Here is a 92,218-nt window from a genome sequence, read left to right on the forward strand (position 1 = left end):
CGAGCCCATAGGCAATGTGCCGCCCGCAGAAGCCGAAGCCGCATTCCACGCTGCGCTGGAAACGCGCGATGTGGCCGCGTAGCTAACGAACATCGGCCTCCGGCAGACCCGGAGCGGTTCAGTCCACGATGCGGCGACCCGAGTTGGTCGGAACCAGGACCACTTCATCGGGCGACTTCTGCTCGCGCTCGAAGAGTTCCATCTGACTGCCCCGCAGCGACGCCGCAGGAACGCCAATCGCTTCCGCGATGAAAGCCGCGGTTTCAACGGCGACGGACTCGCCGCGCTCCGCCCGCTGAATGGTGCGCTTGTTTACGCTTGCCATCAGAGCGAGCTTTTCCTGCGAAATACCTTTTGACTGCCGAATACGGCGGAGTTTCTCACCATCAAGTGCCATCGTAGGCCTCCGTGTTGCTGGTGATCTACTCATCGCATTCGTTCCGAAGTGCGCCGACGAATTGGAGGCGGCTTGGACTGGACAGTATGGCGACAGGAGCCCGCCATGAGGCGACAGTCAAGCGACGGCCCGGCGACAGAAGGTGGACAGCGGGTGCAGGCGCGACGCGACGGGCTAGCCGCCGAGCGCCGCGCGCCCCTCCTTCACCAGCGCCTCGATGTGATCGGCCACCTTCTGCGCGTCCCCGCGAACCGCCTCGGCCCTGACGCTCAGGTAGCGGTCGGTCGCGTTCGATGACCTGGAGTGCCCCCCGCGAAGTGGTCCACCTGCCGGGATAGGATGATCCCGATTTGAGGAGGACCCGAGGATGGCTGGGAAGCGAGACAAGCCTGAAGAGATCGTATCGAAGCTGCGCCAGGTGGAGGTGCTGCAGGGCCAGGGAATGTCGGTCGCGGAAGCGGTGCGCCAGATCGGCGTGACGCAGCAGACCGACTACCGCTGGCGGCGTCTCTACGGCGGCATGGGGCGTGAACAGCTCAAGCGGCTCCAGGAGCTGGAGAAAGAGAACCAGCGGCTTCGACGCGCGGTGTCGGACCTGACGCTGGACAAGCTGATCCTGACCGAGGCGACGCGGGGAAACGACTGAGCCCTTCGCGCCGCCGTCGATGCATCGACCACGTGCGGCAGGCCACCGGCGTTTCGGAACGCCGCGCCTGCCGCACGCTGGGGCAGCATCGCTCCACCCAGCGCCGGGTTCCGCGCAGCCGGCCGGACGAGGATCTCCTCACCGAGGACATCATCGCGCTGGCGAAGGAGCACGGCCGCTACGGATATCGCATGATCACCGGCCTGCTGAACAACGCCGGCTGGCATGTGAACCCCAAGCGGGTGGAGCGCATCTGGCGGCGCGAAGGGCTCAAGGTTCCCGCCAAGCAACCGAAGAAGGGCCGCCTCCGGCTCAACGACGGCTCCTGCGTCCGGCTGCGCCCGGAGCGGCCCAATCATGTGTGGTCCTACGACTTCGTCCAGGACCGCACCCATGACGGGCGCGTCTTCCGGACGCTCAACATCATCGACGAGTTCACCAAGGAGGCGCTGATGATCCGCGTCGACCGCAAGCTCAAATCCGTCGACGTGGTCGACGCCCTCACGGATCTCTTCATCCTCAGAGGTCCCCCGGCCTACGTCCGCTCCGACAACGGCCCCGAATTCATCGCCCAGAAGGTCAGGAGCTGGATCTCAGCCGTCGGCGCGAAGACGGCCTTCATCGAGCCAGGCTCGCCCTGGGAGAACGGCTACGTCGAGAGCTTCAACGCCCGCTTCCGCGACGAGCTGCTCGATCGCGAGATCTTCTTCTCGCTCCGCGAGGCGCAGATCCTCATCGAGCGATGGCGCGTCCACTACAACACCGTCCGGCCGCACAGCGCCCTTGGCTACCGGCCGCCCGCCCCGGAGGTCATCGTTCCCGTCGACCAAAGACCCGTCATGCACTAACAATTCGTTCGGACCACTCGGTGGGGGCAGTCCAGACCGTCGCTCGCTTCCGCCACTTCGACACCGTCTTGGGGTTGATGCCGTAGGTGCGGCTCAGCTCCGCGGCCGAAGCCTGCGATCGCTGTATCGCAGCTCGGATGGCGTGCGTGGTCGTGGCGCTTCCGTGGCGAACCTGGCCCATAGTGCCTCCTTCCATTCGCTGGACAGGATCACACCATCAAAACCCGGGACCAAACACGACATAGGACCCGTCCTTAGGCGGCGACGATCTCGCGCCAGGTCGCGAAGGCGTCTGCCCGGACGCTGTTCATGGTTCAGCGGGAGAGGAAGTGACGCTGGATGTTGAAATGGTTGTAGGCGGCGGCGTGGGGCGAGAGGAAACGCTGGGCCGAGCCGGGAGAGCGATGAAGAAGCTCCGAGCAGATGCCTTCGCAGCCCGGCGCGAGGTCGCCGCAGCTTGAGCCGCCGCGGCGTAGCCGTATCAATTCGTCGCTCGACAAGGTGAGAGCGCCCTCGAGGCGCCCTAGGGCCCGGCCCCATAAACGGGATCCCCATGTTGGCGCGGATTTGCTTCAACCTCCGGACGGAGGAGGTTTGATGCGCCGTCACGAACTGAGCGACCGGGAGTGGTCGATTATCCAGCCGCTGCTGCCGCAGAAGTCGCGGGGCGTGCCGCGGGTCGACGATCGTCGGGTGATCAACGGCATCCTGTGGCGCTTCCGCGCCGGAACGCCGTGGCGGGACGTGCCCGAGCGCTATGGCCCGCGGACCACGCTCTACAATCGTTTCACGCGGTGGCGGGCGGCCGGGGTCTGGGATCGCATTCTGGCAGCGATCTCAGCGGCCTATGACGGGGACATCGTGATGATCGACAGCTCCTGCGTCCGCGTCCACCAGCACGGGGCCGCGGGAAAAAGGGGGCTGAGGACCATGGCTGCATGGGACATTCCCGCGGCGGCCTGACCACGAAGATCCATGCGCTGGTCGACGCTGCAGGCCGTCCCATCCGCCTGAAGCTGACGCCCGGCCAGGCGGGCGATGCGCCGGTGGGGACCGAGTTCGTCGCCGATCTGGATCCCGGCGCGACCCTGATCGCGGACCGCGCCTACGACACCAACTCGATCCGCGAGGGCGCGGCGCCCCGCCGCGTCTGGGCCAACATCCCGCCCCGTGTGATCCGCAAGCACGCTTTCAGCTTCAGCCCGTGGGTCTATCGCCAGCGCAATCTCGTCGAGCGCTTCTTCAACCGCATCAAGCAGTTCCGCGGCCTCGCCACGCGCTATGACCGCAGGCCCGACAACTACCTGGCCGCCTTCAAGCTCGCAGCCATCCGCTTCTGGATCGCGAGCTTATGAGTCCGCTCTCTAGGTCAACACGATGCGGCCGGTGACCTGGCCACCCTCGAGCCTCCGCATCGCCTCGTTGGCCTCGTCCTTGGCCATCCGCTCGACCGGCACCGGGGCCAGCTTTCCCTCGTTGGCGAGCTTGATCACAGCTTCGAGGTCCTTCATGCCGCCCGTCATCGAGCCGACGATGGTCCGCGCGCGGAAGATCATCATCGCGGTCGAGAGCATGAAGTCCCCCCCGCCGACGCCCACCAGGATCAGTTTTCCGCCGCGGCCCAGCATCTCGAGCCCGGCCTCGGCCGTCCTGCCGGTGTTCACGAAGTCGATCACCACGCGGGGCGCGCCGCCGGCGGCCTCGTGCACCTCGGCGAGCTGGTCGGGGCCCGCGGCGATGAAGGCCGTCGCGCCGGCGTCGAGCGCAGCCTGGCGCTTGGACTCGTTCACGTCGGTCATCAGCACGTTGGTCCAGCCCAGCGCGTGCAGCATCGACAGCGCTGCGAAGCCCAAGCCGCCTGCGCCGATCAGCAGGATCGGCGCATCCTTCTCGACCTCCGCCATCTTCGAGATCGCGCTGTAGACCGTGATCGCCGAGCAGGGGAAGGTCGCGGCCACCGCCGGGTCGACGTTCCCGTAGTCGAAGAGATAGCGCGGATGCGGCAGCAGCACGTGGCTGCCGAAGCCGCCGTGGTGGATCACGCCCACCGCGTGGGGCTTGTCGCAGACGTTCTCGTCGCCGGCGAGGCAGGTCGGGCACTCGCCGCAGCCCATCCAGGGATAGATCACCCGGCTGTCGCCGACCTCGACCCCCTGCGCGTCGGGCCCGACGGCGACGACCTCGCCCAGCACCTCGTGGCCCGGCGCGCGCGGCAGGGTCACGCCGCGGTCCAGGATGTTCAGCCGCCGGCCCCCGCCCAGGTCGTAGCCGCCGTGCCAGAGATGCAGGTCCGAATGGCACACGCCCGCATGGGTGACCTTGACCAAAACCTCGCTCCCCCTCGGCGCGGGGTCGGGCTCCTCGATCTTCTGCAAGGGCTTGCCGGGTTCTACGATGGCCCACAGTTGCATGACTTTCCTCCGGTTTCTTTCGGCCCGCGCCGCGGTCACTTCGACAGCGAGGGCAGGAACAAGACGATGGCCGGGAAGACCATCAGCAGGATCACCACCGCGAAATCGGCGATCAGGAACCGCGAGACGCCCTGGAAGATGCGCCCCAGCCCGATGCGGTCGCCCACCACGTTCTTGATGACGAAGACGTTCAGCCCGATGGGCGGCGTGATCATCCCGATCTCGAGCAGCTTGGCGAGGATCACCCCGAACCACAGCAGGTCGATCCCGGTCGCCCGCGCCACCGGCAGCAGGATCGGCAGGGTCAGCAGCATCGCCCCCAGCGGGTCGAGGAACATGCCCAGCACCAGGTACAGAAGCACGATCCCGGTCAGCAGCAGCGCCCGGTCGGCGGCCAGCCGCTGGATGCCGTCCGCGATGTAGTCGTCCGCCCCGCTCAGCGTCACGAAGCGTCCCAGCAGGTTGGCGCCGATGGCGATGACGAAGATCGCGGCCGAGGTCGTGAAGCTCTCGACCAGCGAGCGTCGGAACCGCCGCCAGGTCAGCTGCCGCGAGCCCGCCGCGATCAGCGTGCACAGCACCGCGCCGACCGCCCCGGCCTCGGTCGGGGTGAAGATGCCGGCGAAGAGCCCGCCGAAGACCAGGATCGCCAGCAGCAGCGTGGGCGCGACCTGCGCGAGGACGCGCAGCCGCTCGCCCAGCGAGTGGCGCTCGGCGACGGCCGGGGCGACCTCCGGGCGCAGGCTAGCCCAGACCACCACGACCGCGCAGTAGCCGACCGCGGTCAGCACCCCGGCCCCGACGCCGCCCAGGAACAGCTGGCTGATCGGCACCTGGGCGATGATCCCGTAGAGGATCAGCAGGATCGAGGGCGGGATCAGCGCGCCGATGGTGCCGGCCGCGGCCACCGCGCCCGTCGCGAGCCGGTCGTCGTAGCCCGCCCGCATCATCTCGGGCACCGCGATCCGCCCCATCGCCGCGGCGCAGGCGACCGACGAGCCGGTGACCGAGGCGAAGCCCGCCGCGCCGAAGATGCTCGCCACCGCCAGACCTCCGGGCAGGCGCGCGAGCCAGACCCGCGCCGCCTGGAAGAGGCCGCGGGTGATGCCGGTGTGATAGGCGAGGAAGCCCATCATCAGGAACATCGGCACCGAGCTGAGCTGCCAGTTGGCCGCGAAGCTGAAGGGGATGGCCTTCAGCGCGCCCACGGCGGGCCGCCAGCCGAACAGCCACCAGATGCCGATGAAGGGCACGGCGACCAGCGCCGCCCCGATCGGCAGGCGCAGCGCGATCAGGACCAGCAGGACGCCGATCAGCAGGACGCCGACCTGGGGATCAGTCATGGATCGCCCCCCCCGTCGTCCCGTCGGGCCAGTCGTCCTCGGCGTCGACGGCGAGCGGAGGCAGCGGCTCGCCCGCCACATAGGCCGCGAACTTCAGCAGCAGCATCGCCGACAGCAGCCCGTAGCCGATCGGCAGGGCGAAATAGCCGAACCAGATGGGGATGGTCAGCCCGTCCTCGATGATGAAGGTGCCGAGCCGCCACTTCGAGACGGCCTCCAGCCAGGTCGCGTAGGCGGTCACCGCGAAGATCACGGCCGTCGCCGGGTAGGTGCAGCCGTAGAGATGCCGGCGCAGGCCCGGGGGGAAGGTCTCGGTCAGGACCTCGACCGCGATGTGCCCGTCCAGCCGCTCGACGAAGGCCAGCGGCAGGCAGACCAGGAACACCATGTACCAGTTGGCCACGAAGATGATCGTGCCGCTGAGCGGCATGTCGAGGAAGGCGCGGCACACGACTTCGAGCGCCACGTGGATCATCATCGCCACGATGCAGAGCGAGGCGACGACGGCGGTCAGCCTTGCGGCGCCGTCGAGGAGCATGCGGAGAAGGGTCATGTCGGTGCTGCGAAGCGGGGCCGGCCGGCGCCCGCCGTCCCTGGCGGAACGGACGGGCGCCGGCCGCGCGCCTCAGTCCATCGCGTAGGTCTTGGGATCGACCTTGGAGAGGACCTCGGTCCAGTAGAGGTCGGCGAGCGCGTCGGCGTCGCCCTCCCCGAGCCCCGCGGTCAGGCCCTTCCACTTCTCCATCAGGCCGGTGAAGGTCTCGATCTTGGCGTCCACGTCCGCGACCTTGAACTTGTCGCGGAACTGCTCGGCGATGGTGGCGAGGTCGCCGCTGACGAAGGCGGCGGTGGCCTCCTTCAGGCTGTCGTCGCCGTCGATGATCTCGACCCCCTTCTCCTTCGCCGCCGCCAGCCCTTCGGCGTCGTCCGCGACATAGGCGTAGACCGCCGAGGCCGCGAGACGGGCGCCGGCCTTGAGCACCGCGGCGCGCTGCTCTTCGTTCAGGTCCATCCAGACGTCGCGGTTGAAGTTCGCCGCCCCCAGGCCCGGGAAGGTGCCGCCCGGCGCGTTCAGCGTGACATGGGTGGTGACGTCGACGAAGCGGCCGCCGATCAGGTCGCCGAGCGGGGTCATGGTGCAGTCCACGACGCCCTGGCTCAGCGCGTCGTAGATCTCGTTGCCCGGCACCGAGACCGACGAGCCGCCCAGCGCCTCGGCCCAGCGCGCGAAGTTGGCGGCGCCGGCGCGGAACTTGCCGCCCTTCACGTCCTCGGCCGAGGTGATCGGCTTGGTGCACAGCAGCCGGTAGGGCGGGGTCGAGGCGCCGGCGATGTAGACTTGGTTGTTGGCCTTCATCTGCTCCAGGCAGTCCGGGCAGTTCAGCAGCGTGTATTCCATCGAGGCGCCGGCCGCGGCCGCGCCGGGCATCGGAACCTGCGTGCCGGTGGTGGCGAGCATCGAGAGGTTCGCCGCGAGGTTCACCTCCGAGAACTCGACCGGGTGGTAGGGGAAGACCACGAAGCCCACGTCCGCCAGCCCGTCGCGCACGCCGCCCGCCGTCTCGGCCAGCGTCAGCAGCGACATGGGGTAGACCTTGCTCTCGAGGCCCGCGGTCGTTTCGAGCGCCTCGGCGAATTCGACCAGCGGCTCGTAGGCGGCGTAGATATCCGGCAGGCCCAGCGCGATGCGCAGGTCCGACGCCTGGGCCGGGCCGCCGCCCAGCGCGGCGACGGCGAGGGCCGCGCCGGCGGCCGAGGTCCGGGCGACGCGCCCGATGAACGTGTGGGTCATCTCATCCTCCCTGTCTGCGACGGGTCCCCGGACATGTCCTCGTCCGGTTCGACCCGAGTCGCTGCGCCGGACCTGCGAAGGCGGTCCAGCGCGGAGCCATACTGCCGTCTTTTTAATTGTCAGTCCATTGGATATTTGCATCGGCCGGGCCAGAGGCCCGTCACGCGCCCTCGGCCCCGCACAGCGTGGGGTCGACGACCAGCACGCTCTTGCCGATGTGGCGGCGGGCGAGGATGTCGGCGTAGCCCTGCAGGGCCGCCTCGAACGGGTAGACGCGCCCGACATGGGGCCTCAGGCGCCCCTCGGCGAAGGCGTCCAGCATCCGCTGGAAGGAGGCGAGGCCCTGGCCCCCGGTGGTCTCGATCGCCAGCCGCGCCTCGACCCCGATGACCGAGATCATCTTGACCAGCAGCACGTTGGTCCGCGCCACGGCCCATTCGCCCGAGGTGAAGCCGACCGTCAGGACCCGGCCCCCCGGAGCGATGCAGCGCAGCGACTGCTCGAAGACCGCGCCGCCCACCGGGTCGACGAAGACGTCGGCGCCGCGCCCGTCGGTCAGCGCCTTGACCGCCTCGCGCAGGTCTTGGTCGCGCAGGTTGATCGCGTGGTCGGCGCCCAGCGCCTGCACCTGCGCCAGGCGCGCGTCGTCGCTTCCCGTGGCGATCACCCGCGCGCCCAGCGCCTTGCCGACCGAAACGGCGGCGACGCCGACCCCGCCGGTGGCGCCATGCACCACGAGCGTCTCGTCCCGGCGCAGCGCGCCGCGGTCGACCAGCGCGTTCCACGCCGTCCAGAAGTTCATCGGATAGGCGGCGGCCTCGACCAGGCCCATGCCGGCGGGGACGGGGAAGACATAGGTCTCGGGCAGCGTCGCCACCTCGCCCAGCCCCCCGCCGGCGAGCTCGAAGGAGAAGGCCGAGACCCGGTCGCCGACGCGGACGCGGCTCACGCCCTCGCCGACGGCCGCCACCAGGCCCGACATCTCGCTGACCGGGATGTAGGGCAGCGGCGGGGTCTTCTGGTAGGCGCCCTTCAGCACCAGCGTCTCGCCGAAGGCGAGGCCGGCGGCGGCGACCCGGAGCTGGACCTCGCCCGGCCCCGGCGAGGGCTCGGGCATCTCCTCGATCGCCATGTCGTAGGGATCGCGGTATTCCCGGCAGACCCAGGCCTTCATGCGCCCGCTCCCGTTCCGGACGCGCCGGCGCCCTGGTCGATCTCCGAGAGCACCTCGTCGGTATGCTCGCCCAGCGCCGGCGCATGACGCCGATGGCCTGCAGGGCTGGCCGAGAAGACGACGGGGTGGCGCGGCGCCCGGTAGGCGCCGCACAGCGGGTGATCGTGATCGACCAGCGCGCCGGTCGCGCGGATCACGGGATCCTCCGCGATGGTTTCGGCGGTGTTGATCGGGGCGAAGACGGCGTCCTCCGCCTCCAGCCGGGCGAGCCATTCGGCGGTCGGGCGGGCGGCCAGCGCCTCGGCGAAGATGGCGTTCAGCTCGGCCGCGTTGCGGAACCGTCCGCCGATCTGGGCGAAGCGCGGATCCTCGAGGCACCACTCGATCTCGAGCGCCCGGCAGCAGCCGGCGAATTCCTCGTTCGAGACGTGGCCCACCAGGATGTGCCCGTCGAGCGTGGCGTAGACGTACTGCACCCCCGCCAGCGTACCGCCCGCGGTCACGCCCGGGCCGCGCAGGGTGGCGGCGGGCATCGACTCCGGCCACAGGAACGACAGGGCCGAGGACAGCATGTCCACCTTCAGGTGCTGCCCCTCGCCCCCGCGGCGCAGCCGGTGCAGAAGCGCCGCCGTCACCCCCTGCCAGACGACCATCGAGGCGATCTTGTCGGTGACGGCGTTCTGCACCGTGCGCGGCTCTCCGCTCACCCGGTCGGCCTGGATCGCGCAGAACCCGGCGAGCCCCTGGCTGACGATGTCGTAGACCCGCCGGCCGCGGACCGACGGATCCTCGCCCAGGCCGCTGATCGAGACGTAGACCAGCCCCGGGTTGGCCTCGCGCAGCGCCTCGTAGCCCAGGCCCAGCCGGTCCATCACCCCGGGGCGGTAGTTCTGCACCACCACGTCCGCGCGTTCCGCCAGCGCCCGGGCGCGGGCCTGCCCCTCGGAGCTGCGCAGGTCCAGCACGACCGAGCGCTTGTTGCGGTTGATGTTGAGGAACATCGTCGCCATGCCGGCGACCCCGTCGCGGTTGGCGCCGATCTGGCGCGACTGGTCGCCGCCCGGCGCCTCGATCTTCACCACGTCCGCGCCCTGGTCGGCAAGCAGCATGGTCGCGAAGGGACCCGAGAGGGTCGAGCAGAATTCCAGCACCCGAAAGCCCGTCAGCGGACCGTCCTGCGCAGAGTCCATGGTTTCCTCCCCTCGAAAGGACGCGCCGCGGGTCTTTTCGCGCCCGCGATGCGCGTCGGGCCTGGATTGCGGCCTCAGGCTAAGCGAGTCGCGAACGTCGGGTCAATTAAAAGGTCAAACCATAACGTCTTTTAATGCCGCCCTGCCCCGGCCTCGGCATTGGCATGGACGCGCGGCCGGAGTATCGACGGGGCCGCCGGATCCGCGGCCCCGGCGCGACGCCGGCCGCCTGTCCAAGGAGGGCGACTTGGTCAAACTGAACCCGATCGCCCTGTCCCGACCGGCGGAGCAGCTGGCGAACGCGCTCAAGGAGCGGATCGTCGGGGGGGCGATTCCGCAGGGCCACAGCTTCACGGAACAGGAGCTGGTGGACCTGTCGGGCCTCAGCCGCAGCTCGGTGCGCGAGGCGATGCGGCTGCTGGAGAGCTGGGGGCTGGTGGAGAGCCGGCGGGGCCGCAACGGCGGCTACGTCGCCACCCGCGGCGGGATCGAACCGCTGGCCGCCTCGCTCGACATCTACATGCGCAGCGGCGAGGCGGAGGTCGCCGAGCTGATGGAGATCCTGGAGATCATCGAGCCGGGCCTCGCGGCGCTGGCCGCGCGGCGGCGCACGGAAGCGGATCTCGCGGCGATGCGCGAGGCGCTGGCGGAGCTGGCGACGGAGACCGACTCCGAGCGGTTCGTGCGCAAGAACCACGCCTGGCACATGGCCCTGGCGCGCGCCAGCCGCAACGCCGTGCTGGGCGCGGTCCACGAGGCGCTCGGCCCCGCCCTGATCGACCCCCGGCTGGAGGGCTTTGCGGACGCCGGCATCCGCAGCCAGGTGCTGCACATCGCCCGACGGATCATCGAGGCGATCGAGGCCGGAGACGAGGAGGCGGCCCGCCGCCGCATGGCCCGCCACGTGACCGCCTATCGCGAGACGGTCGAGGCGCGGCTGCTCAGCTGAGCGACTCAGGCCTCGCCCGCGACCACGCCGTCGCGGATGAACGCCGCGCGCTCGGCCGCGTCGAAGCCCAGCGCCTCGAGGACCTCGGCCCCATCGCGGCCGAGCGCAGGCGCGCTCTGCGCGGGCGCGGCTCCGGCCGGCAGGCGAAGCAGCGGGCCGGGGACCCGGACGCGGCCCAGGTCGGGCGTCTCGACCTCCCGCAGCCAGCCGCCCCGCGCCAGGTCGGGATCGGCGGCGACCTCGTCCAGCGGGCGGATCGCGGCGGCGGGGATGCCGGTCTCGCGGCCGATGCGGATCCAGGTCTCGGTGTCCCGGGTCAGGAGGATCCCGGCCAGCGCGGCGTAGAGCTCGGCGACCTCGGCGTTGCGGCGAACGGGGTCGACGACCCGGGGATGCTCGGCCAGCTCCGGCGCCCCCGCCGCGCGCAGGAAGGCCTGCCAGTCGCGTTTCGTGTAGGGGGTCAGCGCGACGTATCCGTCCCGGGTGCGGAACGGCCGGCGGTGCGGAGTCAGCAGGCGGCCGTAGCCGGCGGGTCCGTCCGGGGCGCGGTCGGGGAAGGCGGCGGCGCCCATGTGCTCGAGCAGGACGAAGGCCGACATCGTCTCGGCCATCGGGATCTCGACGGCCATGCCCTGCCCGGTCGTCTCGCGCTGGAACAGGCCGGCGAGGATCGCCTGGCCCATCAGCAGCCCGCAGACCTTGTCGGCGATCACGCTGGGCACGTAGCGGGGCGCGTCTCCCGCCCGTCCGAACAGGTCGGCGAGGCCCGAGGCGGCCTGGATCACGTCGTCCACCGCCGGGTCGTCCGCCCGCGGCCCGTCCTGGGCGAAACCGGAGGCGGAGCAGTGGATCAGCCGCGGGTTCGCGGTCGTCATCGTCGCCGCGTCCAGCCCCAGCGCCCGCGCCGAGGCGGGGCGCATGTTGTGCACGGCGACGTCCGCCCACGCCGTCAGGCGACGCAGGATCTCTTGCGCGCCGGGGGCCTTCAGGTCGAGCGCGATCGACTTCTTGCCGCTGTTCAGCGCCATGTAGATCGAGCCCATGCCCGGCGCGGGCACGGCGGCGGAATGGCGGATGCCGTCGCCGGCCGGCCCCTCGACCTTCACCACCTCGGCCCCGAGGTCGGCCAGGCATCGGGTGGCGAGGGGACCGAGGACGATGGCGGTGAAATCCAGCACCCGCACCCCGGCCAGCGGACGCGCCGGCGAGGGGCGGGGCCGCGCCTCCGCGCCACCGGCGCCCGCGGCCGCCCCGCTCATGCCGGCACGAAGCCGTCGGGGCCGAGCGGGGGCGAGTAGATCACCAGCACCTTCGCCGGCACGTCGCCGGTGACGTCGAACAGGTGCGGGGTGCCCGGGGGGATGCGCACCATGTCGCCGGCCGCGAGCGGACGGCGCGGCTCGCCCCCGATCTCCAGCTCGGCGGTTCCCTCGAGCATGTAGATCACCTGCCACTCGCTCCGGTGCAGGTGGCGCGAGGCCGATCCGCCCGGCGCCAGCGTGCCGTGCGCCATCTCGAAGCCCGCGCCGAGGTCGGCGGGCAGCAGGCGTCGGTTCACCGTCCCCTCGTGCAGAGGCGGGGAGTAGGGCTCGAGCTCGTCGAGGGAGACGACGTACGGCATGTCGGTCATCGGGTCAGTTTCCAGCTTGCGACAGGCTCGGCAGCCAGGTCGCGATCGCGGGGAAGGCGACGAGCAGGCCCAGCAGGACCAGCTCCGCCGCGACGAAGGGGACCACGCCGCGCGCCACGGTGGCGACCGGCACGCGCGAGGAGCCGCTGACGATGAACAGGTTAAGCCCGACCGGCGGGGTCAGGAGCCCGATCTCGGCGGTCTTGACCACCAGCACGCCCAGCCAGATCTCGTCGTAGCCGAGCCCCGTCAGCAGCGGATGCACCAGCGGCAGGGTGATGATCAGGATCGCGATCTGGTCGAGGAAGATCCCCAGCACCAGCAGCAGCGCGATCACCAGCAGCAGCACCGGCAGCGGGCCGAGGCCCGACTCCTGCACCGCCTGCAGCAGCGCCTGCGGCGTGCCCGACAGCGACAGGAACACCGCGAAGACCGAGCTGAAGGCGATGATCGCGAGGATCATGGCCGAGCTGCGCGTCGCCCGCCCCAGCGCGCCCGCGATCGCCGCGCGGTCCATGCGCATCATCGCGAAGCCGATGGCGAAGGCGAAGAGCGCGCCCAGCGCCCCGACCTCGGTCGGGGTGGCGATGCCCGAGTAGATCATCACCAGCATCGCCGCGAGCAGCACGATCATCGGCAGCGCCGGCAGGCTGGCGCGCACCCGCCGGCCCATCGGCTGGCGCGGCTGCACGCCCACGTCCGAGCGGCGCAGCACCCGCCAGATCACCAGCCCGTAGGTCAGCGCCGTCATCAGCCCCGGCACGACGCCCGCGATCAGCAGCTTGCCGACCGAGACCTCGGTCAGGATGCCGTAGAAGATCAGCGCGATGGAGGGCGGGATCATGATCGAGAGCGTGCCCACCGCCGCCAGCGCCCCGGTCGAGAACGCCTCGCCGTAGCCGTACTTGCGCAGCTCGGGATAGATCGCCGAGCTGAGCGTCGCCGCCGCCGCCGAGGACGATCCGCAGGCCGCCGCCAGCAGGGTGCCGCCGAAGACCGCCGCGTAGGCGAGCCCGCCGCGCAGGTGGCCCACCCAGCCGTTCGCGGCGCGGAACAGGTCGCCGGTGATGCGGGTCGCCCCCATCACCTCGGCCATCAGCACGAACATCGGGAAGGTGGTCAGGGTGTAGCTGGCCGCCGCCTGGTAGGGCGCGGTCTTCAGCACCCCCAGCGCGACATGCCAGCCGCCTTCCCACCACAGCCCCACGATGCCCGCCACGAACATCGCGAAGCTGACCGGCATGGCCAGGAAGATCAGCCCGAACAGCAGGGCGATGACGAGGGCGGCGGTCATATCGCCTCCGTCCCCTGCGCATCCGCGCCCGGCGGCGTCTCGGCCGGCGACGGGCGGACCACCTCGTAGGCGAGCCGCACGCAGAGCAGCGCGACGCCGACCGGCGCCCAGACGTAGCTGAGGTAGAGCGGCCACTGCACCAGCCCGAAGCTGGTCTCGCGGTCCGCGAACTTCTGCGCCGCCTCGGGCACGCAGACCCACAGCAGCATCCCGAAGGCCCCCAGCGCCAGCGCCATGGTCAGGCGATGCACCGCCCGGCCCGGGATCCGTTCCAGCACCGGGGCGAACAGCTCCATGCGCACCTGCCCGCCGGTGGCGAGACTGCGCGCCAGCGGCAGGAAGGCGATCAGCACCATCAGGTAGAGCTCGGAGAACTCATAGGCGCCCTGCAGCGGGGCGCCCAGGAAGCGGCCGATCGCGTCGACCGAGATCGTGAACATCATCACGATCAGGCACAGGGCCGCCACGCCGTCGCCGGCGCGCTCGACCCTGGCCAGGATGCGGCCGAAGCTCATCAGGCGCCGCACTCTTTCGCGGCGGCCTCGATGGAGCCGTCCGCACGCATCTTCTCCTGCGTGGCCTTGAACACGTCGAGCATCTGCGAACCGGCGATGCCGCGCTCGTCCATGGTCTTGCGCCAGTCGGCCGACACGCTCTCGAGCGCCGAGACGAACTGAGCCTGGGTGGCCTCGTCCAGCTCGTAGACGGTCTTGCCCATGCCCTCGAGCTCGTCGATCGTGGCCTGCTCGTTCCTGGCCAGCGCGCAGGCGGTGGCGAAGCCTGCGGCGTCCCCGGCGTCCTCGAGCAGGGCCTGCTGCTCGGGCGTCAGGCTCTGCCAGACGTCCTCGTTGATGAAGCCCATGAAGGCGACGCCGCCCAGCGCGGCGTTGGAGGTGTAGGAGTTCGTCACCTCCTCCAGCTTGTAGGACTTGAGCACCGACAGCGAGTAGATCGCCGCGTCCAGCGTCCCGCGCTCGAGCGCCACGTAGAGGTCGGGGGCGGGCATGCGCACCGGCGTCATGCCCAGCGCCGAGGCGACCAGCTCGGCCGTCGCGCCGGCGACGCGGGCCTTGACGCCAGAGAGATCCTCGATCCCCGAGATCGGCTCGTCGCGGGTCAGCAGCAGCTGATACTGCGGGGTGACGATGACCCACAGCGGCCGGATGCCGGCCTTCTTGAACTCCGCCTCGTTCAGCTCGTTCTTCATCAGGTGCTGGATCGGCACGTAGCCGTCGAAGCTGTCGCCGTAGAGCTGCGGCAGCTCCATCATCGTGGACAGTGGCAGACGTTCGGGCACGTAGGAGATGCCCACCACCGCGATCTCGGCGATCCGGTCCTTCACCACGTCGAGCTGGGCTGTCGGCTTGCCGAGCTGGCCGGCGGGAAAGTGCTTGATGGTCAGATCCGCGTCCGGGTTCGCGGCGATCGTGTCGAAGAAGGCCTTGGTGCCCTGCGTCGTGATCGTGTGCTGCACCGGGAACTGGTCCGAGAGCTTCAGCTCGGTGGCCTGCGCGGCGCCGGCCCCGGCGATCAGGACCGCGGCGGCCGCGATGGTCTTGGTGGTGGTCATGGTGTCTCCTCCCTTTCTCGCCCGCCTTGCGCGGGCCGCTTCAGCCGTTCTCCGACGGCAGCCACATTCCCAGTCCGTCCAGGATCTCGTCGATCGGCTGGTCGATGACCTGCCGGAACACCCCGCCCGGGTAACGATGGCGCCCGCCCCCCAGGACCCGCCCTTCGGCGTCGGTGAACAGCCGCGCCACCGACACGATCGGCGAGGCCGGCGGGGTTTCGAGCAGGGCCGCGTCCTCGTGCGAGGCGGCGCCCACGGTGACGATCTGGCGGCCGCGCGCGCAGCGCGGCTCGGCCTTGGTCATCAGCAGCAGGCCGACCTTGAACTGCCCGTCGATCCCCGGGGGCAGCGACCGGTAGGCCTCGGTCGCGATGTAGAAGTCGACCAGGCAGACCGGCTTGCCGCCGCTCAGGTGCAGGCGGCGCAGGAACACGTAGTCCGGCAGGCAGGGCCGCCCCTCGGCGATGTCGGGGGGGAAGGCCGCGCCCTCGGTCTTCTCCAGGACCTGGACCTCCTGCGAGGGGCCCACGATCCAGGCGTCGAAATAACCCTGGTCGAGCGTGCGCGAGGCGTCCTGCGCCGCGGCGTCGCCCGCCTCGGCCGCGACGAAGGTGCCCCGGCCCTGGCGCGCGTGGATCAGCCCCTGCTTCGAGAGCACCCCCAGCGCCGAGCGCACGGTGGCGGGCGAGACGTCGAAGCTCTCGGCCATCTGCACGACGGTCGGCAGCCGCTGGCCCGGCCGCCACTCGCCGCTGGCGATCCGCCGCCAGAGCTCGTTCGCAAGCCGCCCGTAGGCCGTCAGCCCGTCCTGCCCCACGCCGTCGCTCCATCGACTCGATTGATACGTAAAACTGTATCATTAGCTCAATCGGGTCAAGCGGCGTTGCGTCAGCTCGACGAGCCCTGCGGCGCGCGACCTCAGAACCCGACGTGCTTCGGCCCCTTGGTCTGGAGCATCGCGCGCGCCTCGTCCGGCGTCGCGATCGGCAGGCTGAGCTCGTCGAGGATGCGGCGGATCTTGGCGACCTGCTGGGCGTTGCTCTCGGCCATCTTGCCCTTGCCGATGAACAGGCTGTCCTCGAGCCCCACCCGGCAGTTGCCGCCCAGGATCGCGCCCATCGTGACGAACGGCATCTGGTGGCGGCCGGCGGCGAGGATCGAGAGGTAGTAGTCCTCGCCAAACAGGCGGTCGGCGGTCGCCTTCATGTGCATCAGGTTCTCGGGCTCCGGACCGATGCCGCCCAGGATGCCGAAGATCGCCTGCACGAAGAACGGCGGCTCGACCAGGCCGCGGTCGGCGAAATGGGCGAGGTTGTAGAGGTGCCCGACATCGTAGCACTCGTATTCGAAGCGGGTCCCGAATTCGGTCAGCCGGCGCATCGCCGCCTCGATCTGGGCGAAGGTGTTCGAGAGGATGAAGTCCTTCGTCATCGCCAGGTATTCCGGCTCCCAGGCATGCTTGAACTCGGGCACCCGGCCGGCGGCGCCGGAGATGTTGAAGTTGAAGCTGCCCATGTTCATCGAGGCGATCTCGGGCTGCGCCCAGGTCGCGGCGGCCAGCCGCTGGTCCATGGTCATGCCCAGGCCGCCGCCGGTCGTGATGTTGATGATGGCGTCGGTGCGGTCGCGGATCTCGGGCAGGAAGGCCTTGAACAGCTCGGGGTCCTGGCTGGGGCGGCCGGTCTCGGGCTCACGGGCGTGAAGGTGCAGGATCGCGGCCCCGGCCTCGGCGGCGGCCACCGCCTGGTCGGCGATCTGGCGCGCGGTGACCGGCAGCGCCTCGGACATCGAGGGCGTGTGGATCGAGCCGGTTATGGCGCAGCTGACGATGACCTTTTCGGCGCGTCTCATGGGTCAGGCTCCTGAGGCGTGGGGGGACCTGGCCGCGGCGCGCGCGGCGAGGGCGTCGTGCAGGCCCAGCACGTGGCGGGCCTGGCGCAGGTGGGGGATGTCGATCATCTTGCCGTCGAGCCCCACCGTCCCGGCGCCGGGATTGGCCGCGAAGGCCTCCACAACCCGGCGGGCATGGGCGAGCGCGGCCTCCGACGGCGCGAAGGCGTCGTTGATGCCGGCGACCTGGGCGGGGTGGATGGCGATGCGCCCCTCGAACCCCTCGTCCGCCGCGGCGGAGGAGCTGGCGCGCAGGCCCGCGTCGTCGCGGAAGTCGACGTAGAGCGTGTCGATCGCCGCCACCCCCGCCGCCTTCGCCGCCAGCAGGCAGTTCGAGCGCGCGATGCGGTAGGTCAGCGCCCATCCGCCGTCGGGCCCGAGGTTGGTCGAGGCGCCGAGCGCGGCCGACAGGTCCTCCGCCCCCCAGGTCAGGCCGATCAGCCGCGGCAGCGGCGTGTCGGCGAAGGTCGCCAGCCGCAGCGCGCCCTTCGCGGTTTCGGTCGCCACCGGCAGGATCTTCGTGCGTCCGGCCTCGATCCCGTGGGCCGCCTCGAAGGCGTCGAGCCAGTTCGACAGCCTCGCCACGTCCTCGGCCCCGTCGGTCTTGGGGATCATGATCCCGTCCGGCGCGCCCGGCATCACCGCGGCGAGATCCTCGAGCGCCGAGACGTCGAGCGGGTTGACCCGCACGTAGAGCAGCGGATCGCGGGCGCCCGTCCTGGCGGCGAGATGCGCGCGCACCAGGCGCCGCGCCTCCGCCTTGCGCTCGGGCGCCACCGAATCCTCGAGGTCGAGGATCAGCGCGTCGGCGCCCGAGGCGTCGGCCTTGCCCAGCTTCTTCTCGCTGTCGCCGGGGATGAACAGCCAGCTTCGGGGCGTGAGCTTCGGGGTCATGCCGCCGCCCCCCGCGGGCGCTTCAGCTGCAGGCCGGAGCGCTTGCAGATCGCGACCAGCTCGCCCTTCTGGTTGAAGGCGCGGTGCTCGAAGGTGACGATGCCCTGGGTGGGGCGGGACTTGCTCTCGCGCAGCTCCAGCACCTCGGTCTCCACCCGGATCGTGTCGCCGTGGAACAGGGGCTTGGGAAAGCGGACCTCGTCCCAGCCGAGATTGGCGACCGCGGTGCCCAGCGTGGTGTCGTTGACCGAGATCCCCACCATCAGCGCCAGCGTGAAGCAGGAGTTCACCAGCCGCTGGCCGAACTCGGTCTGGGTCCGGCAGTATTCCTCGTCCAGGTGCAGCAGCGCCGGGTTGTGGGTCATGGTGGTGAACAGGACGTTGTCCGTCTCGGTCACCGTGCGCCGGATGGGGTGGTCGAAGACCTGGCCCACCGTCAGTTCGTCGAAGTAAACGCCGGGCATACGCCCTCCCTCGCGCGGATCGGCCGCTCGCCGCCGCGTCGTTCTGGCTTGCGGAAATCGGGGGCGCGGGGCCCCCGGGGGATCAGGCCTGCGCCGCCTCGGACGCCGGCGCCGAGGCCGGCGCGGGGGGCGCGAAGCGGAAGCCGCGCCAGCCGTCGGCGACGGCCGCCTCGCAGGCTTCGCGGTAGGTGGAGACGCCGAGATAGGGCATGAACACCCGCGGCTTGCCGGGGATGTTGGCGCCCATGTACCAGCTCGCGGCCCTGGGCAGCAGCGTGGCGGCGGCGACCTCGTTGACATGGGCGACCCAGGCGTCCTCGGCCGCGCGGTCCGCCTCGACCGTCGCCGCGCCGCGGGCGCGCGCCTCCTCGAGGATGCGCGAGATCAGGTCCACGTGCTGCTCGATCGAGACCACCATGTTCGACAGGACCGAGGGGCTGCCGGGCCCGGTGACGGCGAAGAGGTTCGGGAACCCCTCCAGCATCAGGCCCAGGTAGGCCCGCGGACCCTCCTTCCACTTCTCGGGGATGGTCCGGCCGTCCCTGCCGCGGATGTCGATGGCGGTGATCGCGCCGGTGATCGCGTCGAAGCCGGTGGCGTAGACGATCGCGTCGACCTCGTGCAGCCCGGCCGAGGTACGCACGCCGGTCGGCTCGATCCCCTCCAGCGGCGTTTCCCTGAGGTTGACCAGCGTGACGTTGGGGCGGTTGTAGGTGGCGAAGTAGTTGTCGTCGACGCAGATGCGCTTGGTGAAGATCGGGTAGGACGTCGGGCACAGCGCCTCGGCCGTCTGGGGATCCTTCACGATCTCCCGGATGCGGTCGCGCACGAAGTCGGCGGCGGTGGCGTTCGCCTCCTCGGAGATCACCAGGTCGTTGAAGGCGTGCATGAAGTTCGCGCCGCCCTTCTCCCAGCGCCAGCGATACTCGCGCTCGCGCTCCTCGGGGGTCGCCTCCAGCGCGCCGCGCTCGGGGAAGTCGTAGATCGTGCCCGAGCGGGTCTCCTCCCGCGCCCGGCGGCGCAGTTCGGGGTAGCGCGATTTCCAGCCGTGGACGTAGTTGTCGTCCAGCGGCTGGTTGCGCGCGGGCACCGAGAAGTTGGGCGTGCGCTGGAACACGGTCAGGTGGGCGGCCTGCTTGGCGATCTCGGGGATCGCCTGGATGCCGGAGGAGCCGGTGCCGATCACCGCGACCCGCTTGCCGGTGAAGTCCACGCCCTCATGCGGCCAGTCGCCGGTGTGGTAGGCCGCGCCCTCGAAGGAGTCGCGCCCGGGCAGGTCGGGCGCCCGCGCCGCCGACAGGCAGCCGGTGGCGAGCACCAGGTTGCGCGCCCCGACCCGCTCGCCGGTCGAGAGCGTCACGCGCCAGCGCGCCGCGTCCGCGTCCCACTCGGCCGCGTCGACGCGCGTCTCGAAGGTGATGTCGCGCTTGAGGTCGTGGCGCTCGGCGACGTGGCGGATGTAGCTCAGGATCTCGGGCTGGGTGGCGAACCGCTCGCTCCAGGTCCACTCCTGCTGCAGGTCCTCGTCCCAGGAATAGGAGTACTGCATGCTCTCGACGTCGCAGCGCGCGCCGGGGTAGCGGTTCCACCACCAGGTGCCGCCGACGTCCGAAGCGACCTCGATCACCCGCGCGCTCAGGCCCATGCCGCGGGCGCGGTGAAGCATGTAGAGGCCGGCGAACCCCGCCCCGACGATCAGCAGGTCAAGGTCGGACGCACCGGGCGCACGTCTTCCGTGCGCCGCCGAAGCGGTCGCTGTCATGGGTCTTTCCTCCTGTGGGCGCCGGCCTTGGCGCGCCATGCGCGGGGCCGGTTCCGGCGTCGATCGTCGGGCGTCGATCGCCTGGGTTCAGTCGTGTGAAGTCACTCGTCCGGCTCGCCGATCTCCAGCTCCGAGTCCTCGAGATCGGTGGTATGGGCGCGGGTGGCGCGCACGTGGCGCTCCATCCGCCGGCGGGCGGCGTCGCCGTCGCGGGCGGCGATCGCCTCGATCACCCGCGCGTGGGCGGCGTGGACCGCTGCGCGGATCTCGGCGCTGTCGTAGACCTCCTCGGAGGTGGCGGCCACGACGCCGTGGTTCATGGCGTAGAGCAGCGCGGTCAGCAGGTCGTTGCGGCTCGCCTCGGCCACCGCGTTGTGCCAGCGGATGTTCATCTCGGCGAAGGCCCGGCGGTCGAGCGCGGGGTCGGCCAGCGCCTCGTTCAGCTCGATGATGGCGGCGAGCTCCTCGTCGGTGCGGTGCATCGCGGCGTAGCGGGCCAGCGCCGGCTCGATCGTCTCGCGCGCCTCCTGGATCACGCGCAGCGGCATCCGGCGGGAGCGGACGAACTGCCCCACCATCCGCGCCATCGAGCTGTTGTCGGGCTGGGTGACGGTGATCCCGCCGTAGCGGCCGGGGCGGGAGCGGATCAGCCCCTCGACCTCGAGGATCCTGAGCGCCTCGCGCACCGAGCCCCGCGACAGGCCGGTCTGCTCGACCAGCTCGCGCTCCGAAGGCAGGCGGTCGCCGACGTCGATGTCGCCGGCGAGGATCGTGTCCCGCAGCTGGTCCGCCAGCAGGTCGTAGGACTTCTGGACCGAGATACGTTCGATCAACGGCGGGGACTTCTGGGTTTCCTGCACAGGCGACGACCTCCATTCACCACGGTCAGACTGCCGCTCCGAGAGGGGCCTGTCAATGGTATAACATTTAAAATGACACGCCGCGGCGCCTCACAGGCGCACCAGCTGCTTGCCCATGTTCCGCCCGGCCATCATGCGCACGTAGGCCTCGGGCACGCGCTCGAACCCCTCCAGCACGTCTTCGCGGAACCGCAGCCGGCCGTCGCGGTGCAGGGCGGCGAGCCGGGCCATCGCCTCTTCGCGCCGGTGCCACCAGTCGAAGACCACCAGGCCGTGGATGCTGGCGCGGGTGACGATCAGGCGGGCGGAGGCGCGCAGGCCGACGTCCTCCTCCGGCGCCTTGTCGACCACGGCGATGCGCCCGCAGATCACCACCCGGGCGTGGGTCGCGAGGTTGGCCATGGCCGCGTCGTGGATCGGGCCGCCGGTGTTGTCGAAGAACACGTCGACGCCGTTCGGGCAGGCCTCGGCGATGGCGGCCTTCATGTCGCTCGTGGCGCGGTGGTCGATGCCGGCCGCGCAGCCGAGATCGCGGCAATGCTCGAGCTTCTCGGGCGAGCCGGCGATCGCCACCACGCGCGCGCCCATCGCGACCGCGATCTGGCACACCAGCTGCCCCACCGCGCCCGAGGCGGCCGAGACCAGCACCGTGTCGCCGGGCCGCGGGCGGCCCATCTCGGTCAGCCCGATCCAGGCGGTCAGGCCGGGCATGCCCAGCCACGACAGCATCGCCTGGGGCGGCGCGAGCTCGGGGTCGACCCGGTTCGCGCGCGCCGCGCCCGGCAGGTCGGGGGTCAGCACGGCATGTTCGCGCCAGCCCACCGTCATCGCCTCGATCAGGTCGCCGGGCTTCCAGTCGGGGTGCCGGCTCTCGATCACCTCGCCGACGCCGCCGCCGTGCATCGCCTCGCCGGGCTTCACGCCGGCGGTGTAGTTGGCGGCCGGGCTGATCCTCCCGCGCATGTAGGGATCGAGCGACAGCCACTGGGTGCGCACCAGCACCTGGCGGGGCCCGGGTTCGGGCATCGGCGCCTCCTCCAGGCGCCAGGTCGCCTCGGTGGCGGGGCCGTCGGGATAGGCGTCGAGCACCCATTGGCGGTTGGTCATGCGTCGTCTCCGGTGAGGCGGGCGGGCGCGGCGGCCGCGCCGACGGCGTCGTCCGCGACCTCCTCGCGCCGCAGGGCGATGTCGCGGTAGGCGCCGACATGGCGCTCCATCCGCTTGAAGGCGGCCTCGCCGTCGCCGGCGGCGATGGCCTCGAGGATCACGGAATGGGCGCGCACGGCGCCGCGGCGAAGCTCGGGCGTGGTGACGTGCCGGTATTCCTGCGCGTCGCGGATCGGGGCGGCCACCGCCTCCATCAGGGCCATCAGCGGCTCGTTGCCGCTCGCCCGCGCCACCGCGAGGTGCCAGTCGAGGTTGATGCGCTTGTAGGCGGGGACCTTGTCGACCGAGGCCTCGAAGCGCGCATGGATCTCGGCGATCTCGGCGAGCTGCGCCTCGGTCCGGTTGCAGGCGGCCAGCCGCGCCAGCATCGGCTCGACCGCCAGCCGGCAGTCGAGCAACGCCCCCAGCCGCATACCGTGCGCGCGCACGAAGAGCTCGACCGAGCGGGCGATCGAGTCGCGCCCCGGCCGGGTCACGACCGAGCCGCCGGCCCGCCCGGCGCGGGTGGTCAGCAGCCCCTCGGTCTCCAGCAGCCGCAGCGCCTCGCGCACGGAGCTGCGCGAGAGGCCCGACTCGGCGGCCAGCTCCCGCTCCGGCGGCAGCGCCTCGCCGGGCAGGAAGCGGCCGGCGACGATCAGGTCGCGCAGCCGGTCGGCGAGCACGTCCGAGGCCTTGGGCACCACGACGGGCGCGATGCGCACGCGGTCGGCGTCGCTCATGGTCTTCTCCTGCGCGGTCGCGGCCGGTCCATCACAGCCCCATGTAGGCTTCGCGCACCTGCGGATCGCCCTTCAGCGCGGCCGCGGCCCCGCTGAGCGAGATCCGGCCGTGGTCGAGCACATGCGCCTCGTCCGCGATCTCCAGCACCTCGGTCACCCGCTGCTCGACGATCAGGACGGTCAGGCCCTCGTCGCGGGCGAGCTGGGAGACCGTCTCCAGCACCGTCTCGGCCATCAGCGGCGAGAGCCCGACCGAGGGTTCGTCCAGCAGCAGCAGGCGCGGCCGGCACATCAGCGCGCGGGCGATGGCGCACATCTGCCGCTCCCCGCCCGAGAGCCGGCCGGCGAGCTGCCGGCGGCGGTCGCGCAGGACCGGGAAGCGGGTCATCGCGGCCTCGAGCATCGCGGCCGCGCCGCCGCGCGCGCCGGCGGAATAGGCCCCCAGCTCCAGGTTCTCCTGCACCGACATGAAGGGGAACAGGCGACCGCCCTCGGGCACCAGCGTCATGCCGCGGGCCGCGCGCCGGTCGGCGGGCAGGCGGGTGACGTCGTCGCCCAGCAGGCGCACGGTCCCCGCGCGCGGCGGGATGAGGCCGATCAGGGCCGAGAGCAGCGTGGTCTTGCCCGCCCCGTTGGCCCCCACCACCGCCGCCACCCGCCCCACGGGCAGGGCGAGGGTCACGTCGAACAGCACCTCCGCGTCGCCGTAGCCGGCGCGCAGGCCCTCGACCTCGAGCATCATGGCCTGGCTCATGCCGCCTTCCCCTTTCCGACGTAGGCCGCGACCACCTCCGGGTCGGACAGCACCTGTTCCGCGCCGCCTTCGGCGAGCAGCGCCCCGTGGTCGAGCACCAGCACCCGGCGGGAAAAGGCGCGCACGACCTTGAGGTTGTGCTCGATGACGAGGAAGGCGAGGCCGCCCTCGTTCAGCCGGCGCACCAGGTCGATGATCTCCTGCACCTCGGTGGCGTTGAGGCCGGCCATCACCTCGTCCAGCAGCACCAGGCGCGGGCGCAGGGCGAGGGCGCGCGCGACCTCCAGCCGCCGCCGCTCGCCGAGCGTGAGCTCCGAGGACGGGTCCCCGGCCCGGCGGGCGAGGCCCACCATCTCCAGCGCCTGCATCGCCGCCTCGGCCGCCTCGGGCAGGCGCGGATGCTCGAGGAAGGCGCCGACCATGGCGTTCTCGAGCACCGACATCGAGGTCAGGGTCTGGCTGATCTGGAAGGTGCGCCCGAAGCCCAGCCGCGCCCGGCGGTCGGGCTTCAGGCGGCCGATGTCCCTCCCCTCGAACAGGACCCGCCCGGCCGAGGGCGCGAGTTGGCCCGTCAGCAGGTTGAACAGCGTGGTCTTGCCGGCGCCGTTGGGGCCGATCAGGCAGACCAGCTCCCCCTCGCCGAGGTCGAAGGAGACGTCGTCCACCGCGGTCAGGCCGCCGAAGCGGCGGGTGGCGTTCTCGACGGTCAGGAAGCTCATCGCGCGCCCTCCCCGGCCGGCCGCAGGCGGCGCGGCGCCAGGCCCGGCAGACGCAGGTCGCGCGCCGCCCCCACGATGCCGCGGCGCAGGAACAGGGCGGTGAAGATCAGCACGAGCCCCAGCACCGCGAGGTTCATGCCCGGCAGCGAGCCGCCCAGCTCGGCCCGCAGCCAGCTTTCCAGCGGGATCACCAGCAGCGCCCCCAGCAGCGGCCCGTAGGTCGTGCCGATGCCCCCGATCAGCGCCAGCAGCGCCACCTTCACCCCGATGTCGAAGAGGGAATAGAGCGCCGGCGGATCCACCACCCGCACCTGCATCAGGAACAGCGCGCCCCCGATCCCGGTCAGCGCGGCCGAGACGGCCATGCCCAGGAGCTTCACCCGAAGCACGTCGATGCCCGCGGCCTGGGCCGCGTCCTCGTTGTCGCGCACCGCCCGCAGGCGATAGCCGAGCCGGCTGCGCGAGACGACGATCATCGCCAGCAGGCAGACCGCGAGGAAGCCCAGCATCAGCAACGCATAGCTCATCCGGTCCACGAAGATCATGTTCCACAGGCCGCGGCGGAACGGGATCGACAGCCCCTGCGAGCCGCCGGTGATCCCGTCGAAATAGATCGACAGCGACAGCATCACCTCGGTCACCGCCAGGGTGGCGATGGCGAAGAACGGGCCCTTGAGCCGGAACACCGGCCACGAGACCAGCGCCGCCGCCCCCGCCGCCAGCGCCGCCGCCGGCAGCAGCGCAAGCCACGGCGAGACGCCCGCGTGCAGCACCAGGTTGGCGGTCAGGTAGGCGCCCAGCGCGAAGAACACCGAGTGGCCGAGCGAGAACTGCCCGCCGAGCCCCCCAATGATGTTCCAGGCGGTGGCGACGCCGCCCAGCAGGAAGGCGGTCGCCAGGATGTTCAGCGCGAAGCTGTCGCCGGCGAAGGCCCAGGTCAGCGCCAGCAGCGCGAGGATCACGCCCGCCAGCAGCGGCGCCTCCTGGCGCAGCCCGCGCGAGGCGGCGGCGACGGCCGCGGCGCGCGCGTCCGCCGCCCGGGGATCGGGGTCACGAGGTTTCACGAAGTCCCACCTCCTCTGCGCCGGCATGGCCGAACAGGCCCTGCGGGCGGATGACGAGCACCACGATGAACACGACGAACAGCACCGCATGCTTCAGCGCCGGGTCGAGGTAGTAGCCCGAGAACGCCTCGGTCAGCCCCACCACGAAGCCGCCCAGGTAGGCGCCCGCGACGCTGCCCAGGCCCCCCAGCACCACCACGGCGAAGGCCGGCAGGATGAAGTTGATCCCGATCTGCGGGGTCATCGAGTAGAGCGGCGCGAGCAGGCAGCCGGCGAGGCCGGCCAGCGCGGCGCCGATGCCGAAGCTGATCGTGTAGATGCGCTGCACGTTCACGCCCATCAGCTTCGCCGCGGCCCGGTCCTGGGCCACCGCCCGGATCGCCTTGCCGTGCCAGGTGGCGCGCAGGTACCAGGCGAGCCCGCCGGTCACCACGGTGGCCGCGATCAGCACGATCAGCCGCCCCGTGCCCACCTGCACCGGCCCCAGCGACACCGAGCCGACGGCGAGCGAGGAGTTGACGCTGAACGCCACGCCCCCCGTCGCCGCCAGCACCGCGTTCTGGATCAGCATCAGCAGGCCGAAGGTGGCGAAGATCTGCATCATCGGCTCGCCCTGCAGCGGCCGCAGGATCAGCCAGTAGACCCCGCAGCCCAGCGCGAACAGCGCCGGCAGGATCAGCAACGCCCCCACGTAGGGGTCGAAGCCCAGCGCCAGCTGCGCGGCCAGCGCCCCGTACATGCCCAGCATGACGAACTCGCCCTGGGCGAAGTTCACCACCCGGATCACGCCGAAGATCAGGTTCAGCCCCACGCTGACCAGCGCGTAGATGCCGCCCAGGAGCAGCCCCACCGCCAGGATGTTGAGGATCTCGGTCATCGCTCGCAGTTCCTTGCAGGACCGCGCCGCCGGACCGTCGAGGGTCCGGCGACGCGGGCCGCCGGCCTCAGGCCCGCGGCAGGTTCAGCACCTCGGACGAGGCGGCCTCGGGCGGGAACACCGCCTTCACCTGGCCGGACTGCCACTGGGCGATGATCGGCACGGCGCGGGTGTTCTGCAGGGTCTCGTCGAACTTGGCGCCGTAGCCGGTCTCGTAGCTGCCGAAGGGCCGGTCCATCGCCCGCGCGGCCTCGGCCACGGCGTCGAACTCGACCGAGCCGGCGGCCTCCACCGCCTCGAACAGGATCTTGGCGCCGACGAAGGCCGCCATGCCCTGGGGCGCGACGGGATCGCGGCCGAACTCGGCCTTGTAGAGCTCGAGGAAGGCGTCCGATCCCGGCCCGTAGCTCTCGGAGATGTCGGCCCGCGGGAAGGAGACCAGCAGCACACCCTCGAGGTACTCGGCCCCCAGCGCGTCGAGCGTCTCGGCCGTGTCGCCCACGCCCACGGACATGATCGCCGGCGGCGCGAAGCCCTGGTCGCGGGCCGCGCGCAGCAGCAGGTTGGTGTCGCCGACGTAGCCGGTCGAGATCCACAGGTCCGGCGCCGCCGCCTTGGCGCGCAGGATCGAGTCGGTGACGTCGATCGACTTGAAGCTGTGCGCGCCCACGCCGACGGTCACGCCCGCCTCTTCCAGCAGGCGCTGCTGGGCCTCGGCGATCGAGGTCCCGTAGGCCGAGTCCTCGTGCTCCAGCCAGACGCTCATCTCGGAGGGCGCCTTGTCGAGCCGCTTGGCGACCAGCTCCAGCGCCCCCTCGACCGAGCGCCGGCCGAAATCGTCGGCGGCCAGCCCCGCCCGGATGAAGTTGGGCAGCCCCCGCTCGGTCAGGTTCGAGGCGACGGCGTTGGTCTCCCAGTAGAGCTTGCCGTAGTTCAGCGCGGCCTCCGAGGCGGCGTTGGAGATCGAGGAGGCGTAGGTCCCCATCAGGATCTCGACCCCGTCGCGGCCCACCAGCTGCTCGACCGCCGCGATGCCTTCCTGCGCCGAGGTGGCGTTGCCGCGCACGATCTCGACGGGGCGGCCCAGCAGCCCGCCCTTGGCGGCGTTGAGCTGCTTGGCGGCGAGCTCGTAGCAGCGGGTCACCTCGTCCCCGTAGAGGGCCATGCCCCCGGAATAGGGGTTCACGGCCCCGATCCTGAGCGGCTCGGCCGCGCGGGCCCGTCCGCCCACGCCTGCGGCGGTCAGGGCGGCTGCGCTTGCGGCCATCGCCGCGAAAGTGCGTCTCGTCAGCATCTTCTTCTCCTCCCGGTCAGGTGTTGGGCGCCGTTCGCCGGCGCTCGTCCTCGCTTGGGTCTGCTCTCTCGGGGGCGGCCCGGGCCGCGCGCAGACGCGCGGTGGCCGCCCGGTCGATCTCGTGCACGTCGCGGTCGAGGATCCGGCGCGCCACGCGGACGACGACGCCGTGGGCGGCCTCGGCCGTCGCGCGGTCGATGAGGCCGGCGTCGAGATCCTCGCGCACCGCCTCGGGGTCGCGCTCCAGCGGATCGCCGAAGCCGCCGCCGCCGGGGGAGCCCAGGTGCAGGGCGTCGCCGGCGCGGAAGCGCACCTTCTCGGCCTTCGAGCGCATGGGCGGCGTCCAGTCCCGGCCGTCCAGCGTCAGGCGCACGTGGTTGGGCGCGGCGGCCAAGCCGCCGGCGACGCCGAAGGGCGGCGCGTCCACCCGGTCGCCGAGGATCGAGACGACGCTGTCGCCCAGCGTCTCGATCCCGTAGCGGGAGCCATGTCCGCCGCGGTGGCGCCCCGGTCCGCCGGAGCCCTCGCGGATGCCGAAGTAGGCGAAGCGGACGGGGTAGCGGTGCTCCGACATCTCGACCGACATGAAGCGGGCCATCGAGCCCGGCGGCGTGCCGTGCACCAGCCCGTCGGAGACGGCCGAGCCGCCGTAGCCGCCCGGATAGGGATAGACGGCGACGTAGTAGCGCCCGGTCTCGGGATGCATGCCGGAGACGGTGGCTACGCCGGTGGTGCCGAACATGGCGGCCGGCGTCCGCTCGGGGATCGCCTGGGCGAGCGCGCCGAAGACCACGTCGGTCAGGCGCGGGGCCACGTCGGTCGTGCCCCCCACCGCGACCGGGTATTCGGCCGCGAGGATCGAACCCTTGGGGATCGTGAACCGGCAGGGCCGGAAGGCGCCGCCGGAGACGGGAACGTCGGGGAAGATGTGCTTCAGCGCGACGAAGCACAGCGACTTGGCAGTGCAGTCGGCGATGTTCATCGGCCCCGTCGCGGCCGGCGAGGTGCCGGTGAAGTCGAAATGCAGCTCCGAGCCCTCGACCGTCAGCGCCAGCTTCACCGGCAGCGGTGCATCCACCACGCCGTCGTTGTCGAAGCTGTCCTCGACCCGGTAGGTCCCGTCGGGGATGTCGGAGATCCAGGCCCGCATCTCCGCCTCGGCCCGCGCGGTCATCTCGGCGATGCAGGCGCGAAGCGTGTCGGCGCCGTAGCGCGCGACCAGCGCGTCGAGGCCCCGGCGCCCGACCGCGAAGACGTTGGTCATCGCCTCGAGGTCGCCCAGCAGCTGCTGCGGCAGGCGGGAGTTGGCGGCGATCATCGCGATCAGGGGGGCGTTGCGCACGCCCTCCGCCTCCAGCCGCACCGGCGGGATGATCACGCCCTCCTGGTGGATCTCGCGGGCCGAGGGGGACCAGCCGCCGGGCGAGCCGCCGCCCATGTCCATCCAGTGCCCGGTGTTGGCGAGCAGCGCGAAGAGCTCGCCGTCCACGAAATGCGGCGCGACCATCACCACGTCGTTGAGGTGCGTGCCAGAGCGGTAGGGGTCGTTGAGGATCCACACGTCCCCGGGCCGGAAGCCGCCCTGCCCCTTCGCCACCTCCAGCACGTGCTGGACCGAGAACTGCATGTTGGCGAGGAACTGCGGCAGGCCCAGCTGGCCCTGGGCGATGGTCTCGCCGGTGACGGGATCGTAGATGCCGTGGGCGACGTCGTTGGTCTCGGAGATGATCGGGCTCAGGGCGGCCCGGATCAGGTGCAGGTCCATCTCGTCGCCGATCTGCTCCAGCGCGCCGCGCACGACGGCGAGCGTGACGGGATCGACGGCGGGGGCGACGGGTCCGTCCATCACGCGGCCTCCACGATGATGTTGCCGCGGGAGTCGACCCGGGCCGTGCAGCCCGGCTCGACCACGCAGGTGGTGTCGGGCTGCTCGACGATCGCGGGCCCCTCGAAGCGCTGCCCGGGGGAGAGGGCGCCGCGGTCGTAGATCGGAACCTCCAGCCATCGGCCGAAATGGGCGCGGCGGCGGGCGACGGGCGTCGGGGCGGCGTCGGAGCCCGGGCGCGGCGCCGCGGCCTCGGGCGCCGCGCGGCGGCCCTCGACGGCGGTCTTCAGGCCCACCAGCACCGCGGGCATGTCGAGCGTGGCGCCGAACTCGGCGCGGTAGGCGCGCTCGAAGGCGGCGACGATGCGGTCCATCGGCCAGTCGGGCTCGATCGCGACCCGCAGGGAGTGGATCTGGCCGAGATAGGACATCTCGGCGGCATGGCGCGTCTCGATGGAGATCAGCGCCGCGCCCGAGGCCGCAAGCTGCGCCTCCCCGTCGGCCTTCTGGGCGCCGAGCACCTCGCGCACCATGGCGGGGTCGACGTCGGCGGCGGGGGTCTCGACGGTCTGGGCGAAGTCGCAGCGCAGGTCGGCCACCGCGCAGCCCAGCGCGCAGAGCACGCCCGGATGCGGGGGCAGCAGCATCGAGCGGATGCCGACCTCGCGCATGATGGCGCAGCCGTGCAGGGGCCCGGCGCCGCCGAAGGCGACGAGGCAGAAGTCGCGCGGGTCGTGGCCCTGCTCGACCGACATCAGGCGGGTGCGGCGGGCCATGATGTGGTTCACCACCGTCAGGATCGCCTCGGCCGTCTCCTCGACGCCCAGGCCCAGGCGCGCGCCCAGCGCCCCGATGGCCTCGCGCGCGGCCTCGATGTCGAGGCGGTCGATATGGGTCAGGCCGATGGGGTTCTCGGGCTTGATGCGTCCCAGCACGGCGTTGGCGTCGGTGACGGTGGGATGGATCCCGCCGCGGCCGAAGCAGATCGGCCCGGGCACGGCGCCCGCGCTCTCGGGCCCCACCTGCAGCACGCCGCCGCGGTCGATCCAGGCGATCGAGCCGCCGCCCGCGCCGATCGTGTGCACGTCGATCATCGGCAGGCGCAGGGGGATGCGGAAGTCGAGCTCGGTGGTCTCGGCGATCCTGGGCGCGCCCTTCACCACCACGGCGACGTCGTAGGAGGTGCCGCCCATGTCCCCGGTGATGACGTTCTCGAACCCCGCCTCGGCCGCGATCCGCGCCGCCGCGGTGACCCCCGCCGAGGGGCCGGAGCGCACGATGTTCGCGGCCTTGGTCGGCAGCTGCGACAGCGGCGCGAGCCCGCCGTTCGACTGCATCACCAGGGTCTGGCGCCGGAACCCCATCTCCTCCAGCCGCCGGGTCAGGCTGCGGGCGTAGCGGGAGACGAGGGGCTGCAGGTAGCCCTGCACGGCGGCGGTCGAGGTCCGCTCGAACTCGCACCATTCGCGCACCACGTCGGTGGCCAGCACCACCTCCCAGTCGGGATTGGCGTCGAGCAGGATCTCGCGGGCGCGGCGCTCGTGGGCGGGGTTGGCGTAGGCGTGCAGGAACGCGACGACCACGGCCTCGATCCCCTCGTCGGCGAGCGCGCGGGCGAGCGCGCCCAGCGCCGCCTCGTCCAGCGGGACCAGCACCTGGCCGCGATGGTCGAGGCGCTCGGCCACCTCCCAGCGCATCAGGCGGGGGATCAGGGGGACGTGGGCGCCGGTCAGGCCGTACATGCGCTGGCGGTCGCGGCGGCCCAGCTCCAGCACGTCGCGGAAGCCCTGGGTGGTGACCAGGGCGCAGCGGGCGCCCTTGCGCTCGATCACCGCGTTGGTGGCGATGGTGGTGCCGTGCAGGATCAGCTCAAGCGCGCCGGGATCGACCTCGGCCGCGCGCAGGGCGTCCACCAGGCCCCGGCTGGGGTCGTCCGGGGTGGACGGAACCTTCAGGACCCGAGGGGCCGCGCCGGGCGCGCCGGCGTGGAACAGGTCGGTGAAGGTGCCGCCGACATCGATGCCGACGATGCCTGACATGAGCGTTTCTCTCCCGTTCGGCGTCGTGTCGCGCCGGTCTCGCTTGCGGCCTCCGGCGCGTGCGCCGGGAGCCGGATCTCAGGCCGTTCCGTCCGCGCGGGCGGCGATCTCGGCCAGCACCGCCTCGGTGTCCGCGCCCAGCGTCCGGCTGGGCGCGAGCGGGCGCGCCTCGACGCCGGCGAAGCGCAGGGGCGAGGCCATCAGCACCACGCGGCCGAACTCGGGATGCTCCTCCCAGCGGAGCGACCCGCGGGCGTGCATGTTGGGGTCGTCCATGACCTCCTCGAGGTCGCGGACCGGGGCGCAGGGGACGCGGGCGGCCATCAGCGCCTGGAAGGCCTCTTCCTTCGGGCGCTTGCCGGTCCAGTCGGCGACCAGCGCGTCGATCTCGTCGATCGCGGCCACGCGCTTGCCCAGCGTGTCGAAGCGCGGATCCTCGGCGAGCTCCGGCCGGCCCATCACCCTGACCAGGTTCTGCCAGTGCGCGTCGCGCACGCAGATGATCGCGAGCCACCCGTCCGAGGTCGGGTAGACGTTGTAAGGCGCCTCGGCGAGGCCGCCGTGGCGGTTGCCGGTGCGCGGCGGCGGCGCGTCCTCGCGCCCCTGCATCCCCCAGGCCATGCCCAGCGAGGAAGCGAGCGCGGGATAGACCGCGTCCTGCATGGTCACGTGCACCTTGCGGGCGACCCCGGTGCGCTCGCGTTCGAACAGCGCCGTGGCGATGGCGGCGTAGAGATGCGTGCCGGCGAAGAAATCGCACAGCGCAGGCCCGGCCTTCACCGGCGGGCGATCCGGAAAGCCGGTGGTCGCCATCACCCCGCACATCGCCTGCATGGTCAGGTCCATCGCCGGGTATTCGCGATAGGGCCCGTCCGTGCCGAAACCGGAGGAGGAGGCGTAGATCAGCCGCGGATTGGCGGCCTGCAGGCGATCCGCGCCCAGGCCCAGGCGGTCCATCACCCCCGGCGCGAAGTTCTCGACCAGCACGTCGGCGTCGCGCGCCAGCGCCTCGAGCGCGGCCTTCCCCTCGGGGTCCTTGAGGTTCAGCACCACCGAGCGCTTGCCCCCGTTGAGCATCGCGAAGGGCAGCGCGGCGCCTCCGACCACGCCGCGGCGGCGCAGGGACTCGCCGCCCTCGGGCTCGACCTTGATCACCTCGGCGCCGGCCGAGGCCATCAGGAAGGTCGCGTAGGGGCCGTTGTAGATCTGGCTGAGGTCGAGGACCTTCACCCCGGCCATCGGCCCGGCGGAGTTCGCAGCCTCGGTCATTCCCCGCCTCCCGCGCGCACACGCCGCCGGAAGTCGCCCCAGACGTTCACCGGCCACATGTCCTGGTCCTCGCCATGGCCCTGCTTGCCGTTGATCGACCAGGCGATCAGGCTGTTGGAGTCGATGAAGGAATGGCGGTTGATGGTGATCGAGCTCAGCCGCTCCCCCTCGGCCAGCATCTCGCGGCCCAGGTTGTCCTTCGCCTCGATCACGATCTTCGAGACGTAGCCGTGTTCGCGGTCCCGCTCGACGATGCGGCGGCCCTCCACGATGTCGCCGAGCTCCCCGTCCAGCGTCTGGAACCCGTAGGCGAGCGCGCCCGAGGGGTCGTTCCACTTCGTCGTGCACAGGAAGCAGTCGTCGGGCGAGGCGATCCCCGAGACATAGGCGCTCTTGCCCGGGCGATGCTCGGGGCGCGGGCCCCAGGAGCGGTCGCGCATCGCGTGGCAGTCGATCTCGATCCGCTCCCCGTCCAGCACGATATGGCCGCGGGCGCGCATGAACTGGTCGAAATGGGTCAGGTTCTTGAAGGAGGAGTTCGGCTTGCGCAGGGCGCGCGGGGCCATCACGGCCTCGTACTCGAGGTCCACCGTCAGGCGCCCGTCCTCGTCCTCGAAGCCCAGATGGTAGCGGGTCAGAGGCTCCAGCACCTTGATCGAGACGCCCGTGCGCAGGGTCGTGTCGGTCAGGTCGCCCTGCGGCATCGGCATGACGGTGTAGTTGCGGTAGTAGCGCGTCTCCCACGGTATATGGGCGCTGTCGTCCCAGACCCAGACGCCGCCGGAGTTCACCCCGATGTTGGGGCGGAACATGGAATAGAGCCAGCCGCCCAGCTTGCGCTCCGGCGCGCAGAAGCTGAACCAGGCGGTCTCGGTCATCCACCAGCGGTCGCCCATCACGTCGGTGTGGAAGCCGTCGTCCTTCGCGGTGAAGTCGGACTTGGCGGCGAGGGCGTGGTCATGGGGCATGGTCGGCTCCGTCACAGGGCGTGAGGAAGGTCGGGAAAGCCGCGGCGGGCCATCCCGCCCGAGGCGAGCGCGGCCAGCTGGGCGTCCCAGGCGGCGGCGGCGGCGAAATAGGGCAGCGCCTGCGCGAAGCGCACGCGGCCCGTGGCGTGGAGGGCGAGCAGCTCCGCCTCCCCCTCGGCGACCGCGTCGGGCGCGTCGCCCAGCAGGGCCGCGAGGGCGGCGCGCTTGCGCGCCTCGACGGCGGGGCCCAGGCGGTCGACCTCGCGCAGGTACTTCAGCACGCGGGCGGCGTTCTTGGCGGCGGAGACGGCCTCGGCGTCCTCCACCCGCTCGGCGATGCGCGCGCGCAGGTCGTCGATGACGCCGTCGTGGAAGCCGGTCTGCGGGGTCTCGGGCGCCTCGACGGCCGGCGGAGGCGTCAGCGCCAGCCCCGAGGCCTCGGCCAGCGCGCCCACCAGCAGCCGGCGGTTCAGCGCCCGCGAGATGATCGAGGCGCCCGGCTCCCCGGTCACGTTGCGATGGCGGATGATCACCACCCGCGCCGAGACGAAGACCCGGTGATAGAGGATCCGCGCCGGATCCAGCGGCGCGCCCCCGGCGGCGGCGTAGTCGCGCACCCGGGCCGCGAAATCGGGCGTCGGCTCCATCACCGAGCGCATCGAGTACCAGGCGAGGTCCTCCATCGGATCGCCGGCATGGGCCAGCTCCCAGTCCAGCAGGGCGGTCATGCGGCCGTCCTGGAACAGGAAGTTGCCGGGGCCCGCGTCGCCATGGACGAAGACCGGGGCGCCCGGGGTTTCGGGCAGGCGGTCTTCCAGCCAGCCCAGCGCCAGTTCCGCCAGGGGATCGCGCCGGCCGGTCTCGGCGTACATGCCGCGCCAGATCTCGAGCTCGCGGGCCACGCAGGTGCGCATGTCGCCCGCCGGGGCCACGTCCGGCCCCGCCAGCCGCTCGCCCGGCAGAGCGTGCAGGCGGGCCAGGGCGGCGACGAAGTCCTTCGCCACCGCCGTCTTCTCCGCGTCCGAGCCGATGCGCCGATAGTCGGAGCGGCCCGGCGCGCGCTCGGTCAGGATCGCCTCGTGACGCGCATGCTCGGCCAGCAGCCGCGGCGCCGGCACGTCGGTCCCGTCGAGCGCGCGGTAGACCTGCGCCTCCCGGCGCACGGTGTAGGGCTCGACGCTGGGCGGGCGGGGCGGGGCGTAGCGCAGGTAGAGGGGCCGGAGGCCGGCGCCCGTCTCGACGTCCACCGCCCAGGAGCGGCAGCGATTGCCGCCGGAGATCTGGGTGCAGCCCGCAAGCCGCCCGCCGGCCGCCTCGGCGGCCCAGGCGGTCAGCGCCTCGGTCGTGGCGGCGGGCCCGAGCGGGTGGGCGAGGGAACGGTCTGCGGCTTGGAACGTCACGGGTCGGCGGCTCCTGTCTTCGCAGCCACAATGGGGCGAGTCGGACCACAAGCGCAAGTCAATTGTTTGACCTTTAGCTTGGGCTGCCATTAAACCATTCGGAGGCCACCCCTCCGCCCGCCGACTCGGGCGTCGTCCGACAGGGAGATCCCATGTCCACGCCCCCGCCCCCGCCCGCGCCGCGGAGCCCGGCGCTCCGGCGCCTCCGCGCCCTGCCCGCCGAGCGGTTCCCCGAGCTGCTTTCGCCGGGCGAGCGCCTGTTCCTCCCCGGCTCCGCCGCCGAGGTCCCGGCCTTGCTGGAGGCGTTGCAGGCGCGGGGCGGCCCGGCGCTGCGGATCACCTCCAGCTTCGTGCCGGGGATCAACCCGACGCCGCTGGAGCGCCTGCCGCCGGGGACGGAGTATTCCGCGCTCTTCGCCCAGGCGTCGGCGCCGGGGGACCAGGCGCGCGGGGCGCTGCGCCACCTGCCGCTGTCCTACGGCGCGGCCGCGCGCTGGATCGGCCAGGTCGCGCGCTTCGACGCCTGCGTGATGACCGTGGCGCCGCCGGACGCCGCCGGGCGCTGCTCGCTGGGGCTGGCGGTGGAGTTCGCGCCGCTGGCGCGGCGACGCTCTTCCCGGCTGATCCTGGTGGTGAACCCGGCCATGCCCGCGATCCCCGGCGCGGCCTCGGTCGCGCTGGACGAGGCCGACGCGGTGATCGAGGCGGAGGCCGCGCCGCGCGAATACGACGTCGGCGCCCCCTCCGCGGCCGCGGGCGCCATCGCCGCGCGGATCGCCGCGCTGGTCGAGGACGGCGCCGCGATCCAGATCGGGCTGGGCAAGGTGCCCGACGCGCTGATGGGCCTGCTGACCGACCGGCGGAACCTGCGCCTGCATTCAGGCATGCTGTCGGACGGCGCGCGGCGGCTGGTCGAGGCCGGCGCCCTCGCGCCCGGCCATCGCCCGGTGAGCTGCGTCCATGTGGGCACGCGGGCCTATTACGACTGGCTCGCCGGCCGCGACGGCTTCGACGTGGTCGACTGCGAGGCCACCCACACGCCCCAGGCGCTGGCCCGCGTGCCCGGACTGGTCGCGGTGAACTCGGCGCTGGAGGTGGACCTGTTCGGCCAGGCGAACCTGGAGCTGCTGGGCGCCCGCGCGATCAGCGGCGTCGGCGGCGCCCCCGACTTCGCCCGGGCCGCGGCGCTGGATCCGGGCGGCGTCAGCGTCGTCGCCCTGCCCGCCACGTCGGGGCGCGGCGCGGTCTCGCGCATCGTGCCGCGGCTCTCGGGCCTCGCCTCGCTGCCGCGCGGCGACGTCGAAGTCGTGGTCACCGAGCACGGGCTGGCGGATCTGCGGGGCCTGTCGACCATCGAGCGCGCCGAGCGGCTGATCGAGGTCGCCGCCCCGGATCACCGGCCGGCGCTGGCCGAGGCCTGGCGGGCGATGGCCGCCGCGCTCTGAGCCCCCGTCCAGCGGAAGAAAACCCCGGCGTCGCGCCTCTGACGGTCGACGCCGGGAAGCCGGCGCGGCAGGCGCCGCGCCGCGGACGCCGCGACGGTCGGGAGAGGCTGCGCGGCGTCGAGGTTCGAGGCAGGCTCAGTAGGACTTGGGCAGCCCCAGCACCCGCTCGGCCAGGAACGACAGCACCAGCTGTTCCGAGACCGGGGCGAGGCGGGTGACCAGCACCTCGCGCAGCAGGCGTTCCACCACGTATTCCTTGGCATAGCCCATGCCGCCGTGGGTGAAGACCGCCTGCTGGCAGGCGGCGTGGCCGGCGCGCGCGCCCAGCAGCTTGGCCGCGTTCGCCTCGGCCCCGCAGGGGCGGCCGGCGTCGTAGAGCTCGGCCGCCTTCTCGGCCATCAGCATGGCCGCCTCCAGGTTCGCCCAGCACTCCGCCAGCGGATGCTGGATGCCCTGGTTCTTGCCGATGGGCCGGCCGAACACCACCCGGTCGCGGGCGTATTTCGCGGCGCGCGCCAGCGCGTCCTGGCCGATGGCGATGGCCTCCACCGCGATCAGCACCCGCTCGGGGTTCAGGCTGTCGAGCAGGTAGTGGAAGCCGCGCCCGACCTCGCCGATCACGTGGTGGTCGGGGATGAAATAGTCGTCGTAGTAGACGAGGTTGGAATCCACCGCCGCGCGCCCGTGCTTGGGGATCTTCTTCACCTCGGCCCGGGTCCGGTCGAGGTCGGTGTAGAACACCGTGATCCCGTCCGTGGGCTTGCGGCAGTCCTCCTTGGGCGTCGTGCGGGTCAGCAGCAGCACCTTGTTGGCCACCTGCGCGGTCGAGGTCCAGATCTTGCGCCCCGTCACCGACCAGCCGCCGTCGACCTTCTTCGCGAAGGTCTTGATCGAGGTGGTGTCGAGGCCCGCGTCCGGCTCGGTCACCCCGAAGCAGACCTGATCCTCGCCCGAGACCAGGCGGGGGGTCCATTCCGCCTTCTGCTCGGGCGTGCCGTGGACCACCAGCGGGTGCGGGCCGAACATGTTGATGTGGATCGAGGAGGCGGCCGCCATGCCGCCGCCGTGGCGGGCGACCTCGTGCATCACCGCGGCCGCGGCCTGCACGCCCAGGCCCGCGCCGCCGTATTCCTCGGGCATGGTCACGCCCAGCCAGCCGCCCTCGGCCATGGCGCGGTGAAACTCGTGCGGAAACTCGCCGGCGTCGTCCTTGGCGTTCCAGTAGTCGTCGCCGAACCGTGCGCAGACCGCGGCGACGCCGTCGCGCAGGGCCTGGAGGTCGTCCTGGGAGTCGAGCATGGATCGGGTCCTTTCCTGGGTCGCGAAGCGCGGCGGCCTCAGGGGAAGATGCCGGCGCGCCGCGTTTTTGTCAAATGGTTAGACCTTTAATCTTCGCCGTCTGGTCCCCGCCGTCGGCCGGGATCTCGATCTCGAGCGAAAGCAGCAGGAAGCTGAACGACTTGCCGTGCGCGTCGAGGTTCAGCGAGGCGTTCACGCCCCCCGCCAGCGCACGCTGGAAGACGAAGTTCAGCCCGTGCAGGTCCGGCAGCTCGTAGCGGCGCGCCTCGCCCCGGAAGACCTCGGGGAAGGCTTCGCGGACCCGCTCGGCGGTCAGCTGCTCGCGGATCGCGGGATACCACCGCGGCTCCAGCGCCCAGACCGAGACGTTGAGCGCGTCGCCCTTGTCGCCCGCGCGGGCGGAGGCGACGGCGCGCAGCGGAACCGTGCGCGTCGCGGCGGTCATGGCGCGATCCAGTTCACGCGGGTGGGGACCTGGGCGCGGTCGATGTAGATCGCGCGGGTGAAGACGCTTTCGGTGATGCGCCCGCGGAAGCCGCCGCCGCCGGCGGGGCCCGCCATCCACAGGCCCTCGATCTCCTCCAGCAGGCGCTCGGCCCAGGCGCGGTCGTGGCTGCGCAGGGCGCCGCGCAGCCGCACGTCCTGCGAGCCCTGCTCGGCCCGGCCGCCGTCGAGATGCAGCGAGGCGACGCCGATCAGCTCCAGCCGCAGCGGGCCGTTGAAGCCGAAGCGCTCGACCATGCGCCGGCGCACGATCTCGCGCGCCAGCTCCCCGCGGTCCTGCGCGCCGGGGCCGGCCCAGGAGATCTCGCCCTCGGCCAGGTATCCGCCGTCGAAGGCGACCAGCGCCTTGAGCGTCTGCGGCCGGGCCCGCCCGCCGGCGCCCGAGACGCGGACCCGGTCGGGGCCGACGGACTCGATCCGGGTGGTCGAGAAATCCGCGGTCACGTCGGGGGTAAGGTAGGCGGCGGGGTCGTGGACCTCGTAGAGCATCTGCTCCTTCACCGTCAGCGGCGAGACCAGCCCGCCGGTCCCCGCCAGCTTGCCGATCACCGCCGAGCCGTCGGGCGAGATCTCGGCGATCGGATAGCCAAGGTCGTCGATCCCCGGCACCTCCTTGAAGCCCGGATCCGCGAAGTAGCCGCCCGTCACCTGGGTCGAGCATTCCAGCAGGTGGCCGGCGAGCGTCCCCGCCCCCAGCCGCGCCCAGTCGTCGGGCGCGACGCCGTTGGCGTGGACGAAGGGCGCGAGGAACAGCGACGGGTCCGCCGCCCGGCCCGCGATCACGATGTCCGCGCCGCCGTCGAGCGCCTCGACCAGCGGCTCGTGGCCGATATAGGCGTTGGCGGCGACGGGGGCGCCCAGGTCGCGCACCCGCTCACCGGTCTCGGGCAGCTCGGTTTCGGGACCGACCATCGGCAGGACGTCGTCGCCCTCGATCACCGCCACCCGCAGCGTCAGCCCCAGCTCACGGGCGATGCGGGCGGTGGTCTCGCCGGCGGCGAGCGGGTCGGCGCCGCCCATGTTGGTCACGATCCGCACGCCCTGCGCCGCGCAGGCCGGCAGCACGGCGCGCATCCGCGCCTCCAGCTTCGGGCAGTGCCCCGGCCCCCGGCCCGAGCGCTTCGCGACATGACCCATGGCCAACGTCCGTTCGGCCAGGGATTCGAAGCAGAGGAAATCGAGCTCCCCCCGCTCGGCCAGGGCCAGCGCGGGAGCGACCCGGTCGGGCGCCCCGCCCGAACCGCATCCGATCCGCAGGGTCAACGCGGCGCCCTCCCCAGCCCGGCGGGCAAGGTGTAGTCCGGGTCCGGCCGCACGAAGTCGGCGGGGCGGCGCACCACCTCGATCGCCATCTTCAGCGGGCCTTCGCCGTCGAGATAGGCGAACTGCGCCCCTGCCCAGGTCCCCTCCATCATCGGGGGAAGGCCGCGGGCCTCGGCCTGGGCGATCAGGGCGTCGTAGGCGCCCTCGCCCGCGTCGACGAGCACGTGGTGGATGCCCTCGCCGCGACGGTCGAGGAACTCGCGGTAGATGCTGGGGCCGTTCAGGGGCTGGATCACCTCCCACATCACGCCGTCGGGCGTCCAGGCGAGCGCCAGCTTCATGGAATAGGGGATCTCCCGGCCCCGGATGCGCATGCCGGTCAGCCGGGGGACCCAGACGTACCAGGGGCCGATGCCGGCGCGCTCCCAGTACTCGGCGATGGTCGCGTCCAGGTCCTCGACCACCACGCAGGTCTGCAGGACGGAGCGGATCCAGGGGGCGGGGTCGGTCATCGCGTCCTCCTCAGCGCTGCATCAGGGCGGGCAGCCACAGGATGATGTCGGGAAAGACCACCAGCAGCGTCACCACGATCAGGTCGGCCAGCAGGAACCACAGGATCCCGCGGAAGATGCCGGCGACCGAGACGAGGTCGCCCACCACCGACTTGATGACGAAGACGTTGAGCCCGATGGGCGGCGTGATCATCCCGATCTCGAGGAACTTCGCCAGCACGATGCCGAACCACAGCAGGTCGTAGCCCGCCCCCGTCAGCACCGGCAGCAGCACCGGCAGGGTCAGCAGCATCGCCCCGATCGGCTCGAGGAACATGCCCAGCACCAGGTAGACCAGCGCGATCCCCACCAGCAGCAGGGTGGGATCGGCGCCCAGCGCGTCGATCAGCGCGGCGAGGTCCCGGCCCGCGCCGCTGATCGCCATGAACCGGGTCAGCATGTTGGCGCCGATGGCGATCACGAACAACGAGGCGGTGGTCTGCAGCGTCTCCATCAGGCTGTCATGGAAGCCCCGCCAGCAGAGCGAGCGCTTGATCAGCGCGATCAGCACCGCCATGCCGGCCCCGGCGCCGCCGGCCTCGGTCGGGGTGAAGACGCCGAAGAACAGGCCCCCCAGCACGCCGGCCATCAGCACCAGGACGGGCCAGGTCTCGACCAGCGCGCCCCAGCGCTCGGCGGCGGCGGGGTGCGCGTGCACCGGGGGCGCGAGCGACGGGGTCAGCCTGGCGCGGATCACCACGGTCAGCACGTAGCCCAGCGCCGTCAGCAGCCCCGCGCCGACGCCGCCCATGAACAGCGCGCCCACCGGCACCTGGGCGATGATGCCGTAGAGGATCAGCAGGATCGAGGGCGGGATCAGCGCGCCGATGGTGCCGGCCGCGGCCACCGTGCCGGTGGCGAACTCGGGGTTGTAGCCGTTGCGCGTCATCTCGGGCACGGCGATCCGCCCCATCGCCGCCGCGCAGGCGACGGAGGAGCCGGTGACCGCCGCGAAGCCCGAGGCGCCGAAGATCGAGGCGACCGCGATCCCCCCCGGCAGGCGCGACAGCCACAGCCGGGCCGCCTCGAAAAGGCCCTTGGTCAGGCCCGCGTGGTAGCACACGAACCCCATCAGCAGGAACATCGGCACCGAGCTCAGCTGCCAGGTCGCGGTGAACGTCCAGGGCACGATGCCCATCGCGCCCCAGGCGGCGCGCGGCCCGACCATCGCCCAGATGCCGCAGAAGCTGACCCCGATCAGCGCCGCCCCGATGGGAATGCGCAGGGCGATCAGGGCCAGCAGGATGGCGACGCCGGCGTATCCGATCTCGACGTTGCTCACGGGCGGGGCTCCGGTCCGGTTCGGGCGCGCATCAGAAGACCCGCGCCTCGGGGTCCTGCGCGGGCCCGCGCAGCAGGGCCAGCGCGGCCTTGGCCAGCAGCGCCGCCGTCATCAGCCCGGCGCCCAGCGGCAGCAGGTAGCGGGCGGGCCAGGTCAGCAGCTTGACGCCGAACTCGATCTCGAAGGCGCCGATCTTCAGGGCGCGGCCGGCCTCGATCCACGACTGCCAGGTCAGCGCGGCGAAGACCGCGGCGCAGAACAGCAGCGAGACGATGTGCAGGATTCGCTGTACGCGCGCAGGGAAGCGCGTGGTCAGCACCTCGACCCCGATGTGGCCGTTGCGCCGCTCGGCGAAGGCCAGCGGCAGGAAGGCGACCAGCACCATGTAGTAGTTCGAGACGATGGTGATCGTGCCCGGCAGCGGCGCGCGGAACAGGTATTTCGAGATCACGTCGACCGAGATGTGGACCATCATCAGCACCGCCGCCGCCGCCGCGATCCAGGTCGCGCCCTGCACGACCCAGCCCAGCAGCCGCACGGCGGCGGGCGCAGGCGGCGCGCCGGCCGTCGGCCGGTCGACCTCGGGGGGCAGGCTCATCGGCAGGGGTCCTTCGAGCGGGAGGGGAGGCGAAGCCGCGCGCCCGGCCTGCGCCGGAGAGCGGGCGCGCCGCCCGTCCCCGACGCCGCCGGAGCGGACCGGTCAGTTCATGCCGTAGGAGGCGCGGTCGATCTTCGCGTAGATCTCGGCCTTCAGCAGGTCGCGGAAGCCCTCCAGGTCGGAGGGATCGACCTCGGCGACCTTGTCCTTCCACTTCTCGATCAGGCCGCGCATCGTCTCCATCTTCGCGGCGACGTTCTCGACGCCGTAGAGCTCTCCGAACTGCGTCTCGATGGTCTTCATGTCATCGGCCAGGAAGGCCTGCGTCGCCTCGGTGAAGCCCGCCTCGTCCGCGGTGACGATCGTGACCCCGGCCTCGGCCAACGTCTTCTCCGCCTTCACGCCCTGGCGGTAATATTCGACGGCCGTCGCCGCGGTCATCAGCGCGCCCGCGTCGAGCAGGACCGAGCGCTGGTCGGCGTCGAGCTCCCGCCAAAGATCGAGGTTCACGTCGAGCGAGGCCGCGCCCGCGAACACGCCGCCGGGCGCGTTCTTGACGATGTGGCTGGTGACGTCGGTGAGCTGGAAGTTGATCGCGTCCGGCAGGCCGACCATCGTGCACTGGACGACGTTCTGGGCCAGGGCCTCGTACATCTCGGACCCGGGGATGGCGACCTTGATCGCGCCGAAATGCTCCGCCCAGCGCCCGAAGACCGAGGCGCCCGAGCGCAGCGACAGCCCCTTGAGATCGGCGGGAGACGTGATCGGCCGGTTGCAGACGAGGGAGTATTCGGTGCTGGCGCCGCCGCCGAGGAACACCTGGTTCTGCGCGAGGTACTCGGCCTGGCAGTCGGGGCAGTTCAGCAGCACGTATTCCGTCATCGCCGCGACCATCGCCAGCCCCGGCGCGTCGACGCCCTTCTGGACCAGCAGGGTCATGTCGGCGGCCATGTTGGTCTCGGAATACTCGGCCGCGAAATAGGGCGTCAGCACGTAGCCCATGTCGGCGATGCCGTCGCGGATGCCCGGCGACATCTCGGCCAGCGTCAGCAGGCCCAGGCTCTGCACGTCGGCGCGCAGGTCGCTGTTGGCCTCGAGGAACTTCGCCACCTCGTGGTGGCCGTAGGGCGGCACGGCGGAGTCGGGAAAGCCCGAGGCCACGGTCAGCGTGCGCTCGGCGCCGACCGCGCCGGCGGAGGCCGCGAGCAGGACGGCCAGCGCCGCGGGCGCGCCGCGCCTGTGCATCTTCGCAAGGGTCATCATCATCTCTCCCTGTGGCGGGACCCATAGGTCCATTCTTCATTTTATTTATTGGTCTATCCATTAACGCATGGCAATCTGGCTGTAAAGCGCTCCGCACGCGTGCGACGGCGCGAAATGCGCCCTGGAGCCATCGGCGGGGCGTACCCGAAGAGGGAGGCGCAGACCTGTCGTGCGCGCCGCGCCAGCGGCCATGCCCGCCCGGAATAAAATGCACTAGATTACTTTTAGCTTGCGTATATAATTTGAGCCATACAAAGGGAGTCGCAGCCGGGCGCCGGCCGCGGCGCACGACCACGACGACCCGGGAGGAGACATGGACTTCGGCATCACGGCCGTGGGCGCCTACGCGCCGCGGCTACGCCTTTCGCGCGCCGCCATCGCCGCGGCGCACCGCTGGATGGCGCCGGCGCTGGCGTCGAGCGCGAAGGGCGAGCGGGCCTTCTGCAGCTGGGACGAAGACGCGATAACCATGGCTGTCGAGGCCGCGCGCGACTGCGTGCCGCCCGAAGGGCGCGCGGCGGTGAGTTCCCTGATCCTTGCGTCGACCACGCTGCCCTACGCGGACATGTCGAACGCCTCCGTCGTAGCCGGCGCGCTCGACCTTCGCGAGAGCGCGCGCACGGCCGAGGCGACGGGGTCTCAGCGGGCGGCGACCTCGGCCCTGGCGCAGGCGATCAAGGCGCGCGCCGAGGGCGCCCTTCTGGTGGCGACCGAGCGGCCGACCGCCAGGCCCGCCAGCATCCAGGAGATGCAGCAGGGCGCCGGCGCCGCTGCCTTGCAGCTCGGCACGGGCGACCTGATCGCGAAAGTCCTCGGCGTCGCCTCGGTCAACGCGGCCTTCGCCGACCACGTGCGCGCGGCCGGGGCGACCGCCGACTACGCCTGGGAGGAGCGGTGGATCCGCGACGAGGGCTACGCGAAGATCATCCCGCGCGCCATTTCCGCGGCGCTGATCGAAGCCGGGATCGCAGCGGGCGAGCTGGGGCGGTTCGTGATGCCCTCGCCGATCCGCGGCGCGGCGGCCTCGGTCGCGCGGACGGTCGGCTTTCGGGGCGAGGTGGCCGACGATCTCGCGGCAGGGTGCGGACTGACCGGCGCCGCGCATCCGTTCCTGATGCTCGCGAAGGTTCTGGAGACGGCGGAGGCCGGGGAGAAGATCCTGCTGGTCGGGTTCGGCCAAGGCGCGGACGCCATCGTGCTGGAGGCGACCGGCCGCCGCCCGGCGGGCCGCGGCGTGACGGGCGCGCTCGCCGACCGGGTTCCGACCGAGGACTACCTGCGGATGCTGTCCTTCTACGGGCGCATCGAGCTTGAGTGGGGGATGCGGGCCGAGGCGGCGGACAAGGCCGCGCTGACCGCCGCCTGGCGCGAGGCCGAGCAGTTGTCGGCCTTCAAGGCCGGACGCTGCCCCGACTGCGGAACGATCCAGTTCCCCCAGCTCGCCTACTGCGTGACGCCCGGCTGCGGCGCCCATGCCGAGCGGTTCGAACAGGTCTCGCTCGCCGACGCGCCCGCGAAGGTGCTGACCTATACCGCCGACTGGCTCAGCTACCACCCCGCCCCGCCGCTGGTGGTGGGCTTCGTGCAGTTCGAGAACGGCGCGCGCCTGCTGATGGAGACGGTGGACGCCGACCCCGCCGCGGTCGACGTGGGCCTGCCGCTGCGCATGGTGTTCCGCCTGAAGAAGATCGACGCGAGGAGCGGCTTCCGCCGCTATTTCTGGAAAGCCACGCCCGACATCGCCGCGGCGACGGGCTGAGGAGAGAACCATGGCCACCGGCATCAAGGACAAGGTCGCCATCATCGGCATGGGCTGCTCGCGCTTCGGCGAACGCTGGGACGCGAGCGAGGAGGATCTGCTGGCCGAAGCCTTCGACGAGGCGCTGGCCGACGCGGGGATCGAACGGTCGCAGATCGGGGCCGCCTGGTTCGGCTCGGGCGTGGACGGGGTGAACGTCGGAAATTCCGCGATCCCCGCATCGACGGCGCTGCGGCTGGACGGCATCCCGGTCAGCCGGGTCGAGAACATGTGCGCCACCGGCACGGAGGCGCTTCGCGGGGCGGCCTACGCCGTCGCCTCGGGCGCGGTCGACATCGCGCTGGCGGTCGGGGCGGAGAAGCTGAAGGACACCGGCTACGGCGGCCTTCCCACCCCGTTCAAGGGCGCCTTCAACGACCTGTGGCTGCCGCTGGGCTCGGCTCCCGCGGGCTTCGCCCAGCTGGCGGCGGGGTATCGCACCAAGCACCAGGTCTCGAAGCAGGACCTGAAACGGGCCATCGCCCATGTCTCGTGGAAGAGCCACCAGAACGGCGTGCTCTCGCCCAAGGCGCACCTGCGCAAGGAGGTGTCGATGGACGCCATCCTGAACGCGCCGATGATCGCGGAGCCGCTGGGCCTGTACGACTGCTGCGGCGTCTCGGACGGGGCCGCGGCGGCCATCGTGACCACGCCCGAGATCGCGCGGGCAATGGGCCACGGCGACTTCGTGACCATCAAGGCGATCCAGCTCTCGATCAGCTCAGGCGTCGAATCCACGACCGACGCCTGGGACGGCAGCCACGTGCGCAACACCCGCAACGCCGCGAAGCGCGCCTATGCGGAGGCCGGGATCGAAGATCCCCGCCGGCAGCTCTCGCTGATGGAGGTGCACGACTGCTTCTCGATCACCGAGCTGGTGACGATGGAGGACCTGTTCGTCTCCGGCGAGGGCGAGGCGGTGCGCGACGTGCTCGACGGCTTCTACGACCGCGAGGGCGGCGGCGTGCCCTGCCAGGTGGACGGGGGCTTGAAATGCTTCGGCCATCCGATCGGCGCCTCGGGCCTGCGCATGGCCTACGAGAACTACACCCAGCTTCTGGGCCGGGCCGGGGCGCGGCAGATCCCGAACGCCTCGCTGGGCCTGTCGCACAATCTCGGCGGCGTGCCCTATCTGGGCATCGCCGCGATCTCGATCCTGGGCCTGCATTCCTGATCGCGGGACCGCACCCCGGGGCGGGCCCCTCACGCCGCCCCGGACCCTGCCGCGCCGCGCCGCCTCCGGCGCGGCGCGGCCCATGACAGACGCCACGAGGAAGCGCCATGACCCCCACGCCCCGCACCCTGTTCTCGTCCGAGCACGACCAGTTCCGCGACACCGTCCGCCGCTTCGTCGCGACGGAGCTCGCCCCCCATCACGCCGACTGGGAGGACGCGCAGGTCGTCCCCCCAGAGGTCTGGCGCAAGGCGGGCGCGGCGGGGCTGCTGTGCTGTTCCCTGCCCGAGAAATACGGCGGGCCGGGCGCCGACTGGCTCTACGACGTCGTGGTGATCGAGGAGCTGAGCTACGCCGGCATGACCGGCCCCGGCTTCATGGTCCATTCCGAGATGTGCGCCCCCTACATCCTCGCCTGGGGGACGGAGGAGCTGAAGCGGGAATGGCTGCCGAAGATGGTTACGGGCGAGGCCATCGGCGCCATCGCGATGACCGAGCCCGGCGCCGGCTCGGACGTCAAGAACGTGAAGCTGCGCGCGCGGCGGGACGGCGATTGCTACGTCCTCGACGGGCAGAAGGTCTACATCTCCAACGGCCAGACCGCCGACGTGGTGGTCACCGCCGCCAAGACCGACCCCGAGGCGGGCGCCCGCGGCATGAGCCTGATCGCCGTGCCCACGGCCTCGGCCGGGTTCGAGCGGGGGCGCAACCTCAAGAAGATCGGCCTGAAGGCGCAGGACACCTCCGAGCTGTTCTATTCCGGCGTCCGCGTCCCCCTCGCCAACCGGCTGGGCGAGGAGGGCCAGGGCTTCTCGATGCTGATGACCAAGCTCGCGCAGGAGCGGCTGACCCAGGCCATCCGCTCGGTCGCCGTGGCCGAGGCCGCGATCCGCTGGACCTTCGACTACGTGCGCGGGCGCGAGGCCTTCGACGGAACCATCGCGGATTTCCAGAACACCCAGTTCACGCTCGCCCAGCTGGAGGCCGAGACCACGGCGCAGCGGGTCTTCGTCGACTGGTGCATCGCCCGCCACATGAAGGGCGAGCTGACCGCGGTCGAGGCGGCGAAGGCCAAGCTGGTCGCCTCCGACCTGCACTGCAAGGTGGTCGACCAGTGCCTGCAGTTCTTCGGCGGCTACGGCTACATGCAGGAATACCCCATCGCCCGGGCCTACATCGACGCGCGCATCGTCAAGATCGCCGGCGGCGCCATGGAGGTGATGAAGCAGATCATCTGGCGCGACATGGCCAAGCGGAACGCCTGATCCGGGAGCGGGGGGAGGCAGGGCCTCTCCCCGCGCCCCCTGCCATCCAGAACAAAGAACGGGAGGACGAGATGGATCTCGAAACCGTGCGCGCGCACCGCTTCGACCCGATCGAGCATGCCTACACGGCGAAGGACACGATGCTCTACGCCCTGGGCATCGGCTACGGGTCGGACCCGCTGGACCCCGCCCAGCTCGCGTTCGTCTACGAGGAGGACCTGAAGGCCGTCCCCTCGATCTGCAACGTGCTGGCCCATCCGGGCTTCTGGGCGAAGGATCCGAAGTTCGGGATCTCCTGGATGAAGATCCTGCATGGCGAGCAGGAATACGAGATCCGCGCCCCGATCCCGCCCGAAGGGCGCGTGCGGGGCGAATACGAGATCCAGGCCGTCGAGGACCGGGGCGAGGGCAAGGGCGCACGGCTGCACCAGCTCAAGCGGCTCTTCGACCAGGACGGGACGCTGCTGGCCACCGTCCGCTCGGTCATCGTGATGCGCGGCGACGGCGGCTGCGGGGGCTTCGGGGATCCCGTCCAGCCCCCGGGCGCGCTGCCCGACGCCACGCCGGACGAGGTGGTGGAGCTGCCGACCCTGCCGCAGCAGGCGCTGATCTATCGACTTTCGGGCGACTACAACCCCATCCACGCCGATCCGAAGGCGGCGGAGGGGGGCGGGTTCGACGCGCCGATCCTGCATGGCCTGTGCACGCTGGGGCTCGCGACCCGCTCGCTCCTGCAGGCCTGTGCGCCGGGCCGGCCGGAGGCGCTGACCTCGATGTTCGTGCGCTTCTCGAGCCCGGTGTTCCCCGGCGAGACCATCGTCACCGAGATCTTCCGCGGCGCCGACGACGAGATCCGCTTCCGCTGCCGGGCGAAGGAGCGCGACGTGGTGGTTCTGGACCGGGGGCGCGCCCGGATCGCGTCATGAGCGGGCTCGGGCGGGAGGGGCCGGGCTTCGCGACCGCGCTCGACGCCGGCGTGCTGACCCTGACCCTGAACCGGCCGGAGGCGCGCAACCCGTTCGTGCCCGGGATGCCGGCGGCCCTGCGCGACTTGTTGGAAGAGGCGCAGGCCGACCCGGGGGTGCGCTGCCTGATGGTGCGCGGGGCGGGCGACCACCTGTCGGCCGGGGGCGACGTCGCGAGCTTTGCGCGCAGCCTGGCCGAGTCGACCGACGCCGAGCGGCAGGCGGAGTTCCGCGGGCGCATGGGCGTGGCGAAGATGCTGGCGCTGGCGCTGGCCGCCTTCGACCGTCCGGTCGTGGTGCGCCACAGGGGGGCCGTCGCGGGAGCCGGCCTGATGTTCCCTCTCGCGGCCGATCTCGTGGTGGCCGACGAAACGGCGCGCTTGATCTTCGCCTATCGGCGACTGGCGCTGTCGCCCGACGGAGGCGTCTCCTGGCTGCTGGCCCGCGCGGTGGGCGCACGCCAGGCGCGACGGCTGATGCTGACCGCAGCCGTGGTCGAGGCAGCCGAGGCGCAGCGGCTCGGCCTGATCGACCTCCTGGTCCCGGCCGAGGAGCTGGACGCGGCGGCGGCGCGGGCCGCCGCCGACTTCGCCGCCGCGCCGCAGGGGTCGCTGTCGCGCATCAAGCGGCTGGCGAACGCGGCGCCGGGACAGGACTACGCCGCGCATCTCTCCGCCGAAGGCGAGGCGATCGTCGAGGGCGTGGTCGACCCCGACTTCGCCGAAGGCGTCGCCGCCTTCCTGGAGAAGCGCCCTCCCCGCTTCGCCTGAGGCGCGCCCGGGACGCGCGCCCCCCCGGGCGCCGGCGCGCCGGGGGGATTTTCTGCTTGCGACGTCGGTCAGACCGCGTAGGCGAGGAACAGCGACAGGACCGGGAACACCAGCAGCAGCGTCAGCACCACCAGGTCCATGACGAAGAACGGCGTGACGCCCGCGAAGATCCGCCCCACGGGGACCTTCGGATCGGTCACCGAATGGATCACGAACACGTTCAGTCCGACCGGCGGCGTCACCAGACCCATCTCCAGCAGCTTCACCACGATCACGCCGAACCAGATCAGGTCCATGCCGTGGCTCTCGACCAGCGGCAGGGTGAACGGCAGCGTCAGCAGCAGGATGCCCAGCGGATCGAGGAACATCCCCAGCAGGATGTAGATCGCCACGATCCCCACGAACAGCAGGACGATGCCCGGCTCGGACGCCTGCACGACCGTCACCATCGCGTTCGCCACGCCGGTCAGCGAGACGAAGCTGACGAAGGTCTTGGCCGCGGCGGCGATAAGGAAGATCGCGGCGGTCTGCACCGCCGTCTCCTTCAGCGCCTCGCGCAGGCCATCGAGCTTGATCCGGCCGGTGACGACCGCGATCGCGCAGGCGGCGACGAAGCTGACCGCCGCCGCTTCCGTGGCGGTGAAGATCCCGCCGTAGATGCCGCCGATGATGATCGCGAAGATCAGCAGCGCCGGCCAGGCGGCGATCAGCGCGCGCAGGCGCTCGGCCAGCGAGTAGCGCTGATCGGAGGAGGGCGCATCCTGGGGGCGCAGGCTCGTCCAGATGCCGACCACGACCCAGTAGCCGACCATCGACAGCAGCCCCGGCACCACCCCGGCCATGAACAGGCGGGAGATCGACTGCTCGGCGAAGATCCCGTAGAGGATGAACAGGATCGAGGGCGGGATCAGCGCCCCCAGGGTGCCGCCGGCCGCCACGCAGCCCGTCGACAACCGGTCCGAGTAGCCGAAGCGGTTCATCTCCGACACCGCCACGCGCCCCATGGTGGCCGCGCAGGCGATCGAGGAGCCCGAGATCGCCGCGAACCCCCCGCACCCTAGGATCGAGGCCATGGCGAGCCCGCCGGGAACCCGCGTCAGCCAGGCTCTCGCGGCGAAATAGATGTCGGAGGTGATGCCCGACCGGTAGCAGACATGCCCCAGCGCCACGAACATCGGGATCGCCGAGAGATCGTAGGAATAGAACAGCTCGAAGATGGTGGACGCCGCAAGCGTCAGGGTCGGGACCAGCGCCCGGTCGAGCGCGGGGGCCCCGCTCTGCGGAAAGGCGAAGTAGACGAAGATCGAGACCAGCGCCACGACTCCGAGCGCGAAGGCGATGGGGGTGCGCAGGATGATGAGGATCAGCGCAGCGCCCATGCCGAGCGCGCCGAGAACTGCCGGGTCCATGTCAGGAAGGCTCCGAGGCGTGAGGGTCGTCCGAGGGCGGCGCGCCCTCGACCAGATCGCGCGCCAGCAGGTGCACGAGCCGCAGCGTCATGCTGATCAGGCCCAGCGACAGCGCCGCGTAGGGCGGCCACTCCGGCAGGCGCAGCAGGCCGTAGAGCGTGCGGCCGGAGCCGATGTGCTCGGCCGTCTCGGCCGCGATCCACAGGCATGTCGGGATCATGAAGACCAGCGCCGCGATCAGGGCGAGCACCTCGCAGACGCGGCGCGTGCCGGGCCCCATCAGGTTGAACAGGATGTCGACGGCGATATGGGCGCCCGTCGCGGTGGCGTGGCCCAGCGCGCAGGCGATGGCGGCGACCATCAGCATCTGCACCATGATCACGCCGTCGGGGATGGCGATTGCGGGCAGGCTTCGCGCCGCGATCTCCCAGCATACAAGGGCGGCGATGGCGGCCAACGCGGCCATCGAGAGGCCGAGCAGCACCCGCTCGATCCAGGTCAACGCCGCGTCGGCGGCAGTCAGAAAACCGGACATGACGGCTCCCGAACAGAAAGGGGCGGCTGAGACCGTCGCGGCGAGGGCCGCGGCGGCCGAGGGGGCCGGGCGCGCACGCCCGGCCGGGAGAGCGGCGCCTCAGCTGCCCTGTTCGGCCAGGTGCTTGGCCAGCAGGTCGGTGTAGGTCTTCACCAGCACGGCGCCGTCCAGGCCCATCTTCTGCGCATCGGCGATCCAGGCCTCGATGATCGGCTTGCTGGCCTCGTCGAGCTTGGCGAGATCCGCCTCGGAGAACATGTGCACGGGCATCTTCTTGCCCTCGAAGCCCTCGGGCAGCTGGGCAATGACCTCCTGGTTGCGCGCGCGCATCGCCTCGGCGGTCTTCCGGTTGTACTCGGCGCCCAGTTCGATGATCATCTCCTGATCCTTGGGATCGAGGCCGTCGAACGACCGGCGGTTCATGAACATGCCGTTCGACTGGATGGTCGCGCCGTTGATGGCCGTGAAGCTGTCGGCGACCTCGTAGAGCTTGTAGCTCTCGACGATGTAGCCATAGGCCTGGCTGCAGTCGATCATGCCGGTGTCCAGCGCCTGGTAGGCCTTGGGCAGCGAGATCACCACCGCCGTCGCACCGAATTCGCCGTAGATCTCGCCGTAGTCCGAGGTGGCGCGGACCTTCTTGCCCGAGAAATCCTCGACGGATGTCAACGCCCCGCCCTTGCACACCATCTGGATCGGGCCCACCGAGTAGTTCATCAGGTAGACGATGCCCAGCCGGTCCATCTCCTCCTGGAGCGCGGGGTGGGTGGTGGTCAGCTCGTAGAGCGCGGCGGCGCCGGCGACCTCGTTGGGGTTGCGCACCGGCAGGTCGCCGACCCCGTAGGCGAAGAGCTGGTCGCGCGGAGAATAGCCGGCGGTCACGGTGGCGATGTCGGCCACGCCGTTGCGCAGGCCCTCCAGCATCTTGGTCGCCGGCAGCAGGGCCTGAGCCCAGTGCCGCTCGATCTTGATGCGGCCTTCCGAGCGGGTCTCGATCTCGTCGAGGTAGGCGGTGACGTAGTCCGCGCGGATGCCGCGGTTGCCGCCGTAGTCGGCATAGCGCAGCACGGTCTGGGCTGCGGCGGGCAGAGCGAGCCCGACCGCCAGCGCGGCGGTGGCAAGTACGGTTCCGAGTGCAAGGCGCATGTGGCCTCCTCCCTGGGTTGGAAGCGCCCATGGGGCGCATGACGCGGCTCTTCGCGGCCGCTGAATTCCGGGCGGGATCCGGTCAGACCGGATCCCAGGTGAAGACGTCGCCCGAGCGGGCGAGCGGGTAGGCCGAGGCCTCCAGCGCAGGGATCGCCCGGTCGATCACGCTCTGCGGCGTCCAGCCTTCCGAGGCATGGACAGAACGGATCGGGCGCGGCTGCGAGAACAGGAACACCTCATTGGCGCGGGTCCCGAACACCTGCCCGTTCATCGACGCGGCGGCGTCCGAGAGCAGCGCCACCGGGAAGGCCGCGATCAGCTCGGGCCTGAGCTTCTTGAGCCCCTCGACCCGCGCCTTCTCCTCGGGCGTCTTGTCGGGGATCGTGCCCACGAGCCGGGTCCAGGCGAAGGGCGCGATGCAGTTCGAGCGGACGTTGAACCGCTCCATGTCCAGCGCGATGGACTTCGAAAGCCCCACCACCCCCAGCTTCGCGGCGGCGTAGTTCGCCTGGCCGAAGTTGCCGATCAGGCCGGAAGTGGAGGTCATGTGGACGAAGGCGCCGGACATCTGCTTGCGGAACACGTCCGCGGCGGCGCGCGAGACGTAGAAGTAGCCCTTCAGGTGCACGTCCACGACCGACTCGAAGTCCTCCGGCGTCATCTTGTGGAAGATGCGGTCGCGCAGGATTCCGGCGTTGTTGACCACGCCGTCCAACCGCCCGAAGGCGTCCAGCGCCTTGGCGACCATCGCCTGCGCATCGTCCCAGGACGAGATCGAGCCGCCGTCGGGCACCGCGTGGCCGCCGGCGGCCACGATCTCCTCGGCGACCGCGCGGGCGGGGCCGATCTCGCCGCCCTCGCCGGTCTCGTCGCCGCCCAGGTCGTTGACCACCACCGCCGCGCCCTGCCTGGCGGCCTCGAGCGCGATGCAGCGGCCCACGCCGCGGCCCGCGCCCGTCACGATCACGACTTTGTCTTTCAGCAGCGCCATGCCTGCGCGCCTCCTTCGCTTGAATTCCGCGGCAGCGGGATCGGCCGGACATCGGCCGCCGCATTCCGCGCATGAGATCCGGGGGCCAGGCCTGGAAGCGCCGAAGGCCCGCGCGCCGCCCGCTCGCCGCCGCCGTCGGACGGCGCGGCCGACCGGGCGCGCATGGCTTCGAAGGGCGCGAACGCCTGCATCCTCATCGATCCTCCCCGTCGCGGCGTCGGTTCAAGCGCCGCATATCGTTAAGCTGAGTATTGTGTGCTAGATTACTTTTTGCAAGCACAGAGTCGTGGCCGCGCCGAGGCCCGCGAAGATTGCGCTCGGCAAGGGACCCCAACGGTCATACCATAAAACGAGCGCCAAGTGACAATGGCGAACATGGGAGGAACCGATCATGCGATACGGACTGCGGGATTGGGCGGAGCGCGAGCCGGACCGTCCGGCGCTGGAATTCGACGATCAGCCGGCGTTGAGCTATGCGGCGCTCGAGGCGCTGGCGAACCGCTTCGCGAATCTGTTCCGCGCGGCCGGGCTGAAGCGGGGCGACCACGTGGCGGGGGTGCTGCCGAACGGTCCCCATGTGATCGCGGCGGTCTGGGGCGCCTATCGCTCGGGCCTGTATTACACGCCCGTCGCGACCACCTTCTCGTCCCGCGAGGTCGCCTATGTCATCGCCAACTGCCAGGCGAAGCTGGTGCTGGGCGAGGCCCGCTACGCCGAGGCGCTGACCCTCGCCGCCGCCGGCCTGCCGGCCACACGGTTCCTGACGCTGGGCGGGGTGGAAGGGTGCGAGGATCTTGCGGACGCGCTCGCCGCCCAGCCCGACTCGCCGCGTCCGGACGAAACGCCTGGAATGCTGATGATGTATTCCTCCGGCACCACCGGCGCGCCCAAGGGCATCTGGCGCCCGCTTCCCGACCCCGCAGCCTTCGCCGAAGGACCGCCCGCCTTCGCCCGCGACCTGATCGAGATCTTCGACTTCTCGTCCGACACGCGCTACCTTTCGCCGGCGCCCCTCTATCACGCGGCGCCTCTGCGCTGGTCGCTCTCGATCACCGCGTCGGGAGGCACGGCGCTGATCATGCCGCGCTTCGACGCCGAGCGGGCGCTCGACCTACTGGAGACGCGCGGCGTCACCATGAGCCAGTGGGTCCCGACCATGTTCCGCCGCATGCTGGCCCTGCCCGAGGAGCGGCTGGCGCGGTTCAAGGCTCCGGCGCACAGGGTCGCCTGGCACGCCGCGGCGCCCTGCCCGCCGGACCTGAAACGCCGGATGATCGACTGGTGGGGGCCGATCATCCACGAGTACTATGCAGGCTCCGAAAGCGTCGGGCTGACGGCGCTGGACACCGAGGAATGGCTGGCCCATCCCGGCTCGGTCGGGCGGGCGCTGAAGGGGCGGATCCGGATTCTCGGCGACGACTGGCAGGAACTGCCGGAAGGCGAGCAGGGGCGGGTCTATTTCTCCGACAGCTCCCTGTTCGAGTATTTCGGCGACCCCGAGAAGACCGCCGGCCGCCGCAGCCCCCAGGGCTGGCAGACTCTGGGCGAGATCGGCTGGGTCGAGCCGGGCGGCTGGCTGCACCTGGCCGACCGGCAGGACGACATGATCATCTCCGGCGGCGTGAACATCTACCCGCAGGAGCTGGAGCAGGCGCTCGAGGAGATGCCCGAGGTCGCCGAATGCGCGGTCTGCGCCATCCCCCACGAGGATTTCGGCGAGCGTCCCGTGGCCTTCCTGGTTCCGGCTCCCGGCGCCCCAGCCCCCGAGGCCCTGATAGAGGCGGCCCGCGAGTTCTGCCGCGGCCGGCTCGGCAGGACCAAGCAGCCCTGGCTGATCAGGGTGGTGGCGGAGCTGCCCCGATCCGAGACGGGCAAGCTCCTGCGCCGGGTCCTGCGCGACCAACTCAAGACGGAGGCTGCGTCCGACGCCGCCTGAACTCCGCGACGGGGGCGGCCGCCCCCGTCGCCAACCGTCGACCAGGAGACCATCATGAACGGACTGCCCGAACCGCCGCCGGAGGGGGCGGCGATGTTGCCTGCGGGCTGCTTCTCCGGCCGAACGGTGCTCGTCACCGGCGGGGGAACGGGGCTCGGCCTGGCGATGGCCATCGAGTTCGCGCGCCTGGGCGCCTCCGTGGCTGTGGCCAGCCGTGGCGAGGCGCACCGCGCCGCGGGGGTCGCGGCGATCGAGGACGTGGGCGGGCGGGCGCTGGGCGTCCCGCTGGACGTGCGCGAGCCGGCGCAGGTCGAGGCCGCCTTCGACGCCGTCGAAGCGGCCCTGGGCCCGGTGGACGCGCTGATCAACAACGCCGCCGGCAACTTCCCGGTTCCGGCGGAGCGCCTGAGCCCCAACGGCTGGCGCGCGGTCACCGGCATCGTGCTCGACGGAACCTTCCTGTGCAGCCGCGCCTTCCATGCGCGCGCGAGGGCGAGGGGGGCGCCGGGCGCGATCCTCAACATCCTCGCCACCTACATCGACGGGGGCGCGCCGGGCCACGCCCATTCCGCCGCCGCCAAGTCCGGTGTGCGCAGCCTGACCGAGACCCTCGCCGTGGAATGGGCGCCCGACGGGATCCGCGTGAACGCCCTCGCGCCCGGCCTCTTCCCGCACGCGGATCACAGCCCCGACATGCGCCGCAACCGCCCCGAGGGCTACGAGGCCGAGCGCATCCGCATCCCCGCCTTGCGGACCGGGCGCCTGCGGGAGCTGGGCTGGGCCGCGACCTGGCTCTGCTCCCCCTTCGCCGCCTACGTCACGGGGCATGTGCTGGTGGTGGACGGGGGCGACCGGCTGAACCGCTCGATCCGCAAGCCGATCTTCGAGCCGGTGCGCGATCTGTATCCCGAAGGCGGAAGCTGACCCCGCCCGGCGCCGCCGGGCGGGGCGGCGGCGTCAGGGATCGAGCTCGACCCCGTGGTCGATGCCGGCGTTCTTCCGCGACGCCGCATGGGCCGCGAGGATGCCCGGACCCAGGGCCGCGGGGTCGAGCGAGGCTTCGGCCGTGGCGCCGTGCTGCCAGCTTTCGGCGATGGTGATGCCGTAGCCCCAAGCCTCGAACACCCGGCCGCTGACCGGGGCCGCCTCGGGGCTCGCGAGCCATGCGACGAGCGCGGAGACCCATTCGGGCTTGCGCTTCTCGAGCTGTTCGGGCGTCCACTCGCGCAGGCCCTCGGTCATCCGGGTCGTGGCGCGCGGGGCGATGGCGTTGACGGTGACGCCATAGCGCGAGAGCTCCCGCGCGGCCACGATCGAGAAGCTGGCGATGCCGGCCTTGGCGGCGGCGTAGTTCGCCTGCCCGATGTTGCAGAACAGGCCGGAATGCGAGGTGGTGTTGATCACCCGCGCGTCCGGCTGCTCGCCCTTCTTGGACATCAGCCGCCAATGGTTGGCCGCGTGATGGGTCACTGCGAAGGTCGACTTCAGGTGCACTCGGGTGACCGAGTCCCATTCGTCCTCGGTCATGTTGATCAGCATCCGGTCGCGCAGGATGCCGGCGTTGTTGACCACGACGTCGAGCCGCCCGAACCGCTCGAGCGCCAGGTCCACCATCGCCTTCGCCCCGTCCCACGACGCCGCGTCCGAGGCGTCCGCGACCGCCTGGCCGCCCATCGCCTCGATCTCGGCCACCACCTGGGCGGCCGGGCTGGCGTCGGCGCCCTCGCCCGTCGCCGCCGATCCCAGATCGTTGATGATCACCCTCGCGCCCTGCGCCGCCAGGGCCAGCGCATGCGCCCGCCCCAGGCCGCGGCCCGCTCCCGTCACGATCGCCACGCGGCCGTCGCAGATGCCCATCGCCAAGTCCTCCCAGGATGACGCGACCCTGCGGTCGCCTTGAGGAACTTGGTATGCTTGCTTATCATATGCCGCAACACAAAATCGGCGTCCGCGGCCGTCCGTAAGGACCGGCCGATCAGTCCAGCGGCTCCGATCCGCCGCCACGGACCCCGCCCTCGCTCTCGACTTCGAAGCTGCGCAGGATGTTGTCCTTCATCTGCGCCAGCACCTCCTCGGCGATGCGCATGCGCTCGACCGGCACGCCCTCGAAGATCATGCCGTTCAGCTCGTGCCCGACCTCGGCCATGGTGGCGAGCACGTCGCGACCCTTGTCGGTGACGACGACCCGCTTGGCACGTCGGTCCTTCGCGTCGGGACGTCGTTCGACGAATCCGCTCGCCTCAAGCCGGTCGATCAGCCCGCCGACCGCCACCTTGCCCACGTCGAGCCTCTTGGCGAGCTCGGTCTGCAGCATCCCCTCTTCCCCGTTTCGGCTCAGATAGCGCGACAGCTGCGCAAGCACCCACCATTGCGAGCGGGTGATCCCGTAGGGCTTCATCTTCAGGTCGAACAGCGTCCGCCGCACCCGGGAGACGTCATGGACGAGGAAGCCGATCCGGAAGGACTGACCCGCCGGTTCCTGGCCATCGCCGCTTGCAGCCTCGTCTTCCATGGTGCTCCTTTCGCGATCGCCGCCGCCGAAATGTAAGCGAAAACTTACCGTCACCTTCAATATCATATGCATGATGACAAGTCTCGGGCGTGGAACGGCTCCGTGCCGCGGCCCTCGGCCGCGAGCGCGCGACCGGCTGACATCGAGACGGACTCGCTGCACCAAACTCGCTCCCGGGCTTTGACACGTAAACCGGCTGCCGCCCCGAAGCGCGGCACGTTAGGTCTGGGCATGCACTCCGTCTCCTACGCCCGCCATCGCTTCCCGCCGGTCATCATCCAGCACGCGGTCCGGCTCTGCCTCCGCTTCGCCCTGAGCTATCGCGATGTCGAGGATCTGCTGGCCGAGCGCGGCATCGACGGCTCCTACGAGACCGTCCGCCGTTGGACGCTCAAGTTCGGCGCCGCCTATGCGCAGCGGATCCGGGCGCGGCGCACGCGGCCCAGCAGCCGCTGGCATCTGGACGAGGTCTTCATCCGAATCCAGGGCCGGATCCACTATCTCCGGCGCGCTTTCGACGACGAGGGAGAGGTGCTTGAGGTGATCGTTCAACCGCGACGTGACCGGAAGGCGGCGCTGAGATTGCTGCGCAAACTTCTAAAGCGGCAGGGCTTCGTGCCCGACGCGATCGTCACAGACCGTCTGTACTCCTACGGCGCGGCCTTCGGGGATCTCGGCCTGGCGGACCGCCACATGACCGGCGGCCGGTCGAACAACGGGCCGAGGTCTCGCACCAGCCGACGCGCAAGAGGGAGCGCCAGAGGCGAGGAGTCCGCTCGCCGGGCTCGGCCCAGCGCTTCCTCTCGACCCACGCCGCCGCCTGCAACCATTTCAGCATCCAGCGTCACCTGATTTCCTGCCGAACCATGAAGAGGCTCCGGGCGGAGGCCCTCGCAACCTGGCGCGAGATCGCCGCCGCCTGAGGTCGGGCCCCCTGTTGCTCGCGGGCGCCGCCGACTTCATATGTCAAAGCCCGCGCGAGAGATGGCGCAAGCATTGGAGATCAGCCGCCAGGCGGCGCCGATCTGCTACGTCGAACGTCATGATGAGCCGTTGGCGGCGATCTTCTCCTCCAAGGGCGCCGTGACCGGGCTCTCGCGGGGGTCTCGATTTCCGTGGATCAAACTCAAGCGCGGCGACCGGCCCGGCTCCCTCACGCAAGCGGGGCGCATCCTGGCGGGCGGACGCAGCGGACCGACGGAGATGCGGGAGGCGACGCCGGCGGCCTGGCTCTCGGAGCCGGACGTCGAGCTGTTCGAGCAGACCAGCGTTTCGGCGAGCGGGCGCGCGACCACCTTGCTCTGGACCAAGCTTCCGGACGCCGGTGACGATGAGGAAGACGAGGTGCATCGACCACTGAGCGCGCCACGGTTCCCTCGTTGAGGCCCTTCGCCAGGAACTCCCTGTTCCGACGAATGATTTCCCTGTTCCGTCCCTGCAAATTCTCTGCTCGCCCGGATTCATTTCCTTGTTCCGGGGAACAGGGAAATCGCCTGCAAGCCCTTGCGAATGGGCAGGTTTCTGCGACGGATTCCGCTCGCAGCGCCCGAAGCAGCGTGGATTTCCCTGTAGATTCCCTGTTCTTGGCCCGGAGCAGGGTTCGCGCGGGACTGCGTCCACCACCACGCAGCCCCTCTCAAAACCACCGATCCAGCGCCGCTTCGGAAGTATTAGGCATTTCCGTAGGTTAGCCTCCCGCAGGCGCGACAGAACCTCGCGAGAGCACCGGAATCGGAGCGGAAACGCCCCGCGAAGGGGCGTCTGCTCTGCGGCCGAGTTTCAGGTGAGGTCTTGAGGCGAGGGGCGTGCCGCGCGGCAAGTCAGATCCGGCGAGGCTCGAAGCCGAGGACGCGGCGCTGCTCGGTCCAATCCAACGGCAACTCGGGAAGCCGGCGCAGTTGGCCGACGGTCAATATGTTCGGCTGATCACCCGCAAGGATCGCCTCGGCGATGTCCGGCGCCAGGAAGGCCAGCGGGAGGATGCGGCTGACCGATCCCTTCCGCCCGCCTTCCCGCCGTTCGATCTCCCCGACCGATGCGGTCGCGCCCGAGAGCAACTCGCCCGCCCACCGTCGCGCATCGGCGACCATCGCGATCAGCTCCACATCCGGCGTCCGCTCCCGGCGATCGAGCCCGATCACGATGGGCTTCGCCCGGCCAGCCTGGCGAGTGCGGAGGGGCGCCTCGATGCGAATCGATTCGCCTGGCCCATCGCGATCTGGATCCCCGGCGAGGGCGGCGGGCCGGATCATGATCGCCAGAGTCTCCCGGCCCAGCTCGATCCGCTCGACCAGATCGAGCAGCGGCGCAATGCGGTCATCCGCGTCGGAGGCGAGGACGGCGGCACGATTCAGCGCGTCTATGATCGCCGCCGGCGGCACGCCAGCCTGATGCAGATCCGCGGCAAGACGATCCGCGTCGCCGAGATGGACCTTGAGGGTGCGCAAGACGAAGTCCTCCAGCGCCACGGCCGGCATCCGCATCGCCGGCGCGTCGCCATCCGGCCGCGAGACGTAGTACCAGTAGCGCTTGCGCACGACGCCCTGCCCTGCCTTCACCGAGCGGGATGCATGCGTCGGCTTCATCGCGCGCCCCAGCGCATCGAACAGCAGCCCGTCGAGCGGCCGCGCCTATGAGCGAGGCGCGCCGGATCGCTTGCCGCCGCCGTTGTCGCAGAGCGCCGGCTGAACCGCGTCCCATGTCTCGCGATCCAGGATCGCCTCGTACATCCCCGGATGGCGCTCGCCCTTGTGTCGCGTCTCGCCGACATAGACCGGGTTGCGCAGGAGTTCGTAGAGCGCCCCACGGGAGATCGGCTTGCCGCCCGATCCCTTCGCGCGCCGCTTGCTCACCACGCCGGTCGCATTCAGATCGGCCTTCAGCGCCCGGACGCAACCGAGATCGAGGTACCGGCGGAAGATCATCCTGACAGTCTCGGCTTCGGCCTCGTTGACCGCCAGCGCCCGGTCCTTCAAGTCGTAGCCCAGCGGCGGCAACCCACCCACCCACATGCCCTTGCGCTTCGAGGCGGCGATCTTGTCCCGGATCCGCTCCGCCGTGACCTCCCGTTCGAACTGCGCGAAGGACAGCAGCACGCTAAGCGTCTGCCGCCCCATCGAGCTGGTGGTGTTGAACGCCTGGGTCACCGAGACGAAGGACACGCCCGCCGCGGGCATTGTCACGTAAAGGTGGCGGTGCCCGGTCTCGTCCAGCGCCTCCGGCACGGGGGCGAGGCGGGCGCGGGTGGCGACGACGGCGAGGGGGGCGCGGGGCGGCTCGGCCGCGGCGGCCTCGGCGCCGAGGATCACCGGGCAGGCGAGGCCGGCCTCCTCGAAGTAGCAGGCGACCAGCAGGCCGCCGGTCAGGTCGTCGGAGACGAAGCCCACCGCGGGCGCGGCTGGGGTCATGTCGGGTCCTCCCTGCGGGGGCGGGGCGGGCTCTGGCGGCCCGCCTCCGGATGGGTCAGGCCGGGCCGGGGTGGTGACAGGCGACGCGGCCGGCGCCGTCGGGGGCGGGGGCCAGGGCGGGCGCCTCGCGCCGGCACAGCTCGCTCGCCCGCGGGCAGCGGGTGTGGAAGTGGCAGCCCTGCGGCGGGTCGAGCGGCGAGGGCAGGTCCCCCTTCAGCACGATCCGCCGCCGCGCCCGCTCGGCCCGCGGATCGGGGCGCGGGATGGCGGACATCAGGGCCTGGGTGTAGGGATGCTGCGGCCGGGCGAAGAGGTCCGCGACCGGCGCCGTCTCGACGATCCGGCCCAGGTACATCACCGCCACCCGGTGCGAGATGTGGCGCACCACGCCCAGGTCGTGGGCGATGAACAGGTAGGCGCAGCCCAGCTCCTGCTGCAGCTCCTGCAGCAGGTTCAGCACCCCCGCCTGGATCGAGACGTCGAGGGCCGAGACGGGCTCGTCCAGCACGATCAGCTTCGGGTTCAGCGACAGCGCGCGGGCGATGCCGATGCGCTGGCGCTGGCCGCCCGAAAGCTGGTGAGGATAGCGCGCGGCCGTGTCCGCGGGCAGGCGGACGAGGTCGATCAGCTCGGCGATCCGGGCGCGAAGCCGGTCGGGCGGCAACTCGGCCAGCCGCAGGCCCTCGGCCAGGATCTGCGCGACGGTCATGCGGGGATGCAGGCTCGCCATCGGGTCCTGGAAGACGATCTGCATCTCCTTGCGCAGGGCGCGCAGGCGGGCGGGATCGGCGGCGGCGACGTCCTCGCCCGCCAGGCGCACCTCGCCCCGCGTCGGCTCGATCAGGCGCAGGATGCAGCGGCCGAGCGTGGACTTGCCGCAGCCGGACTCGCCCACCAGGCCGAAGGTCTCCCCCGCATGGACGTCGAGATCGACGCCCGAGACGGCGCGGACGGTGGCCACATGGCGCCCGAGCAGCCCGCCCGAGATCGGGAATTCCTTGGCGAGGCCGCGGACCCTGAGCACCGGCTCGGCGGTCGCCGCGGGCGTGACGGGGTGCGGGTCCATCGCGGTCATGCCGGCGCCTCCTGCGGGGTGCGCACCGGGAAATGGCAGGCGCAGCGGCCGGCGCCGAGGCGGCGCAGGGGCGGATCCTCGGTCATGCAGATGGCCTGCGCGCGGCCGCAGCGCGGATGGAAGCTGCAGCCGGGGGGACGGGAGAAGATCGAGGGGGGCGTGCCCTCGATCTGGCGCAGCGGCCCGTCGGCGTCGAGCGTCGGCACCGCGTCGATCAGGCCGGCGGTGTAGGGGTGCGCGGTCTCGTAGAAGATCGGATCGGTGGGGCCCGTCTCGACCACGCGGCCGCCGTACATCACCGCGATGTCGTCGGCCATGCCGGCCACCACGCCGAGGTCGTGGGTGATCAGGATCAGGCCGATGCCGAGCTCCTTCCTCAGGTCCCCCAGCAGGTCGAGGATCTGGGCCTGCACGGTGACGTCGAGCGCGGTGGTCGGCTCGTCCGCGATCAGCAGGTCGGGCGAGTTCGCCAGCGCCATCGCGATCATCGCCCGCTGGCGCATGCCGCCCGAGAACTCGTGCGGATGCTGGCGCACGCGGCGGGCGGGCTGGGGGATGGCGACCAGCTCGAACAGGCGCTCGGCCTCCTTCAGCGCGGCGCGGTAGGAGATCGAGCGGTCGTGCAGGCGGATCGCCTCGACGATCTGGTCGCCCAGCGTGATCACCGGATTGAAGGCCGACAGCGGATCCTGGAAGATGCAGCCCACCGCCTTGCCGCGGATCCGGCGGATCTTCGAGGGCGACATGCCGACCAGCTGCTCGCCCTTGAACCGGGCCGAGCCGGAGATGCGGGCCGTGGGCGGCAGCAGCTGCAGGAAGGCCATCATCGCGACCGACTTGCCCGAGCCGCTCTCGCCCACCACGCCCAGAACCTTGCCCGGCTCCAGCGTCAGGTCGACGCCGCGAAGAGCCTCGGCCTCCTCGCCCAGCTCGTTGCGGAAGCTCACGCGCAGGTCGGTGATTTCGAGCAGGGGCGCGCTCATGCGGACCTCCGGTCGAACAGGTCGCGCAGGCCGTCGCCGAGGAAGGAGCTCGCCAGCACCACCGACAGGATCGCCATGCCGGGGCCGAAGGCGATCCACCACGAATAGAAGCGCGTCGCCCCTTCGGAGATCATCGAGCCCCATTCCGGCGACGGCGGCGTCGCGCCCAGCCCGATGAAGGACAGCGAGGCGGCCAGCAGCACCACCTGGCCGAAGTCCATGGTCGCGTTGATCAGCGTCGGCGTCCAGCACAGCGGCAGCACGTGCACCACGAGGATCCGGCCCGCCGGGGCGCCGCCGGCGACCGCGGCCTCGACATGCTCGCGCTCGCGCACTTCCAGCACCTGGGCGCGCATCAGGCGGGCGTAGATCGGCCACCAGACGATGATCATGGCGATCGAGGCGTTCAGCAGGCCCGGCCCCAGCATCGCGGCGACGGCCATGGCCAGCAGGATCGGGGGGAAGGAGACGGTGACGTCCACCAGCCGCATGATGATCGAATCCCACCAGCCGCCGAAGAACCCCGCCACCGCGCCCAGCGCCGAGCCGATGGCGACCGCGCAGGCGACCACCACGAAGGCGATGGGGATCGACCAGACCGCGCCGTGCAGGGTGCGGGCGAAGACGTCCCGGCCCAGCGCGTCGGTGCCCAGCCAGAACTCGGCCGAGGGCTCCTGCAGGCGCCGCCCGACCATCTTCAGCGGATCGGCCAGCGGCCAGAACTGGATGGTCAGCACCACCACGACCCAGAACAGCAGGATCGCGGCGCCGACCTTGGCGGTCGGCGGCAGGCGGCGCCAGGCGTGCGCCAGGTCCGCCAGCGGGCGGCGGCGCGGGGCCGGAAGGACGGCGGCGTCGGGCGCGGCGGTCATCCGCCCACCTTGATGCGCGGGTTGGCCCAGGCGTAGGCGATGTCGGTCATGAGGTTGGCGAGAAGGAAGGCGATGGAGCCCACGATGGTCACCCCTCCGATGGCGGGATAGTCGAGGGAGGCGGCGCCGCGCACGGCATAGCTGCCGATGCCCGGCCAGGCGAAGATCGCCTCGGTCAGCACGGCGCCGGTGATCAGGTAGGCGAAGGTGAAGCCCAGGATGGTCAGCAGCGGGATCAGCGCGTTGCGCAGGGCGTGGTTGATCAGCACCACCCGCTCCGGCGCGCCCTTGGCCCGGGCGGTGCGCGCATAGTCCTGGCTCAGCCCCTCGATCAGGGACGACCGCACCAGCCGCGTGATCACGCCCGACACCGCCCAGCCCAGCACCAGCGCCGGCAGCGCCAGATGGGCCAGCGCCTGCGCGAAGAGGTCGAGATCCCCCGCCAGCAGCGCGTCGACGGTGTAGAAGCCGGTGACGTCCGGCGGCGGCTCGACCCGCGGCGGCAGGCGGCCCGTTCCAGGCACCAGCGCCACGCGAACCGACAGCAGGTAGAGCAGGATCAGGCCGGACCAGAAGATCGGCAGCGACGAGCCGATCAGCGCGAAAATCCGCGCCAGCCCGTCGAAGACCGAGCCGCGGAACCGCGCCGACAGCAAACCCAGTCCCACGCCCATGACCGTGCCGATGATCATCGCGGCGAAGACCAGCTCCAGCGTGGCGGGCAGCCGCTCGGCGATGTCGACGGCCACGGGGCGGCGGGTGGCGAAGGAGGTGCCCAGGTCCCCCTGCAGCAGGTTGGAGATGTAGATCCCGTAGCGGACCGGCAGCGGCTGATCGAGGCCCCACTGGGCCTTCACCGCCTCGACGATCTCGGGGTTGTCCATCATCCGCTCGGGCACCAGGGCGGCCAGCGGGTCGCCCTTGGTCATCTGCGACAGCAGGAACGAGACGCTCGCCACGCCCAGCAGCAGGAACGGAATGGCGATCAGCCGACGGGCGATGTAGGCGAGCATGATCCGGGGTCGTCCTTGTCCTGCGTCCGGCCCTCCCCCCGCGAGGCGGCGGGCCGCGCGACGCGGCGGGCCGCGCGAGGCCCCGGGTCAGGCCCGGGGCGCCGCGGGGGCCCGCCGGCAGGCCTTACTTGCGGCTGATCTCGGCCAGCGGCAGGTTGCAGCAGGCGGAGTAGCGCACCCCCTCGATGTCCGACCGGTAGGCCAGCACCAGGTTCGGCGAGACGAGGGGCAGGATGATCGCCTCCTTCATCATCTCCTCGGCGATCTGGGCGTAGACCGCGTCGGCCTCGTCGCCCGAGGCGGCCAGCGCCTCGGCGTAGAGCTTCTCCTCGGTCTCGTTGCGCACCAGGGCGCTGTCGCCCACGCCTGCGCGCTTGGCCCAGGGGAAGCCGTCCATCATGCCGAAGTAGGACACGTACTGGCCCGAGCCGTAGTAGTCGGGCGCGTAGTAGATCGCGGTCACGCCCCACTCGCCCGCGCCCAGCTCGTCGCGCCAGACCGACCAGGTCAGGGGCTTGAGCTCCAGCTCGACGCCCGCCTCGGCGAAGTCCTGCTGGACCTTCTGCATCATGATGTTGAAGTCGACGCCGTAGACGTTGTCGTTCGGGTAGCCCGCGACCAGCTTCAGGTTCTCGGCGCCCGCGGCGGCCAGCATCTCCTTGGCCTTGTCCAGGTCGCGCGAGCGCGGGGTCAGGCCGGCGGTGCCGGGGAAGCCGTTGGGGATCGGGGCGGCCTGCTTGGCGCCCGCGCCGCCCACGGTGAAGTCCAGCATGCCGTCGTAATCGATGGCGAGCGCCAGGGCGGTGCGCACCTCGGGCGTGAGCACGTCCTTCATGCCCTTCGCGCCGGGGATGAAGCCGACGTAGAGGAAGTTGTAGGAGGGCACGACCTCGGTCGTCACGTCGTCCGAGCGGATCGAGCTTGCGGTGTCCGGGTCGATCTGCATGGCGATGTCGACCTGCCCGGTCTCCAGCGCCTGCGCCTGGCTCACGGCGTCGGTGATCTGGGTGACCACGATCTCGGAGAAGGCGGGCGCCTCGCCGTGGTAGGCGTCGTTGCGCGCCAGCCGCAGCTCCGCCTCGGGCGAATACGCCTTCAGCATGTAGGGGCCGGACCCGGCGGAGTTCGCGAGGAACCACGGCTCGGCCTTGTCCCCGGTCGCGGCCTCCTCGCCGGCGATCGCGCCGTTGGCCATGGCGACCTCGGCGTTGACGATGCCGCCGTAGGGGGCGGACACCTTGTTGAGGAACTCCCCGTTCGGCGCCTCGAGCGTGACCTTCACGGTCTTCGCGTCCACCGCCTCGGCCCCCACCAGGCCGTCCATCAGGAACGAGGGCGAGCCCTTGAGGTTCTTCAGCCGCTCGAAGCTCCACACCACGTCCGAGGCCTCGACCGGGCTGCCGTCGGCGAAGGTCGCGTCCTTGAGGTGGAAGGTGAACTCGGTGAAGTCGTCGTTGACCTCCCAGCTCTCGGCCAGGTTCGGGACCAGGGACTTGTTGTCGGGCGCCAGCGTGACCAGCGTCTCGTAGACCGCGGTCAGGTAGAACTGGCAGGTGTCGCAGAAGGCCCGCTGCGGATCGAGCGAGTTCACGTCCATCGAGCGCGCGATCACCAGGGTGTCCGACCCCTGGGCGAGCGCGGGAAGCGAGCTCAGCGGGGCGGCCAGCGCCGCCCCCGCGAAGGCGAGGGCGCGAAGGCCCTTTGCGGAATAGAAGTGGGTCATGGTCGGGTTCCCTGTCGGCGCGTTTGCTGTCGACCGCGTCAGTGTTCGGCCACCAGGGCCGCCATCGCCGCGAGGGCGGTGGGCGGCTCGATGGATGCGCGGTTCTTCTTGACGTGCTCGAGCGCGGCGCCTGTCGCGTCGAGCGTTTGCCGGATGTCGTCTTCGGTCATCGCGGCGTTGATGAACATGTTGTGGTAGGGCGAGAGGTAGACGCCCCGCTCCATCGCCGCCTGGCAGAAAGCATAGCCGAAACGGAAGTCGGGGTCGTCGTCGAACAGCACCATGGGCATGGTGGCGGGGCCGGTCGACTTGATCGGCAGGCCGAGGGTCCGGCCCTGCTCCAGCAGCCCCTCGCGGAACATCGTGCCGATGCGCTGGAGATGCTCGAGGTAGTCGGTCTCGCGCACGATGCGCAGGGTCTCGACGGCCGCCGCCATCGGCACGGCCGAATACCAGAACGAACCGGTGACGAAGATCTTGCGCGCCGCCTCGCGGGCCTTGTCATTGCCCATCAGAGCCGAGATCGGCTGGCCGTTGCCCAGCACCTTGCCCCAGGCCGAGAGGTCGGGGCGCACGCCCAGCGTCTCCCAGCTGCAGTCGCGGGCGATGCGCAGGCCGGCGCGCACGTCGTCGACGATCAGCAGCGCGTCATGGCGGTCGGCGACCGCCCGGGCGGCGCGGGCGTATTCGGCGTCGGGCAGCTCCTGGTCCGCGAAGGTGTCGTGCCGGAACGGGGCGGCGAAGATCCCGGCCAGGTCGTCGCCCGCCTGCTTCGCCGCGTCCTCCAGCGCCTGGGGGTCGTTGTAGTCGTAATAGATCAGGTGGGCGCGATCCTCGGGCAGCACGCCGCCGGGGCGGGGCGTGTTCCACGGGACCGCGCCGTGGTAGGCCTTGTGGGCGACGAGGATCTTGCGCTTGCCCTGCCGGGCGCGGGCGATCATCAGCGCCATGGTGGTGGCGTCGCCGCCGTTCTTGCAGAACATCGCCCAGTCGGCGTGGGAGACCATGTCCACCATCGCCTCGGCCAGCTGCACCATCGGCTCGCCCGGCCCGGTCACGGTGTCCGACAGCGCCTGCTGGCGCTGGACGGCCGCCATCACGTCGGGCTGGCCATAGCCGAGAAGGTTCGGGCCGTAGGCGCACATGAAGTCGATGTAGACGTTGCCGTCGACGTCGGTGATCCGGGTCCCCTCGGCCTCGGCGAAGAACTGGGGATAGCCGTCGGGCATCATCGCCGTGGACATATGTCCATACATGCCGCCGGGGATCACCTGGGCCGCGCGCTCACGAAGCTCGGCATCCTTGGTGTTGCGTCTCATCGCGGCGGTCTCCGGCCTTCTGGAACTGGGGTTCGCAGAGAAGGCTAGCGGAGTGGGAATTCGACCGGCAACGACTATTCATACGCAGCCGATCATCGCTTCCGCAGGCGTGCGGCCAGGGGCGGTCGCGCCTGCCGACGCGGTCGAACCGCTTGATTGTCCGGTCTTCTTTCGGCGCGCGACGCCGTGGGCCGCGTTTCGCGAGCCGCCGCGCCCGCCCTCGCGGGTCTGCCTGAAACCCGAATTTATTCGGGTAACTCGCCGCTGTTCGCGGGAAGCGTCGGCAGATGCTCGGGCAGGTAGCAGCGAAGATAGGCCACCGCGGCGCGCAGGGACTCCTCGAGGAACGGGTCCGTCACCACCCCGTGGCGCGCCCAGGAGATCGCCCAGATCCCGTCGATCAGGCCGAAGGCGTTGCCCAGCCACTCTTCCAGGCCGTCGAGCCCCCGGCAGTCGAAGCGTTCCCGCATCTGCGCCGCCCGCCGCCCGGCCATCGAGGTGTTCCCGTTCAGGTCCAGCGTGCGCACCTCGACGCTGACCCCGGCCCCCATGAACAGCCGCAGCGCGGCCGGGTGGGCATTGAGATAATCGCGCCCGATCGCATGCCGCGCGCGCACCAGCTGCTGCCAGCTGTCCGGGGGCGGCGACATGGGCCGCAGGTTCAGCTCGGTCAGGTCCTGGTGATAGCGGCGCGCCAGCTCGATCAGGATCGCGTTGCGGTTGGGGAAGAAGTGATAGACCGAGGGCAACGGCACGCCCGCCCGCTCCGCGATCATCGCCAGCGTGACGTCGGCGTCCGGACGCTCCACCAGAAGCTGCTCGGTCACGTCCAGGAGGCGGGCGAACCGCTCCCGTCCCCGGCGGCGCTGCGGCGGCCGGGCCTGAGAGAGCGCGGCGGGCCGTCCGCTCGAGGATCTCTTGACCATCCTCGGCGCGTGCCAGCGGTGCGGCCGCAAGTCAAGCGGACGTGACCTGCGCCCGAGGATCTCTCATTCATGACGAGAGTCTGCGGGTGGTGATTGGGTAGTTCTCGGTCGCTGGGGACGCAAGCGCGCTGGGCGAGGAGCCCCCAGCTAGCTCAAGGGCTTTGACACGTAAGCTGGACGGCGGCCCGAAGCGTGATGCGATAGGCCCGGGCATGCGCCGCATCGGCTTTGACACGTAAACCGGATGGCGGTCCTAGGCGCGACGCGATAGGGGCGGGGCGCCATCCGGTTTACGTGTCAAAGCCGCAGACCGTCATCGCGCGGACCAGGCGCCGACGCGCGGACCGCCACGCCCGCGGCAAGGTTGCGTCCCAAGGCGACAGGCGCCTTCCTGTTACTGACATGAGAGAACTCCGAGGCGCGTGTGAACATGGCTGCAGGCTGTGACACGTAAGCATAGCTGCTCCCGCAAGCGACATAGGACCCGACATTAGGCGGCGGCGATCTCGCGCCAGGCCGCGAAGGCCTGCCTGCGAAACGTCTTCATCGTTCGGCGGAAGAGCAGGTCACGCCGTCCGTCCCGGCCCCGGTATCGACGATGCAGCCACCCCGATCGGTCTAAAAATTCTTGCTGCATTGCAGCGTAGCGCGGTTGAAATGCTGCAACGCAGCATTATCTCTACTAGCAGACGATGAGATGCAGATGCTCCCGAAAGGAGACCCGACATGGCCAAGCAGACCGCGAAATCCACCGCCAAGAACATGCAGAGCCCGTTCGCTTCGCAGGGCTTCCAGGACATCTTCATGACCTGGGCCACCATCAACGAGCGCATGGCGGCGTTCGCCGTCGAGGCCGGGACCCGGGCGACCGACATGGCGAGCGAGATCGCGAAGGAAGCGCTCTCGAACGTGCGTGAGCTCTCCCAGGTCCGCAGCGACCCGGCCGAATACGGCAAGGCCTGCACCGAGTTCATGCAGAAGCAGACGGAACTCTTCGCGCGCAGCGCCACGGCCTATGCGGAAGAGACCCAGAAGGTCGGCGCCGAAACCGCCGACCTGGCCTCCAAGGCCGGCGAAGAGATCACCGGCAAGGTCGCCGCAAATGCCGAGTCCGCCGCGAAGATCGCCGGCACGGCGGACGCCAAGGCTGCCTGAGACTTCGAGCCGCAAGAGCGGCCGGTTGATGAACGGCGGATCCTGCGAAGGGTCCGCCGTCTTTCGTTGCGCCCTGGTCGTTCCGACACGGCGACGCACGCTGGGGGCGGCGCTCGGTCAAGCCGATGGCCTGCCCAAGGCTCGGCGCCGACCGCGGCCATTCGTGCGAACCGGCCCTCCCCCGCTGGAACGGATCCGCCCGAAATGTCGGCGGAGCCGATGAGGAGGATCCATGAACCGCCCCCTCTTCTTGCCGTGACCAAGCCCAACTGCTTCGTGGCTGGGAAGGCTATTCGTTTCTTATGACTTGGGAAGCTCTTCGCCAAAACGGCGCGGTCAACAGGTTCGGAAAATATCGGCCCAGAGGGACGGCTTTCAGGCCTTTCCGCAACAAGGCAGGTGAATAGCCGAAACCCTATTACCAGCGCCCCAAACGAAGAATCCGGCCGGAGCCGTATCAATTCGGGCCGTTCGCGCAGAGCGGGTGGTGGAAGTGTCGGACAAATCCGAACCTGCCTCTGTTCGACCGTGCGCCCCGCCTCAGGCGTCGCGGAGCTGTCGCGACTCGTCGAGGGCGGCGCCACGGCTGGCCTTGAAGACGGTCCGGCTGGACCGGCTGCGTTCGTGACTGAAGCGGCTGGAGACGGAGGCGTGCACGCCGGCGAGGGTTCGCACGCCTCGGATCCGCCGCAAGCGCAGCGTCCCCCGCTGGCGTCTTCTGAGCGGCAGGCAGGTCGAAGCTCCGAACGGGCCAAGATCGGAATCGCTTGGAGAACCGTCTGCCGCAACGGTAGCCTCGGCGGAGCAAGCCGAATGGCGAATGCGGGATCAGAAGCGCGACCTCGGGGGAATCCCATGCGATTCAGACAGATCGGGTCCCGCTCCGGCCTGACGCCGCAAAAAACAAAATGGGCGATGCCCAATTCACTGGGAGGTGAGAATGCATAGACTTCGCAACATGCTTGCGACGGCCGTCGTCGCGCTGGCGGCCGCAGCCAACGCCGGATGGAGCGCCGAGAACGTCCCCTACGTGGTGCGCGGCAACACGCACATGCTGATAGGCGTGACCCTGAACGAAGCGGCGGTCCGGGAAATGTTGCCGGAGGGCCTGGAGCCCACGGAAGGCGTGACCGGTGGGCTGCAGGTCTACACCTCGGAAGGAAGCGACTCGGTCGAGGCCTACACCCGCAGCTATGTCTGGGCCGACCTGTCAGGGATGAACTCGATCACCGGCAATCCGGGCCGCTACATCTTGTGGGTCGCGGACACCGTCCACGCCAAGAAGATGGCCGGGCTCGGGTATGACTCTCAGGCCGGCGAGGTGACGCTTGCGGAGAGCGAGGGCATTCTGACGGGCGCAGCCCAGGTCGACGGCGCGCAGGTGCTGAACGCCTCGGTGAAGGCAGGAGACTGCGGGGCCGGCACGGGCGTGATCAACTACCCGAGCAAGCCCGAGTGGGCCGAGGGACTGGCGGTGACGCAGTACGCCTTCGCCGGGAAGTTCTGCGGGGGCGAGCTGGTCGGGATGGAGATCACCGCGCCCGAGGGGCACGCCCTGTCGAAGCTGGCGCCCCAGCCCGCCGGATGGGCGGCGGTGGCGCGCGAGCTCAGCTTTTCCGCGACCCCGGCGATGCCTCTGCCCAAGAGCGATTGAGCTCTCATGCTGCGCTGGCGGCCCGGTCGCACGATCGACCGGGCCGCCTCCGCCTGCCGGCTCCCGGGCTTTGGCACGCAAACGGGATGGCGGCCCGAGACGCGACGCGATGGGTCCGGGCATGCGCCGCATCTCGCCGCGCCATCCATTTGATGCGTCGAAGCCCGCCCGGCGCTAGTCTATGATCTCCGCCATCTGCATGAGGCCGATCGGCGGGTAGGCGCCGATGGCGCTTGCCACAGACATGTTGATCGTGACGGCGAACTCGCTCATCCGCAGAACCGGGAGATCGCCGGGGGCGACGCCCTCGAACAGGATCTTCTCGGCCTGCTGGCCGGCGAGACGGCCCACGTCGTAGTAGCGCGCCGCGACCGAAATCAGCGCGGCGCCGTCGCGGACCATGTCCTCGTAGGGACTGATCACCGGCATCTTCGCCGCCTCGGCGGCGCGTCCCAGCTCGACGGCATGGGCCTGAAGGAAAGACGAACTTCCGAGGTAGACGAATTCGACGCCCGCCTCCTTCAGCGCCGCCATCTTCGGGGCGATGTCCGCCGCCATAGGTTTCCCGTCGGCGTCGAGGGCGATCTCCAGCGCGGTGAGCTCGAGCCCCTGCGCGGCCGCGAGCGCGGCGACCTCGTCACGTTTCACCGTCGAGTTCTTCTCGTCGGCGTTGAACAGGAGCCCGATCCGGCTGACCGTCGGCAGGAAGCTCCGGATCGTCTGCAGCGTCACGGTCTCGGGCATGCGGTTGTAGGTGCCGGTGATGTTGGCACGGCCGGTCTCGTCGAGCGAGCGCACGACGCCGGAGCCCACCGGGTCCGCGACGATCATGAAGACCTGCGGGATGTCCGAGTTCAGGTCCGGCGCGCCCTGCGTCTCGAGCGTGCCGCCGATGCCGATTGTGACGGTCGTGCCCCAGGTCACGATCAGGTCGGCCGCGTCGGCGCGGGCCCGGGCGAGAATGCCCGGCAGGCTGGTCTTGTCCTGCCCCGCGTCGAGAACGGTGAACTCGATCGGACGCCCGGTGGCGTTCAGATGGTCCTGAAAGCCCTGGCACGCCTCCTCGCAGCCCCGCCATGTGACGATCGCGATCCTAGCGCCGCCCTCGGCGACTGCCGCCGAACAGGCCGCGATCCAGAGCGCGAGAACCGTCGCGCCCCGCCTCCACGCCGTCATTGCCGAACCCTCCCCTCGTCCTGCGCGTGACCGCTGCGGCGATACTGAAGATCAGCAGCCCGACGAAGACAAGAAGGGACAGAAAGCCGAGAATGCGATCGTTGTCCTCGCCGCCGATCACCGAAGCGGCTGCGAGAAGTCCGACCAGAGCGACCGACCTTTCGACCACGCGATAGACGTGCAGCCGTCCCGGCGCGCTCGCGGCGTGGTGGGCGGCGAATTCCAGCGCCGGCCCCCGCACAAGAGCGAGTCCGGCGCCGACCCCGGCGACCGTTCCCGTCATCAGCCAGAAGGTTTCCGACCCGAAGGCCGCAAGCGAGGACGCGGCGACGGCGGCGCCCGCGACCATCGTCAGAGCCAGTCCGAAGCGCGAGCCCGCCAGCCGCACCGCGACCGGTCCGAGTACGAGCTGGAACAGGTAGAACAGCATGACGACGCGCGCGATCTCGGCCGGCGAGGCCCCGAGCGCGGCGAGGCGGAGGGGAGTGATGTACCAGATGCAGATCGCGGTCACGAGGTTCATCGGCGCGACGATGCCGAACAGGAACGCATAGAAGGCGACGGGCCGCGACGGCGCCGCGACGGGCCCGGATCGCTCCGCATGCGGCGGCATGGCTCCCGAAGCCGCGAGACCGCGCCAGCCGATCAGCCCGGCGAGCACGGCCAGAGCGGCGCCCAGCATCATGGTCGCATCGTAGCCGTAGCGGTCGGCGAAGATGCCGCCGATGTTCGCGCCGCAGAAGGTCCCGCCGAAGACCATGGCCATGATGACCGCCGAAACCCTGGCCCCCTCGCCATCGCCGGCGCCTCCGCGCAGCGCGAGGGCGTAGTCCTGGCAAGCGATGGTGGCGAAGCCGTAGCAGATCGCGATGGCGCCGCGGCAGGCGATCACGCCGATCAGGTCGTCGGTCGCGGCCATGCCCACCAGCGCGACGGCCGCCGGAACCGATGCCGCCGCGAAGACGGTGCGGGGTCCGAGCCGAGCGACCAGGCGACCGGCGAGGGGCGCCAGGATCGCAAGCACCGCGAGGTAGAGCATCGAGGGCGCGGCGGCCGCGAGACCGGGATCGAGCCACTCGGGGCGGGAGGCGCCGCGGGCGAAGACCGGCAGGAACGATGCGGTGACCTCGGTCGCCGCCACGAAGGCGAACAGCGCCAGCCGCATGTCGGCGAGGCCCGGCATCGCCATCCGAACCGGCTTCCGCGCAAGCTCCGGGGCCGCGGCGGAGGCGCGTTCGGCCAGATGAACCGCCTGATCGTTCAGACGCCGGGCGACGAGGCGGATCGTCGCCAGGCCGGTCGGCGCGACCGTATGCGCGAAGCTGCCGCCTGCCTGCTGCCGACCGAGCATGACGATCGCGCGCAAGGGCTGCCAGATCGAGCGCGACGCGACGACGAGCGTCAGTTCGACCCCGATCAGGATCGCGGCCAGCGCCAGCATCGACGCGTCGGTCATCACCGAGCGGATCCGCGCCTCGACGAACTGGGCGCTGCTCACGATCCGGATCTGCCCCACGAGTTCGTTGCCCACGAGGATCGGCATCTGCAGCTCGGCGCCGGCGATCCCCAGCCGCCGACCGATCTCGATCCGGTCGAGCAGAGCTTGCGCCTCGGGACGCTCGACGGCGGCGACCAGCTCGCCCCGGGCGGTCACGACCGAGATCCGGCGGATCTCCGAGAATTCGTCCATCGTGGCGCCGAGATAGGTCTCCAGCCCCGCCAGGGCGCGGATCGGGATCCCCGCGGAGAGGGTGTCCTGCAGCTTGTCGCGCACCACGACGCCGATGAGGCGCGTGCGTTGCTGGAGTTCCGGCGCGACGGCGCGGTCCAGCGAGACGAGCGTCACGAAGCTGAACAGGAACACCGACAGCGCGGTCACCACCGTGAGCACGGCGGTCATGCGTGCGCGCACATGCGGCGCGTCCAGCCGGTCGAGATTGTTCGACATCAGTTGGCGGCGCCGTCCGCGAGGCTGCGCAAGGCGGCCGCGCGGTAGCTTGCGTGCGCTTCGGTCAGCACGCGGTGAAGCTCGCCGCCCTCGCCCGGGGCCGAGGGCTCGCCGCGCCATATGTCGCGCTCGAACAGCTCGACGTCCTGCTCGACCGCGTCGAAGGCCGCAATCTCCGAGGCGAACGCCCGGCGGAGCGACAGGCCGATCGCGAGGGATCCGACGACGTGGAAAGCGACGCCGGCGGCTGCAAGCTCGGCGCCCATCGCCCAGGCCCTGTCGACGCTGTCGGCGGCGTCGAGCGAGACGACGATCGCCCCCGGCGAGCCGCCGGCTGCGCCTCGTATCGGGGTGACCGACACGAAGCGGCCGCCTTCGAACCGGTTGACCGCCCCCGCGGACCAGTCGGCCAGCGTGGCGAGGTTGGAGGCGTCGGCCCCTTCTTCGCCGGCATGGCTCAGAATGCGCCCGCCCGGCTCCAGCAGTTGGATCGAGATGATGGCGTCGTCGGTCTGCCGCGCCCGTTCGAGAAGCGCCTTGGCGTTCCGGACCGAAGCCAGGGGCATCCCGATGGCCATGGCCGAGACGAAGGGCTCCGCAGTGTTCTGGGCCAGCACGGCGACGCGTTCGGAGAGAAGGGTCCGCTGCACGTTCCGGTATTGCAGCAGGGTCAGTCCGACCAGGATCAGCAACGTGATCGCCAGCGATGCCGATGCGGTCGCCCAGATTCGCCAGAACACCGCCACGTCGTCCCTCCCCGCTGGTTCCCCCGGCGCCGTCGGTCATATTCTCCACGGCATCAGAATACGCCAGCTTGGATCGCGTCGCAGGCGACGAAACGGCTTTCGACGACATCCGATCCAGCAGGTCGTCGCCCGAAGCGAGCGGCCCTTTTTCGCATGCTCGGACTGGCCTGCCCCGACTGAGTGGTCCATTGGAATTGTCGGTGCATGACGGGTCTCTGGTCGACGGGGACGACGGCCTCGTGAGCGGGCGGGCGGTCGCCGAGGGCGCGGTAAGGCCGGACGGCGTTGTCGCGCACGCGCCATCGCTCGACGAGGATCTGCGACTCGCATAGGGAAAAGAAAACCTCCCGATCCAGCAGCTCGTCGCGGAAACAGCGTTGAAGCTCTCGCGCGAAGGGCTCAGCAATATTCCCGTGCGGCCTCGGTCAGGATCAGCTTGTCAACGTCAGGTCGGACACCGCCCGTCTCAGCCGCTGGTTCTCTTTCTCAAGGTTCTTGAGCCGCTTGCGCTGCTCCCGCCCCATGCCGCCGTAGAGCCGCCGCCCCCGGTAGCAGGCCTGCTGCGTCACACCGATCTGGCGAACAGCCTCCGCCACCGACATGCCCTGGCCCTGCAGCGCCTCGCCCTGGCGCAGCTTCGACATGATCTCTTCCGGCTTGTCTCGCTTCCCACCCATCCTCGGGTCCTCCTTGTACCGGGACTATCCTATCTCGGCAGGTGGACCACTTCGCGGGGGGCGCTCCGAACGCCAAGCGGGTCGACGGCTTTGACACGTAACCGGGATGGCGGCCCGAGACGCGACACGATAGGTCCGGGCATGCGCCGCCTCTCCCACGCCCGCCGACGCTTTCCGCCGGTCATCATCCAGCACGCTGTCTAGCTCTTCCTTCGCTTCGCCCTGAGCTATCGCGATGTCGAGGCCCTGTTCGCCGAGCGCGGCAGCGACGTCTCCTACGAGACGGTGCGGCACTGGACTCTGAAGTTCGGCGCCGCCTAGGCCCAGCGGATCCGGGAGCGACGCCCTCGGGCCACCGGCCGCTGGCACCTGGACGAGGTCTTCATCCGAATTCGGGGCCGGATCCACTACCTCTGGCGCGCCTTCGAAAACGAGGTCGAGGTGCTTGAGGTGAACGTTCAGCCGCGGCGTGGTCGGAAGGCGAGGCTGAAATCGCTGCGCGGACTTCTCAAGCGGCAAGGTTTCGTGCCGGATACCATCGCGAGCGATCGTCTGCGCTCATATGGTGCGGCTTTGCGGGATCTCGGCTTGGCGGACCGGCATGCGACCAGCGGCAGCTTGAACAGCCGCGCAGAAGTCTCGCACCAACCGACCCGTAAGAAGGAGCGCCTGAGATCGCCCGCCTTGGCCCGGCGCTCCTTGTCGACCCACGCCGCCGCCTGCAACAGCTTCAACATCCAGCGCCGCCTGCTCTCCCGCCGAACGATGAAGAGGCTCCGTGCGGACGCCTTCGCGACCTGGCGCGAGATCGCCGCCGCCTGAGGCGGCTCCTATGTCGCTCGCGGGCGCAGCGACGTTCACGTGTCGAAGCCGGCCCCGGGGTTCGCCGGCCGCAGGATCGGGGCGAGGAGGCTCGTCGATGCGCCGGCGGCGGGCGCGCCGATCCGCCTATCGGCGCGGCATGCCCTTCGGGCGCATCAGGCGCTTCTGGGAGGCGATGCGGAAGGGCGCGTTGGGCGCGCCGTAGCCGTCATAGGCGCCGCGCCGCTCGACGACCTCGAGGAACAGGCCGTCGGCGAAGGGGCGGGAGTAGAATTGCAGGAAAGCGCCGGAGGCGTCCTCGTCATAGAGGATGTTGAAGTCCTGCATCCGCGCCAGCAGCGCGGGATCCAGCGCGAAGCGGGCGGCGAGATCGGCGTAGTAGTTCTCGGTCATCGGCAGGGGCTGGAAGCCGCGGGCGGCCATGCGCTCGGCCGCTGCGAAGATGTCGTCGGCCGCGAAGGCGACATGCTGGACCGCGCCGCCGAAACTGTCGGCCAGGAAGGCGCCGGCGAGCGTGCGGTGCGTCTCGGCCCCGTTGAGGGTGATGCGCAGGCCGTCCGGGTTCGCGGTCGAGCGGATCGCCTGGCTGCGGACGAGGCCGTCGGGGTCGATGACGTCGACCATCGGCGCGCGCTCCATCGCGAAGATGGCGGTGTAGAACAGCGACCAGCTGAGCATCTCGTCGTAGTTCATCGTCTCGGCCACGTGGTCGACGCGGGTCAGGCCGGCGCCGGGCTCGGCCTCGGCCGGGTTGCCCACAGGCCGGAACTCGATATCCCAGACGTCGGCCAGGCCGGAGCCTTCGTCGATGAAATGCAGGACGCTTCCGCCGACCGAGCGGATGGCGGGGATCTGCAGCTCGCCGGGACCCACGGGCTGTTCGAACGTGGCCGCGCCCAGCGCCACCGCGCGGGCGACGACGTCCGCGACGCTGGAGACGCGCAGGCCCACGTCGCAGACCGAGGTGCCGTGCATGGCGTAGGCGGAGGCGGCGAACCCCTCCGTCTCCCGGTTCAGGACCACGCGCACGTCGCCCTGGCGCCAGAGCGCGACCTTCTTCGATATATGGTCGCCGACATGCGCGAAGCCCATCGACTGAAGCAGCGCCGACAGCGGCCCGATCTCGGCGTCGGAGGTGGCGAACTCGATGAACTCGACCCCCTGCGCCTCGACCCGGTCGGGGAGTTCGGGAGCGGCGATGCGGATGTCGGGCTCGACCCGGCGGACGCGGTCCATCAGCGCGACCAGGGAGCGGTGGCCGTCGCGGGCGAGGCCTTCGGGGCGGCCTCCGCGGAACTGGTCGTTGAAGATCTCGAGGCTGATCGGCCCGTCGTAGCCGGTGGCGGCGACGGCGGCCATGAAGCCGGTCACGTCCAGGTCGCCCTCGCCCGGCATGTTGCGGAAATGGCGGGACCAGTAGAGCAGGTCCATGTCGATCAGCGGCGCGTCGGCGAGCTGCACGAAGAAGATCTTGTCGGAGGGGATGCGCCGGATCGTGTCCGGGGCGATCTTGCGGGCGAGCGTGTGGAAGCTGTCGACGATCAGGCCGACGTTGGGGTGGTCGGCGCGGCGCACCACCTCCCAGGCGTCGCGGTGGTCGTTGACATGGCGGCCCCAGCACAGGGCCTCGTAGCCCACGCGGATGCCCCGCGCGGCGGCGATCTCGCCCAGTTCGGCGAAGTCGCCGGCCGCGCGGTCGATGCCGCCCAGGGCCGCGGGGTGGAGGGAGGAGCAGACCAGCACCAGGTCGCAGCCGAGCTCGCCCATCACGTCGAACTTGCGCCTGGCGCGGTCGAAGGCGCGGGCGCGGAGGTCGCCGGTCAGGCCCTCGAAGTCGCGGAACGGCTGGAACAGCATGATCTCGAGGCCGTGGTCGCGCACCAGGGCCCCGATCTCGCGCGGGGAGCCGGCGTCGGCGATGAAGTCCTGCTCGAAGATCTCGATCCCGTCGAAGCCGGCCTTCTGGATGGCGTCCAGCTTCTCGCGCAGGTTGCCCGAGATCGAGACGGTGGCGATCGAGGTCTTCATGCCGGCTCCTCCTCTTCGGTCAGCAGGCTGGCGCGCAGGGCGGCCACGTCGAGCGGCAGGCCGGCGAAATGCGCCCAGGCGTGGACGCCCTGCCAGATGAACAGCTCGTAGCCCGAGATCACGTCCAGTCCCGCGGCCCCGGCGTCCTGCAGGAACCGGGTGTCGACGGGGGTGTAGACGGCGTCGAAGGCCCACTCCGCCCCGGCCATCGCTTCGGCCGGAAGCGGCGTGCCGCCGTATCCGACCATTCCGATGGGGGTGCAGTTGATCAGGCCGGCCGCGCCCTGCGCGGCGGTCCCGGCGTCCGCGTGAACCTGGATCGCGGCCGCGGGGCCGGCGCGGCGCAGGTCGTCGGCCAGCGTCTCGGCCTTGGCTGCGTCGCGGTCGACCAGGCGGATCTCGGCCGCCTCCAGCGCCAGCAGCGCGAAGGCGATGGCCCTGCCGACGCCGCCTGCGCCGATCAGGCAGACCGCGCCCGGCGCCTTGTCCCGGCGCGCGCCACGATAGGCGGCGATGAAGCCGGTATGGTCGGTGTTGTGGCCCTGGGGCCCGTCGACCTCGAACAGGACCGTGTTCACGGCGCCGATCGCCTGGACCAGCGGATCGGGGATCGCCAGCTTCGCGGTCACCGCCTCCTTGTAGGGATAGGTGATGTTGACGCCTCGGAAATCGCCCGCGGCGCAGGCGGCGAAGACCGCGTCGAAGTCCTGTCCCATGTCCCGCGGGATCAGCCGGTCGTAGCGCACCTTCACGCCGTTCTGCTTGCCCGCCAGCTGGTGCAGCAGCGGCGACCGCGAACGCGCGATGTTGTCGCCGATCAGGCCGAGATGGAGCTGCGCGGTCATGATGCCTTCCTTTCGGCAGGGGAGGGGCGGGCCGCGGCGGCGATGGCCTCGACCACCGCCACGGAGCGTCCGGCGTCGGCGGCGGAGACCAGGGGCGCGGTCTCGCCCCGGATCACGGCCGCGAAATGGTCGAGCTGGCCGACCAGCGGATCCGCGTCGGTCACGGGCAGCAGCTCGGGCGTCATCGGCGAGAACCAGCTGCGCGGCCCGCGCTGGCGCCACAGGCGCAGGGAGGGCAGTTCCAGCGAGCCCCCGGTCCCCGCGAGCCACAGGCAGGACTGGCCGGTGGCGGGATAGTCGGGGTTCTCCGCCGCCGTCAGCTCCCAGCTCCAGGGCGCGGCGGCGGCGTCGGAGACGGCGACGGCGCCCATCGCCCCGCTTTCGAAGCGCATCAGGGCGGCGGCGGAATCCTCGATCTCGAAGCCGCGGATGGCGGAGGAGGCGAGGGCCCGCACCTCGACGACCTCGCCCAGCAGGTGGCGCATGAGGTCGATGTCGTGGACCAGGTTGGTCAGGATCGGCCCGGCGCCCGGCGCGCGCCGCCAGTCGGGGGCGAAATAGTCGTCGGGCTTGCACAGCAGGACCGAGACCTGGGCCGAGATCACCCGGCCCAGCAGGCCGCCCTCGATCGCGGCCTTCGCCGCGGCGATGCGCGGGTTGTGACGGCGATGGTGCCCCGCCAGCACCGGCACGCCGCTCCGCGCCGAGGCCTCGGCCAGCGTCTCCGCCTCGGCCGCGGTCGCGGTCACCGGCTTCTCGACCAGGACCGGAAGGCCGCGCTCCAGACAGGTCAGCGCCTGGGGCAGGTGCAGGGGCGTGGGCGTCGCGAGGATCGCGCCCGCCGTCGCGGCCGGCAGGTCGTCGAGCGACGCGACATGCGGGCAGCCGAGGCGCGCGGCCAGCGCCGCCGTCTCGGGCGCGGGGTCGACCAGGGCGGCGAGCCGCCCCGGTCCGGAGGCCGCCAGCAGCGCGGCATGCCTGCGCCCGATGGCGCCGGCGCCGACGACCGCGATCGGGACGGGAGGCCGGGCGGCGGGCATGGTCAGGCCTTCCGCCCGAAGACGGCGGCCTTGGCCTTCGTCCACAGCGGCGTCTGCGAGACGAAGATCAGGATCACCGCGATGAACAGGGTCATCGACAGCGGGCTGGTCACGACCCCGTGGAAGAAGCGGCCGATGTCCTCCCGCTCGGAGATGATCGCCCGGCGCCAGTTGTCGTCCAGCAGGCGCGACAGGATCACCCCCAGGATCACCGGCCCCAGCGGATAGCCGTAGTGGCGCATGAAGTAGCCGAACACGCCGAAGCCCAGCATCCAGTAGACGTCGGAGATCGAGTTGTTCACCGCGTAGGCGCCGACGATGGACAGCAGCAGGATCAGCGGGATCAGCACCGCGCGCGGCATCTCGACGATCTTGGTGAACAGCTTGATGCCGGTCAGGCCGAAGATCAGCATGAAGCAGTTGGCCACCACCAGCGCGCCGACGATGAACCAGAACATGTCCGGCTTGTCGATCATCAGCATCGGGCCCGGGTTCAGCCCGTGGATGAACAGCGCCCCGATCATGATCGCGGTCACCGCGTCGCCGGGAATGCCCAGCGTCATCATCGGGATGAAGGCCCCGCCGACGGCGGCGTTGTTGGCGGTCTCGGGGGCGACCAGGCCCTCGATCGCGCCCTCGCCGAAGGGGCGCTCGGGCGCCTTCGTCACGCGCTTGGCGTGGTCGTAGGCCATCAGGGCCGCGATGTCGCCGCCGGTGCCCGGCAGGGCGCCGATGAACACGCCGATGGCCGAGGTCTGGATCGACAGCGGCAGGTGCCGGCGCACGGTGCCCAGCGAGGGGACGATGCGGGTGATCTTCTGGCGGATCGCGGGCGTGTCGACGTGGTGGAGCTGCAGCAGCGCCTCCGAGACGCCGAACATGCCGATCATAACCGCGATGAAGCTGATCCCCGACTGCATCTCGGGCAGACCGAAGGTGAAGCGCTCGGAGAAGGTCAGCGGGTCGCGGCCGACCGCGCCCAGCGCGATGCCCAGGGCGCCCGCGAAGATGCCCTTGGTCAGCGAGCCCTGCGACAGCGAGCCGACCAGCAGGATGCCCAGCAGCGCCAGGAACATGTAGTCGCGCGGCTGGAACGTCAGCGCGAAGTCCGACACCGCCGGCGCCGCCGCGGCCAGCACGCCGATGCCGATGAAGCCGCCCAGGAAGCTCATCACCGTGGTGACGCCGATGGCGGTCCCGGCCTCGCCCCGCAGGGCCATGGGATAGCCGTCCATGGCCGTGGCGATGGCCGAGGGCGCGCCGGGGATGTTGAGCAGGATCGCGGTGCGCGAGCCGCCGTAGACCCCGCCCATGTAGATCCCGATCATCAGCGAAATCGCCGGATAGACGTCCCAGCTGAAGGTGAACGAGATCAGGATCGACACGGCCATCGTCACCGACAGGCCGGGAATGGCGCCCACGTAGACGCCGGCGAAGGTCCCCACGCCCACCAGCAGCAGCAGCTCGGGCTGGGAGAAGACCGTCAGGAAGGCCCAGAACGCGTCCATCAGTTCGTCCCCCCGGCGGGCGCGGAGGCGAACAGGTCGCGGAACATCTGGATCAGCTCGGCCTCGGGGAAGACCCCGGCCGGCATCAGCACGGCGAAGACGATGCGGAACACCAGCCAGATCGCCAGCAGCGAGCCCAGCGAGACCGCCAGCGTCCAGACCCAGCCGCGTCGGGCCAGCAGCTTGATCGCCGCGACCAGGAACAGGGCCGAGGTGGGCAGGAACCCGAAGGGCACCAGCAGGATCCCGTAGCCCAGCAGGAACAGGACGAAGACGCCGACGACCCAGGGCAGGATGTCCCGCACGAAGGTCTCGGCCGCCGCGCGGGGCAGGCGCAGGGTGCGCAGCGCCACCATTCCGGCGGTGACCGCCATCACGAGGCTGGTCGCCATGGGCACGGTGCCCGGGGCGGACAGCGCCTCGAACCCCGAGATGCCGTAGGCGTTCCACAACAGCGCCAGGCTGCCGAAGAACATCACGAGCGCGAAGACCAGCTCCCCGGGGCGGCGCTCGGTCTCGTAGCCGCCCGGCGTCGCGTCGGAGGTTCCGTCGTGGTGGTCCGGTTCGTACTTGGTCATGGTTTCCTCCCGCCCGTGTCTCCGGGATCGGTCTGCGGGGCGCTTCAGCATCCCTGGAGGGGCTTCGTCGCCCCTGAACGAAAACGGCGCCGCGCTTCGGGTCGAAGGGCGGCGCCGGTCTTCGGCGCCTCCCGCGGGGGGAGGCGCGGCGCCGTCGAAGTCGTTGTCTCGGGCGTATGGGCCGCGGCCCCGCGCCCGGCGGGGCCGCGACGGTCGGGGATCAGTCCGCGGGGCGGGCGATGCCGAACTTCTCGGGCGAGGCCTTGGTCAGGCCCGCGTCCTGCAGCAGCCAGGTCGTGCCCTGCTGCCACTTGGCGAGGAAGGCCTCGGCCTCGGCGCCCGACAGGCCCATCATCTTGAAGCCGCGGTTGTCCATCAGGGTCTTGAAGTCCTCGGCCTCGGCGCCCTTGGCGTAGGCGTCGACCAGCTTGGCGACGATGTCGTCAGGCGTGCCCTTCTTCACGAAGACGCCGAAGAACGGGCCCCAGGGCAGGTAGGTCTCGTAGGCGGCGTTGAACTCGGTGACCGGCTTCGCCTCGGGCAGCTTGTCCGACGCCGCCACGTCCATCAGCGCCAGCGGCTTCATCTTGCCGCCGCGGATGCTCTCGATCGCGGCGCCCAGAACGGCGGGCATCACGTCGATGGCGCCGCCCTGCAGGGCGGTCAGCGCCGGGCCGTCGCCGTCGTAGGGGACCGCGATCACGTCCAGGCCGCCTTCGACCGACTGGATCATCGCGGTGACGACCGAGGGCAGGCCGCCGGGGCCGGTGGCGCCGAAGCGGACCTCGCCCGGATGGGCCTTGATGTACTCCATCATGCCCGCGTAGTCGTCGAAGGGCGCGTCGGGCCGGGCCACCAGGATCGGGGTGCCGCGGGCCAGGATGGTGATCGGCGTGAAGTCCGAATAGTCTTTGTCGCCCAGGCCCATGACCTTGTAGAGCAGCGGGTTCTCGGCGCCCATCAGCAGGGTGTAGCCGTCCGCCGCCTGCCCGGCGACGTGGTTCAGCGCGATGGCGCCGACGCCGCCGGTCATGTTCTGCATGACCACCGTGCCGCCCAGCGCCTCCTCGGCATGCGGGGTGACCGAGCGCATCACGGTGTCGGTCGAGCCGCCCGCGCCCCACTGGATCACGCCCTGGATCTCCTTGGCGGGATACTGGGCCGCGGCGACGCCGGCGGATGCGACGAGACCCAGCGCCGCGAAGGCGCCGATGACGAAGGTCTTCATGGTATTCCTCCCATTCGAAGCCGGCTCTCTCCCAGCCGGGCACGATCTCTCGTGACAGGGCGGACCATGGTCGCCCGTCGTCGTAACGTCAAATACCTATTCGTGGGAGTCGTTAACCTGATGTTACGATCCGCGGTAGCGCGGACCGTCCTCGACCGCCCGCGCCAGCTCGCGTCGGACCTGCTCTATGGCGAATTCGGCGAAGCCCGACAGCACCCGGCCCTTCTTGCGGGCGACGTAGCTGCGCAGGGGCACGTCCTCGGCCAGCGGCCGGCGCACCAGGCCGGGCATGTAGACCTCGGCCACCGAGAACTCGTCGATCACCGCGGCGCCCAACCCATGGCGCACCAGGCTGACCACGGTCTGCGCGAAGCGCCCGCGGATCGAGTGGCGGACAGGGATGCCCGCGTCCAGGAAGGGCTGGGCCAGCATCCGCCCGTAAGGATCGGTCGGGTCGACGCCGATCATCGGCTCGTCCGCCAGGTCGCGCACCGAGACGGTCTTCCTTGAGGCCAGGCGGTGCCCCTCGGGCAGGATCACCACGACGCGGCCCTCGGCGATCTCCTCGTTCTCGATGGCGGCGTTCTGCACCGCCGAGGACATGATCACGAACTCCCCGCGCTCGAGCATCAGGTAGTCCACCGTTTCCTCGATCTTGAGAATGTTGAGGTCGATGTAGAGGTCGGGGTACCGCGCCCGGATCCGCCGCATGGCGCGGGCGGCGACGAACTGGGCGATCGAGGGGGCCGAGGCGAAGGCCAGCAGCACGTTCTCGCCCTTCTGCAGGGCGCCGACGGCGGACTGCAGGTTGGCGACGCCCTTGTAGACCTCGCGCAGCTGGTCGAAGACCGCGCTCGCCTCGACCGAGGGGACGAAGATCCCCGCCTTGCGCTCGAACAGGCGGATGCCGAGCGATTCCTCCGTGTGCTTCACCAGCCGGCTGACGCCGGGGGCCGAGACGTTCAGCATCTCGGCGGCGCCCGAGATCGTGCCGGTCATCATCACCGCGCGGATCACCTCGATCTGTCTCAGCGTCAGGTCGGCCATCGGGTCGTCGCCTCTCCACCCTCGGAGTTCGGGGCGGGCACATTAACATGATGTTATTGGATCGGACGAATGGGTATTTGACGTTATCCAGCCGATCCCCAAGCCTGCGCGCGGCCCCCCGCCGACGCTGCGCGAGAGCTTTTGCCATGCCGACCCCCGACCCCGCCCCGGACCGCATCCTCGACTGCGACCTGCTGGTCGCCGGCTCCGGCGCCGCCGGCCTGGCGGCGGCGGTGACCGCGGCCCATGCCGGCCTGAAGGTGGTCGTGGCCGAGAAGGCCGAGGTCCTGGGCGGCACCACCGCCTGGTCCGGCGGCTGGATCTGGGCGCCGGGCAACCCCGTCTGCCGACGCGGCGGCGTGGAGGAGGAGCCGGGCGCCCCGCGACGCTACCTGGAGGCCGTGCTGGGCGCCGAGTTCGACGCGGAGCTGGTCGAAGCCTTCCTCGCCGCCGCGCCGGACATGGTCGGGTTCCTGGAGCGCGAGACGGCGCTGGAGTTCGAAGGCGGCCTGCACATCCCCGACACCTACAGCCGCCAGCCGGGCGCGGGGATGGGCGGTCGATCGGTGATCGCGAAAGCCTATGACGGGCGTGCCCTGGGCGCGGACATCGGGCTGCTGCGCAAACCGCTCCGGGAGACCTCGTTCCTCGGGATGACCATCCAGGCCGGCGCCGACCTGCGGGCCTTCCTGACCGCCACTCGCTCGGCGAAATCCGCCGCCTACGTGGCCCTGCGCCTCGCCCGCGGCCTGCGCGACCGCGCCCTGCACGGCCGGGCGATGGAGCTGCGCAACGGCAATGCGCTGGTCGCCCGCCTGGTCCGCTCGGCCCGCGATCTGGGCGTGGACCTGCGGGTGCGCAGCGGGGTCGAGAGCCTCCTGACCGAGGACGGCGTCGTCGTCGGCGCCCGCCTCGCCACGCCGGAGGGCCCGCTGACCGTCCGCGCCCGCCGAGGCGTGGTGCTGGCCTGCGGCGGCTATCCGCAGGACCTCGCCCGCCGCGCCGCGACCTTCCCGCGGCCCGAGTCCCACGCCTCCCTCGCCGTGCCCACCGCCGACGGCGACGGCCTGCGCCTGGGCGAGAGCGTGGGCGCCCGCCAGGCGCTGGACCTCGCCGCGCCGGGCGCCTGGTGCCCCGTCTCGCGGGTGAGCTGGCCCGACGGCTCCTCCGGCGTCTTCCCCCACATCATCGATCGCGGCAAACCCGGGGTGATCGGCGTGCTGGCGACCGGCGCGCGGTTCTGCAACGAGGGGCTGGGCTACCACGACTACGTGCGCGAGATGCTCGCCTCCGTCCCGCCCGAGGCCGAATGCGCCAGCTGGCTGGTCTGCGACCACCGCTTCCTGCGCCGCTACGGGCTGGGCATCGTGCGCCCGGCGCCGCTGCCGCTCGGGCCCTGGCTGAAATCCGGCTACCTCCGGCGCGGCGCCACCCTGAAGGCGCTCGCCGCCGCCTGCGGCATCGACACCGAGGGCCTGGCCCGCACCGTCGCCCGCTTCAACGAGGGCGCCCGGTGGGGCGAGGACCCGGACTTCCACCGCGGAACCACGCCCTACATGCGCCTGCAGGGCGACCCGTCGGTCGCGCCGAACCCCTGCCTCGCCCCCATCGAGACCGGGCCCTTCTACGCCGTGAAGGTGATCCCCGGCAGCTTCGGCGCCTTCGCGGGCCTGCGCACCGACGGCCATGCGCGGGCGCTGGACGGCGAGCGTCGGCCGATCCCCGGCCTCTACGCCGCCGGCACGGACATGGCGAGCGTGATGGGCGGCCACTATCCCGCCGGGGGCATCAACCTCGGCCCTGCGCTGACCTTCGGCTTCATCGCGGGGCGCCACGCCGCCGCGTCCTCGGTCCCGGGAGACGACCAGTGACCCGCCCCATCGGCCTCGCTCACCTGACCGCCATCGAGCTGTCGCCGCCCGACCTGATCCGCGCCGCCGCCCGCGTCGGCTTCGACGCCGTGGGCCTGCGCCTGATCCGGGTGACCGAGACCAGCCCCGGCTATCCGCTGATGGACGACCCCGCCGCCCTGCGCGCCACGCAGGCCGCGCTGGCCGAGACCGGCCTTGCCGTCCACGACATCGAGTTCGTGAAGATCGAGCCCGACACCGATCCCGCCGCGCTGGACCCGTTCCTCGACGCCGGCGCCGCGCTGGGCGCGAAGGAGGTCATCGCCGCGCCCTACGACCCGGACCTCGCCCGGCTCGCCGACCGCATAGGCGCGCTGGCGGAGCGGGCGGAGGCGCGGGGGATCGGCGTCTCGCTGGAGTTCTTCCCCTGGACGGTGGTCCCCGACCTGCCCGCGGCGCTGGCGTTGGCGGAGGCGGCGGGGCCGCGGGTCGGGGTGCTGGTCGACAGCCTGCATTTCGACCGCTCCGCCAGCCGTCTCTCGGACCTGCGCGCCGCGCCGCCGGCCCGCCTGCGCTTCGCCCACCTGTGCGACGCGCCCGTCCACCCGCCCTATTCGACCGAGGACCTGCTGCACGCCGCCCGCGGCGAGCGGCTGCCGCCCGGCGAGGGCGGGATCGACCTCGCCGCCTTCGTCGCCGCGCTGCCCGCGGACCTGCCCCTGTCGCTGGAAGTCCCGATGACCGCCCTGACCGCGGCCGAGGGGCCCGACGCGGCGCTCGCCCGCGTCATGGCGGGAACCCGGGCGCTGCTGGCGCGGCGGCCCTGAGGCAGTCCATGAACACCGCCCGCGCGACGCTGAGCGGCGCCGCGCGGGCGACCGAGATCCCCACCGGCCCCGACAGCAGCGGCGAGGCGAGGTCCACCCCCGCCAGCACGCCCCACGCCAGCTCGTCCGCCGCCACCCCGCGCGAGATGAACCACAGCGCGTCGCTCTCGCGCACGATCCGCCGCCCCACCGGCAACGCCACCGTCTCGACCGCGCCGCGCGCCTCGGGCAGGCCGAGGCTGGCGAGGTAGCGCTCGACCGTCGGCCAGATCACCGCGCCGCGCGGGGGCAGCACCAGCGGGAAGTCGGGGATGCGGGCCTGCGGGCGCGGGTCCGACAGGATCGGGTGGCCCGGCCGGCAGACCAGCGCCACGTCCTCGATGTAGAGCTGCTCGAACGTCACGCCGGCCGCCGCCGCCCCCTCGGGCATGCGGCCGACCACCAGGTCCAGCGAGCCGTCGCGAAGCTGGTTGAACAGCAGCCAGTTGGGACCCGTGAGGATGTGCAGCCGCGCCTCGGGCATCTGGGCGCCGAAAGCCAGCGCCGCGCGCGGGGCCAGCGTCGCCGCCGCCGTCGGCAGCACCCCCACCGACAGCCGCACCGCGCGGCCCGCCCCCGCCGCCAGCCGGTCGCGGGCGCGCATCAGCTCGACCATCGAGGCGGCGGCGTGGGCCTGGAAGATGCGCCCCGCCTCGTTCAGGCGCAGGCCCCGGCCGACGCGGTCGAAGAGGCGGGCGCCCATCATCTCCTCCAGCTCCCGCAGCGTCCGCGACACCGCGGGCTGGGTCAGGTGCAGGCGCTTCGCTGCCTCGGACACGCTTTCGGCGCGGGCGATCTCGAGGAAACAGCGCACGTGGCGCAGGCGGAGGTGGGCTTCCCAGTTCATACCGGAATTGGCATGGATCAACCACGATCCGTCAATATTCATCCGCTCCGCGCATCTGTATCCGACAAGGCGGGAGGCCGGCCCCGTCCCGAGGGGCCGCCGCAGATGGGAGGAGACGGCGCCATGGGACCGCTCGCCGAATATCACCAGCGCGACCGCACCCTGCATCCGCCGGCGCTGACGCCGGGCTACAAGACGTCGGTGGCGCGCTCGCCGCGCTGCTCGATGATCTCGCTGCAGAACTCGGTCTCGGAGGTCACCGGGCCGGTCTTCGGGCACGACGACATCGACCCAGGCGACAACGACCTGCTGACCAACTACGCGAAGCCCGGCGAGAGCCCGATCGGCGAGCGGATCATCCTGCACGGCCGGGTGCTGGACGAGCACGCGCGCCCCGTGCCGAACACGCTGGTCGAGATCTGGCAGGCCAACGCCGGCGGCCGCTACCGGCACAAGAAGGACACCTACCTCGCCCCCATCGACCCGAACTTCGGGGGCTGCGGGCGCACGATCACGGACGGCGAGGGGCGGTACATGTTCCGCACCGTGAAGCCCGGCGCCTATCCGTGGCGCAATTACGTGAACAACTGGCGGCCGGCGCACATCCACGTCTCGGTCTTCGGGGCGGCCTTCGTGCAGCGGCTGATCACCCAGTGCTATTTCGAGGGCGACCCCTTCGTGCCGATCTGCCCCATCGTGCAGACCATCCCCGACCCGGACGCGATCGAGCAGCTGATCGCGAAGCTCGACCTGAACGCCACGATCCCGCTGGATGCCGTCGCCTACAAGTTCGACATCGTCCTGCGGGGCCGCCGCTCGACCCTGTTCGAGAACCGGCTGGAGGGGAACTGATCATGCCGCAGCGCACCGACTACCTGCGCGAGACCGCCTCGCAGACCGCGGGCCCCTACGTGCACATCGGCCTGGCGCCGGGCGCGGCGGGCTTCGCCATCTACCGCCGGGAGCTGGGCTGGGACATCGCCGGGCCGAATGCGGCCGGCGAGCGGATCCGGGTCGAGGGCCGGGTGATCGACGGCATGGGCGCGCCCGTGAAGGACGTGATGCTGGAGGTCTGGCAGGCGGATGCGGCCGGCCGCTACGCCCACCCCGAGGGCGGCGGCCCGGTCGAGGACGGCTTCCGCGGCTGGGGCCGCGTCATCGCCGATTTCGAGACCGGCGACTGGGCGTTCGAGACGGTCAAGCCCGGCCCCACCCGCGGCCGCAACGTCGGGACGCAGGCGCCTCATCTGAACCTCTGGATCGTCGCGCGCGGCATCAACGTGGGCCTGAACACCCGCATGTACTTCGCCGACGAGGCCGAGGCGAACGCCGCCGATCCGGTGCTGCGCCTCGTGGAATGGGAGCATCGCCGCGCCACCCTGATCGCGGAACGAGTGGAACGCGACGGCAAGCCCGTCTATCGTTTCGACATTCGCCTGCAAGGCGACGGCGAGACGGTCTTCTTCGACGTATGAGGCGCATATGACCCCCTGCATCATCTGCGTCGCGATCACCGGCAGCCTGCCGCAGAAGTCCGACAACCCCGCCGTGCCGATCTCGATCTCCGAGCAGGTCGAGAGCACCCACGAGGCGTTCGAGGCCGGCGCCTCGATCGTCCACGCCCATGTGCGGAACGACGACGGCTCGCCGTCCTCCGACCCCGAGAAGTTCGCCCGTCTGAAGGAGGGGGTCGAAGCGCATTGCCCCGGCATGATCGTGCAGCTGTCGACCGGCGGTCGCTCGGGCGCCGGGAAGACGCGGGGCGGGATGCTGCCGCTGCGGCCGGACATGGCCTCGTTGTCGGTCGGGTCCAACAACTTCCCGACCCGGGTCTACGAGAACCCGCCGGACCTGGTCGACTGGCTGGCCGCCGAGATGCTCGCCCACGACATCAAGCCCGAGATCGAGGCGTTCGACCTGTCGCATATCTTCCAGGCGGCGAAGATGCAGGCGGACGGGCGGCTGGCGGGCACGCCCTACGTCCAGTTCGTGATGGGGGTGAGGAACGCGATGCCGGTCGACCGGGAGGTCTTCGACTTCTACATCGCCACCGTGAAGCGCCTTTTCGGAGCGAACGCGCCCTGGTGCGCGGCCGGAATCGGCGCGCATCAGCTGACGCTGAACGAATGGGCGGTGACCTCCGGCGGACATGCGCGCACGGGGATGGAGGACAACGTGCGGCTCGACCGGACCACGCTCGCGCCCTCCAACGCCGCCCTCGTGCGCCGGGTCGTCGATCTCTGCGCCCGCCACGACCGCCCGGTCGCGACGCCCGCGCAGGCGCGTCGACTGCTCGGCCTTCGCGCGGCGCCCTGACCTCCGGACGCGATCCGCTCCGACCTCGCCCGTCGCGGGCGAGGCCCCGGCCCGTCCTGGTGGCGTCGGCGCATCCGTCGCCCGCCGCGGCGCAGCGCCGACAGGCGCACGTTTGGGCGAGCCGCCGACCGCCTGCTTTCCAGACCCGGCGCGCCGTCCCGCGCGGCGACGCCACAGGTCGATCTCATCGTACCGACCGCCCGCGATGCATGCTCGGTCACCGCCCCGAGCCGCGAGATCGGGAGACGGCCGGGCGTTGACACCAAAACCGGGTGACTACCCGAGACGCGGCGCGACAAGCCCGGGCAACCTCCTCAACATCCACCTTCTCCTGAGCTACTGCCGAACTGTGAAGTTGCTCCGGGCAGACACCTTCGCAACCCGGCGCGAAATCGCGGCCGCCTGAGGCTCGGCCCGATTGACGTGACCCCTGCGTCTCATCCAGCCGGAACCGGAATCCGCGGCTGATCTGCGCTGACCCCGAAGGTTGGACCGCCCGGTTCTGGAACTCCCGGGCTTCGTAATGACGGCAGGCCGGGGGCGCCGCTGACGTCGGTGAGCGATATCGGGACCTTGCACCCGATTGCGCTGTGGGGTCGATCTTCGTTGTAGAGCCTGCGCCAAGCCTCCATCTTTTCGCGGGCGTCGGCA

83 protein-coding genes and 6 pseudogenes are annotated in these 92,218 nt (G+C 71.1%); 21 read left to right on the plus strand and 68 right to left on the minus strand.

Annotated features, from left to right (window positions below; all coding sequences use genetic code 11):
• Nucleotides 1-118: 118 nt before the first annotated feature.
• The gene (locus P2H44_RS24160) at nucleotides 119-397 is read right to left on the minus strand and encodes a helix-turn-helix domain-containing protein (RefSeq protein ID WP_275767883.1); all 279 of its coding nucleotides are present in this window, start codon (nucleotides 395-397) and stop codon (nucleotides 119-121) included.
• 367 nt (nucleotides 398-764) lie between these two features.
• Here P2H44_RS24160 and P2H44_RS24165 point away from each other — a divergent pair.
• Nucleotides 765-1,891, plus strand: a protein-coding gene (locus tag P2H44_RS24165) for an IS3 family transposase (protein WP_275767885.1) whose coding sequence is annotated in 2 segments (ribosomal slippage) — nucleotides 765-1,038 and nucleotides 1,038-1,891 — 1,128 coding nt in all. Because the reading frame shifts where the segments join, the coding sequence is not laid out codon by codon here.
• A 19-nt stretch (nucleotides 1,892-1,910) separates the two neighbouring features.
• Here P2H44_RS24165 and P2H44_RS24170 read toward each other — a convergent pair.
• Nucleotides 1,911-2,072, minus strand: a pseudogene (locus P2H44_RS24170) (IS481 family transposase); the annotation flags it as partial.
• Nucleotides 2,073-2,205: 133 nt separating this feature from the next.
• Complete coding sequence (locus P2H44_RS24175; protein WP_275767887.1) at nucleotides 2,206-2,376, minus strand: hypothetical protein; 171 nt, start codon at nucleotides 2,374-2,376, stop codon at nucleotides 2,206-2,208.
• Nucleotides 2,377-2,488: 112 nt separating this feature from the next.
• On the opposite strand from P2H44_RS24175, the pseudogene P2H44_RS24180 reads away from it, so the two are divergent.
• Nucleotides 2,489-3,246, plus strand: a pseudogene (locus P2H44_RS24180) (IS5 family transposase).
• A 9-nt stretch (nucleotides 3,247-3,255) separates the two neighbouring features.
• Here P2H44_RS24180 and P2H44_RS24185 read toward each other — a convergent pair.
• From P2H44_RS24185 to P2H44_RS24210, 6 genes are all read right to left on the minus strand, one after another.
• Nucleotides 3,256-4,302: an alcohol dehydrogenase gene (locus P2H44_RS24185; RefSeq protein WP_275767889.1), complete on the minus strand. Its 1,047-nt coding sequence runs from the start codon at nucleotides 4,300-4,302 to the stop codon at nucleotides 3,256-3,258.
• A 35-nt stretch (nucleotides 4,303-4,337) separates the two neighbouring features.
• Complete coding sequence (locus P2H44_RS24190) at nucleotides 4,338-5,645, minus strand: TRAP transporter large permease (protein ID WP_275767891.1); 1,308 nt, start codon at nucleotides 5,643-5,645, stop codon at nucleotides 4,338-4,340.
• Nucleotides 5,638-6,198 carry a TRAP transporter small permease gene (locus tag P2H44_RS24195; RefSeq protein WP_275767893.1) on the minus strand — a complete coding sequence of 187 codons (561 nt, stop codon included), beginning with the start codon at nucleotides 6,196-6,198 and terminating at the stop codon, nucleotides 5,638-5,640. The genes P2H44_RS24190 and P2H44_RS24195 overlap by 8 nt, the downstream gene beginning before the upstream one ends.
• A 72-nt stretch (nucleotides 6,199-6,270) precedes the next feature.
• On the minus strand, nucleotides 6,271-7,437 hold the full coding sequence (locus P2H44_RS24200) for a C4-dicarboxylate TRAP transporter substrate-binding protein (protein ID WP_275767895.1): 1,167 nt from the start codon (nucleotides 7,435-7,437) through the stop codon (nucleotides 6,271-6,273).
• Nucleotides 7,438-7,597: 160 nt separating this feature from the next.
• Entirely contained in the window at nucleotides 7,598-8,611 is a 1,014-nt protein-coding gene (locus tag P2H44_RS24205) for an NADPH:quinone oxidoreductase family protein (RefSeq protein ID WP_275767897.1), read from the minus strand.
• A complete protein-coding gene (locus tag P2H44_RS24210; RefSeq protein WP_275767899.1) occupies nucleotides 8,608-9,801 on the minus strand; it encodes a CaiB/BaiF CoA transferase family protein in 1,194 nt (397 codons plus the stop codon). The genes P2H44_RS24205 and P2H44_RS24210 overlap by 4 nt, the downstream gene beginning before the upstream one ends.
• Before the next feature lie 247 nt (nucleotides 9,802-10,048).
• On the opposite strand from P2H44_RS24210, the gene P2H44_RS24215 reads away from it, so the two are divergent.
• Nucleotides 10,049-10,750 (plus strand): FadR/GntR family transcriptional regulator, encoded by a 702-nt coding sequence (locus P2H44_RS24215; protein WP_275767901.1) that lies wholly within the window; start codon nucleotides 10,049-10,051, stop codon nucleotides 10,748-10,750.
• Between the two features lie 5 nt (nucleotides 10,751-10,755).
• On the opposite strand, the gene P2H44_RS24220 is transcribed toward P2H44_RS24215, so the two are convergent.
• From P2H44_RS24220 to P2H44_RS24330, 23 genes and pseudogenes are all read right to left on the minus strand, one after another.
• Complete coding sequence (locus P2H44_RS24220) at nucleotides 10,756-12,009, minus strand: CaiB/BaiF CoA transferase family protein (protein ID WP_275767903.1); 1,254 nt, start codon at nucleotides 12,007-12,009, stop codon at nucleotides 10,756-10,758.
• Nucleotides 12,006-12,380 carry a cupin domain-containing protein gene (locus P2H44_RS24225; RefSeq protein ID WP_275767905.1) on the minus strand — a complete coding sequence of 125 codons (375 nt, stop codon included), beginning with the start codon at nucleotides 12,378-12,380 and terminating at the stop codon, nucleotides 12,006-12,008. The genes P2H44_RS24220 and P2H44_RS24225 overlap by 4 nt, the downstream gene beginning before the upstream one ends.
• 4 nt (nucleotides 12,381-12,384) lie before the next feature.
• Nucleotides 12,385-13,674: a TRAP transporter large permease gene (locus P2H44_RS24230; RefSeq protein WP_275767907.1), complete on the minus strand. Its 1,290-nt coding sequence runs from the start codon at nucleotides 13,672-13,674 to the stop codon at nucleotides 12,385-12,387.
• Nucleotides 13,671-14,189 (minus strand): TRAP transporter small permease, encoded by a 519-nt coding sequence (locus P2H44_RS24235; protein WP_275767909.1) that lies wholly within the window; start codon nucleotides 14,187-14,189, stop codon nucleotides 13,671-13,673. Before P2H44_RS24235 ends, P2H44_RS24230 begins: the two co-directional genes overlap by 4 nt.
• Nucleotides 14,189-15,244 (minus strand): TRAP transporter substrate-binding protein, encoded by a 1,056-nt coding sequence (locus P2H44_RS24240; protein ID WP_275767911.1) that lies wholly within the window; start codon nucleotides 15,242-15,244, stop codon nucleotides 14,189-14,191. The genes P2H44_RS24235 and P2H44_RS24240 overlap by 1 nt, the downstream gene beginning before the upstream one ends.
• 40 nt (nucleotides 15,245-15,284) lie before the next feature.
• A complete protein-coding gene (locus tag P2H44_RS24245; RefSeq protein ID WP_275767913.1) occupies nucleotides 15,285-16,061 on the minus strand; it encodes a GntR family transcriptional regulator in 777 nt (258 codons plus the stop codon).
• Between the two features lie 101 nt (nucleotides 16,062-16,162).
• Nucleotides 16,163-17,095 carry a 3,5-dioxohexanoate:acetyl-CoA acetone transferase gene (gene kce, locus P2H44_RS24250; RefSeq protein WP_275767915.1) on the minus strand — a complete coding sequence of 311 codons (933 nt, stop codon included), beginning with the start codon at nucleotides 17,093-17,095 and terminating at the stop codon, nucleotides 16,163-16,165.
• A 3-nt stretch (nucleotides 17,096-17,098) separates the two neighbouring features.
• Nucleotides 17,099-18,028, minus strand: coding sequence for an HpcH/HpaI aldolase/citrate lyase family protein (locus P2H44_RS24255; RefSeq protein WP_275767917.1), 930 nt, complete (start codon nucleotides 18,026-18,028; stop codon nucleotides 17,099-17,101).
• Nucleotides 18,025-18,495, minus strand: a pseudogene (locus P2H44_RS24260) (MaoC family dehydratase); the annotation flags it as partial. The gene P2H44_RS24255 and the pseudogene P2H44_RS24260, both read right to left, overlap by 4 nt.
• A gap of 79 nt (nucleotides 18,496-18,574) precedes the next feature.
• Complete coding sequence (locus tag P2H44_RS24265) at nucleotides 18,575-20,254, minus strand: flavin-containing monooxygenase (RefSeq protein ID WP_275767921.1); 1,680 nt, start codon at nucleotides 20,252-20,254, stop codon at nucleotides 18,575-18,577.
• A 101-nt stretch (nucleotides 20,255-20,355) separates the two neighbouring features.
• Nucleotides 20,356-21,087, minus strand: a complete 732-nt coding sequence (locus P2H44_RS24270; protein ID WP_275767923.1) for a FadR/GntR family transcriptional regulator — start codon at nucleotides 21,085-21,087, stop codon at nucleotides 20,356-20,358.
• A gap of 117 nt (nucleotides 21,088-21,204) precedes the next feature.
• Complete coding sequence (locus tag P2H44_RS24275) at nucleotides 21,205-22,221, minus strand: NADP-dependent oxidoreductase (protein ID WP_275767925.1); 1,017 nt, start codon at nucleotides 22,219-22,221, stop codon at nucleotides 21,205-21,207.
• The gene (locus tag P2H44_RS24280) at nucleotides 22,218-23,000 is read right to left on the minus strand and encodes a FadR/GntR family transcriptional regulator (RefSeq protein WP_275767927.1); all 783 of its coding nucleotides are present in this window, start codon (nucleotides 22,998-23,000) and stop codon (nucleotides 22,218-22,220) included. Before P2H44_RS24280 ends, P2H44_RS24275 begins: the two co-directional genes overlap by 4 nt.
• Nucleotides 23,001-23,031: 31 nt before the next feature.
• Entirely contained in the window at nucleotides 23,032-23,754 is a 723-nt protein-coding gene (locus P2H44_RS24285) for an ABC transporter ATP-binding protein (protein ID WP_275767929.1), read from the minus strand.
• Nucleotides 23,751-24,473, minus strand: a complete 723-nt coding sequence (locus P2H44_RS24290; protein ID WP_275767931.1) for an ABC transporter ATP-binding protein — start codon at nucleotides 24,471-24,473, stop codon at nucleotides 23,751-23,753. Before P2H44_RS24290 ends, P2H44_RS24285 begins: the two co-directional genes overlap by 4 nt.
• Nucleotides 24,470-25,537, minus strand: a complete 1,068-nt coding sequence (locus P2H44_RS24295) for a branched-chain amino acid ABC transporter permease (RefSeq protein ID WP_275767934.1) — start codon at nucleotides 25,535-25,537, stop codon at nucleotides 24,470-24,472. Before P2H44_RS24295 ends, P2H44_RS24290 begins: the two co-directional genes overlap by 4 nt.
• Nucleotides 25,524-26,414, minus strand: coding sequence for a branched-chain amino acid ABC transporter permease (locus P2H44_RS24300; RefSeq protein WP_275767936.1), 891 nt, complete (start codon nucleotides 26,412-26,414; stop codon nucleotides 25,524-25,526). Before P2H44_RS24300 ends, P2H44_RS24295 begins: the two co-directional genes overlap by 14 nt.
• A 67-nt stretch (nucleotides 26,415-26,481) precedes the next feature.
• The gene (locus P2H44_RS24305; RefSeq protein WP_275767938.1) at nucleotides 26,482-27,708 is read right to left on the minus strand and encodes an ABC transporter substrate-binding protein; all 1,227 of its coding nucleotides are present in this window, start codon (nucleotides 27,706-27,708) and stop codon (nucleotides 26,482-26,484) included.
• A gap of 16 nt (nucleotides 27,709-27,724) precedes the next feature.
• Complete coding sequence (locus P2H44_RS24310) at nucleotides 27,725-29,554, minus strand: hydantoinase B/oxoprolinase family protein (RefSeq protein WP_275767940.1); 1,830 nt, start codon at nucleotides 29,552-29,554, stop codon at nucleotides 27,725-27,727.
• Entirely contained in the window at nucleotides 29,554-31,572 is a 2,019-nt protein-coding gene (locus P2H44_RS24315) for a hydantoinase/oxoprolinase family protein (protein WP_275767942.1), read from the minus strand. The genes P2H44_RS24310 and P2H44_RS24315 overlap by 1 nt, the downstream gene beginning before the upstream one ends.
• Nucleotides 31,573-31,650: 78 nt before the next feature.
• Nucleotides 31,651-32,841 carry a CaiB/BaiF CoA transferase family protein gene (locus P2H44_RS24320; RefSeq protein ID WP_275767944.1) on the minus strand — a complete coding sequence of 397 codons (1,191 nt, stop codon included), beginning with the start codon at nucleotides 32,839-32,841 and terminating at the stop codon, nucleotides 31,651-31,653.
• A complete protein-coding gene (locus P2H44_RS24325; protein ID WP_275767945.1) occupies nucleotides 32,838-33,809 on the minus strand; it encodes a DUF7065 domain-containing protein in 972 nt (323 codons plus the stop codon). Before P2H44_RS24325 ends, P2H44_RS24320 begins: the two co-directional genes overlap by 4 nt.
• Nucleotides 33,810-33,820: 11 nt before the next feature.
• Nucleotides 33,821-35,209 carry a phosphotransferase family protein gene (locus P2H44_RS24330; RefSeq protein ID WP_275767947.1) on the minus strand — a complete coding sequence of 463 codons (1,389 nt, stop codon included), beginning with the start codon at nucleotides 35,207-35,209 and terminating at the stop codon, nucleotides 33,821-33,823.
• A 152-nt stretch (nucleotides 35,210-35,361) separates the two neighbouring features.
• Between P2H44_RS24330 and P2H44_RS24335 the strand changes: the two genes are divergently transcribed.
• Nucleotides 35,362-36,654 carry an acetyl-CoA hydrolase/transferase family protein gene (locus P2H44_RS24335; RefSeq protein ID WP_275767949.1) on the plus strand — a complete coding sequence of 431 codons (1,293 nt, stop codon included), beginning with the start codon at nucleotides 35,362-35,364 and terminating at the stop codon, nucleotides 36,652-36,654.
• Between the two features lie 135 nt (nucleotides 36,655-36,789).
• On the opposite strand, the gene P2H44_RS24340 is transcribed toward P2H44_RS24335, so the two are convergent.
• From P2H44_RS24340 to P2H44_RS24370, 7 genes are all read right to left on the minus strand, one after another.
• Nucleotides 36,790-37,953 carry an acyl-CoA dehydrogenase family protein gene (locus P2H44_RS24340; RefSeq protein ID WP_275767952.1) on the minus strand — a complete coding sequence of 388 codons (1,164 nt, stop codon included), beginning with the start codon at nucleotides 37,951-37,953 and terminating at the stop codon, nucleotides 36,790-36,792.
• Nucleotides 37,954-38,023: 70 nt separating this feature from the next.
• Nucleotides 38,024-38,398 (minus strand): AtuA-related protein, encoded by a 375-nt coding sequence (locus P2H44_RS24345; RefSeq protein ID WP_275767954.1) that lies wholly within the window; start codon nucleotides 38,396-38,398, stop codon nucleotides 38,024-38,026.
• Entirely contained in the window at nucleotides 38,395-39,720 is a 1,326-nt protein-coding gene (locus P2H44_RS24350) for an acyclic terpene utilization AtuA family protein (protein ID WP_275767956.1), read from the minus strand. Before P2H44_RS24350 ends, P2H44_RS24345 begins: the two co-directional genes overlap by 4 nt.
• Entirely contained in the window at nucleotides 39,717-40,232 is a 516-nt protein-coding gene (locus tag P2H44_RS24355) for a VOC family protein (RefSeq protein ID WP_275767958.1), read from the minus strand. The genes P2H44_RS24350 and P2H44_RS24355 overlap by 4 nt, the downstream gene beginning before the upstream one ends.
• A gap of 10 nt (nucleotides 40,233-40,242) precedes the next feature.
• Entirely contained in the window at nucleotides 40,243-41,553 is a 1,311-nt protein-coding gene (locus tag P2H44_RS24360; RefSeq protein WP_275767960.1) for a TRAP transporter large permease, read from the minus strand.
• A gap of 31 nt (nucleotides 41,554-41,584) precedes the next feature.
• Entirely contained in the window at nucleotides 41,585-42,151 is a 567-nt protein-coding gene (locus P2H44_RS24365) for a TRAP transporter small permease (RefSeq protein ID WP_275767962.1), read from the minus strand.
• A 102-nt stretch (nucleotides 42,152-42,253) separates the two neighbouring features.
• Nucleotides 42,254-43,411: a C4-dicarboxylate TRAP transporter substrate-binding protein gene (locus P2H44_RS24370; RefSeq protein WP_275767964.1), complete on the minus strand. Its 1,158-nt coding sequence runs from the start codon at nucleotides 43,409-43,411 to the stop codon at nucleotides 42,254-42,256.
• A 316-nt stretch (nucleotides 43,412-43,727) separates the two neighbouring features.
• On the opposite strand from P2H44_RS24370, the gene P2H44_RS24375 reads away from it, so the two are divergent.
• The 5 genes from P2H44_RS24375 to P2H44_RS24395 all read left to right on the plus strand — a co-directional run bounded on the left by P2H44_RS24375 (nucleotide 43,728) and on the right by P2H44_RS24395 (nucleotide 49,386).
• The gene (locus P2H44_RS24375; protein ID WP_275767966.1) at nucleotides 43,728-45,173 is read left to right on the plus strand and encodes an OB-fold domain-containing protein; all 1,446 of its coding nucleotides are present in this window, start codon (nucleotides 43,728-43,730) and stop codon (nucleotides 45,171-45,173) included.
• Between the two features lie 10 nt (nucleotides 45,174-45,183).
• Nucleotides 45,184-46,386, plus strand: coding sequence for an acetyl-CoA acetyltransferase (locus P2H44_RS24380; RefSeq protein ID WP_275767969.1), 1,203 nt, complete (start codon nucleotides 45,184-45,186; stop codon nucleotides 46,384-46,386).
• 107 nt (nucleotides 46,387-46,493) lie between these two features.
• Complete coding sequence (locus tag P2H44_RS24385) at nucleotides 46,494-47,651, plus strand: acyl-CoA dehydrogenase family protein (RefSeq protein ID WP_275767971.1); 1,158 nt, start codon at nucleotides 46,494-46,496, stop codon at nucleotides 47,649-47,651.
• A 71-nt stretch (nucleotides 47,652-47,722) separates the two neighbouring features.
• Complete coding sequence (locus tag P2H44_RS24390) at nucleotides 47,723-48,577, plus strand: MaoC/PaaZ C-terminal domain-containing protein (protein WP_275767972.1); 855 nt, start codon at nucleotides 47,723-47,725, stop codon at nucleotides 48,575-48,577.
• On the plus strand, nucleotides 48,574-49,386 hold the full coding sequence (locus P2H44_RS24395; RefSeq protein ID WP_275767974.1) for an enoyl-CoA hydratase/isomerase family protein: 813 nt from the start codon (nucleotides 48,574-48,576) through the stop codon (nucleotides 49,384-49,386). Before P2H44_RS24390 ends, P2H44_RS24395 begins: the two co-directional genes overlap by 4 nt.
• Before the next feature lie 68 nt (nucleotides 49,387-49,454).
• Here P2H44_RS24395 and P2H44_RS24400 read toward each other — a convergent pair whose 3' ends face one another.
• The 4 genes from P2H44_RS24400 to P2H44_RS24415 all read right to left on the minus strand — a co-directional run bounded on the left by P2H44_RS24400 (nucleotide 49,455) and on the right by P2H44_RS24415 (nucleotide 53,470).
• Nucleotides 49,455-50,795: a TRAP transporter large permease gene (locus tag P2H44_RS24400; protein WP_275767976.1), complete on the minus strand. Its 1,341-nt coding sequence runs from the start codon at nucleotides 50,793-50,795 to the stop codon at nucleotides 49,455-49,457.
• A gap of 1 nt (nucleotide 50,796) precedes the next feature.
• Nucleotides 50,797-51,330 (minus strand): TRAP transporter small permease, encoded by a 534-nt coding sequence (locus P2H44_RS24405; protein WP_275767978.1) that lies wholly within the window; start codon nucleotides 51,328-51,330, stop codon nucleotides 50,797-50,799.
• A gap of 99 nt (nucleotides 51,331-51,429) precedes the next feature.
• Nucleotides 51,430-52,476 carry a C4-dicarboxylate TRAP transporter substrate-binding protein gene (locus P2H44_RS24410; RefSeq protein WP_275767980.1) on the minus strand — a complete coding sequence of 349 codons (1,047 nt, stop codon included), beginning with the start codon at nucleotides 52,474-52,476 and terminating at the stop codon, nucleotides 51,430-51,432.
• An 82-nt stretch (nucleotides 52,477-52,558) separates the two neighbouring features.
• The gene (locus P2H44_RS24415; RefSeq protein WP_275767982.1) at nucleotides 52,559-53,470 is read right to left on the minus strand and encodes an SDR family NAD(P)-dependent oxidoreductase; all 912 of its coding nucleotides are present in this window, start codon (nucleotides 53,468-53,470) and stop codon (nucleotides 52,559-52,561) included.
• 391 nt (nucleotides 53,471-53,861) lie between these two features.
• On the opposite strand from P2H44_RS24415, the gene P2H44_RS24420 reads away from it, so the two are divergent.
• Nucleotides 53,862-55,406, plus strand: a complete 1,545-nt coding sequence (locus tag P2H44_RS24420) for an AMP-binding protein (protein ID WP_275767984.1) — start codon at nucleotides 53,862-53,864, stop codon at nucleotides 55,404-55,406.
• Nucleotides 55,407-55,460: 54 nt separating this feature from the next.
• Nucleotides 55,461-56,330, plus strand: coding sequence for an SDR family oxidoreductase (locus tag P2H44_RS24425; RefSeq protein WP_275767986.1), 870 nt, complete (start codon nucleotides 55,461-55,463; stop codon nucleotides 56,328-56,330).
• A 33-nt stretch (nucleotides 56,331-56,363) separates the two neighbouring features.
• On the opposite strand, the gene P2H44_RS24430 is transcribed toward P2H44_RS24425, so the two are convergent.
• Nucleotides 56,364-57,263, minus strand: coding sequence for an SDR family NAD(P)-dependent oxidoreductase (locus tag P2H44_RS24430; RefSeq protein ID WP_275767988.1), 900 nt, complete (start codon nucleotides 57,261-57,263; stop codon nucleotides 56,364-56,366).
• Nucleotides 57,264-57,381: 118 nt separating this feature from the next.
• Entirely contained in the window at nucleotides 57,382-57,831 is a 450-nt protein-coding gene (locus P2H44_RS24435; RefSeq protein WP_275767990.1) for a MarR family winged helix-turn-helix transcriptional regulator, read from the minus strand.
• Nucleotides 57,832-58,149: 318 nt separating this feature from the next.
• On the opposite strand from P2H44_RS24435, the pseudogene P2H44_RS24440 reads away from it, so the two are divergent.
• Nucleotides 58,150-58,841, plus strand: a pseudogene (locus P2H44_RS24440) (IS6 family transposase).
• Nucleotides 58,842-58,914: 73 nt separating this feature from the next.
• A complete protein-coding gene (locus P2H44_RS24445; protein ID WP_275767991.1) occupies nucleotides 58,915-59,301 on the plus strand; it encodes a hypothetical protein in 387 nt (128 codons plus the stop codon).
• Between the two features lie 437 nt (nucleotides 59,302-59,738).
• Here the strand turns inward: P2H44_RS24445 and P2H44_RS24450 are convergent, their stop codons facing one another.
• The 9 genes from P2H44_RS24450 to P2H44_RS24490 all read right to left on the minus strand — a co-directional run bounded on the left by P2H44_RS24450 (nucleotide 59,739) and on the right by P2H44_RS24490 (nucleotide 69,236).
• Nucleotides 59,739-60,503, minus strand: coding sequence for a hypothetical protein (locus tag P2H44_RS24450; protein ID WP_275767993.1), 765 nt, complete (start codon nucleotides 60,501-60,503; stop codon nucleotides 59,739-59,741).
• Between the two features lie 45 nt (nucleotides 60,504-60,548).
• Entirely contained in the window at nucleotides 60,549-61,325 is a 777-nt protein-coding gene (locus P2H44_RS24455; RefSeq protein ID WP_275767994.1) for a recombinase family protein, read from the minus strand.
• Nucleotides 61,326-61,380: 55 nt separating this feature from the next.
• Nucleotides 61,381-62,400 (minus strand): ABC transporter ATP-binding protein, encoded by a 1,020-nt coding sequence (locus P2H44_RS24460; RefSeq protein WP_275767996.1) that lies wholly within the window; start codon nucleotides 62,398-62,400, stop codon nucleotides 61,381-61,383.
• Nucleotides 62,397-63,383 (minus strand): ABC transporter ATP-binding protein, encoded by a 987-nt coding sequence (locus tag P2H44_RS24465; RefSeq protein WP_275767998.1) that lies wholly within the window; start codon nucleotides 63,381-63,383, stop codon nucleotides 62,397-62,399. Before P2H44_RS24465 ends, P2H44_RS24460 begins: the two co-directional genes overlap by 4 nt.
• Entirely contained in the window at nucleotides 63,380-64,255 is an 876-nt protein-coding gene (locus tag P2H44_RS24470) for an ABC transporter permease (RefSeq protein WP_275768000.1), read from the minus strand. The genes P2H44_RS24465 and P2H44_RS24470 overlap by 4 nt, the downstream gene beginning before the upstream one ends.
• A complete protein-coding gene (locus tag P2H44_RS24475) occupies nucleotides 64,252-65,268 on the minus strand; it encodes an ABC transporter permease (protein ID WP_275768002.1) in 1,017 nt (338 codons plus the stop codon). Before P2H44_RS24475 ends, P2H44_RS24470 begins: the two co-directional genes overlap by 4 nt.
• 124 nt (nucleotides 65,269-65,392) lie before the next feature.
• Nucleotides 65,393-66,991: an ABC transporter substrate-binding protein gene (locus P2H44_RS24480; protein WP_275768003.1), complete on the minus strand. Its 1,599-nt coding sequence runs from the start codon at nucleotides 66,989-66,991 to the stop codon at nucleotides 65,393-65,395.
• A gap of 38 nt (nucleotides 66,992-67,029) precedes the next feature.
• Nucleotides 67,030-68,310, minus strand: coding sequence for an aminotransferase class III-fold pyridoxal phosphate-dependent enzyme (locus tag P2H44_RS24485; protein ID WP_275768005.1), 1,281 nt, complete (start codon nucleotides 68,308-68,310; stop codon nucleotides 67,030-67,032).
• Nucleotides 68,311-68,555: 245 nt separating this feature from the next.
• Complete coding sequence (locus P2H44_RS24490) at nucleotides 68,556-69,236, minus strand: TetR/AcrR family transcriptional regulator (protein ID WP_275768007.1); 681 nt, start codon at nucleotides 69,234-69,236, stop codon at nucleotides 68,556-68,558.
• Between the two features lie 726 nt (nucleotides 69,237-69,962).
• Between P2H44_RS24490 and P2H44_RS24495 the strand changes: the two genes are divergently transcribed.
• Together P2H44_RS24495 and P2H44_RS24500 are read left to right on the plus strand one after the other, a co-directional pair.
• A complete protein-coding gene (locus P2H44_RS24495) occupies nucleotides 69,963-70,391 on the plus strand; it encodes a phasin family protein (RefSeq protein WP_275768008.1) in 429 nt (142 codons plus the stop codon).
• Nucleotides 70,392-71,325: 934 nt separating this feature from the next.
• Nucleotides 71,326-72,045, plus strand: coding sequence for a hypothetical protein (locus P2H44_RS24500; RefSeq protein WP_275768010.1), 720 nt, complete (start codon nucleotides 71,326-71,328; stop codon nucleotides 72,043-72,045).
• A 174-nt stretch (nucleotides 72,046-72,219) separates the two neighbouring features.
• Here P2H44_RS24500 and P2H44_RS24505 read toward each other — a convergent pair whose 3' ends face one another.
• The 5 genes and pseudogenes from P2H44_RS24505 to P2H44_RS24520 all read right to left on the minus strand — a co-directional run.
• Nucleotides 72,220-73,221, minus strand: coding sequence for an ABC transporter substrate-binding protein (locus P2H44_RS24505; RefSeq protein WP_275768012.1), 1,002 nt, complete (start codon nucleotides 73,219-73,221; stop codon nucleotides 72,220-72,222).
• Nucleotides 73,139-75,169 carry an MFS transporter gene (locus P2H44_RS24510; protein ID WP_275768014.1) on the minus strand — a complete coding sequence of 677 codons (2,031 nt, stop codon included), beginning with the start codon at nucleotides 75,167-75,169 and terminating at the stop codon, nucleotides 73,139-73,141. Before P2H44_RS24510 ends, P2H44_RS24505 begins: the two co-directional genes overlap by 83 nt.
• The gene (locus tag P2H44_RS24515) at nucleotides 75,169-75,915 is read right to left on the minus strand and encodes a hypothetical protein (RefSeq protein WP_275768015.1); all 747 of its coding nucleotides are present in this window, start codon (nucleotides 75,913-75,915) and stop codon (nucleotides 75,169-75,171) included. Before P2H44_RS24515 ends, P2H44_RS24510 begins: the two co-directional genes overlap by 1 nt.
• Before the next feature lie 53 nt (nucleotides 75,916-75,968).
• The gene (locus tag P2H44_RS25575) at nucleotides 75,969-76,322 is read right to left on the minus strand and encodes an integrase core domain-containing protein (RefSeq protein ID WP_462976325.1); all 354 of its coding nucleotides are present in this window, start codon (nucleotides 76,320-76,322) and stop codon (nucleotides 75,969-75,971) included.
• Nucleotides 76,304-76,592: pseudogene (locus tag P2H44_RS24520) on the minus strand (transposase); the annotation flags it as partial. The pseudogene P2H44_RS24520 and the gene P2H44_RS25575, both read right to left, overlap by 19 nt.
• Before the next feature lie 141 nt (nucleotides 76,593-76,733).
• Here P2H44_RS24520 and P2H44_RS24525 point away from each other — a divergent pair.
• Nucleotides 76,734-77,414, plus strand: a pseudogene (locus P2H44_RS24525) (IS6 family transposase).
• Between the two features lie 126 nt (nucleotides 77,415-77,540).
• Here P2H44_RS24525 and P2H44_RS24530 read toward each other — a convergent pair.
• From P2H44_RS24530 to P2H44_RS24560, 7 genes are all read right to left on the minus strand, one after another.
• The gene (locus P2H44_RS24530) at nucleotides 77,541-79,442 is read right to left on the minus strand and encodes a bifunctional sugar phosphate isomerase/epimerase/4-hydroxyphenylpyruvate dioxygenase family protein (protein ID WP_275768016.1); all 1,902 of its coding nucleotides are present in this window, start codon (nucleotides 79,440-79,442) and stop codon (nucleotides 77,541-77,543) included.
• Nucleotides 79,439-80,287, minus strand: a complete 849-nt coding sequence (locus P2H44_RS24535; RefSeq protein WP_275768017.1) for a shikimate dehydrogenase family protein — start codon at nucleotides 80,285-80,287, stop codon at nucleotides 79,439-79,441. Before P2H44_RS24535 ends, P2H44_RS24530 begins: the two co-directional genes overlap by 4 nt.
• Nucleotides 80,284-81,327: a Gfo/Idh/MocA family oxidoreductase gene (locus P2H44_RS24540; RefSeq protein ID WP_275768019.1), complete on the minus strand. Its 1,044-nt coding sequence runs from the start codon at nucleotides 81,325-81,327 to the stop codon at nucleotides 80,284-80,286. The genes P2H44_RS24535 and P2H44_RS24540 overlap by 4 nt, the downstream gene beginning before the upstream one ends.
• A gap of 2 nt (nucleotides 81,328-81,329) precedes the next feature.
• The gene (locus tag P2H44_RS24545; protein WP_275768020.1) at nucleotides 81,330-82,835 is read right to left on the minus strand and encodes a tripartite tricarboxylate transporter permease; all 1,506 of its coding nucleotides are present in this window, start codon (nucleotides 82,833-82,835) and stop codon (nucleotides 81,330-81,332) included.
• On the minus strand, nucleotides 82,835-83,413 hold the full coding sequence (locus P2H44_RS24550) for a tripartite tricarboxylate transporter TctB family protein (protein WP_275768022.1): 579 nt from the start codon (nucleotides 83,411-83,413) through the stop codon (nucleotides 82,835-82,837). Before P2H44_RS24550 ends, P2H44_RS24545 begins: the two co-directional genes overlap by 1 nt.
• A gap of 220 nt (nucleotides 83,414-83,633) precedes the next feature.
• The gene (locus P2H44_RS24555) at nucleotides 83,634-84,641 is read right to left on the minus strand and encodes a Bug family tripartite tricarboxylate transporter substrate binding protein (RefSeq protein WP_275768023.1); all 1,008 of its coding nucleotides are present in this window, start codon (nucleotides 84,639-84,641) and stop codon (nucleotides 83,634-83,636) included.
• Nucleotides 84,642-84,764: 123 nt separating this feature from the next.
• Nucleotides 84,765-85,688: a LysR family transcriptional regulator gene (locus P2H44_RS24560; RefSeq protein ID WP_275768024.1), complete on the minus strand. Its 924-nt coding sequence runs from the start codon at nucleotides 85,686-85,688 to the stop codon at nucleotides 84,765-84,767.
• A 146-nt stretch (nucleotides 85,689-85,834) separates the two neighbouring features.
• Here P2H44_RS24560 and P2H44_RS24565 point away from each other — a divergent pair, with 146 nt between their 5' ends.
• Both P2H44_RS24565 and P2H44_RS24570 read left to right on the plus strand, forming a co-directional pair.
• On the plus strand, nucleotides 85,835-87,559 hold the full coding sequence (locus P2H44_RS24565) for an FAD-dependent oxidoreductase (RefSeq protein WP_275768027.1): 1,725 nt from the start codon (nucleotides 85,835-85,837) through the stop codon (nucleotides 87,557-87,559).
• The gene (locus P2H44_RS24570; RefSeq protein WP_275768029.1) at nucleotides 87,556-88,365 is read left to right on the plus strand and encodes a sugar phosphate isomerase/epimerase family protein; all 810 of its coding nucleotides are present in this window, start codon (nucleotides 87,556-87,558) and stop codon (nucleotides 88,363-88,365) included. Before P2H44_RS24565 ends, P2H44_RS24570 begins: the two co-directional genes overlap by 4 nt.
• Here the strand turns inward: P2H44_RS24570 and pcaQ are convergent.
• Nucleotides 88,325-89,272, minus strand: a complete 948-nt coding sequence (gene pcaQ / locus P2H44_RS24575) for a pca operon transcription factor PcaQ (RefSeq protein ID WP_275768031.1) — start codon at nucleotides 89,270-89,272, stop codon at nucleotides 88,325-88,327. The genes P2H44_RS24570 and pcaQ overlap by 41 nt on opposite strands.
• A 102-nt stretch (nucleotides 89,273-89,374) precedes the next feature.
• Here pcaQ and pcaH point away from each other — a divergent pair, with 102 nt between their 5' ends.
• Genes pcaH through P2H44_RS24590 form a run of 3 tightly spaced genes read left to right on the plus strand, consistent with a single transcriptional unit; the run spans nucleotide 89,375 to nucleotide 91,567 of the window.
• On the plus strand, nucleotides 89,375-90,103 hold the full coding sequence (pcaH, locus tag P2H44_RS24580; RefSeq protein WP_275768034.1) for a protocatechuate 3,4-dioxygenase subunit beta: 729 nt from the start codon (nucleotides 89,375-89,377) through the stop codon (nucleotides 90,101-90,103).
• A gap of 2 nt (nucleotides 90,104-90,105) precedes the next feature.
• Nucleotides 90,106-90,726, plus strand: coding sequence for a protocatechuate 3,4-dioxygenase subunit alpha (gene pcaG / locus P2H44_RS24585; RefSeq protein ID WP_275768036.1), 621 nt, complete (start codon nucleotides 90,106-90,108; stop codon nucleotides 90,724-90,726).
• A 7-nt stretch (nucleotides 90,727-90,733) separates the two neighbouring features.
• Nucleotides 90,734-91,567 carry a 3-oxoadipate:acetyl-CoA acetyltransferase gene (locus P2H44_RS24590; RefSeq protein WP_275768038.1) on the plus strand — a complete coding sequence of 278 codons (834 nt, stop codon included), beginning with the start codon at nucleotides 90,734-90,736 and terminating at the stop codon, nucleotides 91,565-91,567.
• A gap of 437 nt (nucleotides 91,568-92,004) precedes the next feature.
• On the opposite strand, the gene P2H44_RS25580 is transcribed toward P2H44_RS24590, so the two are convergent.
• On the minus strand, nucleotides 92,005-92,218 hold a 214-nt coding region (locus P2H44_RS25580), incomplete at its 5' end, for an integrase core domain-containing protein (protein ID WP_462976324.1).

Origin of the sequence: Albimonas marina (assembly GCF_029223255.1) — a bacterium.
In the GTDB taxonomy this organism is placed as follows: Bacteria; Pseudomonadota; Alphaproteobacteria; order Rhodobacterales; family Rhodobacteraceae; genus Albimonas.

Coding starts and splice junctions, on each gene's coding strand:
- P2H44_RS24160 (WP_275767883.1), bottom strand. CDS start 397: ATGGCACTTGATGGTGAGAAACTCCGCCGTATTCGGCAGTCAAAAGGT.
- P2H44_RS24185 (WP_275767889.1), bottom strand. CDS start 4,302: ATGCAACTGTGGGCCATCGTAGAACCCGGCAAGCCCTTGCAGAAGATC.
- P2H44_RS24190 (WP_275767891.1), bottom strand. CDS start 5,645: ATGACTGATCCCCAGGTCGGCGTCCTGCTGATCGGCGTCCTGCTGGTC.
- P2H44_RS24195 (WP_275767893.1), bottom strand. CDS start 6,198: ATGACCCTTCTCCGCATGCTCCTCGACGGCGCCGCAAGGCTGACCGCC.
- P2H44_RS24200 (WP_275767895.1), bottom strand. CDS start 7,437: ATGACCCACACGTTCATCGGGCGCGTCGCCCGGACCTCGGCCGCCGGC.
- P2H44_RS24205 (WP_275767897.1), bottom strand. CDS start 8,611: ATGAAGGCCTGGGTCTGCCGGGAATACCGCGATCCCTACGACATGGCG.
- P2H44_RS24210 (WP_275767899.1), bottom strand. CDS start 9,801: ATGGACTCTGCGCAGGACGGTCCGCTGACGGGCTTTCGGGTGCTGGAA.
- P2H44_RS24220 (WP_275767903.1), bottom strand. CDS start 12,009: ATGAGCGGGGCGGCCGCGGGCGCCGGTGGCGCGGAGGCGCGGCCCCGC.
- P2H44_RS24225 (WP_275767905.1), bottom strand. CDS start 12,380: ATGACCGACATGCCGTACGTCGTCTCCCTCGACGAGCTCGAGCCCTAC.
- P2H44_RS24230 (WP_275767907.1), bottom strand. CDS start 13,674: ATGACCGCCGCCCTCGTCATCGCCCTGCTGTTCGGGCTGATCTTCCTG.
- P2H44_RS24235 (WP_275767909.1), bottom strand. CDS start 14,189: ATGAGCTTCGGCCGCATCCTGGCCAGGGTCGAGCGCGCCGGCGACGGC.
- P2H44_RS24240 (WP_275767911.1), bottom strand. CDS start 15,244: ATGACCACCACCAAGACCATCGCGGCCGCCGCGGTCCTGATCGCCGGG.
- kce (WP_275767915.1), bottom strand. CDS start 17,095: ATGAGACGCGCCGAAAAGGTCATCGTCAGCTGCGCCATAACCGGCTCG.
- P2H44_RS24255 (WP_275767917.1), bottom strand. CDS start 18,028: ATGACCCCGAAGCTCACGCCCCGAAGCTGGCTGTTCATCCCCGGCGAC.
- P2H44_RS24265 (WP_275767921.1), bottom strand. CDS start 20,254: ATGACAGCGACCGCTTCGGCGGCGCACGGAAGACGTGCGCCCGGTGCG.
- P2H44_RS24275 (WP_275767925.1), bottom strand. CDS start 22,221: ATGACCAACCGCCAATGGGTGCTCGACGCCTATCCCGACGGCCCCGCC.
- P2H44_RS24280 (WP_275767927.1), bottom strand. CDS start 23,000: ATGAGCGACGCCGACCGCGTGCGCATCGCGCCCGTCGTGGTGCCCAAG.
- P2H44_RS24285 (WP_275767929.1), bottom strand. CDS start 23,754: ATGAGCCAGGCCATGATGCTCGAGGTCGAGGGCCTGCGCGCCGGCTAC.
- P2H44_RS24290 (WP_275767931.1), bottom strand. CDS start 24,473: ATGAGCTTCCTGACCGTCGAGAACGCCACCCGCCGCTTCGGCGGCCTG.
- P2H44_RS24300 (WP_275767936.1), bottom strand. CDS start 26,414: ATGACCGAGATCCTCAACATCCTGGCGGTGGGGCTGCTCCTGGGCGGC.
- P2H44_RS24305 (WP_275767938.1), bottom strand. CDS start 27,708: ATGCTGACGAGACGCACTTTCGCGGCGATGGCCGCAAGCGCAGCCGCC.
- P2H44_RS24310 (WP_275767940.1), bottom strand. CDS start 29,554: ATGGACGGACCCGTCGCCCCCGCCGTCGATCCCGTCACGCTCGCCGTC.
- P2H44_RS24315 (WP_275767942.1), bottom strand. CDS start 31,572: ATGTCAGGCATCGTCGGCATCGATGTCGGCGGCACCTTCACCGACCTG.
- P2H44_RS24320 (WP_275767944.1), bottom strand. CDS start 32,841: ATGACCGAGGCTGCGAACTCCGCCGGGCCGATGGCCGGGGTGAAGGTC.
- P2H44_RS24325 (WP_275767945.1), bottom strand. CDS start 33,809: ATGCCCCATGACCACGCCCTCGCCGCCAAGTCCGACTTCACCGCGAAG.
- P2H44_RS24335 (WP_275767949.1), top strand. CDS start 35,362: ATGTCCACGCCCCCGCCCCCGCCCGCGCCGCGGAGCCCGGCGCTCCGG.
- P2H44_RS24340 (WP_275767952.1), bottom strand. CDS start 37,953: ATGCTCGACTCCCAGGACGACCTCCAGGCCCTGCGCGACGGCGTCGCC.
- P2H44_RS24345 (WP_275767954.1), bottom strand. CDS start 38,398: ATGACCGCCGCGACGCGCACGGTTCCGCTGCGCGCCGTCGCCTCCGCC.
- P2H44_RS24355 (WP_275767958.1), bottom strand. CDS start 40,232: ATGACCGACCCCGCCCCCTGGATCCGCTCCGTCCTGCAGACCTGCGTG.
- P2H44_RS24365 (WP_275767962.1), bottom strand. CDS start 42,151: ATGAGCCTGCCCCCCGAGGTCGACCGGCCGACGGCCGGCGCGCCGCCT.
- P2H44_RS24370 (WP_275767964.1), bottom strand. CDS start 43,411: ATGACCCTTGCGAAGATGCACAGGCGCGGCGCGCCCGCGGCGCTGGCC.
- P2H44_RS24375 (WP_275767966.1), top strand. CDS start 43,728: ATGGACTTCGGCATCACGGCCGTGGGCGCCTACGCGCCGCGGCTACGC.
- P2H44_RS24380 (WP_275767969.1), top strand. CDS start 45,184: ATGGCCACCGGCATCAAGGACAAGGTCGCCATCATCGGCATGGGCTGC.
- P2H44_RS24385 (WP_275767971.1), top strand. CDS start 46,494: ATGACCCCCACGCCCCGCACCCTGTTCTCGTCCGAGCACGACCAGTTC.
- P2H44_RS24390 (WP_275767972.1), top strand. CDS start 47,723: ATGGATCTCGAAACCGTGCGCGCGCACCGCTTCGACCCGATCGAGCAT.
- P2H44_RS24395 (WP_275767974.1), top strand. CDS start 48,574: ATGAGCGGGCTCGGGCGGGAGGGGCCGGGCTTCGCGACCGCGCTCGAC.
- P2H44_RS24400 (WP_275767976.1), bottom strand. CDS start 50,795: ATGGACCCGGCAGTTCTCGGCGCGCTCGGCATGGGCGCTGCGCTGATC.
- P2H44_RS24405 (WP_275767978.1), bottom strand. CDS start 51,330: ATGTCCGGTTTTCTGACTGCCGCCGACGCGGCGTTGACCTGGATCGAG.
- P2H44_RS24410 (WP_275767980.1), bottom strand. CDS start 52,476: ATGCGCCTTGCACTCGGAACCGTACTTGCCACCGCCGCGCTGGCGGTC.
- P2H44_RS24415 (WP_275767982.1), bottom strand. CDS start 53,470: ATGGCGCTGCTGAAAGACAAAGTCGTGATCGTGACGGGCGCGGGCCGC.
- P2H44_RS24420 (WP_275767984.1), top strand. CDS start 53,862: ATGCGATACGGACTGCGGGATTGGGCGGAGCGCGAGCCGGACCGTCCG.
- P2H44_RS24425 (WP_275767986.1), top strand. CDS start 55,461: ATGAACGGACTGCCCGAACCGCCGCCGGAGGGGGCGGCGATGTTGCCT.
- P2H44_RS24430 (WP_275767988.1), bottom strand. CDS start 57,263: ATGGGCATCTGCGACGGCCGCGTGGCGATCGTGACGGGAGCGGGCCGC.
- P2H44_RS24450 (WP_275767993.1), bottom strand. CDS start 60,503: ATGAAGCCGACGCATGCATCCCGCTCGGTGAAGGCAGGGCAGGGCGTC.
- P2H44_RS24455 (WP_275767994.1), bottom strand. CDS start 61,325: ATGACCCCAGCCGCGCCCGCGGTGGGCTTCGTCTCCGACGACCTGACC.
- P2H44_RS24460 (WP_275767996.1), bottom strand. CDS start 62,400: ATGACCGCGATGGACCCGCACCCCGTCACGCCCGCGGCGACCGCCGAG.
- P2H44_RS24465 (WP_275767998.1), bottom strand. CDS start 63,383: ATGAGCGCGCCCCTGCTCGAAATCACCGACCTGCGCGTGAGCTTCCGC.
- P2H44_RS24470 (WP_275768000.1), bottom strand. CDS start 64,255: ATGACCGCCGCGCCCGACGCCGCCGTCCTTCCGGCCCCGCGCCGCCGC.
- P2H44_RS24475 (WP_275768002.1), bottom strand. CDS start 65,268: ATGCTCGCCTACATCGCCCGTCGGCTGATCGCCATTCCGTTCCTGCTG.
- P2H44_RS24480 (WP_275768003.1), bottom strand. CDS start 66,991: ATGACCCACTTCTATTCCGCAAAGGGCCTTCGCGCCCTCGCCTTCGCG.
- P2H44_RS24485 (WP_275768005.1), bottom strand. CDS start 68,310: ATGAGACGCAACACCAAGGATGCCGAGCTTCGTGAGCGCGCGGCCCAG.
- P2H44_RS24490 (WP_275768007.1), bottom strand. CDS start 69,236: ATGGTCAAGAGATCCTCGAGCGGACGGCCCGCCGCGCTCTCTCAGGCC.
- P2H44_RS24495 (WP_275768008.1), top strand. CDS start 69,963: ATGGCCAAGCAGACCGCGAAATCCACCGCCAAGAACATGCAGAGCCCG.
- P2H44_RS24505 (WP_275768012.1), bottom strand. CDS start 73,221: ATGACGGCGTGGAGGCGGGGCGCGACGGTTCTCGCGCTCTGGATCGCG.
- P2H44_RS24510 (WP_275768014.1), bottom strand. CDS start 75,169: ATGTCGAACAATCTCGACCGGCTGGACGCGCCGCATGTGCGCGCACGC.
- P2H44_RS24530 (WP_275768016.1), bottom strand. CDS start 79,442: ATGAAGACCTCGATCGCCACCGTCTCGATCTCGGGCAACCTGCGCGAG.
- P2H44_RS24535 (WP_275768017.1), bottom strand. CDS start 80,287: ATGACCGCGCAGCTCCATCTCGGCCTGATCGGCGACAACATCGCGCGT.
- P2H44_RS24540 (WP_275768019.1), bottom strand. CDS start 81,327: ATGCCCGCCGCCCGGCCTCCCGTCCCGATCGCGGTCGTCGGCGCCGGC.
- P2H44_RS24545 (WP_275768020.1), bottom strand. CDS start 82,835: ATGGACGCGTTCTGGGCCTTCCTGACGGTCTTCTCCCAGCCCGAGCTG.
- P2H44_RS24550 (WP_275768022.1), bottom strand. CDS start 83,413: ATGACCAAGTACGAACCGGACCACCACGACGGAACCTCCGACGCGACG.
- P2H44_RS24555 (WP_275768023.1), bottom strand. CDS start 84,641: ATGAAGACCTTCGTCATCGGCGCCTTCGCGGCGCTGGGTCTCGTCGCA.
- P2H44_RS24560 (WP_275768024.1), bottom strand. CDS start 85,688: ATGGCCGACCTGACGCTGAGACAGATCGAGGTGATCCGCGCGGTGATG.
- P2H44_RS24565 (WP_275768027.1), top strand. CDS start 85,835: ATGCCGACCCCCGACCCCGCCCCGGACCGCATCCTCGACTGCGACCTG.
- pcaH (WP_275768034.1), top strand. CDS start 89,375: ATGGGACCGCTCGCCGAATATCACCAGCGCGACCGCACCCTGCATCCG.
- pcaG (WP_275768036.1), top strand. CDS start 90,106: ATGCCGCAGCGCACCGACTACCTGCGCGAGACCGCCTCGCAGACCGCG.
- P2H44_RS24590 (WP_275768038.1), top strand. CDS start 90,734: ATGACCCCCTGCATCATCTGCGTCGCGATCACCGGCAGCCTGCCGCAG.